The organism is Clostridioides sp. ES-S-0190-01 (assembly GCF_020658275.1).
GTDB lineage: Bacteria > Bacillota > Clostridia > Peptostreptococcales > Peptostreptococcaceae > Clostridioides.
Window position 1 is genome coordinate 1 of the sequence record NZ_JACVWA010000012.1, and the last position, 115343, is coordinate 115343.

At 28.8% G+C, this 115343-nt stretch carries 109 protein-coding genes; 18 read left to right on the top strand and 91 right to left on the bottom strand.

Annotated features, from left to right (window positions below):
• The first annotated feature begins 217 nt into the window (after nt 1-217).
• Together IC214_RS01615 and IC214_RS01620 are read left to right on the top strand one after the other, a co-directional pair.
• Nucleotides 218-1240 carry a CD0873 family tyrosine ABC transporter substrate-binding lipoprotein gene (locus IC214_RS01615; RefSeq protein ID WP_227433317.1) on the top strand — a complete coding sequence of 341 codons (1023 nt, stop codon included), beginning with the start codon at nt 218-220 and terminating at the stop codon, nt 1238-1240.
• A 32-nt stretch (nt 1241-1272) separates the two neighbouring features.
• Complete coding sequence (locus IC214_RS01620; RefSeq protein ID WP_227433318.1) at nt 1273-2289, top strand: ABC transporter substrate-binding protein; 1017 nt, start codon at nt 1273-1275, stop codon at nt 2287-2289.
• 213 nt (nt 2290-2502) lie between these two features.
• Here IC214_RS01620 and IC214_RS01625 read toward each other — a convergent pair whose 3' ends face one another.
• From IC214_RS01625 to modA, 4 genes are all read right to left on the bottom strand, one after another.
• A complete protein-coding gene (locus tag IC214_RS01625; protein ID WP_227433319.1) occupies nt 2503-3060 on the bottom strand; it encodes a sugar O-acetyltransferase in 558 nt (185 codons plus the stop codon).
• Between the two features lie 5 nt (nt 3061-3065).
• Nucleotides 3066-4142, bottom strand: a complete 1077-nt coding sequence (locus IC214_RS01630; RefSeq protein ID WP_227433320.1) for a sulfate/molybdate ABC transporter ATP-binding protein — start codon at nt 4140-4142, stop codon at nt 3066-3068.
• Nucleotides 4143-4826 carry a molybdate ABC transporter permease subunit gene (modB, locus tag IC214_RS01635; protein ID WP_227433321.1) on the bottom strand — a complete coding sequence of 228 codons (684 nt, stop codon included), beginning with the start codon at nt 4824-4826 and terminating at the stop codon, nt 4143-4145.
• A gap of 148 nt (nt 4827-4974) precedes the next feature.
• On the bottom strand, nt 4975-5787 hold the full coding sequence (gene modA, locus IC214_RS01640) for a molybdate ABC transporter substrate-binding protein (protein ID WP_227433322.1): 813 nt from the start codon (nt 5785-5787) through the stop codon (nt 4975-4977).
• A 192-nt stretch (nt 5788-5979) separates the two neighbouring features.
• Here modA and IC214_RS01645 point away from each other — a divergent pair, with 192 nt between their 5' ends.
• Nucleotides 5980-6909 carry a helix-turn-helix transcriptional regulator gene (locus IC214_RS01645; RefSeq protein ID WP_227433323.1) on the top strand — a complete coding sequence of 310 codons (930 nt, stop codon included), beginning with the start codon at nt 5980-5982 and terminating at the stop codon, nt 6907-6909.
• Between the two features lie 171 nt (nt 6910-7080).
• Here the strand turns inward: IC214_RS01645 and IC214_RS01650 are convergent, their stop codons facing one another.
• The 8 genes from IC214_RS01650 to IC214_RS01685 form a co-directional block, all read right to left on the bottom strand.
• On the bottom strand, nt 7081-7530 hold the full coding sequence (locus IC214_RS01650; protein WP_227866151.1) for a hypothetical protein: 450 nt from the start codon (nt 7528-7530) through the stop codon (nt 7081-7083).
• Nucleotides 7531-7730: 200 nt separating this feature from the next.
• Nucleotides 7731-8594 carry an alpha/beta hydrolase gene (locus IC214_RS01655; RefSeq protein WP_227866228.1) on the bottom strand — a complete coding sequence of 288 codons (864 nt, stop codon included), beginning with the start codon at nt 8592-8594 and terminating at the stop codon, nt 7731-7733.
• A 297-nt stretch (nt 8595-8891) separates the two neighbouring features.
• The gene (locus IC214_RS01660; RefSeq protein ID WP_227866152.1) at nt 8892-9746 is read right to left on the bottom strand and encodes a protein-ADP-ribose hydrolase; all 855 of its coding nucleotides are present in this window, start codon (nt 9744-9746) and stop codon (nt 8892-8894) included.
• A 313-nt stretch (nt 9747-10059) separates the two neighbouring features.
• Nucleotides 10060-11004, bottom strand: coding sequence for an ABC transporter ATP-binding protein (locus IC214_RS01665; protein WP_227433327.1), 945 nt, complete (start codon nt 11002-11004; stop codon nt 10060-10062).
• A complete protein-coding gene (locus IC214_RS01670; protein WP_227433328.1) occupies nt 10997-12022 on the bottom strand; it encodes an ABC transporter ATP-binding protein in 1026 nt (341 codons plus the stop codon). Before IC214_RS01670 ends, IC214_RS01665 begins: the two co-directional genes overlap by 8 nt.
• Nucleotides 12023-12095: 73 nt before the next feature.
• Nucleotides 12096-13664 carry an ABC transporter substrate-binding protein gene (locus IC214_RS01675; protein WP_227433329.1) on the bottom strand — a complete coding sequence of 523 codons (1569 nt, stop codon included), beginning with the start codon at nt 13662-13664 and terminating at the stop codon, nt 12096-12098.
• Nucleotides 13665-13779: 115 nt separating this feature from the next.
• A complete protein-coding gene (locus IC214_RS01680) occupies nt 13780-14691 on the bottom strand; it encodes an ABC transporter permease (protein ID WP_227433330.1) in 912 nt (303 codons plus the stop codon).
• Nucleotides 14675-15661 (bottom strand): ABC transporter permease, encoded by a 987-nt coding sequence (locus tag IC214_RS01685; RefSeq protein WP_227433331.1) that lies wholly within the window; start codon nt 15659-15661, stop codon nt 14675-14677. Before IC214_RS01685 ends, IC214_RS01680 begins: the two co-directional genes overlap by 17 nt.
• A gap of 329 nt (nt 15662-15990) precedes the next feature.
• Between IC214_RS01685 and IC214_RS01690 the strand changes: the two genes are divergently transcribed.
• Nucleotides 15991-16425, top strand: a complete 435-nt coding sequence (locus tag IC214_RS01690) for a MarR family winged helix-turn-helix transcriptional regulator (protein ID WP_255605859.1) — start codon at nt 15991-15993, stop codon at nt 16423-16425.
• A 2-nt stretch (nt 16426-16427) separates the two neighbouring features.
• Entirely contained in the window at nt 16428-16826 is a 399-nt protein-coding gene (locus IC214_RS01695) for an HsmA family protein (protein WP_227433332.1), read from the top strand.
• A 121-nt stretch (nt 16827-16947) separates the two neighbouring features.
• Here the strand turns inward: IC214_RS01695 and IC214_RS01700 are convergent, their stop codons facing one another.
• The 5 genes from IC214_RS01700 to IC214_RS01720 form a co-directional block, all read right to left on the bottom strand.
• Nucleotides 16948-17172, bottom strand: a complete 225-nt coding sequence (locus tag IC214_RS01700; RefSeq protein WP_227433333.1) for a NifU family protein — start codon at nt 17170-17172, stop codon at nt 16948-16950.
• 36 nt (nt 17173-17208) lie between these two features.
• Nucleotides 17209-18576 carry a M20 family metallopeptidase gene (locus IC214_RS01705; protein ID WP_227866153.1) on the bottom strand — a complete coding sequence of 456 codons (1368 nt, stop codon included), beginning with the start codon at nt 18574-18576 and terminating at the stop codon, nt 17209-17211.
• An 82-nt stretch (nt 18577-18658) separates the two neighbouring features.
• Nucleotides 18659-20173, bottom strand: coding sequence for a DUF6179 domain-containing protein (locus IC214_RS01710; RefSeq protein ID WP_227866154.1), 1515 nt, complete (start codon nt 20171-20173; stop codon nt 18659-18661).
• 23 nt (nt 20174-20196) lie between these two features.
• The gene (locus tag IC214_RS01715; protein ID WP_227433336.1) at nt 20197-20631 is read right to left on the bottom strand and encodes a DUF6323 family protein; all 435 of its coding nucleotides are present in this window, start codon (nt 20629-20631) and stop codon (nt 20197-20199) included.
• Between the two features lie 252 nt (nt 20632-20883).
• Nucleotides 20884-21795 carry a recombination protein NinG gene (locus tag IC214_RS01720; protein WP_227866155.1) on the bottom strand — a complete coding sequence of 304 codons (912 nt, stop codon included), beginning with the start codon at nt 21793-21795 and terminating at the stop codon, nt 20884-20886.
• Between the two features lie 287 nt (nt 21796-22082).
• On the opposite strand from IC214_RS01720, the gene IC214_RS01725 reads away from it, so the two are divergent.
• Nucleotides 22083-22436, top strand: coding sequence for a GIY-YIG nuclease family protein (locus tag IC214_RS01725; RefSeq protein ID WP_227482965.1), 354 nt, complete (start codon nt 22083-22085; stop codon nt 22434-22436).
• 334 nt (nt 22437-22770) lie between these two features.
• Here the strand turns inward: IC214_RS01725 and IC214_RS01730 are convergent, their stop codons facing one another.
• The 10 genes from IC214_RS01730 to treC all read right to left on the bottom strand — a co-directional run bounded on the left by IC214_RS01730 (nt 22771) and on the right by treC (nt 34246).
• Complete coding sequence (locus IC214_RS01730) at nt 22771-23709, bottom strand: cell wall-binding repeat-containing protein (RefSeq protein ID WP_227433339.1); 939 nt, start codon at nt 23707-23709, stop codon at nt 22771-22773.
• A 102-nt stretch (nt 23710-23811) separates the two neighbouring features.
• Nucleotides 23812-25047 carry a glycosyltransferase family 4 protein gene (locus IC214_RS01735; protein ID WP_227824754.1) on the bottom strand — a complete coding sequence of 412 codons (1236 nt, stop codon included), beginning with the start codon at nt 25045-25047 and terminating at the stop codon, nt 23812-23814.
• A gap of 44 nt (nt 25048-25091) precedes the next feature.
• The gene (locus tag IC214_RS01740; RefSeq protein ID WP_227866156.1) at nt 25092-25946 is read right to left on the bottom strand and encodes a hypothetical protein; all 855 of its coding nucleotides are present in this window, start codon (nt 25944-25946) and stop codon (nt 25092-25094) included.
• A 128-nt stretch (nt 25947-26074) separates the two neighbouring features.
• Nucleotides 26075-27250: a phosphoribosylaminoimidazolecarboxamide formyltransferase gene (locus tag IC214_RS01745; protein ID WP_227433342.1), complete on the bottom strand. Its 1176-nt coding sequence runs from the start codon at nt 27248-27250 to the stop codon at nt 26075-26077.
• A 98-nt stretch (nt 27251-27348) separates the two neighbouring features.
• Nucleotides 27349-28233 carry a fumarylacetoacetate hydrolase family protein gene (locus IC214_RS01750; RefSeq protein WP_227433343.1) on the bottom strand — a complete coding sequence of 295 codons (885 nt, stop codon included), beginning with the start codon at nt 28231-28233 and terminating at the stop codon, nt 27349-27351.
• A gap of 354 nt (nt 28234-28587) precedes the next feature.
• Nucleotides 28588-29100, bottom strand: coding sequence for a PTS glucose transporter subunit IIA (locus IC214_RS01755; protein ID WP_227433344.1), 513 nt, complete (start codon nt 29098-29100; stop codon nt 28588-28590).
• A 60-nt stretch (nt 29101-29160) separates the two neighbouring features.
• Nucleotides 29161-29943, bottom strand: coding sequence for a sulfite exporter TauE/SafE family protein (locus IC214_RS01760; protein WP_227824752.1), 783 nt, complete (start codon nt 29941-29943; stop codon nt 29161-29163).
• 92 nt (nt 29944-30035) lie between these two features.
• Nucleotides 30036-31157, bottom strand: a complete 1122-nt coding sequence (locus IC214_RS01765; protein ID WP_227433346.1) for a radical SAM/SPASM domain-containing protein — start codon at nt 31155-31157, stop codon at nt 30036-30038.
• Nucleotides 31158-31204: 47 nt separating this feature from the next.
• Nucleotides 31205-32569, bottom strand: a complete 1365-nt coding sequence (locus IC214_RS01770; RefSeq protein WP_227433347.1) for a sulfatase — start codon at nt 32567-32569, stop codon at nt 31205-31207.
• An 18-nt stretch (nt 32570-32587) separates the two neighbouring features.
• Nucleotides 32588-34246: an alpha,alpha-phosphotrehalase gene (gene treC, locus IC214_RS01775; protein WP_227866157.1), complete on the bottom strand. Its 1659-nt coding sequence runs from the start codon at nt 34244-34246 to the stop codon at nt 32588-32590.
• A gap of 281 nt (nt 34247-34527) precedes the next feature.
• Here treC and treB point away from each other — a divergent pair, with 281 nt between their 5' ends.
• Entirely contained in the window at nt 34528-35967 is a 1440-nt protein-coding gene (gene treB / locus IC214_RS01780; protein ID WP_227866158.1) for a PTS trehalose transporter subunit IIBC, read from the top strand.
• Nucleotides 35968-36079: 112 nt separating this feature from the next.
• Here the strand turns inward: treB and treR are convergent, their stop codons facing one another.
• The 9 genes from treR to nifV form a co-directional block, all read right to left on the bottom strand.
• Nucleotides 36080-36793, bottom strand: coding sequence for a trehalose operon repressor (gene treR / locus IC214_RS01785; protein ID WP_227433350.1), 714 nt, complete (start codon nt 36791-36793; stop codon nt 36080-36082).
• Between the two features lie 321 nt (nt 36794-37114).
• Nucleotides 37115-37810 (bottom strand): CPBP family intramembrane glutamic endopeptidase, encoded by a 696-nt coding sequence (locus IC214_RS01790; RefSeq protein WP_227433658.1) that lies wholly within the window; start codon nt 37808-37810, stop codon nt 37115-37117.
• A 28-nt stretch (nt 37811-37838) separates the two neighbouring features.
• Nucleotides 37839-38150, bottom strand: a complete 312-nt coding sequence (locus IC214_RS01795) for a helix-turn-helix domain-containing protein (RefSeq protein WP_227433351.1) — start codon at nt 38148-38150, stop codon at nt 37839-37841.
• Nucleotides 38151-38339: 189 nt separating this feature from the next.
• Entirely contained in the window at nt 38340-38861 is a 522-nt protein-coding gene (locus tag IC214_RS01800) for a nitroreductase family protein (protein ID WP_227433352.1), read from the bottom strand.
• 97 nt (nt 38862-38958) lie between these two features.
• The gene (locus IC214_RS01805; RefSeq protein ID WP_227482970.1) at nt 38959-39453 is read right to left on the bottom strand and encodes a GNAT family N-acetyltransferase; all 495 of its coding nucleotides are present in this window, start codon (nt 39451-39453) and stop codon (nt 38959-38961) included.
• Between the two features lie 33 nt (nt 39454-39486).
• On the bottom strand, nt 39487-39936 hold the full coding sequence (locus tag IC214_RS01810) for a MarR family winged helix-turn-helix transcriptional regulator (protein ID WP_227482971.1): 450 nt from the start codon (nt 39934-39936) through the stop codon (nt 39487-39489).
• A 242-nt stretch (nt 39937-40178) separates the two neighbouring features.
• Nucleotides 40179-41171, bottom strand: a complete 993-nt coding sequence (locus IC214_RS01815) for an isocitrate/isopropylmalate dehydrogenase family protein (protein ID WP_227482972.1) — start codon at nt 41169-41171, stop codon at nt 40179-40181.
• Nucleotides 41172-41191: 20 nt separating this feature from the next.
• Nucleotides 41192-43108 (bottom strand): aconitate hydratase, encoded by a 1917-nt coding sequence (locus tag IC214_RS01820; protein ID WP_227866159.1) that lies wholly within the window; start codon nt 43106-43108, stop codon nt 41192-41194.
• A gap of 24 nt (nt 43109-43132) precedes the next feature.
• Entirely contained in the window at nt 43133-44326 is a 1194-nt protein-coding gene (nifV, locus tag IC214_RS01825) for a homocitrate synthase (protein WP_227433357.1), read from the bottom strand.
• A 445-nt stretch (nt 44327-44771) separates the two neighbouring features.
• On the opposite strand from nifV, the gene IC214_RS01830 reads away from it, so the two are divergent.
• Nucleotides 44772-45899: a DEAD/DEAH box helicase gene (locus IC214_RS01830; protein ID WP_227863168.1), complete on the top strand. Its 1128-nt coding sequence runs from the start codon at nt 44772-44774 to the stop codon at nt 45897-45899.
• Between the two features lie 277 nt (nt 45900-46176).
• On the opposite strand, the gene IC214_RS01835 is transcribed toward IC214_RS01830, so the two are convergent.
• The 13 genes from IC214_RS01835 to IC214_RS01890 form a co-directional block, all read right to left on the bottom strand.
• Entirely contained in the window at nt 46177-47367 is a 1191-nt protein-coding gene (locus IC214_RS01835; protein WP_227482974.1) for a hypothetical protein, read from the bottom strand.
• 647 nt (nt 47368-48014) lie between these two features.
• Nucleotides 48015-48830 (bottom strand): MBL fold metallo-hydrolase, encoded by an 816-nt coding sequence (locus IC214_RS01840; RefSeq protein WP_227866160.1) that lies wholly within the window; start codon nt 48828-48830, stop codon nt 48015-48017.
• A 177-nt stretch (nt 48831-49007) separates the two neighbouring features.
• Entirely contained in the window at nt 49008-50459 is a 1452-nt protein-coding gene (locus IC214_RS01845) for a glutamate synthase-related protein (RefSeq protein WP_227845558.1), read from the bottom strand.
• A 133-nt stretch (nt 50460-50592) separates the two neighbouring features.
• On the bottom strand, nt 50593-50979 hold the full coding sequence (locus IC214_RS01850; protein WP_227433362.1) for a desulfoferrodoxin family protein: 387 nt from the start codon (nt 50977-50979) through the stop codon (nt 50593-50595).
• A gap of 37 nt (nt 50980-51016) precedes the next feature.
• On the bottom strand, nt 51017-51406 hold the full coding sequence (locus IC214_RS01855) for a Fur family transcriptional regulator (protein ID WP_227433363.1): 390 nt from the start codon (nt 51404-51406) through the stop codon (nt 51017-51019).
• Between the two features lie 31 nt (nt 51407-51437).
• Nucleotides 51438-51974, bottom strand: a complete 537-nt coding sequence (gene rbr, locus IC214_RS01860) for a rubrerythrin (protein ID WP_227433364.1) — start codon at nt 51972-51974, stop codon at nt 51438-51440.
• Nucleotides 51975-52080: 106 nt separating this feature from the next.
• Nucleotides 52081-52221 carry a [Fe-Fe] hydrogenase large subunit C-terminal domain-containing protein gene (locus tag IC214_RS21045; protein ID WP_413926630.1) on the bottom strand — a complete coding sequence of 47 codons (141 nt, stop codon included), beginning with the start codon at nt 52219-52221 and terminating at the stop codon, nt 52081-52083.
• A complete protein-coding gene (locus IC214_RS01865) occupies nt 52176-52340 on the bottom strand; it encodes a [Fe-Fe] hydrogenase large subunit C-terminal domain-containing protein (protein ID WP_413926625.1) in 165 nt (54 codons plus the stop codon). Before IC214_RS01865 ends, IC214_RS21045 begins: the two co-directional genes overlap by 46 nt.
• Before the next feature lie 183 nt (nt 52341-52523).
• Nucleotides 52524-52826: a PTS sugar transporter subunit IIBC gene (locus IC214_RS01870; RefSeq protein ID WP_227433365.1), complete on the bottom strand. Its 303-nt coding sequence runs from the start codon at nt 52824-52826 to the stop codon at nt 52524-52526.
• Between the two features lie 21 nt (nt 52827-52847).
• Entirely contained in the window at nt 52848-53258 is a 411-nt protein-coding gene (locus IC214_RS01875) for a universal stress protein (RefSeq protein ID WP_227433366.1), read from the bottom strand.
• 205 nt (nt 53259-53463) lie between these two features.
• Complete coding sequence (locus IC214_RS01880) at nt 53464-55392, bottom strand: EAL domain-containing protein (protein WP_227855411.1); 1929 nt, start codon at nt 55390-55392, stop codon at nt 53464-53466.
• 189 nt (nt 55393-55581) lie between these two features.
• Nucleotides 55582-56070, bottom strand: coding sequence for a flavodoxin family protein (locus IC214_RS01885; RefSeq protein WP_227433368.1), 489 nt, complete (start codon nt 56068-56070; stop codon nt 55582-55584).
• Between the two features lie 114 nt (nt 56071-56184).
• Nucleotides 56185-57195, bottom strand: coding sequence for a DUF4116 domain-containing protein (locus IC214_RS01890; RefSeq protein WP_227433369.1), 1011 nt, complete (start codon nt 57193-57195; stop codon nt 56185-56187).
• Between the two features lie 512 nt (nt 57196-57707).
• On the opposite strand from IC214_RS01890, the gene IC214_RS01895 reads away from it, so the two are divergent.
• Nucleotides 57708-58052: a hypothetical protein gene (locus tag IC214_RS01895; RefSeq protein ID WP_227433370.1), complete on the top strand. Its 345-nt coding sequence runs from the start codon at nt 57708-57710 to the stop codon at nt 58050-58052.
• 162 nt (nt 58053-58214) lie between these two features.
• Here IC214_RS01895 and IC214_RS01900 read toward each other — a convergent pair whose 3' ends face one another.
• The 10 genes from IC214_RS01900 to nadE all read right to left on the bottom strand — a co-directional run bounded on the left by IC214_RS01900 (nt 58215) and on the right by nadE (nt 68773).
• The gene (locus IC214_RS01900) at nt 58215-59591 is read right to left on the bottom strand and encodes a sigma-54 interaction domain-containing protein (RefSeq protein ID WP_227433371.1); all 1377 of its coding nucleotides are present in this window, start codon (nt 59589-59591) and stop codon (nt 58215-58217) included.
• A gap of 98 nt (nt 59592-59689) precedes the next feature.
• A complete protein-coding gene (locus tag IC214_RS01905; RefSeq protein ID WP_413926626.1) occupies nt 59690-60709 on the bottom strand; it encodes an electron transfer flavoprotein subunit alpha/FixB family protein in 1020 nt (339 codons plus the stop codon).
• A gap of 13 nt (nt 60710-60722) precedes the next feature.
• Nucleotides 60723-61517 carry an electron transfer flavoprotein subunit beta/FixA family protein gene (locus tag IC214_RS01910; RefSeq protein ID WP_227433373.1) on the bottom strand — a complete coding sequence of 265 codons (795 nt, stop codon included), beginning with the start codon at nt 61515-61517 and terminating at the stop codon, nt 60723-60725.
• 10 nt (nt 61518-61527) lie between these two features.
• A complete protein-coding gene (gene acrC, locus IC214_RS01915) occupies nt 61528-62670 on the bottom strand; it encodes an acryloyl-CoA reductase (RefSeq protein ID WP_227433374.1) in 1143 nt (380 codons plus the stop codon).
• 18 nt (nt 62671-62688) lie between these two features.
• Nucleotides 62689-63921, bottom strand: coding sequence for a CaiB/BaiF CoA transferase family protein (locus tag IC214_RS01920; RefSeq protein WP_227482977.1), 1233 nt, complete (start codon nt 63919-63921; stop codon nt 62689-62691).
• A gap of 137 nt (nt 63922-64058) precedes the next feature.
• Nucleotides 64059-65399 carry a GntP family permease gene (locus tag IC214_RS01925; RefSeq protein WP_227433376.1) on the bottom strand — a complete coding sequence of 447 codons (1341 nt, stop codon included), beginning with the start codon at nt 65397-65399 and terminating at the stop codon, nt 64059-64061.
• A 100-nt stretch (nt 65400-65499) separates the two neighbouring features.
• Entirely contained in the window at nt 65500-66294 is a 795-nt protein-coding gene (locus tag IC214_RS01930; RefSeq protein WP_227866161.1) for an enoyl-CoA hydratase-related protein, read from the bottom strand.
• Between the two features lie 603 nt (nt 66295-66897).
• Entirely contained in the window at nt 66898-67056 is a 159-nt protein-coding gene (locus tag IC214_RS01935; RefSeq protein WP_227433378.1) for a hypothetical protein, read from the bottom strand.
• 156 nt (nt 67057-67212) lie between these two features.
• Nucleotides 67213-67935, bottom strand: coding sequence for a YebC/PmpR family DNA-binding transcriptional regulator (locus IC214_RS01940; RefSeq protein WP_227433379.1), 723 nt, complete (start codon nt 67933-67935; stop codon nt 67213-67215).
• Between the two features lie 82 nt (nt 67936-68017).
• Nucleotides 68018-68773: an NAD(+) synthase gene (gene nadE, locus IC214_RS01945; protein ID WP_227433380.1), complete on the bottom strand. Its 756-nt coding sequence runs from the start codon at nt 68771-68773 to the stop codon at nt 68018-68020.
• A 177-nt stretch (nt 68774-68950) separates the two neighbouring features.
• Here nadE and IC214_RS01950 point away from each other — a divergent pair, with 177 nt between their 5' ends.
• Nucleotides 68951-69337: a sulfite exporter TauE/SafE family protein gene (locus tag IC214_RS01950; protein ID WP_227433381.1), complete on the top strand. Its 387-nt coding sequence runs from the start codon at nt 68951-68953 to the stop codon at nt 69335-69337.
• Nucleotides 69337-69708: a sulfite exporter TauE/SafE family protein gene (locus tag IC214_RS01955; RefSeq protein ID WP_227433382.1), complete on the top strand. Its 372-nt coding sequence runs from the start codon at nt 69337-69339 to the stop codon at nt 69706-69708. The genes IC214_RS01950 and IC214_RS01955 overlap by 1 nt, the downstream gene beginning before the upstream one ends.
• Before the next feature lie 118 nt (nt 69709-69826).
• Here the strand turns inward: IC214_RS01955 and IC214_RS01960 are convergent, their stop codons facing one another.
• The 4 genes from IC214_RS01960 to hflX all read right to left on the bottom strand — a co-directional run bounded on the left by IC214_RS01960 (nt 69827) and on the right by hflX (nt 73249).
• Nucleotides 69827-70471 (bottom strand): YigZ family protein, encoded by a 645-nt coding sequence (locus IC214_RS01960; protein ID WP_227482980.1) that lies wholly within the window; start codon nt 70469-70471, stop codon nt 69827-69829.
• A gap of 289 nt (nt 70472-70760) precedes the next feature.
• Nucleotides 70761-71204: an NUDIX domain-containing protein gene (locus IC214_RS01965; RefSeq protein WP_227433384.1), complete on the bottom strand. Its 444-nt coding sequence runs from the start codon at nt 71202-71204 to the stop codon at nt 70761-70763.
• Between the two features lie 85 nt (nt 71205-71289).
• Nucleotides 71290-71958, bottom strand: coding sequence for a HEAT repeat domain-containing protein (locus IC214_RS01970; protein WP_227433385.1), 669 nt, complete (start codon nt 71956-71958; stop codon nt 71290-71292).
• A 7-nt stretch (nt 71959-71965) separates the two neighbouring features.
• Nucleotides 71966-73249 (bottom strand): GTPase HflX, encoded by a 1284-nt coding sequence (gene hflX / locus IC214_RS01975; protein WP_227482981.1) that lies wholly within the window; start codon nt 73247-73249, stop codon nt 71966-71968.
• A gap of 208 nt (nt 73250-73457) precedes the next feature.
• On the opposite strand from hflX, the gene IC214_RS01980 reads away from it, so the two are divergent.
• Nucleotides 73458-73718: a cysteine-rich small domain-containing protein gene (locus tag IC214_RS01980; protein ID WP_227433387.1), complete on the top strand. Its 261-nt coding sequence runs from the start codon at nt 73458-73460 to the stop codon at nt 73716-73718.
• 107 nt (nt 73719-73825) lie between these two features.
• On the opposite strand, the gene IC214_RS01985 is transcribed toward IC214_RS01980, so the two are convergent.
• The 4 genes from IC214_RS01985 to IC214_RS02000 form a co-directional block, all read right to left on the bottom strand.
• Nucleotides 73826-74467, bottom strand: a complete 642-nt coding sequence (locus IC214_RS01985; RefSeq protein ID WP_227433388.1) for a TIGR01906 family membrane protein — start codon at nt 74465-74467, stop codon at nt 73826-73828.
• Nucleotides 74468-74495: 28 nt separating this feature from the next.
• Nucleotides 74496-76046, bottom strand: a complete 1551-nt coding sequence (locus IC214_RS01990) for an ABC-F family ATP-binding cassette domain-containing protein (protein ID WP_227433389.1) — start codon at nt 76044-76046, stop codon at nt 74496-74498.
• Between the two features lie 469 nt (nt 76047-76515).
• Complete coding sequence (locus IC214_RS01995; protein ID WP_227845551.1) at nt 76516-76746, bottom strand: hypothetical protein; 231 nt, start codon at nt 76744-76746, stop codon at nt 76516-76518.
• Between the two features lie 288 nt (nt 76747-77034).
• A complete protein-coding gene (locus IC214_RS02000) occupies nt 77035-77919 on the bottom strand; it encodes an N-acetylmuramoyl-L-alanine amidase family protein (RefSeq protein WP_227433391.1) in 885 nt (294 codons plus the stop codon).
• Between the two features lie 227 nt (nt 77920-78146).
• On the opposite strand from IC214_RS02000, the gene IC214_RS02005 reads away from it, so the two are divergent.
• Nucleotides 78147-79154 (top strand): SpoIVB peptidase S55 domain-containing protein, encoded by a 1008-nt coding sequence (locus tag IC214_RS02005; protein WP_227433392.1) that lies wholly within the window; start codon nt 78147-78149, stop codon nt 79152-79154.
• Between the two features lie 240 nt (nt 79155-79394).
• On the opposite strand, the gene yunB is transcribed toward IC214_RS02005, so the two are convergent.
• The gene (gene yunB / locus IC214_RS02010; RefSeq protein WP_227433393.1) at nt 79395-80093 is read right to left on the bottom strand and encodes a sporulation protein YunB; all 699 of its coding nucleotides are present in this window, start codon (nt 80091-80093) and stop codon (nt 79395-79397) included.
• 214 nt (nt 80094-80307) lie between these two features.
• Here yunB and IC214_RS02015 point away from each other — a divergent pair, with 214 nt between their 5' ends.
• Complete coding sequence (locus IC214_RS02015) at nt 80308-82983, top strand: transglycosylase domain-containing protein (RefSeq protein WP_227866162.1); 2676 nt, start codon at nt 80308-80310, stop codon at nt 82981-82983.
• Between the two features lie 184 nt (nt 82984-83167).
• Here the strand turns inward: IC214_RS02015 and IC214_RS02020 are convergent, their stop codons facing one another.
• The 4 genes from IC214_RS02020 to IC214_RS02035 are packed head-to-tail and all read right to left on the bottom strand — an operon-like array spanning nt 83168 to nt 86614.
• Nucleotides 83168-84103 carry a DUF1177 domain-containing protein gene (locus IC214_RS02020; protein WP_227433395.1) on the bottom strand — a complete coding sequence of 312 codons (936 nt, stop codon included), beginning with the start codon at nt 84101-84103 and terminating at the stop codon, nt 83168-83170.
• Between the two features lie 39 nt (nt 84104-84142).
• The gene (locus tag IC214_RS02025) at nt 84143-85288 is read right to left on the bottom strand and encodes a M20 family metallopeptidase (protein WP_227433396.1); all 1146 of its coding nucleotides are present in this window, start codon (nt 85286-85288) and stop codon (nt 84143-84145) included.
• 13 nt (nt 85289-85301) lie between these two features.
• A complete protein-coding gene (locus IC214_RS02030) occupies nt 85302-85766 on the bottom strand; it encodes a hypothetical protein (protein WP_227433397.1) in 465 nt (154 codons plus the stop codon).
• 14 nt (nt 85767-85780) lie between these two features.
• Nucleotides 85781-86614, bottom strand: a complete 834-nt coding sequence (locus IC214_RS02035; RefSeq protein ID WP_227834726.1) for a DUF3100 domain-containing protein — start codon at nt 86612-86614, stop codon at nt 85781-85783.
• 148 nt (nt 86615-86762) lie between these two features.
• On the opposite strand from IC214_RS02035, the gene IC214_RS02040 reads away from it, so the two are divergent.
• Nucleotides 86763-87635 carry a LysR family transcriptional regulator gene (locus IC214_RS02040; RefSeq protein ID WP_227433399.1) on the top strand — a complete coding sequence of 291 codons (873 nt, stop codon included), beginning with the start codon at nt 86763-86765 and terminating at the stop codon, nt 87633-87635.
• Between the two features lie 130 nt (nt 87636-87765).
• On the opposite strand, the gene IC214_RS02045 is transcribed toward IC214_RS02040, so the two are convergent.
• The 8 genes from IC214_RS02045 to IC214_RS02080 all read right to left on the bottom strand — a co-directional run bounded on the left by IC214_RS02045 (nt 87766) and on the right by IC214_RS02080 (nt 94908).
• Entirely contained in the window at nt 87766-88785 is a 1020-nt protein-coding gene (locus tag IC214_RS02045) for a LacI family DNA-binding transcriptional regulator (protein ID WP_227482987.1), read from the bottom strand.
• A gap of 169 nt (nt 88786-88954) precedes the next feature.
• Entirely contained in the window at nt 88955-89317 is a 363-nt protein-coding gene (spoVAE, locus tag IC214_RS02050) for a stage V sporulation protein AE (RefSeq protein ID WP_227433401.1), read from the bottom strand.
• A 12-nt stretch (nt 89318-89329) separates the two neighbouring features.
• Nucleotides 89330-90343, bottom strand: a complete 1014-nt coding sequence (spoVAD, locus tag IC214_RS02055) for a stage V sporulation protein AD (RefSeq protein ID WP_227433402.1) — start codon at nt 90341-90343, stop codon at nt 89330-89332.
• A 168-nt stretch (nt 90344-90511) separates the two neighbouring features.
• On the bottom strand, nt 90512-90949 hold the full coding sequence (gene spoVAC / locus IC214_RS02060) for a stage V sporulation protein AC (protein WP_021425350.1): 438 nt from the start codon (nt 90947-90949) through the stop codon (nt 90512-90514).
• A gap of 238 nt (nt 90950-91187) precedes the next feature.
• Nucleotides 91188-91952: an RNA polymerase sporulation sigma factor SigF gene (gene sigF, locus IC214_RS02065; protein WP_227433403.1), complete on the bottom strand. Its 765-nt coding sequence runs from the start codon at nt 91950-91952 to the stop codon at nt 91188-91190.
• A 22-nt stretch (nt 91953-91974) separates the two neighbouring features.
• Nucleotides 91975-92403, bottom strand: coding sequence for an anti-sigma F factor (spoIIAB, locus tag IC214_RS02070; protein ID WP_227433404.1), 429 nt, complete (start codon nt 92401-92403; stop codon nt 91975-91977).
• 13 nt (nt 92404-92416) lie between these two features.
• Nucleotides 92417-92752, bottom strand: coding sequence for an anti-sigma F factor antagonist (gene spoIIAA, locus IC214_RS02075; protein WP_227433405.1), 336 nt, complete (start codon nt 92750-92752; stop codon nt 92417-92419).
• An 86-nt stretch (nt 92753-92838) separates the two neighbouring features.
• The gene (locus IC214_RS02080; RefSeq protein ID WP_227866163.1) at nt 92839-94908 is read right to left on the bottom strand and encodes a molybdopterin-dependent oxidoreductase; all 2070 of its coding nucleotides are present in this window, start codon (nt 94906-94908) and stop codon (nt 92839-92841) included.
• Between the two features lie 451 nt (nt 94909-95359).
• Here IC214_RS02080 and IC214_RS02085 point away from each other — a divergent pair, with 451 nt between their 5' ends.
• On the top strand, nt 95360-95545 hold the full coding sequence (locus tag IC214_RS02085) for a DUF6506 family protein (RefSeq protein WP_413926627.1): 186 nt from the start codon (nt 95360-95362) through the stop codon (nt 95543-95545).
• 314 nt (nt 95546-95859) lie between these two features.
• Here the strand turns inward: IC214_RS02085 and IC214_RS02090 are convergent, their stop codons facing one another.
• Together IC214_RS02090 and IC214_RS02095 are read right to left on the bottom strand one after the other, a co-directional pair.
• Complete coding sequence (locus IC214_RS02090) at nt 95860-97473, bottom strand: DEAD/DEAH box helicase (protein WP_227433407.1); 1614 nt, start codon at nt 97471-97473, stop codon at nt 95860-95862.
• 90 nt (nt 97474-97563) lie between these two features.
• Nucleotides 97564-98559 carry a calcium/sodium antiporter gene (locus IC214_RS02095; protein ID WP_227433408.1) on the bottom strand — a complete coding sequence of 332 codons (996 nt, stop codon included), beginning with the start codon at nt 98557-98559 and terminating at the stop codon, nt 97564-97566.
• 360 nt (nt 98560-98919) lie between these two features.
• Here IC214_RS02095 and pflB point away from each other — a divergent pair, with 360 nt between their 5' ends.
• Both pflB and pflA read left to right on the top strand, forming a co-directional pair.
• The gene (gene pflB, locus IC214_RS02100; RefSeq protein WP_227433409.1) at nt 98920-101151 is read left to right on the top strand and encodes a formate C-acetyltransferase; all 2232 of its coding nucleotides are present in this window, start codon (nt 98920-98922) and stop codon (nt 101149-101151) included.
• 159 nt (nt 101152-101310) lie between these two features.
• Nucleotides 101311-102045, top strand: a complete 735-nt coding sequence (gene pflA, locus IC214_RS02105) for a pyruvate formate-lyase-activating protein (protein WP_227433410.1) — start codon at nt 101311-101313, stop codon at nt 102043-102045.
• 102 nt (nt 102046-102147) lie between these two features.
• Here the strand turns inward: pflA and IC214_RS02110 are convergent, their stop codons facing one another.
• From IC214_RS02110 to IC214_RS02155, 9 genes are all read right to left on the bottom strand, one after another.
• On the bottom strand, nt 102148-103818 hold the full coding sequence (locus IC214_RS02110; RefSeq protein ID WP_227866164.1) for a GGDEF and EAL domain-containing protein: 1671 nt from the start codon (nt 103816-103818) through the stop codon (nt 102148-102150).
• 127 nt (nt 103819-103945) lie between these two features.
• Nucleotides 103946-106531: a cell wall-binding repeat-containing protein gene (locus tag IC214_RS02115; RefSeq protein WP_227866165.1), complete on the bottom strand. Its 2586-nt coding sequence runs from the start codon at nt 106529-106531 to the stop codon at nt 103946-103948.
• A 170-nt stretch (nt 106532-106701) separates the two neighbouring features.
• On the bottom strand, nt 106702-108405 hold the full coding sequence (locus IC214_RS02120; RefSeq protein WP_227866166.1) for an InlB B-repeat-containing protein: 1704 nt from the start codon (nt 108403-108405) through the stop codon (nt 106702-106704).
• 985 nt (nt 108406-109390) lie between these two features.
• Nucleotides 109391-110239 (bottom strand): hypothetical protein, encoded by an 849-nt coding sequence (locus tag IC214_RS02125; RefSeq protein WP_227866167.1) that lies wholly within the window; start codon nt 110237-110239, stop codon nt 109391-109393.
• A 5-nt stretch (nt 110240-110244) separates the two neighbouring features.
• Nucleotides 110245-110883, bottom strand: coding sequence for a nitroreductase (locus IC214_RS02130; protein WP_227433416.1), 639 nt, complete (start codon nt 110881-110883; stop codon nt 110245-110247).
• Between the two features lie 253 nt (nt 110884-111136).
• Entirely contained in the window at nt 111137-111946 is an 810-nt protein-coding gene (locus IC214_RS21000) for a prepilin-type N-terminal cleavage/methylation domain-containing protein (protein WP_285894571.1), read from the bottom strand.
• A gap of 46 nt (nt 111947-111992) precedes the next feature.
• On the bottom strand, nt 111993-112367 hold the full coding sequence (crcB, locus tag IC214_RS02145; RefSeq protein ID WP_227866168.1) for a fluoride efflux transporter CrcB: 375 nt from the start codon (nt 112365-112367) through the stop codon (nt 111993-111995).
• A gap of 38 nt (nt 112368-112405) precedes the next feature.
• A complete protein-coding gene (gene thiI / locus IC214_RS02150; RefSeq protein ID WP_227433418.1) occupies nt 112406-113581 on the bottom strand; it encodes a tRNA uracil 4-sulfurtransferase ThiI in 1176 nt (391 codons plus the stop codon).
• 45 nt (nt 113582-113626) lie between these two features.
• The gene (locus tag IC214_RS02155) at nt 113627-114778 is read right to left on the bottom strand and encodes a cysteine desulfurase family protein (RefSeq protein ID WP_227866169.1); all 1152 of its coding nucleotides are present in this window, start codon (nt 114776-114778) and stop codon (nt 113627-113629) included.
• Between the last annotated feature and the right edge of the window lie 565 nt (nt 114779-115343).

A 115343-nucleotide genomic window follows, 5' to 3' on the forward strand; every position in this document is an offset into this window, starting at 1 on the left:
GGGAAAAGAAAAAGAAGAATTAACAGTTGAAGAAATCTTAGAAAAATTTGAATATGCTGTTTAAAAGTATATATTATGATAATTTAATTTTAGCTTAGTTACAAATTAGTTTATTTATAAAATAATTTTAAAGTCATAATATTTTTAGCAATACTACAACCATTTATATGAATATATGAACATATATAATAATAAAATTTTCGAGGGGGATATAAAAATGATTAATAAAAAAAGATTGGTAAGTTTAATTTTAGCTGGTGCTCTTGGAATATCTATGCTTACAGGATGTTCACAAGGTGGAGACTCTAGCAATTCTAAACAAGAAAATAACTCTAAAGACAAAGAAGTTAAAAAAATTGGTATAACTCAATTGGTTGAACATCCAGCATTGGATGCTACTAAAACAGGATTTGTAAAAGCCTTAGAAAAAAATGGATTTAAAGATGGAGAAAATATTGATATAGATTTCCAAAATGCTCAAAATGATATGCCTACTACACAAAGTATTGCAAGTAAATTTGCATCTGATAAAAAGGACTTAATATTTGCAATATCTACTCCATCTGCTCAAGCAGCTTATAATGCAACTAAGGATATACCTATACTTATAACTGCTGTCAGTGACCCTGTCGCTGCTGGCTTAGTTAAATCAATTGAAAAACCAGGTGGAAATGTATCTGGAACATCAGACTTTGTTTCTGTAGAAAAAGGATTAGAACTACTTAAAATATTTGCTCCTAAAGCAAAGACTATAGGAGTTATGTACAATACTAGTGAAGTTAATTCAAAAGTTCAAGTTGATGCTTTAAAAGAATATGCTTCTAAAAATGGTTTTAAAGTTGTTGAAAAAGGAATAACTACTTCAAATGAAGTCAATCAGGGAATTTCTAGCTTAGTTGGTAAGATAGATGTTTTATATGTTCCTACTGACAACTTAGTAGCTTCTTCTATGCCAATAGTTTCTAAAATAGCTACTGAAAATAAGATTCCAGTTATAGCAGCTGAATCTGGTCCAGTTGAAAAAGGTGCTCTTGCTTGTCAAGGTATAAACTATGAAAAACTTGGTTACAAAACAGGTGAAATGGCTGTTAAAATTTTAAATGGTGAATCAGTTTCTGATATGCCTGTAGCTACATCAGATGATACAGATATCATTGTTAATGAAGATATACTAAAAGCTTTAGGTATGGAAAAACCTTCTAATGAAAATATTTCTTATGTAAAAACTAAACAAGAATAAATATAATAGATTTTTATGAGGGAGTGGTCAAAATGAAGTCCAGTAAGTTGATAAATTTAATTTTAATTGGTGTTCTTAGTGTATCTACCATTACAGGTTGTTCTAAAAATAATGAAGGTGAGTCAAATAAATCATCTGATAAAAATAATGAAATTAAAAAAATTGGTATTACTCAGTTAGTTGAGCATCAAGCTTTAGATGCATCCAGAGAAGGATTCATTAAAGCTCTAGAAGATAATGGATTTAAAGATGGTAAAAATATAGAAATAGATTATCAAAATGCTCAAAATGATATGCCTACTACACAAACTATAGCTAGTAAATTTGTTTCTGATAAAAAAGATTTGATATTTGCTATATCTACTCCATCTGCTCAGGCATCATACAATGCTACTAAAGATATACCTATACTTATAACTGCTGTAACTGACCCTGTTTCAGCTGGATTTGCAGATTCTTTAGATAAACCAGGTAAAAATGTTTCTGGAACTTCTAATTTTACACCTATTGATAAGAGTTTAAAGGCTCTTGATATACTAATCCCACAAGCAAAGACTATAGGTGTTATATATAATACTAGTGAGGTAAATTCTAAAGTTCAAGTTGATAACTTGAAGAAATATGCAAATGATAAAGGTCTTAAAGTTGTTGAAAAAGGAATTAGTTCTTCTAGTGAAATAAATCAAGCTGCTTCTAGTTTAATGGGTAGCGTAGATGTTATTTATGCTCCTACAGATAATTTACTTGCATCTTCTATGCCTATCGTTTCTCAACTTGCTACTAAAAATAAAATACCTATAATAGCTGCAGAGGAAGGTATGGTAAAAGGTGGAGCATTAGCTTGCCAAGGTATAGATTATGAAAAATTAGGTTATAAGACTGGTGAGATGGCTGTTAAGGTCCTAAAAGGAGAATCTAAAGTTTCAGATATGCCTATAACAAGTTTAGAAGAAACTAATTTAATTATTAATGAAGATACTCTAAAGGCACTTTCTCTAGATAAACCTTCTGACAAGAACATAGTTTATATTAAAACTGAAAATAAATAATTTGACCACTCTAATTAATATAAAATATGAAAATAAAGTAAAATTTAATGATATTTTTATATACAATCAATATGCCTGTTTCTATGAATCTTTCCAAACATAAAAACAGGCATATTTTTTTATTTTAATATATTGTCTATTCAATTTTACATTGATATATTTCTTATCCAAAGATAATATATTAATAATCTTAACTTATTTATATAAATAAAATTATTCTTCTATATGTTTTATTACTCTACATGGATTTCCAACGGCTACAGTATTTGATGGTATATCTTTTGTCACTACACTTCCTGCACCTATTACCACATTATCACCTATAGTAACTCCTGGAGTTATAATCACGCCTCCACCTATCCATGCATTATCTCCTATCTTTACAGGTGAACCATACTCTATTCCTGAAATTCTAAGCTGTGCCTCAATTGGATGATAAGCTGTATAAATTTGAACATTTGGAGCTAACATTACATTATCACCAATTTCAATTTTACATACATCTAAAAAAATACAGTCATAGTTTGCAAAGAAATTTTCACCTACATGTATATTATATCCATAGTCACACCTTATATTTTGTTCAACATTTATTTGATTCCCAACTGAACCAAATAGTTTTTTTAAAATATCCACTCTTTTTTCATATTCATCTTCCAAAGAGTTATTAAACAACCTAGTTAATTTTTTACAATACTCTCTTTCTTTTACTAGCAATTCATCATTTGCATAGTAACCTTTCCCTGACAACATTTTTTCTTTTTCAGTCATATAAATTACTCCTTTTCTTTGCAATTGTACTTAAAGCAAAATAAATATTCCTGTGGAAAATCTAAATAAATGCTGTCTCCCTTATCAAATTTCATTTTGTTTTTTTCTAATTCTATCTGAATAGGCATACTTTTGCTAGATAAATTATTGTTTATAGCATATATAGTGTATGTAAATGGATTTTCTATAATGTTAATTAGTCTAAAACATAACTTGCCATCTAAATTTTCACTAGAATCTAAAACCTTAATATGATGCTCTCTGATTCCCACATATTCTATATTATCACCTATGTTTCCAGTTAATGTCAACTTACATCCCCAATCTGTAGCATAAATAGTATTGTTATCTATTCTATTTAATCGAGATATATTTTTACATCCTGTTATTTTTGCTTCTATAAGATATTTTGGAGACTCAAATAGTTCTTTTTTAGGTCTTTTTGGAAGACCTTCTCCTTTATTATAAACCATAATATCATCACAAACTCGGTAAGCTTCTTCAATATCATGAGTAACAAACAATATATCTCCCTTATAATCTTTTAACATATTCATAAGTTCTTTTTCCATATTACTTCTCAAATGATGGTCTAATGCAGAAAAAGGTTCATCTAAAAGTAGTATATCTGGAGATGTAGCTAAGGCTCTAGCTAGTGCTACTCTTTGTTGCTGACCACCAGATAATTGCCAAGGGTATCGACCCTCAAATCCATTTAATTTAAGTATTTCTAAATATTTCATTATTATTTCCTTTTTTTCATCTTTACTTAACTTTGAAAGACCAAGTTCGATATTTTGGCTTACAGTCATGTGAGGAAATAATGCATAGTTTTGAAATAAAAAACCAATGTTTCTTTCTTGTGTTGATAAATTTATCTTTTTTTCAGAATCAAACAATACTCTTTCATTTAATATAATCTTACCTCTTGTAGGTTTTTCAAGTCCTGCTATACATTTTAACGTCATACTTTTTCCAGAACCAGATTCACCTAAAAATCCTAAAATTCCTTTTTCCTGTTCAATTTTTACTTTTAATTTAAAAGAGGATAAATCTTTTTCAATATCTACATATAAACTCAACTATCTACACCTCTTTCCTATTATTTTCTGCTGGAATTCTGACCAATAATTTAATAATAAAATCATTGCTATAGATATCGCTACAATAATCATAACCCACATCATAGCTTTATTCATATCTCCACCTTCAACTGCAAAAAATATAGCGATTGGCATAGTTTGAGTTTTTCCAGGTATATTTCCAGCTATCATAAGTGTAGCACCAAATTCTCCAAGTGCTCTAGCAAACGACAACACAAGTCCACCTATTATCCCAGGCCAAGCTAATGGTACTGCAATCTTTAAAAAAACTTTCCATTCATTAAGACCTAAGGTTCTAGCAGCAGACAACATGTTGCTATCAATTTGTTCAAAAGCTGACCTTGAAGTTCTATACATCATAGGAAAAGATACTACTACTGCTGAGATTACAGTTGCTGTCCAGCTAAATATTAAGGTTTTATCAAAATTCAGTAAAAATTTACCTACAAAGCCATTTTTCCCACATAACAACAATAAAAAGAATCCAACAACTGTGGGTGGCAAAATTAATGGAAGTGTAAAGATACCATCTATAATACCTTTCCACTTACCTCTATAGTTAGCCATAATATATGACACAAATATTCCTATTATAAAAGTTATTATCGTTGACAAAAAAGCTGTCTTAAGTGATATCCATAAAGGTGACCAATCTGTCCCCATTTTTTCCCTCCTTAATTTAAATGGAAATAGTGAAATTAATAAATATATTAATTTCACTATTTCCATTTTATTATAATATACAATTATTTTCAATTTTCATTTATTTATATACAACTTCTTTTTAATTACATATAAATTATTTGTAAGCTTATTCTACTTTTTTATATCCAAATTCCTCAAAAATCTTTTGTCCTGCATCACTCAACAGGAATTCTTCAAATTTCTTAGCAGCATCTGCATTTTTACTAGCTTCAATTACTGCAACTGGATATGTAATAGGTGAATGAGTTTTTTCATCTGTTTTCTCAACTACTTTTATTTTATCATTATTCACAGTGTCACTAAAATAAACGAATCCAACATCTGCATTACCTGATTGCACCCATGCTAAAACCTCTTTTACATCTTTCGCAAACACCAATTTATCTTTTAATGTATCTTTTAAATTTAAATTAGTTAATACTTCATCTGCATATTTACCTGCTGGAACACTTTCAGCTTCTCCAACTGCAATTTTCTTTACTTTATCTGTAGTTAAGTCTTTCATACTAGATACATCACTATCAGCTGAAGAAATAAGAACTAAATCATTTTTAACTAAATCTTTCATAGTATCAGAAACCAATAACTTTTCTTCATCTAAAGCTTTCATTTGTTTCTGACCTGCTGAAATAAATAAATCACATGGTGCACCTTGTTCTATTTGCTGTTGAAGTGAACCTGATGCTCCATAGTTAACTGTAAGCTTTACATTGGAATCAACTTTTTTATATTCTTCTTCAATTTTTGCCATTGCTTCTTTTAAACTTGCAGCAGCAGATATGTTTAGTTCTACTGTCTCACTGCTTTTATTTGTTTTTTCTTCTTTACTATCATCTTTTGGACTTTCTTTACTACTACATCCAACTGTCCCCAAAGTTAAACATGCAACTAATCCTAATATTCCCAATATTTTTTTCATAATACTCTCCCTTTTTGTAAATTTGATACATATTTTAATTCGTTTTATCATGTTTTATCATGTTTTGTTATGTATAACTTAATTATATATACCTGCTAATAAATTTTCAAGTAAATTATTTATATTACTTTTAAATATTTTTCTACATTTTTCTTTTTTTAATGTTAAAATAACCTTATATGGAGGTGGATTATGGACTCATTATCATCTTTGACACCTGTTGAAGTAGCTGAATTATTAAAGATAACAAAAAATACTGTATATGAATTAATCAAAAGAGGTGAACTTCCTTCTTACAAAGTAGGTAAAAAAATAAGAGTTGATATTAAAGATGTCGAAGAATATATCAACAATCAAAAAACTGGTAAAATTAAAGATACACATTTTAACAATAAAAATATAGATATTGATAATAATCGTAAAATTATTATTTCTGGTCAAGATGTAATATTAGACATTTTAGCTAGGTCTGTTGAAAAAAGATTAGATAGAGTAAATACATTTCGCTCTTATATAGGAAGTTATAATGCTTTATATGAATTATATAATGGCAGGGTTTCTATAGCATCATCCCATCTATGGGATTTTGAAACAGACGAATATAATAGTACTTTTGTTAAAAAACTATTGCCAGGAATCCCATGTGTACTTATAAATCTAGCATATAGAATGCAAGGTTTTTATGTTGCTAAAGGAAATCCTAAGGAAATAAAAGGTTGGAATGATTTAACCAGACCAAATATAACACTTGTAAATCGAGAAAAAGGGGCTGGAACTAGAGTTTTGCTTGATGGCAAACTTAGACTTTTAAATTTTAATGGCACTGATATAAATGGTTATTATAATGAAGAATTATCGCATTTAGGTGTAGCAAGCAAGGTTTCTCGTGGTATAGCTGATGTTGGATTAGGCAATGAAAAAGCTGCTCTACAAGTAAACAATATTGACTTTATTCCTCTTCACAAGGAACGTTATGATTTGGTTATTAAAAAAGAAGACTTGAAAAACCCTGTCTACCAAACTATAATTAGTATAATTAATTCAGCTGAATTTAAGGCCGAACTTCAAGGTCTTGGTGGATATGATTTGATTGACACAGGCAAAATCATAGCAGAAGTTTAAAAATAAAAATCGCAATCTATTTTTACATGATTTATAAATTAATTGTAAAGTAAATTGCGATTTTTATGTATGCCAAAAACGTACATCAAAAAATTCAGTCTATCATAAAAACCTATATTGTTCATTTTGGTAGCCACATATAAAATTCAATATACTAAATAGTTAAATATATTAATATATATTTACATAATAGTAATTTTTCTTAATGTAGATTAACGTATTATGTGTTTTTGATATGAATAATTTTCCTATCTTGTATACATGCGGTAAAATAAATGAGTTTAATAGGTTATATACAAAGTTGCTTTCTTCTTGTATCTTCTCAACTAATAAATTATTAATAAAATTATCTTTTTCATTTTCAATAACTTCACTCCAATTTATTTTAACTTTTAATATGTATCTTCCAACTAAGTATACACATTCTGTAACAAATAACAATAATACTATATAATCAGCTCCTCCTGATTGATATAAACTTCCTGATACTAAGGGTTTAGCAAAAAAGTTATAAAAATTTAAAGTATCTCCTGTATAGTCAAAAAATATTAATAGTAATCCCAAAACTCTTAATACTCTCATATTCAACATGCCTTTTTCTTTATTATTTTTGTTTTTCATATATACTACCTCTCTTTTCGTTAGATTTTATTGTATATAATACTAACTCTTTTATTTGAGGTACAGGTGAATTTAATTGGTAGTTATTTTCATTTTCATAATCAATTAATTCATATTAAATATTTATATTTAATATGAAAAATAGCTTATTTATTTTGTAATAAAATAAATAAGCTATTAAAATATACAACTAATTTCTATTAATTGATAATACTACTATCTATAAACCTAAAAATTCTATTGAAATATGCTCTACTATCAGAGTCATATCCAGCAACATGTTCAATACCTTCTATGAGCCATAGCTCTTTTTTATTATGCTTGACTAAGTCATACATGGTTTGGCTATTTTGATAATTACAAACAGTGTCTTTTGTTCCATGTATAAATAGTATAGGAACATTACTCTTTTCGATTGCCTTATATGGTTCTACATCACTATACCAAAATCCAGATTTAAATTTATTATACACATCCCCACATGCTACGACATAATTTACTAATACATTTGGTATATGTTTTTCTATTACTCCCATTCTAATGGCATCCTTCATTTCAGAATATGGAGAATCCAATATATAAAAATCGACCTCTTGACTTTCTGAGTTTATAGCTGTATGCATAGCAGCTGTTCCTGCACCCATAGAAAATCCATGGATTCCCAATTTACCATCTGGGAATTTATTTTTTACAAACTTAACTATACTATCTAAATCATATCTCTCATAAAGACCAAATGTATAATTGTCGCCTCCACTATTACCAGTATTTCTTTGATTGTAAATCAATACATTATAACCTTTATCTAAGTATTCATATGCTATTTTTAGCATTTCATAGTGATTACTTCCCATTCCATGAACAATTATAATAGTATTTTTTGTTTTTATATTTGAATTCATAAAAAGACTTTCAAGTTTGTAATTATTAGAGCTTTGTATCATCAGCTCATCTGTCTTGTAGTTTTTCAATTTATCTAAGGGCTTATCTTTCCTCTTAGAAAATACTTTTAATACATCTTCTTTTTTTATTAACTGTTCTGAGCCAACTGAGCTATCGTACACCAATTTGCCAAATATATACGATATGATTAACGGTATTAACAGAAATACAACTGATACAATTATTACCTTATTTCTTAAACTAATATAATTCTTAAAACTATTTTTCATATTTATTTACCATTTAATTTTCCTATATTTTGTTTTTTAAAAGTAATACAATCGCTACTTATACTACTCTTATGATTTCTATTATACCTATTAATCTACTAAAATTACAAATTATATTTTATCAATCATTAATATTTATAAGCTATTGCCTTATCTAATAAATATTACTAGATACTTTATTGGCAAGTGCTATCTAAATATTCTTCTATATTTTTCTTCTTCCTCTTCTGTGAATACATTAAATACAACTTTTAAATTTTTCTCAGGATTTTCTTTTAGCCATAATCTCACTCTATTTACAGCAAGATTAGCTGCTTCTTTTTTTGGATATCCAAATACCCCTGTAGAAATACCACAAAAAACGATATTCTTTATTTCATCAATTTCTCTTATAGTATTTAGAGATGATTTGTAGCAATGTAGTAATTGTTTTTCCTGTTCTTTGCTTGGCTGACCACCAGATACAATAGGTCCAACAGTGTGTACTACAAATTTTGCAGGTAGACAATAACCTCTAGTTATTTTAGCATCTCCTGTATATTCTAAATGTCCTTGTTTTTTTATTATTTTATCACAATCTTCTCTAAGTCTAGGACCTGCGCATGAATGTATCTCATTATCTACACATAAATGTAATGGTTGTAAACATCCTAATAGCTTATTGTTTGCAGCATTTACTATTGCATCTGCTTTTAAATTAGTTATATTGCCTCTCCATATAGCAATGCCTTCCTCAACTTCTTCTATATCATTTACATCTACTAACTCTCTTTCTTCACATTCAATTAACAATAAGTTATGTAACATACTAAGTATCTCTGGAGCAATTTCTTTTGGTGGATATACATTAAGAAGTCCTCTAAGTATATCTCTAGGCTTGATTTCATCATTTGATAAATTGTATATTTTAGAAGGAACTTCTTTTGAAAAATATGCAATTAAAGTGTTTATATTTTTCTTTCTTCGTTCGTCAGTTAGAGGTTTGATACTTCTATCAAAATCCTCAAATAAGTTTACATCATCAGCATAATCTCTCCACTTCATAGCTATCTCTCCATTCTTTTATTTTAGAATTATAAAAAATAATTATGTATTATGTACATACTTATTTATTTCTATAAACACTTACATAAATCCTGTTAAAAGTGTAAATTTTTTAATATTAATATATTTAAAGACAAAATATAGAACAATTTTAAGTATTTTATATAAACCTTTATAAAATAATATGCTACTTGCTAACACTTTAATCATAAAATTTTTAAATATAATAATTAAAGAAAATGTTCTAAAGCTTACACTTTTATACATAAAAACCACTCTAAATAATCAACTCTTACCTAGAATGGTTTTTACACTAAACAACTTTTAAATTTTGTTGGTATTTATTTATATCTGATTTAGAAGCATATACAAAATGACCATCTGAAACCTCAATCCAACTTGATAACTCATCACTTGAACAATTATACATACTATAATTATATTCCACTCTATTTCTTACCTTAGCATATCTTGGGTCAGGAATAGGAATTGCAGAAAGTAAAGACTTTGTATATGGATGTATAGGATTATTATACAACTCTTCTGAATTCGCTAATTCTACTAATTTTCCATTATGCATAACTCCTATACGGTCACTAATATGTCTCACCATAGATAAATCATGCGCTATAAACAAACAAGTTAAATTCTTTTCTTTCTGTAATTTTTTAAATAAATTTACTATTTGTGCTTGTATAGACACATCTAAAGAGGCTATCGGTTCATCAGCTATTATAAACTCTGGGTCTACTGAAAGAGCTCGAGCTATACCAATACGTTGTCTTTGCCCACCTGAAAAGTCAGAAGGATATTTATTTGCATAGCTTCTATCAAGTCCCACTAAATTTAACATCTCATAGACTTTATCCAGTCTTTCTGCTTTATTTTTACAGACACCCTGAATTTTAAGTGGCTCTGAAATTATATCTCCAATTGTCATACGAGGATTTAATGATGAGGTAGAATCTTGAAAAATAATCTGCATACTTTTATTTACATCTTTTTTTACAAATTTATATGATTTTTTATCTGAGATACAATTTCCCTTATAAATTACGTCTCCACCAGTAGGCTCATGTAACTTTATTATAGTTTTACCAGTTGTAGATTTTCCTGAACCAGATTCTCCTACTAAACCAAATATTTCTCCTTTATATATATCAAAACTTATATCATCAACTGCTTTTACAATAGTACTTTTATCCAAATGAAAATATTGTTTTAAATTTTTTATTTCTAGTATTTTTTCTTTATTCATTAGAAATCACCCTTCCACCATTTACCCTAACTGGTATATTTATTTTAGGTGCATCTGGATGCAATAACCAAGTTGCTGCACTGTGTGTATCATTAATTTTAAACATTGGTGGCTCCTTTTCATAATCTATCCTAAGAGCATTTTTATTTCTTACTGCAAATGCATCCCCCTTTGGAGGATTTAATAAATTTGGAGGCATTCCAGGTATATTATACAAATAATCTTCTTGTGAATCTAAAGTAGGTAATGAACCTAATAATCCCCAAGTATATGGATGTCTAGGGTCATAAAATATATCTTCTACTGTTCCTATTTCTACAATCTTACCTGCATACATAACTGCTATCCTATCAGCCATAGTTGCAACTACACCTAAATCATGAGTTATAAATATTATTGATAAGCCTATTTTATTTTGTAGTTCTTTTATTAAGTCAATTATTTGAGCTTGTATAGTCACATCCAAGGCTGTTGTAGGCTCATCAGCAATCAATACTTCTGGATTACAAGCTAGTGCTATAGCAATTACTATACGTTGCCTCATTCCTCCTGAAAAATGATGCGGAAATTGTTTAAATCTTTTTTCAGGATTATCTATCCCAACTAATTCAATAAGCTCTATAGCTCTTTTCTTAGCTTCACTTTTACTTATGCCTTGATGGATTACTATAGCTTCAGTTATTTGCTTTCCTATTGATATGGTTGGATTCAAAGATGTCATAGGGTCTTGAAATATCATTGATATATCTCTTCCTCTAATATCTTCCATTTCTTTCTCAGATTTTTTAACTAAGTCCTTTGATTTAAATAGAACCTCTCCACTTTTGATATATCCATTATATGGAAGTATCTTTATCAAACTTTTGCATAATACAGATTTTCCACAACCAGATTCTCCAACTATAGCTAGTGTTTCACCCCTTTTTAGGGTAAAGGACACATCTCTCACAGCCTGTACTTCGCCTTCTTCTATTTTAAAGCTTACAGATAGATTATTAACCTCCAATAAATGTTCCAAAAACCATCAACCCCTATGCTATTCAAACCTTAGGGATATATTTCATCCCTAAGGTTTCTAATTAATCTAACTATTATTCTATTGTCCAATCAGCTATGTTCCAGAATATCCCTACACCATGATGACCTAAAACTGTATCAGGTGTTAAACCTTTTATATTTGGTTTTCCAACATATATAGCATCTATATAAGCAATAAATGTATATGGCATATCTTTAGTCATCTCTACTTGGAATTGTTTATATAACTTTAATTTTTCATCTTTATTTTCTGTTTCTCTTGCTTGTTGAAGTATTTTGTCTATAGTAGGATTAGAATAAGCACTGTAGTTTGCACCTTTATCTGTTCCAAATACTTTATATGTATGGTCATCTGGGTCAAATGGACTTCCCCAACCGATTAAGTGCGCATCTTGATTAGCCCAATCTGTTTCAGTTACAACTACAGCTTTAGCATCAACACCTATTTCTTTTAGCTGTTGTGCACATATTTTAGCCATATCAACTCTAACTTGGTCACTTTCGCCAGCTGTTATTTCAAAAGCTAATTTAGTACCTTCTTTTTCATATATTCCATCAGAACCTAACTTCCAACCTAATTTTTCAATTTCTTGCTTAGCCTTTTCTGGATTATATTCAAATTTCTCTATATCAGGATTATTATATGGTCCCATTTGTAAAGGTGAATATGCGGCTACACCATGACCCAATAATACACTATCAACTATTGCTTTTCTATCTATTGCATAACTTAAAGCATTTGGTAATCCTTTAGTCTTTTCATCTTTAAAGAATTTAGAATTGAAGTTATATAGTATACCTCTATAATCTGCAGTTTTCATTATATTTACTTTAAAATTCTTTTCGTCTTTCTCAAAATTAGACATATCTTTAGGAGTTACTTGTGCTAAATCTAATTCACCTGATTTTAATTGCATTGCTTTAGCTTTGTCATCTGGTACAATCTTAAATACTACTTTATCCAGTCCTGGCTCTTTTACAAAATAATCACTATTTTTAACAAGTGTTATACTTTGCCCTTTATCCCATTTTTCAAGTTTGAATGGTCCAGTACCTATTGGTTTTTGATTAAATCCATCAGTAGTTATATCTTTACCTTCTAATGCATGTTTTGGTAATATTCCAACTGTTAAATAATCAAGCATTGCTGTATTTGGTGCTTTTAAAGCAATTTTTATAGTAGTATCATTAATTACATCAATTTTTGTTATATCTTCATAATTTGATGCTATTTCAGAAGCATTGTCTGGATTCATTATAGTTTCCATTGTGAATTTAACATCATTTGCTGTAAATTTCTCTCCATCATGCCACTTAACATCATCTCTTAAATTAAAAGTATATGTATTTGTTGCTTCATCAAATTTCCAATCTTTTGCTAGACAAGGAACTACTTTATTATTTTCATCATGAGCTGTTAATCCATTAAATATCAATGAATTTATTTCGCCATGTTCATATAGTGCTGGATTTATACTTGTATAGTCATTACTTCCATAAACAAGTACTTTACCATCTTTAGGTTTATCTGTTTTTTTGTCCCCATTTCCTGCACTCGAACAGCCTGCCATTAGACTAAGTATCATTACTAGACTTAAAACTTTTAATTTTTTTAATTTCATGATGCTCCCCCTTTTGCTTTTAATAATAAATATTTTTTAAAGCTTTGACCCCATTTATTTAAATAGATATTTCAAATACCTTAGTATTTGCTTATTTAACACTTAAAACGCTGATTTATAAATTACTTGATTTTTTATTATTGCTCTTTCTTATATAATTACCAATATTAGTTATACAGACCAATGTAGTAACTAAAAATATACCTGGAATTAGGATAATCCACCATCTATTTGAAAGAAGTGCTTCTTCTGATAAAGATAGCATACTTCCCCAAGAAACAATTTCTATTGGCAAACCAATTCCTAAAAAACTTAGTGTTGACTCAGTTCCAATAGCTGCACCTATATTTGTTACTACCATAAACATTATTGATGCGACAAAGTTTGGAAGTAAGTGCTGTTTTAATATATATAAAAATCCTCCACCCATACTTTTAGCTGCTAGTATGTACTCACTATTTCTTATTTGTCTAACTTCAGTCCTTACAATCTTAGATATATTCATCCAACTTGTTATCCCTATTACTATGGACATAGATATTGGATTTGAATTCCCAAGTATCGCTTGTACAAATATTATAATTAATATTGATGGTATACTAAGTATGATTTCTGTAAATCTCATCATTGCATCATCTACAAGCTCAGATGCTGAACCGCTTATGCTACCATAAACAATTCCTATAATAGTTGATATTATTGTCGAAAATATTCCTATAAATAAAGATATTTTTCCTCCATACCATATCATAGAATATATATCTCTTCCCATTGAATCTGTTCCAAAGAAAAAATCTTTACTTGGAGCTAAATTAGAACTTACTAAATCCATATATGTTGGCTCATGTGTCATTATCAAAGATGAAAATACACTTCCAATAACTATAATGGATAAAATTATGATTGATATATATGGTAACTGTTTAAATTTTTCAAACAGAGTTTTTTTTATTTCTATTTGTTCATCTTTTACTACTGAAATATAATTTTCTCCTACAATCTCAAAATCACTACATTGCGGCTTCATTGTTATCACCTCTATCGTACTTCATTCTAGGGTCTATTTTATTGTTTATAATTTGAGCTAGCATATTTCCAAATACCACTAAAGCTCCTGTTATTAGACATAAAACTAATAACATATTATAATCGTGATACTTTGCACTCTCAAAACAAAGAGTTCCTAACCCTGGATAAGAAAAAACCTTTTCAACTACATAAGTTCCTCCTAATATATGAGGTATTGAAATAGCCATGATACTTATATATGATGGCATTATATTTCTCAGGCAATGCTTAAAAACAATGGTTCTATTGTTTAAACCTTTTGCTTTACATAGCAATACATAATCTTCTCTTATTTCTTCTAGCAATTTATTTCTTATCATATATGTGTAATACCATAAATGGCTCAATATAAGTACTGTAAGAGGTAATATTAAATGAGATATCCTACTTGATATACTATATTCCTCTCCCATTGAATAAGCTCCACTACTTGGAAGTATACTTAGATTTATACTGAATATAAGTATAAGTACTAAAGCAACCCAGAATGATGGAATACAATTGGTTATCGTACCTAGTTTACATATAACCCTATCTATAAGCTTATCTTCATGCAATGTACAAAAAATTCCTAAAAGTAATGCTAGAACAAAGGTAAGTATGTATCCTGAACCACCTAATATGATAGTATTTATATAAACATCATTTATAACAGAAGTAACATTTTGCTTATATTTAAATGAAATCCCAAATTCTCCTTTTGATGCATCTGAAATCCATTTTATATATTGACTGTATATTGGTTCGTTTAGACCAAGTTTTTTCATAGCATTTTCTTTTTCTTGAGTACTCATTCTTTCTACACCATCTCCATAGTAAGAAATTAATGGGTCTCCTGGAGCAAGTCTTGCCATATAAAAAACCACAAAAGATAATAAAAACATTACTAAAATAAACTGCAACAACTTTTTAACTATATCCTTTAACAAACCCCTATTCCCCCTTTGTTGCAATAAAAAAAACCACCAAAAGCAAGCGTCAATCGACGTTTAAACCTTCGTGGTTTTATTATCATTAAATAAAAATTAAATTTTAAATATTTATCTATAAACCAATTTTAGCATCATTTATGTTGTGTGTAAACAAACTTTTGAAAAATTGTTAAAATTTCATCAAATTGTTTTATTTTTACCTAAAATTAAATTTTTATGATATTACTAATCTCTTATTTATTACATAATTATTAAATTTTATATTGACTATTTACTGAAACTATATTATATTAGTTTCTATGCAAACTATCTAAGAGGTGATTTTATTGAAAACTAATTATGATTGTTTTAGAATAGCTATGCTTCTAAAAGAACTCTATTCTAAAACAATGTACACAGTAGAGGAAAATTTTAAGGAAAATGGATTAACACATCAACAGATTATAGTTATAAAGCTAATAGCTCATAATCAAGAACTAACAATTTCACAACTATGCGATGAGATGTCTTTAGCTAAAGGAACGGTATCAGGTATAATCAGTAGATTAGAGCAATTTGGATATGTAGAAAAGTTCAAAAAATATGATGATAAGAGAAATACATATGTTAAATTTACAGAGGATGGACTTGAATTCGCCACAAATTTTAAAAGTAAAATGCAAGAAAGCTTTGATGGTATTTTTAAAAATTGTGATGAAAAAGAATTAAATGAATTAGTAAAAAATCTTAGAAATATATTAGCAAAAATAAAGGAGAGATAATTATGAGTTCTAAATTAATACTTGCAATAGTGTTTATAACATCAGCTTTAATTTTTTACACTATAGGTGTATTTGGAGAAAGAAAAGCTAAAATTTTAAAAAAGAAACATGTAATTATATTTTGGCTTGGTTTAATATTTGATACTTTAGGAACATTTACAATGAGTAATATAGCTAATAGCCACGCTTTTGAAGTGAAGTCTGTATTGTCCCAAAATCTTCATAGTATAACTGGTCTCCTAGCAATTGTGCTTATGCTTTTTCATGCAGGCTGGGCTACTTTTGTTTTGTATAAGGACGATGAAGATAAGAAAAAATTCTTCCATAAGTTTAGTATAGTTGTATGGACTATCTGGTTAATTCCATACTTTATAGGTATGTTTATTGGTATGGCTGGATAATAAATAAAAAAAAGTGTGTAGGAAAATGAATATACACTTACACACTTTTTCATATATATCTATAATGTTTTACTTACTCTTTTACACAGCTTAATAAATCCTTATGTATAATTTAAATTTATTAAACACCTAACACTTGAGTTACTCCTGGAACTTCGCTTACCAAAACATTTTCAATAACAGCTTTTATTGTCATAGTTGCTCCTGGACATCCACTACAAGCACCTTGTAATCTAACTAAAACTACACCATTCTCATTTACATCTATAAGCTCTACATCTCCACCATCTCTTTGTAATACAGGTTTTATCTTTTGTTCAAGTACTTTTTCAACTTGTTCTCTCATAGTTATTCCCCCCCAGAAATATTTTTATTACCAAGATTATACCAATGGTTTAAATTTTTGTCCATCTAATGATTTTTCAAACTCTATATTTGCCTCATCAATAATCTTAGTATTCATAAATACATCATAAGCACTACAAGCCAATACCTTAGCTGAATTTATCATAGCTGAAAATCCTATACTTGAACCAGCTGATGCACATGACTGCCATGTGTGGCTTGCCACACCAACAGGCCATGCTGCCATTGCAAATTGAGCTACTGGTATCACATAACTTACATCTCCAACATCAGTAGAACCAGCTAATCCCTTATCTTCTGCTCCATCAGCTATACCATGATGTATATAACTGTCCACAATAGATTTATCGTCTTGGAATGCTGTAGCTACACCTAGTCTCTCATCCTTAGTAAGAGTAGCACATAATTTTTTTGCAAATTCTTCTTCTTCAGGAGTAGTTTTAGGAGTTCCAACAAGAATCATATTATCGTATACTAAATCAGTTAAACACTGATTTGGTATATAATCATAAATCCCATCAGTAATTACATACTCCATTTCAGTCTCTGTCATCATAGCTGCTCCTTGTGCCACTTTTATTAGCCTATCAAGAACATTCTCTGCATCCTTTGCTTTTTTACCTCTTATAAAATACCAACTTTCCGCAAAACCAGGAACTACATTAGGTCTTCCTCCACCATTAGTTATAACATAATGCATTCTTATAGAGTCAATTACATGTTCTCTTAAATAATTTGCTCCTACATTCATAAGTTCAACAGCATCTAATGCACTTCTACCATTATGAGGGGCTTGAGCTGCATGTGCTGTTATTCCCTTAAACTTAAATCTAGCAGATAAATTTGCCAGACTTCCACCTCTCCATGTGCCATTTATATCAAAAGGATGCCATGTAAATGCGCAATCTACATTATCAAAACATCCATTTACACACATTACAGTCTTTCCTCCACCTTCTTCTTCAGCAGGACAACCGAAATATTTTATTGTTCCATTAAATTTATTTTTTTCCATAAGTTCTTTGATAGAAACGACTGCTCCTACACCTGCTACACCCAATAAATTATGACCACATCCATGTCCAGATTCTCCCTCTACCAATGGATTTTTTTCTGTACTCACAGATTGTGATAGTTCTGGCAAAGCATCATATTCGCCAAGTATTCCAATTACGGGCTTATCTTCTCCAAAACTCGCTATAAATCCAGTTGGTAAATTGTCTACTTCTTCAATTTCAAATCCTTTTGACTTTAGATATTCCTTTTGAATACTGCTTGCATACTTTTCTTCAAAAGCTAATTCTGGATTTTCCCATATTTTTTTAGATAAATCAATTAATTCTTCTCTTATCTCCTCAATATTATTTATAATATATTCTTTCATAGTCTCCTCCACAGATATGTATTTTTGATATGCTTTACAAATTATATTATATACTAACATTCTATTTATTCACAATTTTTTGTTAATTAATTTGATTTATATATTCTTCTATACAATGTATTTTTTCCTTATTTTTTTTCTTCATAAATTCAATGTACTCTCTTTTCCATAGTGTAGTTTTATTATTTTTGTTTAGTAATAGTTCTAATAAATTAATTTCTTCCATTCTCATATCTTCATAAAATACTACACTTCCCAGTATTGCCAATTCAAATTCACTTAATGAAGCAAATAGCATTAGATAATCATCCCCAAATAAGCATTCAGATTCAAGAATATCAATAAAGTCTTTTTTTGCATTGATATTTTCCTTTATTATTTTTATTTTTTCAATTATAGAAGTACTCTCTAGTACAGAATTGAATATCGCTCTAAATGACTCATCATCTAATTTATTTTCATCATCAACAATATACTTTTCTAAAGGTTCACTTTCATTCTTACTTACAGTTATAATACTTTTAAAAGTGCCACTTTTTATTGAACTTAGTACAGACTCAATAAATATCTTCTCATATGCTTTTATGTATTTTATCATGGCTTCATCTTCTATATTTAATCTTTCTATCAAAACATCAATTGCTCCTTCAAGCAATAAAAATATTTTTTCATTTATTATACTTTCTTTATTGAGCTCTTCAGAATTATTAAAATCAAAACTATTACTTTCTTCAATAAATTCAACTACATTATTTTCCTCATATTGCTTAATTTCATCTTCAAAAGTATGATTGTATATGTTTTTAAATTGTTTTTCTAAAAATTCATATTCATATTCTGAAATCTTCAAATTAGTTGATTCATTACCTAAAATTGTAGAGAAAATAGAGTTATTTATAATAAGTTCAAATAAATTTATAAGTATAACATCACAATCTATTTTATAAGTTATTCCATAATCATAAAATAATTTTTCTCTATCTTTCTTTCTAAATAAATTACAAAATCTATTTTCTATATCCATACTCTCAATATAATTTTTCACATAATAAATTCCTTGAATATCCATATCATCTAATGCCAATGGATAATCTATACTCACTGGAATATCATATGCTTCAAATTTTATACTATAGTTTTTAAAGAAACCAGACAGTTCCATTAAAGTATCATTATACGCCATTAAATTAGTGTCTAATTTTCTACTTTTCATTACTTCATAAAATTTTTCTAACTCAAGTAAATCATATTCAAGAATTTTAATGCCTTCTAAGTATACATACTTAATATTTTTAGACGTCAATTCTGCAACTCTTTTTTCTATATTTTCAAGTTTACTTACATATGCATCAATAGAATACCAAATTGAAAGCAATAATTTTTCAGCAACTTCAGTCTTTACTGATGTACTTTGACCATTTGTATATTTTTTAATTAAATCTATAAGAATTAAGGATATTTCCTGTTGTATGTTATATACTTCTCTCTCATTTATTACTTTACAATCCATACATTCTTTAAGTAGAGATATTGCATATTGATTTTTTATTAGATTATTTTCATTTATATTGATGTTGGTTAGATTATTATTTGACATAGTAAGTTTCCCCTCTCATTAGATTAAACTTCTCCAAATTTAAACTTTTTTGCAAATTCCTCTGCTTCTCCCCTTACATTATCCATATTCCCTGTAAATTTTTCATAAAGTTCATCAAGTATTTCTATAATTTCATCATCACAAATTTTATCATCTGTTTCATTTTTTAAGTAATAAAAGATTTCTTGCATATCATTAATAATTTCTAAATAATCATCCATATTCGTAAACTGTGATGTATATATGTTTTCTATTAATTGTTTTGTAACTTTTATATCTAATTCTATTCTTCCATATCCCTTTAAAGTATCATTTCTTGAAGTTATTATATCTTTTACATCCGCTTCGGAAAGTACTAGACCATAACACTTAGATTCTTTATTAGTTTCAAGCAATTCATTTCTTTCTATTTCCTTTAAATTTTGATGCATAGAACTCAAAATAATAGGTGATATCATTTTAAAATTCTCCTTTTTTATTTTTTCTATTGACTTTTAATTCATTTTATGTTATATTTAAATTAGTATATTTATTAACTTATAGAACTACTTATAATAATATTATTATAAGTAGTTTTTGTCAACTCAAAATTACTATTTTAATTAAATTTTTCAATAAAAAAAATATATCATTACTCAGATATATTTTTTATAACTATTCATCAATTTAATAGTTATTTATAATTAAAATCTAAAGAATGATATATTAATCTACTTATCTTTTTTAGCTCTACTTCTGCTTTTCTTTACATTTGAGCAATTTCTACAGGAAGGTGAACAGTATTGAGATTTAGAATTTGTAGGTATATAAATCTTTCCACAATACTTACATTTATTTAAAGATGCAGGTTCACTTGTAATTGCAAATGCATATATAGTTTCAATAGCTGTTTTTAAAGAATTAAATTCCCATGCAATTGTGGGTTTATCTAATTGACTTATAGAAAATCCAATCTTTTGAGGGTTAAACCCTCCAGACATAATAGTCAGACTTTCAGTTAGTAGGTTAGACATGTTTTTATAGACACAAATTTGATTAAAATGTCTACACATATCCTTAGCAAAATTTACAATCCAATCCAATTGTTCTGTATAAAACCTTGAAAATACTAAATCTAAAATCAATGGTCTTTTTCCAAAAAACTTGGGTGATTCCTCTCGTTTTGATACATCTATACCTCGTTTATATTTTTTAAAGTATACATCTTCATCACTTGCAAATGGGATGAACATATTTACATACTCATCAGTATTCAATATATTCTCTTTTGTAATATAATTCTTTTCAATCATCAGTACTCTTTCTTCACCAACAATATCTCTATTATATACACTTGAATAAATTAATCCTAACAACCCATATTTCTTTACAAATTCAAGTACTTCTTTTTTTAATCTCATTTCTTTAGTTTCTTTTGATATCTCTTGTAATGCTTCTTGTCCTATGCGAATTATATCTACTATAATTTCATCTGCAACATCAAATGGATTGTACATAGTAAATACAGCATCTTCTGTTGGTACTATATACAGTTCATCTTCTTCAGTAATTTTATATTCATAATCACTATAGCGAATCCAATCACTTGCAAAGTTTCCAATTAATTCTATATTTTTATTCATAATAACAGCCTCCTTTGAATGTAATAGTTAAGATTTATTAACTATTACATTTTTAGTTTATTCTATAATTTTCATCATGTCAACTCTTCTTTTAATTTTATATAATATTAAGTCATATAATAACTCTAATTAGCCTAGATATTGATACTAAGTAATAGTAAACTTATAATTAATTTTATCAAAATCTATTTACATTTGAAATTAATCTCTTTATAATAATATGTAATATATAAATAATTTTACATATTACATATTACATATTAATTATAAAGAGAGGTACTAAGAAAATGGATAGAAAACGTGAATTAAAACAACTATATAAGGAAATGAAATTTGACATTGGTGTATTTATGATAAAAAGTGATACTACTAAAAAGATTTATCTTGGAAAGAGCAATGACATAAAAAGCAAGTTTAACTCCCTCAAATTTCAACTTGGTGCTGGGTCATGTATGGTAAGAGATTTAAACAATGATTGGAAAAAATATGGAGAAAAAACATTTACATTTGAAATTTTAGAACTTATAAAACACGATGATAACAAAACTAAAAAAGACTACTTAGAAGAATTAGATATTTTAGAAATGGTTTGGTTAGAAAAGCTAAAAGAAGATAACTCTTATGAGATTTATTCTTTATAAAAAATAGGCATCATATCTTCTTTTTTGATGTAAACGTGATAGGATGGAATTGTCATACAATTTTGTGTATGACTCCATTCGCCTTTTCACTTATGAGGATAATTGATTCGTATATATGAATAGCTCACGTACTCTTTTTTAACATATACAATTCAATTTAGTATATAATTTTGATACATAATTTTAATAAAAAAAACCTTCTAATTGATTTTTATCATAAAATCAACTAGAAGATTCATATAGTTTAACATTTATATACTATATATCACTAAAATATAAGCATTATACTGACTTTTACTATATATTATGTATTCATTTTACTAACAACATTTTATTATTTTGTAGCTTCTAAACATTGCTCTATAACCTTATTATCATTTATACCTATTGCAGTAACTTTATTAGCATTATTTAATATACTCTTATCGCTTTTGTCTGAAACTAAAACAACAGGAGCGTTTTTAGCCATTGGTGAAGCAACTAAAGCATAAACTAAATCATCTCCACTTGCCACATAGAACTCTTTTGTTTCATTATAAAACTTCTTAATTACATTCTTATTAGTTTCATATCTATCACTACCATCAATTCTAGTTGCTCTATATCTACTTACTATATAATCACTTAGTGTAGATTTTCCTCCAATAGCATATACTGGAACAGGTGAAACACCAAACCATGGGTCTAAATCTGTATCTTCTTCTGCTGAAGCTATATCCTTTGTCAATAAAATAGGAGCACCATCTCTGTATGCAACAGACGCAACACTCACTGCATCAGCCTCGTCTTTAAATCCATTTACTAAAAACGTCTTATCACTACTCTTTATCTTTTCTATTTCAGCTGCAATTTTATAACTTGTATCTACTCTATCTACTCCATCAATTCTTATAACCTGCATTCTTCTCATAAGTAGCATTTTTTCTACATCTTTACTTATAGTATTTTCGCCACCTATTATATATATCTTAGTAACTCTATTAAGCCTTTGTAAAGTGGCTTCTGGTATATCATTCTTATTAGTTAATAAAATTGCTGCATTATTTACCCCTGCAAGACCACTAGCAGAAATACCATCGACCATCGTAGAATCCGAGTTGATAAGTACAGCTGTTGTATAATCTTGCTTATCAGAAATAATACCAGCTGTTTCATATTTATCCGTTCCCTTGATATTTTCGATTTTATCTAGTGCATTTGCTGATGTTGGAAAACTAACACTTAATAATAATGCTGAAATACCTAATGCTAATATTCTTTTACTAAACTTCATAAATTACCTCCCTCAAAATAAATATATTTAGTATTAGTATAATATAAATTCGCTTAAAAGTAGTGTAGAAATAGTTACACTTTTTTTATAATTTAAATCACTCTAAATTACACACATCTCATCCATTAAAATAACTTCATTCATCCTATAAGCTAAAGCGTCCCATGTTTTTTTTGACATATCTGCAAATGACCTTTTCTCTAAATTGGATAATAGATACTGTATTTTAGAGTCCATTGCATTATATAAATTCTTCTCAAATATAGATAACTCTTCTTCATTTGGAATACCTTCTCCATGCATAGAAGGTAGAGTTACATATTCTATCTTGCCAGAATCATTAATTTGGCTACCAATCCACTCTCTAACACCAGGAATATCAGTGGTAATTACATCTAACCCACATGATAAAGCCTCTAAAACTACAACTGGTAACCCTTCATAAAACGATGGTAATACAAATATATGTGACTTATTAAATAACTCCGCTAAGTCACTTTGGTCTAATTTTCCTAGGAAATTCATTTTAAATGGAGATTGATTTGCAAGCTTAACAATCTCATTATAAGATTCAATATCACTTCCTGTACCTGCAAAATTGACTTCTATTAAATCTTTACGATATATTAGTTCAGATATAGCTTTTATAAATGGAATCAACCCTTTTGACTTACATATCTTCCCTGCAAACACTATCCTTATCTTATCACCTTGCATTTTATAATTTTTATCATAAAATACACTATCATTGTATCCACTGCCAATCACAACTACTTTACTTTCACTTACTCCAAAACTTTTTACAATATCATCTTTTTGCTTTTTATGAAGAGCAAATATTAAATCTAATTTTTTTATATTTGATATTATATATTCTTTTTCTAAATCTATAGTATTTAACTGTCTTAAACAAGTCCCATGACAAACAGACATAACTTTAATATCTTTCACAATCTCTCTGACAAATGCTGTTAAAAGATATAAATGATGACATATTATAATATCTGGCTTAAAATCTTCCATAGCTCTGTCTATATTTATTTTAAATTGATGTTTTAATCTATCTATCATTTCTACATTTAAATCTCTATATCTAGTACTTTCATATGGCATAGAATCACTCATTCCTACAACAGGAAAATTTAGTTCTCCACAATTATACTTTACTGGATAAAAACTTATATCACTTGAAAAACAGTTTACATTGTCATTAACATCTATACCTGCAATTACAGCTTGCTCATGACCTATTTTTTCAAACCCTTTTATCATACCGCACATGTATATTCCACTACCCGTACTATTTGGTTTTTGTGTTATTATATGAAGAATTTTCACTTTTTTACTTACCGCCCCTCTAAAATTAAACAATTTCATATAATTTAATCATTATATATATCTAGATACAAACAGGATGAATCATCTTTTACTTTAAACCTTGGAACCTTAATTGCTTTATAGTCGTTATCCTCAAAGTCTCTAACTTTATTATGTATATATCCTATACCAAATTTTTCTGCTATACGTATCAATTCTTCTTCTTTTATGAGGTTATACCTATCACATGCACTTGTAAAGCCATCACTTGTTAACATCAATTGAAAATCTTTTTTTATTTCTAAGTATCCATATATTGAATTTTCCACAGCATCCTCATCAAAATCCAATATCCAGTATCCATCTTTGGTATTCTTTTTCAATCTATTGCTTACTATTGTATCCATGACACTTGACTTTATCTCATCAAAAGTCATTTCTTTTAAATTAGAAAACTTACTCATTTCATCAAACACAGCATTATCAAATTTACAGATAGTTCTATCTTTTATGACTTTAGAATCTCCATTTTTAATAAACAAAGCACAATCTCCTAATAAAAAATACTCTACTTTATTTTCATGAAACTTAACAATGACTATAGAACTTGATGGCAAATCTAATTTTTCGACCTTTATTCCATTTAATTTCATCTCATACTCTTTTTTAACTTCTTTTATCCCACTACTGATAATACTCTTTATTGATTCTTCTCTATTCATATTTTTATATAAATACTTATTCCACCACTGAACATACCATCTTGCATCGCTTTCATTTGATACTAAGTTTTTTCCATTGATCCCTGTCGCACCATCCAAAATCCACGCACCAAATGGGCTTATACCAACTACATCTTCATTAAATTTAGCTGTACCCTGACTACACAATAGGCTATAGTCTCTTATATTTAAAGCCATATCATCCTCCAAATTGAATATCTAAAAATAAAGTTCTATTTAAAATTATACAGCAAATAAAAAAATCTACAACAAAACTTGTTGTAGATTTTTAATTTAATCAGTATTTAATTTATATTCTTTACACTTTAGTGATGGAACAATCTATTTTTAGTAAATGCCATAACTATATTGTACTTATTGCAAGTTAATATAACATTATCATCACGAATAGAGCCACCTGGTTGTGCTATAAAACTTACTCCACTTCTTTTAGCACGTTCTATATTATCTCCAAATGGGAAAAATGCATCAGAACCAAGAGCTACTCCTGTTAGAGTTTTAAGCCATGCTCTTTTACCTTCTCCAGTAAGAGGTTCTGGTTTTTCTTCAAAGAAATTTTGCCATATACCATCAGCAAGTACATCCATATAATCATCAGAAAGATATACATCAATAGTATTGTCTCTATCTGGACGACCTATATCTTTTTTAAATTTTAAATTTAATACTTTAGGATGTTGGCGAAGATACCAAATATCAGCTTTATTACCTGCAAGTCTAGTACAGTGAATACGTGATTGTTGTCCTGCACCTACTCCTATTACTTGTCCATCTTTAACATAACAAACTGAGTTTGATTGTGTATATTTTAATGTGATAAGAGCTATAATTAAATCACGCTTTGCGTTATCTGTAAAGATTTTATTATCAGTTGGGATATCTTTTAACAGGTCTTCATTTATTAATATTTCATTTCTGCCTTGTTCAAAAGTAATTCCATAAACATCCTTTGTTTCAATAGGTTCAGGAGTATAATTTTCATCAATTTTTACAATATTGTAATTACCTTTACGCTTTCCTTTTAATATTTCAAGAGCCTCATCTGTATATCCTGGGGCTATTACACCATCAGAAACCTCTCTCGCTATAATAGTTGCAGTTTCTTTATCACACACATCTGAAAGTGCTATAAAATCTCCATAAGAAGACATTCTATCTGCCCCTCTTGCCATTGCATAAGCACAAGCTAATGGAGAAAGCTCTAAATCATCAACAAAGTATATTTGCTTTAAAGTATCTGATAAAGGTATACCTACTGCTGCACCTGCTGGACTTACATGTTTAAATGAAGTTGCTGCTGGAAGACCAGTAGCCTCTTTTAATTCTTTTACAAGTTGCCAACTATTAAATGCATCCAAAAAATTTATGTATCCAGGCTTTCCATTTAATACTTCTATAGGAAGTTCTCCATTTTTCATATAAATCTTTGATGGTTTTTGGTTTGGATTACAGCCATACTTTAGTTCTAGTTCTTTTGCCATATACTCATCCCTCTCTATAGTAAATTAATCTTAAATTTGACTAATTCCATATTAATTAAATTATTCGTACTAATAAAATTATATGGCATATTTATCCATTAATCAACTATATTTTTTAAAACTCCTATTCCTTCGACTTTACATTCAACCACATCACCATGTTTTAAATATACTTGAGGATTCATTCCCATAGCAACACCTGCTGGAGTTCCAGTTGAAATTATATCTCCTGGTTTTAGAGTCATTCCTCTTGATAAATCACTTATTACAGTAGGTATATCAAATATAAAATATTTTGTATTAGAATCTTGTCTTACTTCTCCATTTACCACACTACTTATATCCAGTTTTAAAGGATGCTCAAATTCTTCTTTATGTACTATGCAAGGGCCCATAGAGGTATGTGTATCTAAACTTTTTCCTCTATACCACTGCACATGTTTGTCTTGAAGTGCTCTTTCACTTATATCATTCATTATTGTATATCCAAATATATATTCATAGGCATCTTCTTTTGATATATTTATACCTTCTTTTCCTATAATTACTGCCAGCTCTGATTCATAATCCAGCTTTTCTACTAAATCTCCATGCAAACTTATCTTATCATCTACTCCAATTGCCTTATCTGCTCTTTTAGAGAAATAAATTGGATAGTCTGGCATAACTACATTTTTTATAACACCATCTGGAATTTCATTGACATGGTCTTTATAGTTTAGACCTAAACATATAATATCTTTTTTAGGTCTTACAATTGGGGAACATAATTTCACTTCTTCTAACTTATAACACTTTGCATTTTCAAATGAATTGTTTTTTATTTTTTCTAAATCACCTGTAGATACATTTTCAATAAAATCATTCATATCTGTATATAATTTACTTAATCCCAAACTATTAATTTCATATATACTATTTGCTTCTGAGTTAAATACACCTATATTTTCTTCATTGCCAGTACAGAAAGTTACAAATTTCATTTCTATTCCTCCATTCAATAATTTGATTAATAATATTTTATTTTTATTAGTTTATATCAATTGTAATAGATAATATATATATGTCAATATATATTTAAAAATAGAGTTCTAAAAAGTATAACAATTCATAAATATCAGAAATTATTATAAGTAATATAATTAGTAAAAGTAAAATAATTATAAGAATGGCGTTTTAAAAACTTTATTTATGCAGATAAATTTTCTATAAAACACAATAAAAAAAAGGTATCCTTAATAAAATAAGCATACCTACACTCTTTCAATATTATTATATACAGCCATTTTATAGTTATAATATTTTTTATTTAGACAAAACCTCTTGGTAAAACCTATTTACTTATAAACTTTCATTAAATCTTCTCCAATACATATATCTCCAGTTCTTAAAATTTCAACTCTATCTATGTCATAAGAATTGGTTATAACTATAGGAGTTATAACAGATTTAACGCTTTTTTTAATTTTTTCTAAATTAAATCTTATAAGTTTTTGCCCACAGTAAACTTTATCTCCTGCATTTACTAATACTTCAAATCCATCTCCATTCATCTTTACAGTATCTAATCCGATATGTATTAGTATCTCCAAACCATCTTCACTCTTTATGCATATAGCATGTTTAGATGGCAAAAACACTTGAATCACCTCACCATCAACAGGAGAAGATACGACTCCTTCTTGTGGCTCTATAGCAATCCCATCACCTAGCATTTTACTAGAAAAAGCATCATCAGGAACATCAGTTATACTTAATACTTTCCCTGTAAGTGGCGATTGTAATATTCCTTTTATATAATTACTTTTTACTTCTTCATTTTTATTTTTTGAGAATAACTTTTTGAACATATTAAATCTCCTCATTCCAATAATTTAAATTAACTTCTCGTATTATCTACATTATACACTTTAATTCATAAAATATATTACCTGAAATATACTATATATATTTATTCCAGTAATAATTATAGTCATATACGAGAACATATATTTAACTCTTTTGTCATCCATATTTTTACTAATAGAGGAACCTATAATTCCTCCCAACACTGCTCCTATTATCATAAAAGGTAATCCAGATAAATCATATATACCAAACCCTGTATTTATGAAAACTGTAACTAACTTTGAAATATTAGAAAATAAAATAGTTATAATGGAATTAAACGCAGCTTCTTTAGCTGATAATCCAAATAATATTGTAAACACGGCCACATTTATAGGACCTCCACCTATTCCTAAAAATGAAGATGTAACCCCTAAAAAAATGCCAACAATAAAATATGTAATGTTAGTATTAAACTTAACATTTAAACTTTTATCTCTATATAAATAAACCATTACTAACAAAATAATCATCATAATATTTTGAGTTATTTTTATTATAGAAGGATTATTTACATATGAAATAGATAAATCTAATAACCTTTGACCTATAGTACCTCCTAATACTGATGCTACACCAATTAAAATAAGTCTAAAGTTTATTTTAAAAAGTTTTGATTTAATTTGTTTATATACAGAAACAATTGCCATCGATAACACAGTAAAAGATGATAACACACTTATAGTTGAAACATCAAATATTCCAATCAAATCTAGTACTGGCTTTATTATTACACCTCCACCAATGCCTGTTATAGCTCCTATAGTTGTTGAAAGTACAGCTATTGCAAATAAAATTACATTCATTTAAAACCATCCTAACTAAATTTACTCTGCTCAAAACCCTTTAATTATACATAATTTTTAATCACTTTAACTTAGAATGCTAAATACTAAAATTATTTTGGTATTTGATTTTTATATACTAATACTGATATTTTTTCTAAATCACCAAAAGTAGACATTAAAAATTCTTTATATCCACAGTAATTATTACTAGAATCAATATACATAGAATTTTTCATTCTTTTGCATCCACCACCACATATTTTGTGAAAATTACACTTTAAACAAATACTTTCTTTGTTTATATCTTTATGCAAAAATTCTTGCATTTTAGATTTTCTTAAAATATCCAATAAAGTGTTATCTTTTATATTACCTAAATTAAAGTTATCTAGTACATAAAAATCACATGGATATACACTTCCATCAGCCTCTATTACAAATTGCGGTTGGCATTTCCCAATTATCCCACAGGTACTAGGAATTCCTGTAATTAAAACGGATATAAGATTATCGAACAAATTAATACTTATATAATTTCCTTTATCAAACTCATTTTTCCAAAGCTTAAATATTATTTTATAAAAGTATGCAAAATATTTAGGTTCTAAAGAGTACTCTGACTTAGTTTTACAGTCTAAATCATCTAAACAAGGTATAAATTGTATATACTTCACATTGTTTAATTTTATAAAATTAAAAACCTCTTTTGGATTAAGTGCAATCTGTTTTGTCAAAACACACAGTATGTTAAAGTTTATCTTGTGTGTTTCCAGTAGTTTTTTTGTATTTATTACATCTATATAACTTCCCTTATTATCTGAATATACACGATTTTTATCATGCAAGTCTTCTAGTAAATCTAATGATAATCCTACTAAAAAATTATTTTTCTTTAAGAACTCACACCATTGATTATCAATAAGAGTTCCATTCGTTTGAATAGAGTAGTTTACTGTTATATTTTTTTTTATTTTACTAACATACTCAATAAAATATTGGAAAAATCTTAATCCAGCTAAAGTAGGCTCTCCACCTTGAAAAGCAAATGTAACTATATCTCCATTATCCAAAATTTCAAATGTATTATTTACTATGTTTTTTATAGTGTCTTCCTGCATAATACCATAGGATTTTACTTCTCTTAAATCACTCACATTTCCATAAAAACAATATCTACATCTCAAATTACATAACGATGAAACAGGTTTAATTAAAACTGATATACTTTTCATTATAAAAGACCTTCTTTATTAAATATTTTTTACTTGTTTAATATTTTCTACTTATCAGATAATAGTCTATAATATTCGTCTCTTCCTGGATAAGCTCTACCCTCTTCTATTTCTGTTTTCCATCTACTTGAGCCTGTTCCTTTTACAGGTCCTTTTAAAAGTGGGTCATTCGTTTCTAACATCCAATTATCAACTTTCTTTCTCAATTCCTCTGCTATGTCTTGATAATCTGAATCATTTATCAGATTATTTTCTTCTAGTGGGTCTTTTCTTAAATCATAAAGTTCTTCTTTATCATTAGGAACATAAAATTTATCTCTAACAGCTTTACCTGATAAACTCAAATGTGAATCAACTGTAATATATATTTTAGGCCCATCTTCAAAATTTTTAACATAGCTATATTCATTAGTCCTTATGCCTCTCATTGGTCTATATTGGTCATGCCATGTCATTTCTGTAAAGAATGAGTCTCTACCTATATCTTCATTAGTTTTTAATAAATTGGCAAAACTTTCTCCATCTATATTTTTAGGAATTTCAGCTTCTATTAAATCTAGTATCGTTGGCAATAAATCAACATTACATAATAATGCTTCTTTTTTTACATTTTTTTGAGAGGAATTAGGTAATAAAATTATAAGTGCTGTCTCTAATCCTGCTTCTTTTAACATTCCTTTAGCTCCTGGAAAAGCAACTCCATGGTCTGTTGTCAGTATAACAATTGTATTTTTATCTAATCCTGTTTCTTGTAATTTATTATATATTTTGCCTATTGCCTTATCCAATACTTTTGCTGAACCATTATATAAAGCTATATCTTTTCTTACATCTTCTGTATCGGGTAAAAACTTAAATACCTCTACTTCATCCAATTTATCTGCATAAGGTTTATATTCATCAAAATCTCTATGTGTTTCAAAAAATCCTATATTTAAATAAAATGGCTTTTCCTGATTTTCTTTATATTCCTCTAAAAATTTAACTGCCTCTTTAGCAACCTTAGGAGCTCTATCCCCTGGAACCGCTATAAAATTATCATATCCTAAGTCATAGGTTGAAGAAAATACTCTATCTTTTATTGGTGGTGCTTCATTTATTGTTTCATGGCTTAGTCCTATTAATGTTGTTTCATATCCGTTTTTTTGTAACTCCATAGGAAGTGTTGTATGTTTAGAATCTATACAAAATCCTAGATGTGCAAGTCCCATTAAACCATTATTGTGAGGGTATAATCCAGTTAGTATACTTCCTCTACTTGGACTGCATTGAGGTGCTGCACAAAAATAATTATCAAATTGAATTCCTTCTTGAGCTAATTTATTTATACATGGAGTTTCCACATTATATCCATAGTTACTGAATTTTCTACCACTGTCATGAGAAATCATAAGTAAAATATTTGGTTTCATTAATACTACCTCTTTCCATTATTTTTTTATATCCTTACTATAAAATGCTACTGTTTCATAAGGTCTTAACTCTAACTTAGGTTCTAAATCTCGCTTTTCATAGTTCCCTATCAAATATGTAAATGATTTTCCTAAAAATTCCTCACTAATCTCAACTTCAACTTCACAATCATAGAAGTTGTTAAATACTATTAATCTTTCATTTTCTAAGCCTCTAACATAAGCATAAACCTTATCATTATCTAGTAAAATTCCCTTATAGGAACCTTCAGATATAATATTTAATTGCTTTCTTAAAGATATTAACTTTTGATAGAAGTTAAAAATTGACCCTTCTTTAAGTTCCTTTTCAACATTTATCTCTTTATAATTTTCAGCTATTTTAATCCATGGCTTCCCATTTGTAAAACCTGCATTTAATTTATCTGACCACTGCATAGGTGTACGACTATTATCTCTGGATTTGGACTTTATAATATTCATTATTGTTTCTTTTTCAATTTTATTTTTTAAAAATTCACTATACGCATTATGAGTTTCAACATCTAAATAATCATCTATTCTTTCAAAATTTGGATTTGTCATACCTATTTCTTCACCTTGATATATATATGGTGTTCCTCTTAATAGATGTATTGTAGCAGCTAACATTTTTGATGCTTCAACTCTGTATTCTTCATTACAAAATCTACTAATAGCTCTTGGTTGGTCATGATTATTCCAAAATAGTGCATTCCAGCCACCGCCACTTTCAATCTTTTCTTGCCATTCATTTAAGAGTTTTTTCAACATCATAAAGTCAAAAGGCATATCGCTCCACTTTTCTCCATTTTCATAATCTACTTTTAGATGATAAAAATTAAATGTCATTGAAAGCTCTTTTTCTTTTGGAGAAGAATATAAGATACAATTTTCAATAGTTGTTGAAGACATTTCTCCAACAGTTGTTATGCCCTCAACTCTTCCAAAAGTTTCTTTATTCATTTCTTTAATAAATTCATGGACAATAGGTTTATCTGTATACATTTCTTTTCCTATATTATTTGTAGAGTCTTTCAATTCTTCATCTTTGCCAATTACATTTATTACATCAAACCTAAACCCCTTAACTCCTCTATCTATCCAAAAATTTACAACTTTATATAATTCTTCCCTAACCTCAGGATTACGCCAGTTGAGGTCGGCTTGTGTAACATCATATAAGTGTAAGTAGTACTTATCTGTATCCCCAAATTTTCCCCAAGCATCTCCACCAAATTTAGATTTCCAATTTGTTGGTAGTTGATTATTTTCTTTGCCATCTCTAATGAAGTAGAAATCTTGATACTTTTTATCTCCTGCCAAAGCTTTTTTAAACCATTTATGTTCTGTTGATGTGTGATTTAACACCATATCCAGCATCAACTCTATATTATATTTTTTACTTTCATCCACTAACTTTTCAAAATCCTCCATAGTTCCAAACATAGAATCTATTGATGTATAGTCAGCAATATCATATCCATTATCCCTTTGTGGAGAAACAAAAAATGGGTTAATCCAAATTATATCTACACCTAATTTATATAAATAAGGTAATTTCTCTATAATTCCTTTTAAATCTCCTATCCCATCATTATTAGAATCATTAAATGATTTTGGATATATTTGATAAATAACTTTCTTCTTGAAATCCATACGCAAATTTTTCCTTTCATTTTTGTCTATACAATTTTTATATTTTTATAATAAACCTTTTTTTTGTTAAAATCAATATTTACTCTAAATAAAAAAATATATTCCCTATACTCCTTCCAAATTTTCTCTTACTTTTCTGATTTTCCAATAATATACAATTTATATTTTAGTAATTAAATTTCAGAAAAATTTAGGATAACGTTGACATAAAAATTTCTCTATGGTATATTATTTTCAAGATTTGTCTATACAACATCACATTCTAAGGGGGAGGTAATTTTATGAGTACATTAAAAGAAAATACATATCATAAAGAGCAGGTTGAACAAATCCTTGAAGCAATTGGGGGAGTAGAGAATATAATATCTGCAACACACTGTATTACTAGATTAAGATTTGCTCTAAATTCAGAAAGTAAAGTTAATGTAAAGCAATTAGAACAAATAGATATAGTGAAAGGAAGCTTTACCTCAAATGGTCAATTTCAAGTTATTATAGGTCCAGGTCTTGTGAATAAAGTTTATGCTACATTAATAGAAATTACGGGGCTTAAGGAAGCAACAAAATCTGAGGTTAAAGAGATTTCTAATAAAAAATTAAATCCACTTCAAAAAGCTATAAAGGTGTTGGCAGATATATTCATTCCTATATTACCTGCTATAGTTGCCTCTGGTTTATTGATGGGTATAAATAATCTACTTGCTAACCCAGGAATTTTCTATGAACAACCCTTTTTAGAAGTTCATAGCAATTGGGCTGGTATATCTAATATGATTAATCTTATAGCAAATACTTCTTTTTCATTTTTACCTGCACTAATAGGTTGGTCAGCCGTTAAAAAGTTTGGAGGAAATCCTGTACTTGGTATTGTATTAGGTCTTATTTTAATTAATCCAGATTTAATGCCTGGTGCACAATACTCTAAAACACCTGAAGCTGTTACTTACTGGAATATATTAGGTTTTAATATTGCTAAAATAGGCTATCAAGGACAAGTAATCCCTGTTTTATGTTCTTCTTATCTTCTAGCAACAATTGAAAAGTTCTTAACTAAAAAAATTCCTGAGATGGTTCAACTTATTTTTGTTGCTCCTCTTACATTATTAATAACTGGTTTCTTAACATTCTCTATCATAGGTCCTATAACAATGTCATTTGCAAACTTAATTACAAGTGGAATTCTTGGATTATTTGAAATTAATGCAGTCCTTGCAGGAGCACTTTTTGGATTCATATTATCTCCATTGGTTATAACAGGAATGCATCACTTATTCTTAGGTATAAATTTACAAATGATAGGTACTTTAGGATTTGCTACATTATGGCCAATACAAGTTATGGCTAGCCTTGGTCAAGGTGCAGCAGCTTTGACAATGTTCTTTATATTAAAAAATAAAAAAATCAAGGGTGTTGCATTAACAGCTTCAATTTCAGCTTGGTTAGGTATTACTGAACCTGCAATATTTGGTATAAACTTACGTTATCGTTTCCCATTCATAGCATCTATGATAGGTGCAGGTGTAGCTGGAGGGGTTGTATCTTACTTTAATGTTAAAGCAAGTTCTATAGGTATATCAGGGTTACCAGCGTTTTTATCTATATTTACAGACCAATGGGGTGTTTACTTCTTGGCAATGGGACTTTCTATAGCCATTACTTGTATCCTTACATACATATTCTCAAAGAGCAAATACTTTAATAAAGAATTTATAGAAAATTAGATAATATATGGTCTAATAAAAAAAGAGTGTCTAAATATACTGAAACTCAATCATTAGAATTTTGATTTAACAATTGAGGGTACAGTACAAAAAAGACACTCTTTTTATATAATTAAAGATTTCTTCTTCTTGCAAAATCTACAAATCTAAATGTATCAACTCTATGTCTAGATTCATGATACTGAAATAATCTTGTATCTTCTAAATAAACTTCACTTCGTATCACTACAACATGTGTGTCTGTTCCAACATCTAGCAATATTTTATCTTCTTCTGTAACAGGAGCTACTGTTACTTCTTTATTTGCATAACCTATTTTTAGTTCTAAATTTTTCTCTATATAATTAAATATTGAACTTTGAACCGCTGTTAATGGTATTTCTGGTATTATTTCAGATATAAAGTAATCTTTATCTAAAATAACAGCTTCTCCATTAATTTTTCTAAGCCTTTCAACTGCTATAATCTTAGTTTTTGTATCTATATCTAGTTTTTTACAAATTTCTAAAGGCATAATCTCCTTTTTATTTTTTAGTACACTTATTTCTGTATCTAAATTTTTATTCTTTTGTAATTCATTGAAACTAATCAACCCTGACCCTTCTATTTCAAATTTATTTATATCTAAAACAATAGCCCCTTTACCTTGTTTTTTTTGTATAAATCCCTTCTCTAGTAAAAGCGACTGTGCTTTTCTAATAGTTTCTCTTGATACTCGATATTTTTGAGCAAGCTTTACTTCTGTTGGTAAAAGCTCTCCTACTTCATATACATTATTTCTTATATCTTTCTCCAAATCTAAATATATTTCATAAAATTTCTTCAAGTAAATCACTCTCATTCATAATTAGTTTTAGTTTGTACACTCATCTTATTTTATATAAATATCATATTATTGGCTAACCTGTCAAATAGTCTTCTTAATATTAAAAAAAATAAATTGTATAAGTAATACATTTATTTCTTACTTGTGATAGAAAATATATTTACATTCAATTTGTATTGTAGCAATTTATCCAGTTCTTATATAAATTTATTAAAATAACTTCATAAAAAAAATAAACTCCAGATATTAGAGTTTATTTTATATATATAGCTATCATTTATTCTCTTCATGCACTTATTACAATTATTTAAGTATATATAATCATATTATCTGTCTAGTAAGTATAGTAAACAGACTTCTCAATATTATACAAAAGCTTACATCTTTAAATCTTGACTTAACAATACCAAGTATAATACCAAAAACAGTACCTATAATAATTTTTGAAATAACAACTTCAAATGTATAGTAAGAGTTATTATATAACATTATGTAATTACGTATAACATCTATATATCCTATATTATAAATACCAGATAAGATAGATGTTATACATACAACTTTACTCTTTGATTTTATAAAATTGTTTAAATAATTCCAGATGTACTCTCTAAAAAATAATTCTTCAAATACTGGAATTATTAATACAGATAAAGTCATCATAGTTACATTAAAAAACATATAGCTTCTATTATAATAAATTGAGATTACAGCTAGAGATAAGACTACTATAAAAAGTATCAACTTACACCTTTTTATAAGTACACTATCTTTATTTTCCTTGAAAGCTTCTGTAATCTTTCTATTTCTCATCTTATTATACAAAGAACTATTTTTCAAAAATAAAATTAATGATAATCCAACTAGTGTAAAAGAAATTAAATTTACAATATTAAAATTTTCAAGAGTAAATTCAAATTGACTTAGAAGTATATAATTTAAAATCATTCTTACTATCTGAACTATGAACATCAATGAAATAGAATCTATTATACATTTTTTATAACTATACTTCATCCCCAATTTAAATCACCCCATGTGTATACTAATCGTAAAGTCCATTTAGTACTCTACTCACAGTTGCTTTACTCCAACTTGTTTCACTTGAAATTTCTTTATAGCTTAAACCATCTCTTCTCAAGTTTTTTATATTATTTATATCATCATCAGTAATTTGCTTTTCCTTTGGCTTAAGACTATTTTTATAACTTCTAAGTCTATCTAATTCTGATTTCAAACTATCTACTTCAAATTGTTTTTTTTGAAGCTTACTCTCATAAGAGTCTCTCATTTCATTAAATTCTTTGATGTAATTTACTTTCCAATCCTCATCAATTTTTGTTTTAAATATACCCATATTTGAACCTCCTTAAATTTTGTTACTATAGTTATGTATCGATTATAAACATTAATTTCTATACTTATCTTTAAAATCCTTGTACATAACCCTTATATAAGTTAGTAAAATTCAGATATATTTTTACAATTTTAAATATATATTAACAATATCAAAAAAACATACTGTCTTAATATAATATATTATACATTAAAATTTATTAAAATGGACTTTTTCATAATCCAAATCAGAGTCACAGTATGATTTTTTTTCTTCATCAGGGTAGCCTATAGAAATTATACATTCTACACTGTACTTATCAGGTATGTTCAGTTCATCTCTAATATATTTATCAGCATCTATACTATCATCATGCATCCTATTTCTTACCTGTATCCAACAAGAACCTAATCCAAGCTCATGAGATTGAAGCTGTATATATGAAGCAGCAATACTTGCATCTTCTATCCAAACATCATTTTTTTCTTTATCTCCAATAACTACAATAGCTAAAGGTGCATTTTTTAGGAAAAACCCACCACCTTTAGTCCTACACTGAGATAAATTAGTCAATGTTTCTTTATCGTCTACCACGATAAATTCCCATGTTCTAAGTCCCTTTGATGATGGTGCTAAAAGAGCCGCTTTTAATATCTTATCTAACTTCTCTTTTTCTACTTCAACATTTTTATACTTTCTAATACTTCTTCTTTTTTTTAGAAATTCAATCATCTAAATCAACCCTTTCATAATAGCAGACATTTGGCTTACATTATTCCCCTACTAGTACTAAAAATGTATCCTTTAGCCTTTGTATGATAAATACTTTTTATAATATTTTATCATAACAATAGAAAGATTTCTCTTTTCCTAGGAAACTCATTTCACCAATTTTAATAAAGCCACATTTTATAAGCAATGAATTCATCTTTGAGTTTATTGAATATGTATCACTCTTTAAATATGATACATCGTTTTCTTTAGCTAATTCTTCAGCAAAATTAACTAGTCTAGATGCAATTCCCATCTTTCTAAAACTTGGATTTACTGCCATTCTATGTACTACCATAGCCTTATCATTAGATGACCAATTTAAATCTATATATTCTTTAGGTTCATCATAATTAATACATATAAATCCTGCTATTTTTCCATCTACTTCTTCTACATATAAATCTTGTTTCTCAATGTCAGAAATAAAGTCTTTATCTGATGGATAATTTTCATCCCACTGTGTATTATTATAGCCTTTCATTTCTTCTACTGTTGATTTTATAATTCCCATAATACTATCTAAGTCACTTATATTTGCTTTTCTAATCATAAAAATATCTCCTTATATTCATCCATTAATTTATTATCTTTTTACTCTAAACCATTCTTCTTCTATATTTTTTCTCATTTTCTCTAGTATATTATTTGCTGTTTGCTTCTCTTCATCTGTAAGATTATTAAAACATATTTCTATACTTCTATTTTCTTCTTCAATTATTAGCTCATATACTTCTAAAGATTTATTGGTAGGAGTTAAATTGTATCCTCTTTTGTCAAACTCATCTTGCTTTTTATCTACATATCCAGCTTTTATTAACTTCTGTATAGCTTTAGTTGTAGTGGCCTTATCTACTTTTAACACATTTGATAATTCTACAAGGTTTATTCCAGGATTTTCACAAATTCGTGTTAAAAAAGTAAATTGCCCTTTTTGTAACTTTAATTCTTTGTACTTCATATCATTTATTGAATTTACTGCTCTAGATAAAGTACCAACTTCTCTTAATATATTACTGTCTAAAGTTTTAATCAAATGCACCTCCAATCAATATCTCTAAATTCAAAATATTTTTAGTTGAACTTTCAACTATATTTGTATATTACCATATATTGGTTGAATACTCAACTAAAAAAACAACTTTTTTACATTTATTTTTGTTTTTGACTGGATGTTTACAAATATATCATTACAAAACTAAATTAAGAGCTGTTAATTGTCCCATATACAATTAACAGCTCTTTTTAAAACTTACATCATATTATTATAAACAACAACTAAATATACTTACATACCTCATCTGCAAATTCGGTAGTTGAAGCTGAACCACCTAAATCTACAGTTAATTTGCTTCCATCAAGAAATACTTTTTCTAGAGCTGTTTCTATCTTTTGTGCATTTTCATATTCTCCTAAATATCTAAGCATCATTACTGATGATTGAATAAGCGCTGTTGGATTAGCCTTATTTTGCCCAGCTATTTGTGGAGCACTTCCATGAACAGCTTCAAATATAGCACAATCTTTACCAATGTTTGCACTTGGAATTATACCCAAGCCTCCAACAAGACCAGCTCCTAAATCAGATAGTATATCTCCATAAAGATTTGGCATTACCATTACATCATAATTTTCTGGATTTAAAACTAAGTTCATAGCTGCTGCATCTACAATTAAATCATCATACTCAACACCATGTTTTGATGCTACTTCTCTAAATACATCTAAAAACAAACCATCAGACATTTTCATTATATTCGCTTTATGTATAGCAGTGACTTTTTTTCTCTTGTTATCTTTAACATAGTTACATGCAAAGTCAACAATTCTCTCACTTGCTCCTCTTGTTATTATCTTTATACTTTCAGCTGCATAATCACCTATCTTATGCTCTATACCAGCATATAAGTCTTCTGTATTTTCCCTTACTACAACTAAATCAACATCTTCATATCTTGACTTTATACCTTTAAAACTCTTAATTGGTCTTAAATTAACATATAAATCTAATGCTTGTCTCAAAGTTACATTTACACTTCTAAACCCTTTCCCCACAGGAGTAGTGATTGGACCTTTTATAGCTATTTTGTTCTTTTTTATACTATCTATAATATATTGAGGAAGTGGAGTTCCATATTCCTCAATAACTGCTTCTCCTGCATTAACTTCTTCCCATTCTATCTCTACTCCAGTAGCTTCTACAACCTTTTTCATAGCTTTCGCAACTTCTGGTCCTATTCCATCTCCTGGTATAAGTGTCACTTTATACATCAATATTCCCTCTTTTCATATTAATTAGCTTGATTCTTAGTGTAATTTAATTTTCCACCTGCTTTTAATACATCAACTTCTTTTGCTGATAATTCTACTTTAACTTTGAAAGAAGTTCCTTTACTTATATTCTTAACCTCTAAAACACCACTATCTAAAATATTTGGTATTTCCAGATTATCTAAAAGAGATAAATTTTCATAATCTTTTTCATCACAAAACTCCATTGGAATTATTCCACTGTTTATTAAATTGGCTTTGTGTATTCTTGCAAAACTTTTTACTATTACTCCTTTAACACCAAGATATAATGGTGCTAAAGCAGCGTGTTCTCTGCTTGAACCTTGTCCATAGTTGTCTCCACCAATTATAAATCCACCATTATTATCTTTTGCTCTTTGAGGAAACTCTGTATCCACAGTATTAAAACAATAGTTTGCAAGATATGGTATGTTACTTCTAAAAGGAAGTAACTTGGCATTTGATGGCATTATATGGTCAGTAGTTATATTATCTTCTGTCTTTAATATTACGTTTCCACTTATAGACTCACTTAGTTCTGTGTTAAGAGGGAAAGGTTTTATATTAGGACCTCTAACTACTTCTACATCACTTCCTACATCAGAAGGCTTTATTATCATACTATCATCTATTAAAAATTCACTTACATCTAAGTTTTCAAATTTAACATCAAATTCTCTTGGGTCTGTAAGTTCTCCTTTTATAGCACTTACTGCTGCTACTTCTGGGCTCACTAAATATACTTGTGCTGATAGAGTTCCACTTCTTCCATAGAAGTTTCTATTGAAAGTTCTTAAGGATACAGAATCAGTTCCTGGAGATTGCCCCATACCTATACATGGCCCACAAGAGTTTTCTAATATTCTAGCTCCAGCACTTATTATATCTCCTAAAGCTCCATTTCTAGCTATCATTTCCATAACCTGTCTTGAGCCTGGTGCTATTACCAAACTTACATTCTTATGAACTTTGTTTCCTTTTAAGATTTGAGCTACTTTCATTAAGTCTTCATAAGAAGAATTTGTACAGCTTCCTATCGCAACTTGGTCTATTTTTATCTTTCCTATATTTTCAACTTCATCTACATTATCTGGACTATGAGGCTTTGCAGCTAATGGTTTTAATTCATCTAAGTTTATAGTAATCTCTTCATCATAAACTGCATCTGAATCAGGTTTTAGTTCCATCCATGCATCTTCTCTTCCTTGACTCTTAAAAAACTCTAATGTTTTTTCATCACTTGGGAATATTGAAGTAGTTGCTCCAAGTTCAGCTCCCATGTTTGTTATTGTGGCTCTTTGTGGAACAGATAGATTTTTAACTCCTTCTCCTCCATATTCGTAGACTTTACCTACGCCACCTTTTACAGTTTGTTTTCTCAACACTTCTAATATTATATCTTTTGAAGATACCATATTATTTAATTTTCCAACTAAGTTTACCTTACAGACGATTGGTGCTTTTATATAGTATGCTCCTCCTGCCATAGCTAAAGCAACATCCAATCCCCCAGCACCAATAGCCATCATGCCAACACCACCAGCAGTAGGCGTGTGACTATCAGAACCCAAAAGTGTATCTCCTGGTGTTGAAAATCTTTCTAAAAATACTTGATGGCAGATACCATTTCCTGGTTTAGAAAAATAAACACCGTATTTGTCAGCTACTGTTTGTATATATTTATGGTCATCTGCATTTTCAAATCCTTGTTGTAACATATTATGGTCTACAAATGCAACACTTCTTTTTGTTTTTACTTTATCTATGCCCATAGCTTCTAATTGAAGATATGTCATTGTTCCAGTGGAATCTTGTGTTAAAGTCTGGTCTATTTTTATCCCAATTGAATTGCCAGCAACAGCCTCTCCATCCACTATATGTTTTTTGATTATTTTATAAACTATATTATCTCCCATACTTTCCTCCTAAACAATTATATCTTAAATATATGAACCTCTAACTGCTTCTTCTTCTGTTGTACCTTTTTCATGTGCTAGTATATCACAATATAATTGAAGAATCTCTTTATCCATCAAACTTCTTTTCAATCTTATAGATGTAGCTCTTATTGCATTTAATAATTTGGTAGCGTTTTCTGGAGAAATATACATTTCATATTCACTCAATTTATTTATTACTGCTGCTCTTCCTGAATGCTTTCCTATTACTATTTTTCTTTCAAGATTTACTTCACTTGGGTCAAATGGTTCATAGTTATGTGGGTCTTTTAATGCTCCATCAGCATGTATACCAGATTCATGTATAAACATATTATCTCCAACTACTGGTTTCCATGTAGGAAGTATTCTTCCTGATGCTTGTGACACATATTCACATATTCCTCTAAATTTTCTAGTATCTACGTTATTTAAATCACATTTATAGATGCATTTAAGTGCCATTAAAACTTCTTCTAATGCTGCATTTCCAGCTCTTTCGCCTAAGCCATTAACTGTAACTCCAACATAATTTGCTCCTGCTGCTAATCCTGCAAGTGCATTTGCAGTTGCCATACCAAAATCATTATGTGTATGCATTTCTATGTCAAAATTAGTTCTTTCGTAAAGAGTTTCTATTGCATTTTTTATAGAAAAAGGATTCATAACTCCTACTGTATCACAATATCTAAATCTATCTGCTCCTGCTTGCTTTCCAACATTTATAAACTCAGTTAAGAAGTCGATATCCGCTCTTGAAGCATCTTCTCCATTTACTGAAACATATAATCCGTTTTTCTTTGCAAATTCAACTGTCTTAGCCATATTCTCTAAAACCCAACCTCTAGAAGTTCTAAGTTTATTTTCTATATGAATATCAGATACTGATATTGATATGGCTACTGCATCAACACCACAAGAAATAGATTCTTCAACATCTTTTATCACTGCTCTATTCCAAGCCATTATATCTGCTTTTAAATTTCTATTACATATGTGCTTTATTACATTTTTTTCGTCTCCACCCATAGTAGGTATACCAACTTCAATTTGGTCAACACCTAAATCACTTAACATTTCAGCAATCATTATTTTTTCTCTATTCGCAAATACAACCCCAGCTGTTTGTTCCCCATCTCTTAAAGTAGTATCTACTATTTTGATTTCCTTTGCTCTATCTTTTGATATAATGCACATATTAATGCCCCCCTTAGTATACATTTAGTTTTAATAATATTAGGTCTTATCTTTCAGTGATGTCTCTAACTTTTGATTATTTTTTTATTTTTTATTCATTTTAATTTCATTTGCAATTTATTTTTTTAGCTTTTCATATCTTGTAATCTATTATATTACTTTATATTAATTATTGCACTATATTTTTTCCTTTTTGTGAAAACTTCTTAAAAATGAAAGTTATTATGTTTTTCTTGCATTTTAATTTAATTTATAAATAGATTTATTTTCAAAAAACCTTTTAAAATAAACCTCTAAAATTCTAGCTAAAATCCAATTTAATCTACACTATATTTTAAGAGTTATACACTATATTTTTAAACTATATAAATAATAATCGAAAAAATTACTAAAAATACTTACAAATATGATATTATTAATTGATTAATAAAATAGAAAATTTTTCATGAAAGGTAAGATAATAATGGATTTTAAGAGCTTAGGAATTAGCGAAAATACTATAAATATTATAAAAACATCAGGAATAACAACACCTACACCTATACAAAAAGAAAGTATCCCCTTAATAAAATCAGGAAAAGATGTCATAGCCGAAGCGCAGACTGGGACAGGTAAAACACTGGCTTTCCTGCTTCCGATATTTGAGAATATATCATTAGATGTAGATGATATACAAGTACTTGTACTGTCTCCAACTAGAGAACTTGCTATTCAAATAACAGAAGAAGCTATAAAACTTAAAGAATCTAAGGATATAAATATTCTAGCAGCTTATGGTGGAAAAGACATTGGTTCTCAGATAAAAAAACTAAAAGGAAATATTCATATGATTATAGCTACACCAGGTAGACTTCTAGACCACTTAAATAGAAAAACAATTGACCTTAGCAAATTAAAAACTTTTGTTTTAGATGAAGCAGACCAAATGTTGCTTATGGGATTTAAAAATGAAGTTGAAGCTATTTTAAAAGAAACTTCAAATAAAAAACAGACATTATGCTTTTCTGCAACTATGGATTCTCAAGTTAAAAAATTAGCTTATAGATATACAAAAAATCCTGTTGTTGTTTCTATTGAAAAAGAAGAAATTACTCTTACTAATATAAAGCAGGAAGTAGTAGAAACTACAGATAGAAAGAAATTAGATGCTTTATGCAGTGTTTTAAATGAAGACAATCCTTTTATGGCTATAATATTCTGTAGAACTAAAAGAAGAGTTGACAACCTTGAAGAGGCTCTTGCTATACGAGGATATAATTGTCAAAAGTTGCATAGTGATATTGCACAATCAAAACGAGAAAGAATAATGAAATCATTTAGAAATTTAGAAATACAATATTTAATAGCCACAGATGTAGCTTCTCGAGGTCTTGATATATCTGGAGTAAGTCACATATATAATTACGATTTACCAGAAACGCCTGAAGACTATATTCATCGTATTGGTAGAACTGGTAGAGCTGGAGAACAGGGTTATACTTGTGCTTTTATTGACCCTAAAAATGAGAGAATGTTAAGTGAAATTGAAACAGCTATAGAATCTAAAATTAATAGAAGAATTATAGAATTATAATATAAGGCAACTATCAAATAATAAAACATATTTTCAATATTTATTGTATAAATAAAAATTGAATAAAGTCATAAATAAAAATGTATGCGTACTTATCCTAGATAAATTCACATACATTTTTATATTTTACTTTATTTTCATATCATTTCATTTTAATAATATTGTTAACATCATTTTAAATTTTTTCTGCTATTAATATTATATTAATTTTTCACTTAAATCATCATTAATGAATCTTTTCTAGACCATCTTTTTATACTTAAACTACTAATTTATACTATAAATTCTCAACATTCTCATCTAAATCAGCTGGCCACTTAGCCTCTGGATGTTCTTTTGCAAATTTCTTATTCTTATAGTGACCTAATGTTAGAAAAGGTATAACTATAGTGAATAGACCAAGATAGCCACAATACCCATATCCATACTTAACTATGTTACTTAACCCTGTCAAAGATATAAGCATTGATACTACCATTATTGCACATGCTGTAAATACTCTTCTTTTCATTTTTGAAGAAAGGAAAGAAAGTGCTTTATGGTCTTCAAATCTATTTACAAGACCAAATATTGTAGTTACTCCTGTAGACATCAAACAAAGGAATAGTGCTACATTATAAATTATGTATATAGTGTTATTTCCAGATTGACCTGCAACATAAAGAGTAGGAAGAGTTGTTTGCCCAGCAGCAGTAAATTCTCTATACCATCCCATTAACATAGTTACAGCAAGCCCCAACGCAACTGCATTCATAACAAATGAAACTAGCATTGCTTTAGTAGCTTCTTTGGAATTTTTAAGAAGTGGTCTTGAACAGCTTGCAAGTGTAGGTATAACAACTGATTGGAATCCTGCATAAATAAGAGTATTAAGTATTGGCTTAAAGTATCCAGGTGTGAAGCTCGTTTTATTTGAAAATATTTCAGATATTTCTGGTACCTTAGCTTTTATACCCACTATGAAAATAGTAAGAGTACATACTAATATAGCTATTGTCATTGCTGTTGCTGCTTTAGATACAAGCATAGCTCCAAATATAGTAAAAACAAGAAGTACAATTCCGATAATAAAGACAGCTATAAAATAATTAATTCCTATACTTTGGAAAACTGCTGCTGCACCTGCTATAACAGCACTTACAGCTATTAAAACCATTAAATAATAATATATCTCCCATATTATTTCAAGCTTTGGATATGGATTCCAAAGTTCACAAAATAAGTCCTTATAATTCTTACAATTATTATTATTATACATTATAATAACTTCTCTCATAGTGGCAGTAAGTATAATCATTGCTAAAATTGCCATGAGTGGTGCAATCCATCCATATTGCACATAATACTGTGTTTCTTGATTACCTGTAGCAAACCCTCCACCTGCATGCGAACTAAAAAGAACACTTGCAACTCCAAATATAGCTAGAATAGAGCCTGTTGCTTTTGCTTTTTTTACATTTTTTTGCATAAAATCATCCCCTCTAGAAATAATAGTAAAAATTTATAATTTAACATACATTTGACAAAAGAATAACATTTTTGTCAAGTTAATTCAACCGTAATTTTTCTAAAAATTTACAATTTTAGTTTTTTTATTTCTAACTCAAGTAAATTTTATATATTTATTTTATTATTATGAATTAATAATATTTTTATATCCTGTTATTTTATATGAAATCGTTTTTATAGTGTTAAATTTTTTACAAATCAATTTCTATAATTAGAAAATACTTAACATACCTATAATGGTCATAATTATTTATTACTGTATTTGCGTTCTTATTGAAATCATTAAGATTTATATATAAAAATAAATTTATATTTAAAATAATATTGTATTTAGATAAACTAATTTAATTTATTTCTCTTATATCATTATTATTAATACATGATATAATTATCTACTAATGAAAATACTAAATAATTAAAAATAACTCTTCTTTCAACAAATTAATACTATACATTTCTATTTATCTTAAAATAAATATATAATATAAAAAAGATACTTTCTTTTAGAAAGTATCTTTTTGCTTTTAATTTATACACCTGTAATTTTTGTTAATTCCCTTAATTTTTTTAAATAAAATTTATTTTTCCAAACTCATTATTAATATACTATATATTTATGTTTAATCCTACTCCAACTTCATTTACATTTAACATTTCATTCATCTTGGCTTTTACCTTAAAAGAAACACAGTGACAAGGATACAACATTTTTATTTCTTCTTTTTTTAAATATTGAATAGTACTATCTAGTCTATCATCCAATTCAAAAAGATGAAAACCACCCAAGATTCCAGCAATTCTATTATCACCACATAATTTTTTGGTATACTCCACTATATTACAAATTCCACTATGAGAACATCCTGTAACAATAAAAACACCTTTATCGGTCTTACATGCTATAGCTGAATCATCTAAAACATAATCATCCTCCCATGAATCTCCTGATTTATATTTTCCTATTTTAGCTCTTTTTTCAAAATTATTTACAGATGGAATCTCTCCTAAGAATATACAATTTTCACTTATCTTAAAAGGTTTGTTAGTTGGTTCATACATAAAAATATTTCTAACTTTCTCAATAGAAAATGGTGCTCCTATATTATCCTCCCCACAGTTTTTAGGTTCAAAACAATTAGGGTGTGCTATAAGTTTAACTTTAGATAAATCATATTTATTTTCTAAAAATTGAATACCCCTTGTATGGTCATTATGTCCATGAGAAAAAATAATATGAGTCAAGTCACCTAAATCTATATCCATTTTTTCAGCATTTGATATAAATATTTCTGAATATCCTGCATCAAATAAAATTCTATTTCCATCAATTTCAATATAGTAACTAACTGCTGGTTCTCCAACAAAGTATCTATCAATATATGTATTATTATCAACGAGAACTTGTATCTGCATTTTTTCCATACTAATCACTCCTTAAATTGTTGTTTAGTTTAATAGTACGATATTACAAGGTATTTTACAATTTAATCTCTCCAATTTTCACATTAAAAAAGAGAATTCTATAATATAAAATTCTCTTTTTATAAAATCTATTTTCTTTTATAAACTCATATTTTTAAATAGTTTTTTTTATAAAATTTATACATGTTGTATATTCGTATAATTTGATATTTCAGAGTTAACTGTATATAAATCATCAACGCTCAAATCATGTATATCTTTATGACCAGAAATTCTAGCAAAAGTCTTAAGTTCTTCTAGACTAACATTTAAGAAATTTGCCACTCTATTTGCACTATTTTCTATATGTAATCTTTTTCTTAACTCCTCATCTTGAGTAGCTACTCCTACAGGACACTTACCAGAACCACATATACGATATTGTTGACACGCTGCTGCCATAAGTGCAGAACTAGCAATAGCAATTGCATCAGCTCCCATAGCTATAGCCTTAGCAAAGTCAGTAGATATACGAAGCCCACCTGTTATAACTAAATCTATATCTAATCCATGTGTATCTATGTATTTTCTAGCACGATAAAGAGCAAATATTGTTGGAACTGAAGTTGCATCCTTAAGTAACTTTGGACTTGCTCCAGTAGCTCCACCACGTCCATCAATAGTCATAAAATCAGGTTTAGCATAAGCTATAAATTCCATATCTTTCTCAATGTGCCCTGCTGAAATTTTAATACCAATTGGACGTCCTTCTGAAACTTCTCTAAGTTCATCTACAAGTTTCTTTAAGTCTTCTTTTGATTGTATTTCTTCAAAACAAGATGGACTTATAACATCTTGCCCCACAGGTTTATTTCTAACTTTTGCAATTTCTTCAGTTACTTTTTCACCAGGAAGATGACCTCCCATTCCAGGCTTTGTTCCCTGACCAATTTTTATCTCTATAGCATCAGAATTTTTAAGATTTTCTTCAGTTACACTATATTTATTTGGTACATATTCAAAAATATACTTATATGAAGCTTCCTTTTCTTCTGGTAATATACCACCTTCACCACTACACATAGCTGTTTTATTTTTAGCTGCACCTTTTGCTAAAGCTATTTTTAACTCTTTAGACAAGGCGCCAAATGACATGTGAGAAATATAAACTGGATTTTCTATTACCATAGGCTTTTTTGCTTTTTTTCCTATTATCGTTGTTGTATTTACTTCATCATGTTCATTTAGCGGTAATGGATTTAATTGAGCTCCCATAATTAAAATATCATCCCAAGAAATTACTGGTAGTTTAGTTTTCATAGGCTCTATTATAGACTTTCCTGTAACAGCCATTTCATGAATTATATCCATATGTTGTTCAACTTCATCATCTCTTCTTAAATATGTATTTAAATAATTTAAATCGCCTGTTTTTTCACTACTCACATCAGATTTTTCTTGAACAGATGCTTCTATTTTATTTTCTTTCTTTTCTTCACCTTCAAAATACACTGTACTTATTTTTCCAAAATAACTACGACCCTTTGTACATACAGGACATGTCCAGTCTTCACTTAACTCATCCCATGTTTTATCATTTTTAGATTCATCATAAATATATCCACAAACACTACATTTATAAATTGACATATTATTTTCTCCTTATACGCTATTAATCTCAAAATAAATTAAGATTTGAGATTATATAAATTTATAGGAGGCTATTTTTATAGAAATAAATTTCTATTTTTTAGCCTCCTTTTTAATTCAGTTTATTTAAATATTACAATTCAGCTTTCCATAATCCATGTAAATTACAATAAGCATATGCAGATATTACTTTATCGTCATCATTCAAAGCAAATTTAACTACAGGTTCTCCATCTACTGCTAGACATTTACGTTGACCACCTTGTTCAGTCATAAGATACACCCATGCTATATGATGTTCTTTAGTCATTGGATGAGCAACACTACTCACTTTAACAGTAACATTATTTCCATCAACTTCAATCACAGGCACATGTTTTTCAACTGCTGCATCTGTTGTATTAGGAACAAGCTCTTTCATAGGCTTTCCACAACAGAAAACAGGAACACCTGCACTGTGTATCATCCCTATAAGATTACCACAAGTCTCACATATAAAAAATCTTTTTTCACTACACATAAACTCACCTCATTAATTATTTTTAGAATTTGAAAAGTTAACCTACTTGACTACACTTTCTACAATTATTACAAATCCCTTTAAAACTTATGTTATAAGATGTTATTTTTATGTCTGTTTCTTCTGATATTGATTCTTTTAAATTGCTAAGAATTTCAGATTCTAAATCGTACACCTCTCCACATACTTCACATATAATATGATAGTGATTTTCTATTCTACCATCAAATCTATCTGGATTTCCTGGAATACTAACTTTTTTTATAAAACCATGTTCTGTTAGCTGAGCTAAATTTCTATACACAGTCCCTAAGCTTAAACTCGGATTATCTTTTTTTAGACTTTCATACAAACAATCAGCAGTAGGATGAACTGGATTATTTAATATTTCATTTAAAATCAGTTCTCTTTGTTTAGAAAATTTCATAGTTAACATTCCTTTTTAATTATAATAATTTTTAATAGTTTTCAGCTTTTATATTGAAATAAGCTTTTGGATGGTCACATACAGGGCATTTTTCTGGTGCTTCAGTACCTACATACACATGACCACAGTTTTGACATTGCCAAACAACTTCTTCTTCTCTTTTAAATATTTTTCCTTCATTTAGGTTTTCTAAAAGTTTTAAGTATCTTTCTTCATGTTCTTTTTCTATTCTTCCAACAGCTTCAAATAAATAAGCTATTTTGTCAAATCCTTCTTCTCTAGCTTCTTTAGCAAATGTTGCATACATGTCAGTCCACTCATAATTTTCACCTGCTGCTGCATCTTTTAAATTTTCTTCTGTTGAAGGCATTCCATCATGTAAAAGTTTAAACCATAGTTTTGCATGTTCTTTTTCATTGTTAGCAGTTTCCTCAAATATAGCAGCTATTTGATTGTAACCTTCTTTTTTAGCTTTTGATGCATAGTATGTATATTTATTTCTTGCTTCTGATTCCCCTGCAAATCCTGCCATTAAATTCTTTTCTGTTTTAGTTCCTTTTAAGTTCATAATTAATTCCTCCCTTTTTAATAATAGTAATGATTACTATTTCTATATTTATATAGTATATTAATTTCCACATTTTGTCAACTATATATAATATTATTTTTTTTATTTAAATATTCTCATTTTCTAATATATTATTTAACATGTAATTTTTAGAATTATATTCTGTATATAAATTTGGTATCAGTTCTGGATAAAATGTTTCTACAAACTTAACCCAAACTGGACAGCAACTTGTAAATTTAGTGATTTATCATTCTTTGTTATAAGCTCTATTAATTCAGATGCTTCTTCCATAATGGTTAAATCAGCTGAAAATGTAGTATCAAATACATAATCTGCCCCTAATTTTCTTAAAGCAGAAACCATCTTTTCTTCAACATATATTCATCCCTAAGTATTGCAGGATTGTCCTTTTCAATAGGAATTCTAACTTCAGTAAATGAGTGTTTCATCTAAATATTGTCTAATAACAAATATAATTTAATCCTCAATATTAAAAAAGCTTCAAGTAAATACTATTTACTTGAAGCTTTTCCTATATTTTTAAGATTAATTTAAATCTATTAAAATTTCATTTACTATAGATTTTGCATCACTTATTATATATTTTGGTTCGACCTCATAAAACTCCCTATCTATAAATCTATCAATCTTTTCTATACCCTCTATAGAATCACTTGTAACAAATAACACTATAGATGCATCTTCTATATCATACATAGAAAGTTCATTTTTTATACTTCCATCGTTTTGAATTTCATAAACTAAGTCAAACCCTAAAATATTTGCAGCTTCTTTAAGAGAATTTGAACTTTTTTCACTTTCACAAACTGCTGCTATTTTTTTATTCATATTTCAGATACCTCACTAATTCTACTCCGGTACAATCATTACTATACACTTTGCTTGTTTAACTACACTTGCTGTTACTGAACCTATCATTCTTGTTAGACCTTTTTTAGTAGATTTTGTCATAACTATAATATCTACATTATCTTCTTTTGCTTTTCTAATTATTTCATCTCCTGGATAACCAAAAGTAAAATGAACTTTAACATCATACTCTCCCATTATCTCTGCTGCTCTGTCCAGGATTCGTCTTCCTAAGTTCTCAGAATTCTTTATCTCTTCAGCTAGGGATATGCCATCAATAAATACTAGTTCTTTTACATTCATTATTTCCACTTCGACTTCATCTTTTTTGAATATTCCTTGTATAAATTCCAAAGAATGCATACTTCTTTCTGTTCCATCAATTGGTACTAATATTTTCTTTTTATTCATGTCACATCTTCCTTTCTTACGTTAGAATAATTAAGTAAAATATATATTTTAAGCTATAAAAATATATAATAAATCTTTACTCTAGGAATTAATATTAAATATTAATAATATATATAATAATTTTAATATTTATTATTGTGTTAATTTTATAATATTTAGCTAATAGTGTCAATGAACAAAATTGTAATTAAAAAAATAAAGGGTATTAAACTGTAAAAGCATTTTCTCTCAACAAATCCCTTAAAATTTCCTCTGGAACAGGTTTAGAAAAATAATACCCTTGTAAATATTCACAATTCATAGACTTTAAATCTTTAGCGTATTCAATGGTTTCAACACCTTCTGCTACAGCTTTCATATTTAATTTATTTATAAGAGATATAATAGTTTCAACTGTGAGTTTATGCTTACTATCTTCATTCATAGACCAAATCAGACTCTTATCTAACTTAATTACTGAAAATGGTAAGGAAAGCATATTAGTAACTCCAGAATAACCTATCCCAAAATCGTCAAGTGCAAATTTAACCCCTAAAGTAATTAATTTTTCCATTGTCTCTCTAATTATATTAAATGAACCTGATGCCACAGTTTCTGTAATTTCAAGTTTAAATTTATTTGGTGGCACTTTGTATTTTTTCATAATATCAAACAAATCATCAGCCAAATTCTTTTGCATGCATTGTACTACAGAAAGATTGACAGCTATGGTATCTAACTTTAAATCTTCAAAATCATCACTAGCTATAAATTTACATACCTTCTCAAAAACCACTAACCCAATTGAATTAATAAGACCTGTCTGCTCTGCAATTGGTATAAATTCATCTGGTGGTATAAACCCTAACTCTTTATGTTCTAGCCTAATCAAAGCCTCTGCTAAAGCAAATCTATCTTTACTAGTAGAAAATATAGGCTGATAATATACATCAAAGCCATCATTTTCTAGAGCTTCTTTCAAACAATTTTTTATTATATGTTTTTTCTTTATCTTTTCACTTATAGATGCATCTGCATAAATAACTTGTCTTGATTCAGAGCGTTTTGCTTCATGTATAGAGAAATCAATTGCAACTATAACATCTTCTGTCGTTTCAGCATTTTCTGGAAAAGAAACAACTGCAATACTAGTTGATAAGTTAAAACTTATCTCTTCTATTAGCCATGCTTTTTTAAATCTTTCTTCTATCTGTTTAGTAATTTTCTCTGGAGATATACCTAACTGGCTATTAACAACAATAGAAAATATATCTCCTCCTATTCTATACACATGATTTACATCATGAATATGAATCAAATATTTCCCAACCTCTTTTAATGCAATATCTCCATTTTTAGTTCCAAAAGTTTCATTCATAAATTTGAAATCATCAAGAGCAATTGTAATGATAAATCCTGATTGTTCAGTATTTATATTTAAATCTAGTTCTTGAATAAAGGATTGTCTATTAAGTACACCAGTAAGGTCATCAATGATAAGACCTCTATTCTGCATGGAGAGATATGTCAAGAGCAAACTACATGCACATGCTGTTCCTGTAAGAAGATACTGTAAAAAAATTGCCTGCAAAATAATTGCTATAATTGAAACTATGAGAAAACCTCTAATAGCCCATATTTTAGATTCATGCATTGCTTTTTTGTATTTAAAAGATAAAAATGCCGAATATATTGCATAAAAGAAAAATGATAAAAAAGTTGCAGCATATCCATAACCACGTACATAACCTGTTTCTTTTGACAGTCCAAATAAAATGTGTGTAAAAGGATTAGTTATAGATAGAATCATACAAATTATAAGTGGTATAGATAAAAATAAAAGCTTTTTTTTCATATATCTAATATCTTGATAAATAATAGCCATGACATAAAATAATACAAGAGCCGCTGGTATTGGCAATAAAAATAAATATATTTGATTCAATGAAGCAGTTAAAAAAATTGGAAGTTTGTCTATATTATTTAGACAAAGTGAGCCTAAAACATTTGAAATTATGAATAAAAATGAACAAATTAAAAGTGCACAATATATTTTATTTTGTAAAGTAGGTATAAATTTACTTTTAAAAAAGTATACCATCAAAAAAATAACTATAATTGCAGAAAAAATTTCATATTCTATATGCCATACCATAAACTTACCTCACTATTATCGTTTAATTTTATCTATTTTATTTAATATAATATGTTTACAATCATATTATAATTCATATTGATAGCATATTGAGTAATTTTATGGAAAATTTTTATTTGTATACAATTTTTACCTTAAATTCCCATTAAAACATTAAACTTATTTCAAGCATTGTTATGTATATAGAAATTAAGCAAATAATTCTTTTGCTTTTGTAGCAATTCTTTCTCCAAATATTACAGCTTTTTCGTCTTGTATTTCTGGTCCTTCAATTGAATGTACATGTCCTAAATGTATAAATGGTTTTCCTAAAGAGCCACCTCCAGAGTACACAAGCATTCCCTTAACCATTAGATGCCCTACTATAGTAAGAATTGCTACATCAGGACCTCCACAGACATAGTCACATGTAGCAAAAACTGCTCCCAACTTGCCAGCTAGATTTATCTTTTTTGAATCCTCATCAAACCATTTTTTTACTTCCCAAGTTGTATTAGCTAAATATGTTGGTGTTCCAAATATTACTGCTTTACTTTCATTTAAATACTCTGTATCAATACTATCTAATCTCATAAGTCTAACTTCTATTCCATCTACCTTTTTAGCACCATCTTCTATTAACTTAGCTACCCTTTCTGTGTTTCCACTTCTTGTTTGATACAATATTGTAATTTTCAATTTCAATCCCTCCTTAATGTGTAATAAAAATAATTTATTATATGTCAAATTATAGCACTTATTTTACTATCCTACAAAGAACTATCCAATTATTATTTAATTAACTATTTTATATTAAAAAATCCCCAAACTCACCTTTAACTTATTTATTTCAATCTCAACTATATCTGATATATCTTCAAAAGACATGCCTCTATCATGAAGTTTTCCTGCAATTTTGATTTTTGCATTTTCTTCTCCTTTTTTAATCAAAGCTCTATTTTCTTTTTCTATTACATTTCTAACGTATCTTTTTGCAAATGGCTCATTGCCATCGCATAAAACTTTATATTTTTCTTTATCTCCTTTGACAAAACTAAGAGCTCTTTTATCTTGTTTAACAGCCTCTGTGCAAATTTCTTCTGTTTGTTCTTTCACAAATTTTAGAGCCATTCCATATTGTCTCACTGCTTTCAAGCATATTCCAACAGTCTGTTCCTTTACAAATTCTAAAGCCATACCGTTTTGTCTTACAGCTCTTAGACATATTGTTTCTGTCTGATTTTTTACAAACTTCAAATCAAGCCCATTTTGTCTTACTGCTTCCATACATATTTCTTCTGTCTGATTTTCCACCCATTTTAGGTTATAACTACATTGTTTAACTGCTTCCATACATATTTTATCTGTTTGATTTTTTACCCTTGCTAATCCAAATTCACTATTTCTAACTGCTTCTATACATATTTCTTCTGTTTGCTCTTTTACAAATGCTAAAGCTGTACCATTTTTTTCAACAGCTCTTAAACATAATTCTTCTGTCTGATTTTCTATATATTTTAATGCTGTTCCATCTTGACTAAGTGCTAACATACATATTTCTTCTGTTGGATCTTCAACAAATTCTAACATTCTCCAATCTTGCTTGACTGCTTCTATACATATTTTTTCTGTTTGATTATCAACACACTTTATTGCATTACAATTTTGTTTAACAGCCTCCAGACATATCTTTTCTGTTTGATTTTTTATGTATATTAAATTTAATCCATTTTGCTTTACTATTTCTAAATACTCATCTTCTGTTTTATTGTCAAAGTCATCATTATCTATTGATTCAAATATATCATTTTTATTCTCTTGCATATTTTAAGTTCACTCCTTATAAATTTTATAAAATTCAATAAATTTACTATCATTTTTATTTTATCAAATAATATAAGAATTTTTCAGTCTTGTTTTTTTTTATAAAATCATTTGTGTGTTAAAAAATAAATTAATTGCTTTAATTCCAGTATACAATACCCAAAATATGTGGTATATTTTAACTATAATATATTTTTATATATTACAGTTGAGATATTTAAAGTTAAATTTATATAAAATACCTTTATTTATATATCATCTTTATTTATATATCATTTAGATTGGATATATTTTTTATTTTCTTTTTTAGTTTTTCGGGTTAGTAAGGGGTTAGTAATTTAGATTTTCATAGGAAATTATTTTTAAAATTAGTTTTTATTTATAGCTAATTTATTTATGTTGTAATTAAATAAAACTAAATATAATTTAAATAATTCCTTGAGATAAATTTAATAAAACTTAGAGTCCTTATCTAAGCTTAAAATACTAAAATTATTAGGAGGATATAAATTATGGACCAAATTAAGCGCTTACACGAATTGCAACAAAAGTCATACTTAACTAAAGAAGAATTTGAGGAGTTAAAAAACAACACATATATTGAAAAATTTGAATTGAGAGATGAATGTGACAACTCTTATATTTATAATTTTTACACTAATGATAAATGTAATGATATAAAATTTATAAAATCACAATTTATTGTTACTCTTATAAAAAACGGTTTTTTATGTGATTGTGGTGGTGTATTTAGACAAAAGAAAATAGTTGATGAATATGATTACGGATATAATGCTATATATAAATGTGATTCTTGTGGAAAAGAACTTGATAAAGAAGTGGAAAATTATGATTAAATAATAAGATAAATATTTTAAAACATTTTTTATAAATATTAAATAAAGTAAAAATCACTCTAATTTTGAACTATACCCACTGTTTTATACAGTTAAAACAGTGGGTATAGTTCACTGTATAAGGGTGATTTTTTGTGTGCCTTAATCTTAATTCAAGTCATCTTAATTGTTTAATTCAATTTCATACTTTTTTATTTTCTTATACAAAAGACTTTTGTGTATTCCCATAACCTCTGCTGCCTTGGAACATTTCCAATTGTACTTCCTTAACACATCAATAATTAAACTCTTCTCATAATTTTCAACCATTTCATGAATTGAGCAATTACTATCCACATTACATTGAGCTACTCTGCTTATATTATCCATTTTAGATGGAAGGTCACACATCATAATGACCATATCATCACTTACAGCATAAGCACTTTTTATTACATTTTGCAGTTCTCTTATATTTCCTGGCCAAATATAGTTAATAAAACAATTTTTAACTTTATCACTTAAAACCTTCAATTCCTTATATTCAACATTTAATTTATTTAGTATATAATTTGCTAACAATAAAATATCATCTTGTCTGTCCTTTAATTCCATCATATGAATATTTATTACATTTAACCTATAGTATAAATCTTCTCTAAATAATCCCTCTTCAACCATTTTACTTAAATTCTTTCTTGTAGCAGAGATTACTCTTACATCTATTTTTATAGTTTTAAGACCTCCAACTGGTTCTATTTCACTTTCCTGAAGAACTCTTAAAAGTTTTGCTTGCATGGTCAAAGGCATGTCACCTATTTCATCTAAGAAGATTGTGCCATTATTTGCAACTAAAAATTTACCTTTTTTGCCTCCTTTTTTTGCTCCTGTAAAAGCTCCTTCGTCATACCCAAATAGCTCTGATTCTAATAGTTCTTCTGGTATTGCAGCACAGTTTATACTAACCATAGGCTTGTCTGCTCTACTGCTATTATTGTGAATTGCTCTAGCAAAGACTTCTTTACCTGTACCTGTTTCACCTGTTAAAAGCACTGAGAAGTTCGTTTTAGAAGCTTTCATACCTGTCTTCTTAAGTTCTATGAAATCTCTATTTTCACCTATGAGCTTGTCAAAACTACATTTATCCTTGAACTGTTCTTTATAATATTGGAGTTCCATATATTCTGACATTAACTTTTTAGCTACATCAAAGGATTGTAATCTAAATTTAACTTGAGCTACCCCTGCAACTACTTCTCCATTATCATTCTCCACATAAGACCTACTTACTATTACACTTTTTTCTTTTGTTTTTCCACCTGAGTAATGGTGTATAGCTCCTTCTTCACAATATTTATCTCTCATAATATCTAACATTTTTGTATTTGGTATAATACTTTGTATATTGTGTCCTATTATATCGTCTCTTTCTTTCCCTAAGAAGTCACAATATTTATCGTTAATATCTATGATTACTCCATCTTTATTTACAACAATAAAACCATCATCAGTCATGGATAATACTCTTGCAAATATATCCTTATACCAGTGCTCTTTCATTGTTTCATCCCTCCACTATAACCTTCAGCAAAAATAATAAGTCTTACAATACAATATTATAAGACTTACCATTCTATATATTCAATGTTTTCTAGAAGTTACCTATTTAATGATTCTATCATTTCAGGTAGAATTTCATATAAATCCCCTACAATTCCATAGTCACATATACTGAAAATAGGTGCCTTTGAATCTTTATTTATAGCAACTATATATTTAGAATCACTCATACCTGCTAAATGCTGTATTGCTCCAGATATCCCGCACGCAATGTATAACTCTGGTCTAACAGTAGTTCCTGTTTGTCCCACTTGATGAGAATGTTCTATCCACCCTGAATCTACTGCCGCTCTTGAAGCACCAATCTCTGCCCCCAATTTATCAGCTAATTCTTTTATTAGTTCAAATCCTTCTGCCCTCTTTAATCCTCTTCCTGCTGATACTATTATTCTAGCATCAGTTAGATTTATAGATTTCTTTTCTTTTGGAAGAATTTCTACTAATCTAGTTCTAATCATTTTTTCATTAAGTTCTGGAGTAACAACCTCTAAAACTCCAGTCTCTGATTCAGTTCTTACAGCTTTTGCCATAACACCTGGTCGAACTGTTGACATCTGTGGTCTATTTTTTGGACAAACAATAGTAGCCATTAAATTTCCACCAAAGGCTGGTCTTGTTTGTAATAACTTATTATCTGTTGAATCTATTTCAAGTTTTGTACAGTCAGCAGTTAGACCTGTTCCAACTTTACCTGCAATTCTAGGTGCGATATCTCTTCCTATAGAAGTAGCTCCAACTAGTACAACCTCTGGCTTTTTCTCTTCAATTAAACCTGCAATTGAAATTGCATATCCATCAGTTGTGAAATCTTTAAGAAGAGGGTCGTTGATATAATAAGCTTTATCAACACTATAGTGAAGTAACTCCTTTACTTCTTTCTCTACTTCATATCCAGCTATTACAACTGCAAGCTCTTTTCCTAATTGGTCAGCAAGCTTTCTTCCTTCACCAATAAGTTCTATAGTAACAGGATTTATTTTACCTTCCCTTTGCTCTCCTATTACCCAAACACCATTATAATCATTTAAATTTATACCTTGATTAACTTTTGCTCTCATCATCTTAACACTCCTATACTAGTTTCAAATCGAATAGTATTTCTATTAGTTTCTCAGCTTTTTCCTTTTTATTTATACCTTCGATTATTTCATTATGCTTGTCTTTAACTGGTACAAAAGACTTGTAAACATTTGTAGGCGAACCCTTTAATCCAATTTGAGTTGTATCAACAGCTAAGTCTTCAAGTGTTAACACAGTAATCTTTGCATCTCCATTATTGTAAGCTTCTAAGATTCCTTTGACACTTGGATATCTTGGATTATTTAACTCTTTTATAGCAGTTAATAAAACTGGCATCTTTGCTTCTATTAAATAATCTCCTGTCTCTGTATAACGAGTTACTAGTAATTTATCATCTTGAACCTTTACTTCTTTTGCATATGTAACCTGTGGGACACCTAAGAATTCTGCAACCTCTGGTCCAACCTGAGCTGTATCTCCATCTATAGCTTGTCTTCCACAGAATATTACATCATACTTTCCAACCTTCTCTATAGCAGCAGCAATAATTGTAGATGTAGCCCAAGTGTCTGAACCACCAAAAGCTCTATCTGAAATTAAATATGCTTCGTCAGCACCCATTGCCAAAGCTTCTTTTAAAGCACTTTTAGCTTGAGGGGGTCCCATGCTTACAACCTTAATCACTGCTCCTAGTTCATCTTTTATTTTTAAAGCTTCTTCTAAAGCATTTCTATCATCTGGATTGATTATACTTGGTACACCATCTCTTATTAGAGTACCTGTCTCTTTATTTATTTTAACTTCGTTAGTATCTGGAACTTGTTTTAAACAAACAACTATATTCATGCTCTTCCTCCTATCCTAGTACTGCTCTTGAAATAACAACCTTGTGTATTTCTGAAGTACCTTCGTAAATTTCTGTTATCTTGGCATCTCTGTACATTCTCTCTAATGGATAATCCTTCATATATCCATATCCTCCATGGATTTGAAGAGCTAGGTTTGTAACCTCTCTTGCAGTACGTGACGCATTGTATTTTGCCATAGCAGCTTCTTTAGTGTGTCTTTCCCCTCTAGCTTTCAAGTCTGCAGCATAATATACTAACAACTTTGCTGATTCCACCATAGTCGCCATATCTGCTATATACCATTGAATACCTTGCAAAGCTGAAATTGGCTTGCCAAACTGAACTCTTTCTTTAGAATATTTGATACTCTCTTCTAAAGCGCCTTCCGCAATTCCTACAGCTTGAGCTCCAACTCCAATTCTTGCTCCATCTAGACAAGTCATAGCTATGTTAAAGCCTTTCCCTTCTTTTCCTAATAAATTAGACTTTGGAACTCTACAATTATCAAATATTAACTCTGCAGTTTCTGAACCATGGATACCCATTTTTTCTTCAATTTTTCCTATTGAAAAACCTGGCGTACCTTTGTCAACGATGATAGCAGACATGCCCTTTATTCCCTTTGATGGCTCTGTCAATGCAAATATTATTAATGATTCTGCTTGACCTCCACCAGAAATAAAACACTTAGTCCCATTTAAGACGTATTCATCAGTTGCTTCATCAATAATTGCAGTTGTTGCAGCTCTTGCAGCATCTGAACCAGCATTAGGCTCAGTTAAAGCAAAGGCACCTACACACCCACCTTCAGCCATCATTGGAAGGTATTTTTTCTTTTGTTCCTCAGTACCAAATTTCAAAATAGCTTGAGCGTATATTGTGTGTATTGATAATATTGCTGCAGATGCTGCACATTTTTTGGCAACCTCAGTAACAACAATTACCTTTTCTATATCTGCTCCACCAGAACCGCCATACTCTACAGGTGTTCCAATACCATTAAATCCTATTTTAGCCATTTTGCTAAAAAGCTCTCTCGGAAAAATACCTGTTCTATCTGTTTCAGCAGCTATTGGTGCTATTTCATTCTCTGCAAATTCTTTTGCTACTCTTTGAAGCATTAGTTGTGCTTCTGTTAATCTAAAATCCATAAAATTTCCTCCTATTCATTAACGTACTTCACATGTTTCTTTATTCATTGCTACAATTCCAGACTCAATTAGAACTTCTATATCAGAATCACTGTATCCAAGCTCTCTCAATATCTCATCTGAATGTTCTCCTATAAGTGGAGCATCACAAGTCATGTTAACTTCAATATTCCCAAACTTAACTGGAGTGGATGCAAGCATTGTCTTATTTCCATTTTTACTTGTATGTTCATATATATAGTTATTAGCAATAGCTTGTTCATCAGTTACCACATCATTAACATGTTGAATTCTCTCATGGGCTATATCCGCAGTAGTAAGCTTTTCAACCATCTCATTTTGAGTAAATTTTGCAAATTCACCATCCAAAATATTAATAAGTTCTGTAGCATTTTTCTTACTTTCTACTGAAGATGCAAATTTCTCTTCTTTTATTAAATCTTCTCTTCCAAATAATCTGCAAAGTGCCTCAAAATATCTTTCATGCTCTAGAATGCTTAAGAATATCCACTTTCCATCCTTACAACGATAAGAGTTTATTACTGGAGAAATGGCATTTTTTCTAGTTTTTGGATACTCATCACTAAACTGTGTAGATGCTAATAAAGATGATGCATTCCATATTGCTTGTCCAAATAAAGATGCCATTACTTTTTGTCCTTTTCCAGTCTTAGCTTGTTGGTATAAAGCTGCACATATACCTCCAGATAAACTGCAAGAAGTTGTGGCATCTCCAAAGGCTATAGGTGGGTTTATTGGACTTGTATCCTTCTCTGCAATATCAAGCATAGCTCCACTTCTTGCCCAAAAAGCAACTGTATCAAAACCTGCATTATCCTTAGCAGGTCCGAAATCACCAAAACCATTTATTTGACCCCAGATAAGATGTGGATGCTTTTTACTTAATGATTCATAGTCAAGACCTAGTCTTTTTAGCGCTCCTGTTCTATAGCTTGAAACAAATACGTTTGCTTCACTTAAAAGCTTATCCATAATTTCAATTCCAGCCTCACTCTTAAGATTTATAGACAAGCCTCTTTTATTTGAATTATATGTGCTGTAAAAAGGATTATTATAATCATCTATTGGCATTGTCATTGTTGCCCCTGTCTTTCTTCCTGGGTCTCCAAAGCTTGGTTCTACCTTAATAACATCAGCACCCCAGTCAGCTAATATTTTAGAAGTACCTGGACCTGCTACAAAATATGTTAAGTCAATGACCTTAACTCCTTCTAATGGTTTATTTAACACTTTCAATTCCTCCTTATACTGTCAACTTGGTATTTTAAATATGGTATTTATGTTATTAAAACATAAAATTTATTATACATACTTTGAAAATTGATTCTACAATATCAAAATATAATTTATACTTTTTATCTTTTCTGTTATGGTAATCCTGGGAACATCGTAAACAGAAGAACTGCTACTACAGTTCCAATAATCGGGGTTAAAACAGTTACCCAGAATATTGGCATATAAGCATCCTTATGTGATTCATTACATAGACCATTTGTTACAGTAACGATATATCCATTATGTGGAAGTGAATCTAATGCTGCTGACGAAATTGCCATAGTTCTAGTTAATGCAGCAGCAGAAACACCCTTAGCTAAAAATACTGGTCCAAGAAGTGGAGCTGCAATTCCAAGTCCACCTGAAGCTGACCCACAGATACCTGCAATAACTGTAGTCCCAACTGCAGCCCCTGCAATAGGAGGTCCAGGAATATTAGTCATAGCATTAACTATGAAGTCAAAACCAACTGCTGATTTTACAACTGAGCCAAATGCAACTACAGCACAAGTATTACATATTGCTACTACTGTAGTTTTACATGCATCACCAACATGTCCAACTATTTTGGTATTATCTTGATATTTATTTAACAATAAATACACTAATAAAGCTCCAATAAATACTCCTACCTCAATTGGTACTATTGCTTTTCCATTAATTTTCACATTGATTATCAAGATTGATACTATTAATGGAATTAATGCAATTAGACCATTAGGACCATTTTTTCTCTTGGAATTAGTTGCTGCTACTTCATCAAATGTATCTGATTCATGTGCTATAAAATGCCCACCATTAGCCTTTTCTTTTGAAACCATTTTGTATAAAATAATGCTTCCAACTATAAACATTACTGCACATGATATAAATCCATTTACTGCTCCAGCCATAATATCTGTTCCTAATGTTGAAGCTGGGACAATATTCTGAATCTGAGGTGCCCCTGGTGCAACCATAGCAAAAGTTGAACATCCAAAAGTCAAGGCTGCTGGTATAAATCGTCGTGGCAAATCAGCTTCTTTAAAAATTTCTAAAGCTATCGGAAACACAGCAAAACTTACAACAAAAACGCTTACTCCCCCATAGGCTAATATTCCACAAGCTATTGGAATAGAAAGTAATGCTTTATCCTTCCCAATCCATCTTACAATCATCTTAGCAATAGATTTTGCTCCTCCAGTAATCTCCATTATTTTTCCCATTAAGGTACCTGTTAGGAAAATAAAGAAATTTGCCTGAAGAAATCCAACAAATCCTGTCATATAATCCACCTTAAGTGCATCATACACATTTAAATTTCCTGTTATAGCAACTAATAATGAACATACAATTGCTATTATAAAAATATTTACGCCCTTCATAACCATTACAACTAGAAGGGATAGGGCTATGATAATCCCTACTAAACTTATAATTACTCCCGTATTCATAAATTAACTCCTTTTAAAATTAAACTATAAAACTATATGTATTTTTTCACGAAATTTAGATTTTAAATATGTTCTATATTTGTTTCAATAATTATAATAGCTACTTATTTTCAAAAATCGGTTTTCTCTTTTCTATAAAGGCATTCATTCCTTCTTGCTTATCTCTTGTAGCAAAAGTTAAACCTGCAATATCTTTCTCTAATTCAAGAGCATTTTTTAAATCCATATCTATCCCCTTATTAATAACAACTTTTGCATATCTTATTGCTATTGGTGCTTTTTCAACTATTTGGTTCATCATATTCATCGACTCTTGTAAAAGCAAATCACTTGGAACCACTTTATTAATAAGACCAATAGATTTAGCTTCTTCTGCATCTACTTGCCTTCCTGTAAAAATTAATTCTTTGGCTATCCCAATTCCAACAAGTCTTGATAATCTTTGAGTTCCACCAAAACATGGAATGACTCCTAAATTAACTTCAGGTTGCCCAAATATAGCCTTTTCTGATGCAATTCTAATGTCACAGCTCATAGCAAGTTCACATCCACCACCTAATGCATATCCATTAACTGCTGCTATTACTGTTTTCTCAAGAGCTTCAATTTTATCGAAAATCCCTTGGGCATAACCTGCATATTTTCTGCCTTCTTCACTTTTATAGTTTTGCATCTGACGTATGTCAGCTCCAGCTACAAAAACTTTACCTTCTCCAGTAATAATAACTCCTAATATTTCATCCTTTTCTGATACTGCATCAATAACTTGAGATAATTCTCTAAGAGTGTCATTGTTAAGAGCATTTAAAGCTTTAGGTCTATTTATAGTAATAACACAGACTTTATCCTTAACTTCCACCTTAAGATTTTTCAAATTGTCCATTACAAATCCCATCATATTCCCCCCATTATTTATTGTTATTTTTTCTACACTTTCTTGTTAATATATAGTAGCAAGTTCTACGCCAACTTATATTTAATTTCTCTATTTTTGTTAAAAAACTGTTTTTTTTGATAAAATAAACAAAATATACATAAATTTCACTGAATTTTTAATAGTTTTTAACTTTAGAATTGATTAGATTGTAATTCACGAAAGAATTTTTATCCAATAAAACCCATAAAACAATATTTTTGTCTCATTTTCGAGAAAATACTTAAAAAACACAGTCTCATTTTTGAGAATGTGGTCTCATTTTTGATATTTTCATTAAAATAGTTTAAGTAACATATCCACAAGTTTATTTGAACTCTAATAAAGAAGCCTTTATTCAACATATAAATAGTTTATTCTCTATTAATTTAAATAGTTAATATTTTAGCTTAGTACATCTATGTACCTGTTCCAATAGTATAAATTTTTTAACGAAAATAGGAAAATCCAAAAAGACTTAGTGTCTAAATAGATTTTCCTATCTTAAATGCTTCTGATAATTTTAGATTTGATTTACAATTTTTAGAAGATAATGAATATTATATTTATACTTTTCCTCTAAAATTAGATAACTCCATTTTCTTTTAAATCATTTATTTTACCACTATCAAAGCCAAGCCAACTTCTATAAATCTCCTCATTATTTTCTCCTAAAGATGGCGCTGGTACATTAATTTGAGCTTTTGTTGTCATCAACTTAACTGGATTTCCATTGACTCTCATATCTCCTATAATAGGATGTTTAATATCTACAATATTTTATAAGATATATTTTTATAGAACAATTTTTATAGACATAAAAACACCTCTGAACCATATTAACATATTATTATGCAAACATGGCTCAGAGGTGTATACATTTCTAAGATATTAGAATATTTATTCTTCCATTTCCCAGTTATGATATATATCTTGAACATCATCATCTTCTTCAAGCATATCAACTAATTTATTCATCATTTTTAAATGAGATTCTTCAGTTAGTACAGTTGTAGTTTGAGGTATCATCTTTACATCAGCAGATATAAATTCATACCCTTTTGCTTTTAATTCATCACGAACACTAGAAAAATCTTCTGGTGTAGTTATTATTTCATAACCATCTTCTTCTGTTATAAAATCTTCAGCACCTGCTTCTAATGCAACATCCATTAATTCTTCCTCTGAAACGCCATCTCCTGCACCAACTAATATTTGTCCTTTGTTATCAAACATAAAAGACACACATCCAGTAGTTCCTAGGTTTCCTCCGTTTTTATCAAAGTAATATCTTACATTACCAGCAGTTCTATTTTTATTGTCAGTTAAAGTCTCTACTATAACAGCAACCCCACCAGGTCCATATCCTTCATAAACTATAGTTTCATAGTCTTCTCCAGCACCTGCACCAGCACCTTTAGCAACAGCTCTATCTATATTATCATTTGGCATATTATCTGCCTTAGCTTTTTCTATAGCTGTTTTTAATGCTGCATTATATTCTGGGTCTGCTCCACCTTCTTTAGCTGCAACGGCTATTGCTCTAGCATGTTTAGTAAATATTTTTGCTCTTTGAGCATCTTGTTTACCTTTTCTATTAATTATATTTCCTATACGTCCCATATTTCCACTCCTTAATACGTACAATTAATTATTCTAATTTTTATCACTTGTAAATTTTATCACAAATCTTGAAAATAGTAAATTAGAACTTAGGAGGTTGTGCAGGCGTTTTTCTCTTGTGTTCACTTATTCTATGAAGTCTTTCTATTATCTCTTGGTCTCTTTGAGGAACTTCATCTAATCTACCTTCTAATACAGCATCTATCATATTGTAAGTAGTTCCCATTTCATTTTCATCTGTTTGTCCTTCCCAAAGACCTGCTGAAGGAGCTTTATTTATTAAATCTTCATGAACACCAAGTTCTTTTGCCCATTCGTATACTTCAGCTTTAGTTAAATTTGCAATTGGTAAAATGTCAACTCCACCATCACCAAACTTAGTAAAGTATCCAGTGTGTATTTCTGCAGCATTATCTGTACCAACAACTAAATACCCTAAGTTATTAGCAATTGTGTAAATAGTACTCATTCTTACTCTTGCTCTTAAATTTGCATCTGTCATTTTTAAATATTCTTCTCTATATAAATGTTTCTCTTTTAAATTTCCTACCACCATGTCTAATATAGCACTTTGTGGTTCTATAAGGTCTAAATCAAGATATTCTATATCACATCCTTCTATAACCTTAAGTGCATCTTCTCTATCTTGAGGATTACTTTTTATGCTCATTATAACTCCCATAGAGTTTTCTGGAAAAGCTTTTTTAATTAAATTGGCAACTACTGCTGAATCAATTCCTCCAGATACACCAACAATTAATCCTTTTGCATTTGCCTCATTAACCTTATTTTTAAGCCATTCTACAGTTTTGTCTATTTGTATTTTTATATTCGACATTGTTATCTCCTCTCAATTTACTACTTTGTTTGAATATATTATACCATATATTAATATGTTGTTTTAACATGTTTTTTTTTATTCAAATTTAAGCAAAAATGAAAGATTATATTTAATATTATTTTATATAAATATAATTTGCCTATTTTGGTAAAACTATTTTAGAAGGTGGTTTTTATGAAAAATACTAATAACTTAAGGAAAAAATATTTTGATTTCAATATAAAAAATACGATAATTGGAGTATTTACAGGATTTATAAACGGAGTATTTGGCTCTGGAGGTGGTACTCTTTTAGTCCCAATATTAAATGATATTGTGAAGGTAGAAGAACATAAATCTCATGCAACAGCTCTTTCTATAATCATTTTCTTGACAACAGCAAGTTCTGTTTTATATGTTTCTAAAGGAACTTACGACATTAACTTAACAATAAAAGTTGCGGCAGGAAGTATTGTTGGTGGTATTATAGGGGCTAAATTACTAAATAAAGTTACTGGAAAGTTTCTTAGGATTTCTTTTGGCTTGATTATGATAATTGCAGCATTAAGGATGGTGTTTTAATGTTATTTGCTTTAATTGGATTTTTTGCAGGAATTATTGGAGGAATGGGAATGGGCGGTGGAACTATTCTTATTCCTGCTCTCGTTTTACTTGCTGGTATAGATACTAAAATAGCACAGAGTGTAAACTTACTTTCCTCCATACCTATGACTTTGATAGCATTAGCTATACATATCAAAAATAAAAACGTAATTTTCAAATTAGTTATTCCAATAGCTGTATTTGGAGTGTTAGGAGCTATATTTGGCTCACTATTAGCTAATTATTTATCGTCTGATATATTGAAGAAAATATTTGGAGTGTTTTTACTTTTAGTTGGTTTATTTGAAGTTAAAAAAGGATTCTGTGCAAAGTCTGATAAAAGCCATTAAATTATTTTAATATAAATTAATGGCTTTTATTTTCTATATAACTATTCTATTTTTATGCTTTTATCTTCTATATTGCTACTCTACTTTTTTACTTTTAGCTTAAATTACAGTAAGATTTTTATAGTAAAATTTCTCCATCCTGTTCAGATAAATAAAATTCTTCTCCTAAAACTATCTTTCCTGTTCCACTTGTTATATCAATCATTTTCTCTGATAGTTTTTCCACATCTTCTAACTTTGAATATACTATTATCTCAACATTATCCTCATATATGGTATCTTTTATAAAGTACCCTAAATTCATCAGTTCATTTTGTACCTTTCCAAGTTGAGTATAATCTATCTTAACTTTAACTTCTTGGTACATTACCTTACTAATTATTTTTCCAGCTTCTAAGCCTAATTTAGCACCTTTTGTATAAGCTCTAACCAGACCACCTGCACCTAATTTTATACCACCAAAATATCTAGTGACAACTACTACTACATCTCTCAAGTCCTCTTTTTTTATGACTTCTAGTGTTGGTATCCCTGCTGTTCCTTGTGGCTCTCCATCATCACTATACCTTTGTATATTCATATTTTGTCCAACTGTATAAGCCCACACATTATGATTTGCATCTTTGTGTTTTTTCTTTATTTCATTTATAAATTCTACTGCTTCTTCTTCACTTTGTATAGGCTTAGCATATCCAATAAAAACAGATTTTTCAATTGTTATTTCATCTGTTCCAAATTCGTGTAATGTCCTATAATTACTCATTATAACTCCTCCTATTTTTGTCATTTGCTAAAATATATCTTTATTTATAAAAATTACTCCAATTAAAATGTAAATAGAATTTTTAGTATTCATTTAGTTAGCATTATAAGATAATTATATAATAAAATCACAAGATTTTTAATTTTTATTTTTAATATAATTTATTGATACATAAATCAATATAATTTATTAAAATACAAATCAGATAAACTATAAAGTATACATTTCTAAAACTTGGAATTAAAAAAGGAAGGGTCTATCCCTTCCTCAAAACTCTATAAATTCACTACTAGTTTGCTGGAACATCGTCGCCCTCTGAAACTAATTTCTTTAATTCTTTAAACTTTTTATAAGATACTTCAACTAAAGCTTGCTCTTTATGATGTGACAACATTTCTAAAGCATCTTTTATCTTGTAAAATCCACCTTCTTGGAATTCAGGAGCAAGTACACATTCAGTATTACAAGCTTCCATAACATACCACATTATCGCATTGCAAACTTCTTGTTGTCTACTTCTTGAGAAAAATTCATACATAGTATCGCCAGCTACATCTATCATTTTAGCGTCTATGCCAGTTTCTACTTTAACTCTTTCAACAGCACTTTCATATGGAAGTCCTCCTCCAAGTATCTTTCCTTTTGGAAGTGTCCATTCACCTCTATCATTTTTTACAATAAGTACTTTATTAGCATAAAACACTACTCCACCTGCACAACGTCTTACTATCATTTGAAACCCCTCCCATTAATTTATTAATTACCTTGTTAAACTCCATAAATAAATCATTAAGTAAACAAATTGCTTTAATAAAAAATTACTTTTTCAAATTTAATAATGCTTCAATGGCTTCATCATAAGCTCTAAGCACGTACTCTTTTTCAAAATTCTTATTCTTATCTTTTAACTGCTGTAAAATCTTTAAACTGTTTTCATCTCCTAATTTTGAAAGAGCTTTTGCACAATATTGTCTAGTTTGTGCATTTTTATCGTAGAGACCTTTTTGTAAGACTTCTCTACTACTTGGTGACTCAATCTTTCTTATTGCTGAATAAGTTATTCTTCTAATATCTGAGTGTCTGTGGTTTGTGAGCTGATGGAGTAACTTCAAAAATCTATCATCTTTTAGCTCACCTGTTGCCCAAATTAAAACAATCAAATCTTCAGCATTTTTCTCTACAAGGATTCTTTTGAAAACCTTTCTCTTAAAGTATACCATTTTTTCGTCATCTAAGCTATCCATAAAATCAAGTCTCTTAATTTTATCTAATTCTAAAAATTTATCTAAAATGTCCTTAGATGCCTCAAAATCATCTTTTTGCATTTCTTTTATCTTCAACTTTGCTTGTATAAGTTGCTCACTTGCTTCAACATTTGAAATGTTTCTAATTTTACTAATTTGAGATACTGTTTTAGATTCTTTGTAAAGAAGATAGGTTATAAAATAATCTTCAAGATTATCTATATTTTCCCAATTTATATCCATATCAAACCTATTTTTCTAATATGTACTCTCTATAGATATTAAAATCTTCTTCATCTAAATTTACATCTAATGTTACACCATTTTCCCCATACTCAAAATTCTCCACATTGTATTTATCTTTTATTCTACTAAATATATCACCTCTTTCATAAGGTAACATCAAACTTACTGAATAAGTATTTTCCATTAAAGCAATTTCTATCATATTTAATAGTTTATCCATATTTATGCCTTGTTTTGCAGATATATACACAATATCTTCTTGACTCTTAGGATATATATCTAACTCTAGCTTATCTACTTTATTGTATACAAGTATATGTTTTTTATCATTTGCACCAAGTTCTTTTAATACACCTTCAGTTGTACTTTTTTGCAATTCATAACTAGTGTTCGTTGTGTCAATTACGTGTAAAATTAAATCTGCATATTGTACTTCTTCTAGTGTAGCCTTAAATGCCTCTACTAAATCATGGGGAAGTTTACTAACAAATCCAACAGTATCTACTACTAAAAATTCTTTCTTGTTTGGCAAAAGAGCTTTTCTTAAAGTTACATCTAAAGTTGCAAAAAGCATATCTTTTACAAAAACTTCTTTTTCTTGTTCATAATCCTTGTGTGTCTTTATTAATTCGTTTAGTAAGGTCGATTTTCCTGCATTTGTATATCCAACAAGTGCTACAATTGGTATATTTGATTTTAAACGCTTAACTCTTTGTGTCTCTCTATTCTTTTTTACCTCTTTAAGTTCACGTCTTATATCCGCTGCTTTATTAAGTATATGTCTTTTATCTACTTCTAACTTTTGTTCACCAGGTCCTCTCGTTCCAATTCCTGCACCAGTTCTACTCATTTCACCACCCATTCCATAAAGTCGTGGTAATCTGTATTTTAATTGTGCTAATTCGACCTGTAATTTACCTTCTTTACTAAGTGCTCTTTGAGCAAATATATCTAAAATTAAGGTAGTTCTATCTATTACTTTTTTTCCAACAACATTTTCAATATTCCTAATTTGAGCGCCAGATAATTCATCATTAAAAATTACTAAAGTAGCATCTAATGATTCACTATATGCTCTTATTTCCTCTACCTTACCTTTTCCTATATAATAAGCTGCATCAACAGCTTGCTTATTTTGAATTAAGCTACCTACAACCTCTGCTCCAGCAGCCTTCGCTAATTCTTTTAGTTCTTCCATGGATTCGTTAGTGTCTATATCATCACTTTTTTTAACTATTGTTGTCAAATTCAGACCTACAAGAAGTGCTCTTTCTTGAATTTCTTTCACTTAATCACCTCATTTTTTGTTATAAAACATAATCTAATTGTATTAAAAACACTTACATTATTTCTCTGTTGACTAATTATACCATTAATAATATGATTAAGAGTACTATATTATCAACTATTAATAAAAATATTGTATAATTATATTATCACCAAAATCTTATATAGTTATAAAAGATTTCATATTTTATTTAAATTAGGAGGAAAATATGGGCGAAAATTATAAATTTTTTAATCACAAAGATTGTGAGTTTTTCCCTTGTCATAAAACTGATAAACCAGAAGAATTTAACTGTTTATTTTGCTATTGTCCTTTATATGCTTTAGGAGAAAATTGTGGAGGAAACTTTAAGTACACAGAGAAAGGCATTAAAGATTGCAGTAGCTGTATACTACCTCATAAAAAAGATAATTATAATTATATTATGGGAAAATTTCAAGACTTAGTTAAAATTACTTGCAAAAAATAATTTTTTATTAAAAATAGCTATGCATAAATATTTTTTGACTCCTTTTCGTCTAAATAATATTACATAGCTATTTTTATTATATAAGTTTTAATTTATATCGCTCTACCTTATATCTTTCTACTTTTAAATAATTTACATAATTTATACATTGCAAAAATCAACATGCTTACTGCAAAAATCAATATTAAAATCATCATTCCAGCATGAAAGAAAAATTCTTCTGGAAGCATATTTATAACTGGGTCTAAATCAGGATTAAATATCCAATAATCATTTCTAAATAATAATTTATGAAAAATAATAAATGATTTTTCAAAATTCAACAAAATAGGAAGTGCCAACACTACTGGCATTATTATCAATGTCATTGATATAGTTTTTAGTAGTTTTATATTTTTATTTTTTATACTTAATATAATTCCCACCAAAGAAATTATCATTAATAACTTAGCTAATTTATTGATATTTTGAAATATATTTCTCACTTCTTCAAAATGTATTTTCCCTTCTGGAGAAGATTCTAATGTTGGTAACTTAAACTCAGATACATCCTTGCTTAGGTTGTAATCTATTAAGTAATCATAATTTAATTTTATATCATCTTTAGATAAACCAGATAACTCTGATATGTTTAAATAATCAATATCAAAATAATAAAGTTGCTTAAATCCAACAGTAAAATTAATAGCACCTACTATTACAACCACACTTATACACACTGAAAAAATTATATTTAGAAACTTTTTCATGAAATCCCCCCAGTAACAAATTAATTACCTAAACGATTTTAGTAGTGAAATCTTCTATATTCCATACATCATCGACAATTTCTGAATAGAATTCTGGCTCATGGCATACTAAAAGAACTGTACCTTTAAATTCTTTTATAGCTTTCTTTAATTCGTCTTTTGCATCTACATCTAAGTGGTTTGTAGGCTCGTCTAATACTAAGAAGTTTATATTTTTTAGCATAACTTTACAAAGTCTAACCTTGGCAGCTTCGCCTCCACTTAATACTCTCATTTGACTAGTTATATGCTCATTAGTAAGTCCGCATTTTGCAAGGACTTGTCTAACTTCAAAATTCGTAAGACCAGGGAATTCACTCCAGACTTCATCCATAGGTGTATTATTATTTTCTCTTGAACTCTCTTGTTCAAAATATCCAACTTCTAAATAATCTCCCAATCTAACATTTCCACCAAATGGTTTTATTATTCCAAGTAATGTCTTTAATAATGTAGATTTACCAATACCATTCATCCCTTTTAAAGCAACCTTCTTTCCTCTTTCTAAATGGAAGTTAAGTGGTTTTGTTAACGCTTCATCATAACCTAAAACTAAGTCTTCTGTTTCAAAGATTATCTTGCTTGCTGCTCTGGCATCTTTAAAAGAAAAAGTAGGTTTTATCTTTTCCTTTGGTCTTTCTAGTATTTCCATCTTATCTAGTTGTTTTTGTCTACTATTAGCCATTCCTCTTGTTGCAACTCTAGCTTTATTTCTGGCTACAAAATCTTCTAACCTTTTTCTTTCTTCAACTTGTTTATCATAAGCTTGCTCTTCTTGACGTTTCTTTATATCATTCAGTCTTACAAACTCATCATAATTACCTTTATATCTATTTAACTCGCCATTTTCCATATGATATATTACATTACAAGTATTATTTATAAAGTCAATATCATGTGATACTAGAACAAAACTGTTTTCATATTCCTGAAGATATCTAGTAAGCCATGTTATATGTTCCTCATCTAAATAGTTTGTAGGCTCATCCAGTATAAGAATAGTTGGATTTTCAAGTAAAAGTTTAGTCAGAAGTACTTTTGTTCTTTGACCTCCACTTAAATCAGTTACATCCTTATCAAGACCAATCTCTCCAAGACCAAGACCATTTGCAACTTCTTGTATCTTTGCATCTATCATATAAAAACCACTATTTTCAAGTATAGTTTGTATTTCTGCTGTTTCTTCAAGAAGCTTACTCATCTCATCATCACTAGCTTCTCCCATCTTGTCATACATAGCAATCATTTCTTGCTCTAAATCAAACATATGCTTAAAAGCTTCTCTAAGCACTTCTCTTATACTTTTACCTTTACTTAATACTGTATGTTGGTCTAAGTAACCTACTGTAGCTCTTGAAGACCATTTTATATTTCCAGCATCAGGCATAAGCTTTTTCGTTATTATATTTAAAAAACTCGATTTTCCTTCTCCATTAGCGCCAACTAGTGCAATATGTTCACCTTTTCTAAGTCTAAAGGATACATTTTCTAATATTGTTCTTGCTCCAAATCCGTGGCTTACGTTTTCTACTACTAGCATTCTAACACCTCTCAAAAAAATTTTACACATTCTATACTATAATATATTCTTTTTAAACTTAAATCAAGTATTACCAATATTTTTAGTTATATTTACAATAATTTAACTGAGAATAAACTTTATAGCTGTATTATGTAAAATAAAAATAGATACTTTCATCAATGATAGAACTTCTTTATCGACTAAAAAATACATGCATGCTATAATTTCTTTGTAGCCTGTTTAATCTTGAAATTATAAAATGGTTTCTGATTGATTCTCAAATAAACAAAATTTCTGATGAACATTAATATAAGTTTTTGACACAATGCAAATCATTTGATATTTATAGACACAATTATTAGAATAGAATAAAACCAATTTACGTTTGCTTGCCTTAGGCGATAAGTGGTGCTACAGGTTATTTATCTAAACGGAGGTGAAAAATAGTTATTAAACAGAAAAAATATTTCATTATTATTTATATTATTTATGCATTGCCAATTCCATTTTCTCTAATAACATGGATTGGAACTATCATTTCTGTTGCTGATTTAGGAATGGTAAACTGGAAGATTTTCAGTGAGATTATACAATCTGTGATTGCTTTAATTACTATGCTACTTGCTGGTTTATATCCTATCTCATATATTATTTCATTAATCAAAACTCGTGATAGTAAAAAGTTTTCTTTATTTAGTTTTCTTCCTATAATACACATAATTCTTTTTGTTGTTTTCTTCTTTTTTTGGTCTTTTCTTAATAAAGTATATCAGCTTTAAATTCTTCCTAAATATTATCTAACTTTACAAAATTATATAGTTAGGGTTTATTATGAAAATATAGTCATATATGTAAATGTCTATTTTTCCATTTAATGTAGGTTTGTAGTCTCTTATACAAACAGGTATGTAGCCTTGTAATTTGCTTTTTCACTATTATTTGAATAAAAAATAGAGATAAAAATTAGGAAAATAGTACCATCCCAATTTTTTTCTCTATTTATGTTTTATTTAAAATATTCATCTAATCCATCCGCTACACATTGCATCATTTTTCTTTGATATTCTGGATTTGACATCATTTGGTCTTCATTATAGTTGCTCATAAATCCCATCTCTACTAATACAGCTGGCACTTTTGACCAGTTAAATCCAGTCAAATCTCCTCTTTGAACAATTCCATTTATCTGTATCCCAGCTTGTTCCATGTTTGTTTTGATGAATTCTGCACATCTATTACTATCTTCATATATAGGAGCTGTATATTTTCCATCCTTCTCAGGAACTAATATAGATGCACCAGTCTTTGAAGAATTATTTAAACTATCTGCATGTATTCTTACAACCATATCTGCTTTTTTCTCATTAGCAAGTATTGCTCTTTCTGAGTTACTTATATTTACATCATGTGTTTCTCTAGTCATTATTACATTGTAACCTTTAGACTCTAATATATTTTTTAAAACTACAGATGCTTCAAGATTTAAAACATACTCTGCTTTCTTTGTAGCTATACCTTCTGTTCCTGAAGATACTCTTGCTTTTTGAGATGAAGAACCTGGAGCTACTGGTTCTAAATTACTATCCCCTTTTCCTTGATGCCCTGGGTCTATACAAATTAAAAACTTTTTATTTTTTTGAGTTTCTGTTTTATTATCTGATTTATTATCCTCTGACTTATTATCATTTTTGCTTTTTGAATTTGATTTATTTTCATCTTTATCTTTATCTTTTATATTTTTATTTTCATCTTTATCTGTTTTTTCATTTTTAGTAGTGCCTGAATTAATTAAATTTGTTGTCTTGTAAAAATTGGTAACTGGATTTGATGTACCTATAATTATAATTCCCATGGCAATTATACAAGTAACTAACAATCTATATTTTTTCATCTTTTGCTCCTTTCAATGATAGACAGCTATTATCTATTTTAAATTTATATGAATATGTATCTATTTTATCATATACCTTGTTTATTTTATTTATTTTTATGAAAACTAAGGAGTTATTGTGTCAGTTTTCCAAGCATCAAAAACTGATTCTTGAGCAACATAATATTGAAGCAGCAAGAAAATTTCAATTTTATTATTAAAATATTTTAATAAGAAAGAGGTGTTCTATGCAATTTAAAAATTTTTATTTTAAAGATAAATCTTTAAGTAAAAGAAACAACTTAGCTAAGTCAAAATTTACAATTGTTTTAACATTTTTATTTTTATTATATTTTTTCTCAAATAATTTAATTTATGCACAAAATTTACAAAAAAGTGAACCTCAATATTTAATACCTATAGGAAATGTTCTTCAAATTGATGCAGAACTAAAAAATATCATCGTTAGAAGTCCTGGTGAAGCATCTCCATTTAGATTAGGTGATGCTATAATCAAAGTAAATAATATAGAAGTTGATGGATATAGTGATTTTGCTAATACACTAAATGCTTTACCAGAAGAAAAACCAGTGTCTATTTTATTAAATAGAGGTGGTCAACTTTTAACAATGAAAACAACTAAACACATATTAGAAAAAATTAGTTTTAATAACTTACTTTCTGGATTTGCTACTTTGACTTATATCAATCCAGAAACCTCAGAATTTGGTGCCGTAGGTCACCCAATAAGTGTTGGTAATTCAAGAAAAATACCTATAAAATCAGGTTCAATTTCTACAACTAAGCACCTCGACATAGAAAAATCCTATCGAGGTAGTGTTGGATGTATAAATGCAAAAAGAGAAAATATTATTGGTAGTTTTACAGAAAACACTGATTTTGGAATAAGAGGTCAAATTAATAACTTTGATATTTCTAGCTTAAAAAAATATAAGGTAGCTTCACTAAATGAAGTTAAGCTGGGAAAAGCTCAAATAATTTTACAAAACAACTCTAATGAATGTAAAAAATATAATATTGAAATTATAGATATAGAAAACCAAAACCATCCTGAGAGTAAAAGTTTTAAAATTAAAATCACTGACAAAAACCTTTTAGCTCAAACTGGTGGTATTGTACAAGGTATGAGTGGTACTCCAATAGTACAAGATGATAAAATAATAGGAGCAGTTTCTCATGCCATTGAAAATGACCCAGCTGTAGGTTATGGTGTATTTATTAAATGGATGCTTTAGATAATAAATTATATAAGTAATTTGTAACTCTTAAATCATCATTAAATAAATGTTTATAATATATTTGGTCTGAAGACATATTTCTTCACTCTACAGACCAAATATATTAAATATTTTACATACTTTAAAACATAAATTTTTATTACAACTATATTGATTCTTATTTATTACTTATTATTGACATAATTTTTATTTATAAACTATTATTTCAAATTTATTAAAAAATAAATATCATTAATATTATTTGTTAGCATTTTTTCCAGTGTTAGGTAAAACATTGCCAAGGTTCTTTTCAGGTATATTTACATAACTTTCTGGAACATCACCTACTATTATAGTCTCACAGATAGGTATCTGAGCTTTAATTTGTTTTGTTGAAGTTATAAGTGGGATTACTACTTTCACTTGAGTTTGAGCTTCTAAATATATCCTATGTCTTGTTTGATTTATGCCTGAAGACTCAAATTCCGTTTTAAAGTTTACTGATACTGTTCCTATAGGTTCAATAGATACTTCAAGTTTAGGGCCGTATTTAGCTAATATAGGACTTCCTAATGCTGTTCCTATAGGTATGTAAGAATCTGCTGTTTTACCTTTTTTTAATTCATCTTGTATTTCTAAAGCTATTGCAGATGCAATTTCATTCATCATAATAGTATTTGCTTGTATCATAGTTATTTTTCCGTTATTATCAAGCTGTATATCCATTAAATCTTCATAATTTATTTTCCCTTCTACCATTTCAGCAACAGCTTTATTTATAGACCTGTTTGCCAATTCAAGAGCTTTTGTTTCTGCTAAAACTGTAATTGTTGGTCTTAAACTTTTATCTATATATATGAAACTGCCTATAAATACAGACAAGAAAAGAATTAACAAGAAAATAGCTACAATTTTTCTAAATTCATTTTTCTTTTTTCTATCTACTATCCTATTCAAATTTATCCCCTCCTATTTATTTATATGTAACTTTGGCATAATTTTTATAATATTTGTCAAAAATAAATAAATAAAAATATAGACTTATTAATACATTTTGTTTATACATATCTACAATGTACAGAATATTATAGCAAATTCATTTTTTCTATTAATTACAAAATTACTCCTATTTGTGTTATAATATTGCATTAAGTAAGGAGGTTAAAATCTTATGAATAACGATAATGATAAAAATGGAAATAAAATAAGAAGAAAAAATGTTAGTTCATCTAGTAGCTCAAATAAACCAGTTAATAGAAATTCAGCTAACAAAACTCATTCAACTAAAAGCAAGAAGAAATCTAAGAAAAGTGATAAATTTAAAAAACTAAGAGTATTTGGTATAGTATTTTTAGTTTTATTAGTTGTTGGTGCAGCAGGTACTGCTGGATTAGTATTTGCATCATTAAGAGATGTCTCTCCAGTTACAGAAGCTGTTTTAGACAAGCAAACAAACCAGACAACTACAATTAAATACGCTAATGGAAAAACATTATCTACTGCTCCAAGTGTAAATAAAAAGACACCCGTTCCATTAGATAAAATTTCAACTCATCTTCAACATGCAGTAATTGCAATAGAAGATGAACGTTTTTATGAACACAAGGGTGTTGACATTAAAGGTTTATTTAGATCAGTATTAAAAACTCTTACTGGTACTAAGCAAGGTGGTAGTACTATTCCTATGCAGGTATCTAAGATGCTATTGACTACTGAGCAACAAACTCTACCTCGTAAAATAAAAGATATTTATTATGCATATGAGATGAGTAAGACAGTAAGTAAAGACAAAATACTAGAAACTTATTTAAATAACTTCTTCGTTGGAAAGGGTCTTGCAGGAGCTGAGGCTGGTGCACGTGGTTATTTTGATAAGTCTGCATCTGACCTTACTATAGCTGAGTCAGCACTTCTTGCTGGTTCAACTAAAAATCCATCTAGGTTTTCAGCTTACAAAACTTCTAAATTAGATGGAAATGAAACTAAGAGTGACTTAGAGAATAAGTTGTTATTTTTTGTTAATACAACTGATGATGATTTAGATGACCCAACTCAAGTAGACTTTGATATGATTGAGAAATTAAAAACTTGGGAACTTATATCTAGTGATACTTATAGACAGCTAAAAGCAGGTACATTAGTTGTTAGAAAAGCTATAAACAACCCTGAAGCTAAGAAAAGACAAGAAATTGTTCTAAAGAAAATGTTAGACCTAGGATATATAAAACAAAAAGAATATGATGAAGCAATTAATGCTAAGATAGAAATAAAATTACCTAAATCAGCAGATAAAGTTTCTTCATCTGTAGAAGACCTTATTGAAAGTGAAGTTATAAATGCCCTAATGGAACAAGGACATACAAATGATGAAGCTCAAAACTTATTCTACAATGGTGGTCTAATTGTAAATACAACTATAGACCCTAAAATGCAGGATGCTTTGGAAGAAGAATTTGATAAAAATAGCAATTTCCCAGGACATATGGTTGGATCTGATGGAGTTAGCCAACCACAGTCTGCAATGGTAATTTTAGATTACAAAAATGGTGAAATAAGAGCACTAGCTGGAGGCCGAAACATAAGTGGCAGAAAAACTTTAAATCGTGCTACTAGCCCTCATCAGCCAGGTTCTTCTATAAAACCTCTAGCAATTTATACACCAGCTATTGATACTTTAAAGATTACACAATCAACTGCTCTAAATGATGTTAGAGGAGGGTATAAATTTGAAGAAAACACTAAATGGAATCCAAGAACTACCACTAGTGGTCATGGCTCTATGAGTTTACGTAAAGCTCTTGCTAAATCTTCAAATACAATAGCAGTTAAAACTGCTGAGATGCTTGGAGATTCTTATGATGAATGTATAGATATAATGATGGACTACTTAAAGAACTTTGGCATAACAACTGTTAAAAATAGCCAAACAGGAGCAACTGATAGACAGTTCCCAGCATTAACACTTGGTGGTATGGCAAGTGGTATTACTCCACTTCAGATGGCTGCTGCTTATGGTACATTAGCAAATCAAGGAGTTTATGTAGAACCATCTATTTACACTACTATAACTACTTTTGATGGGCAATTATTAGTTAAAAACGCTCCTGAAGAGCATAAAGTTGTAGACCCAGAAGTAGCTTATGTTGTTACAGATATGTTAGAAAGTGTAATTACTGAAGGTACAGGTGGTATTGCATCACTTCCTAAAGGAATGCCTGTTGCAGGTAAAACAGGTACTACAAATAGCGCATATGATGCTTGGTTTGTTGGTTATACACCTTATTATGTAGGAGCAACATACATTGGAGATGATGCTGGTAGAAAAGATGATGCTGGTAACACTATAAAACGTAGAGATGTTCCACATGGAAGTACTAGTACAGCAAAACTTTGGCAAAAAATCATGGCAAAAATACATGCAAATTTAACAGTTACTGAATTTGAAGTTCCTAAAAATGTATATTTTACAAAAATTAATTTAGAAGATGGAGGAAAGCAATCTTCTGGCTCTAAAGCAGCATTTATTGAAGGTACTGCTCCTTCTAGAGTAAGTTCTCAGCCATCTCCTGAAGATACAAAGAAACCAGATAATAATCAACAAGAAGAAGAAAACAATAATAACAACAATAATTCAGGTAATAATGGTGGTGGCTCTACTCCTCCTGATAACGGTGGAAATAGTGGTGGTACTACTACTCCTCCTGACAATGGTGGAAACAGTGGCGGTACTACTAACCCTCCTGACAATGGTGGAAACAGTGGTGGTACTACTAACCCTCCTGACAATGGTGGAAACAGTGGTGGTACTGTCACCCCTCCTGATGGTGGTGGAAATACAACACCATAGTTTAATAAAAGATTACATTTAAATATTAATAAATAATTAAAATTAAAACAAAAATATAAGGAGTTGCCTCAAAGTGATTTTTAGAAATCCTCGATGAGACACTCCTTTTTTAGTAATTATAATTAATGTTGCGATTGTTATAATATTTATATATTACAAACTATATAAACTTTATATTTTTTGCTTATTGTATACCAAAAGTTTGGAATGCGTTTAACTTCCCATATCTTTTGATAAGTATATCCCATTCTTCCTTATCATAAAAATCACACTTATTTACACCAAATAATTTGCCAACTTCAATTGCAAATCTACCAGCTGACTCTAAATCACTAAAATGAGTTGCACCTGTAGCACATCCAGCAACAGGCATTTCTGTAGTAATTGCTACTCCAACTACTGGAGAATTTGTAGCAACTGCTGGCTGTAAAATACTATTCAAGTGATACAGGTCATTTCCATATGGTGTTATATCTTGAATAGATAAAGGAAATACAAATGGAGATTTTCCAGTTACAGTCTGTATAATATCTAAAAGATTATCACTAGTTTTCAATATGTACCCTTCTTTGACAGTTGGCGATATTGCAAATCCTCTAGTATTGATTATTCTATTACCTTTAGTAGTATCGATTGAAAGTATTGCATCACAACTACTGTCAACTTCATTTTCATTCATAGTTGTCATATCTATTGGTGAATCCATAAAAGGTGTAGGATAATGCTCTTTAGTTGGAGCATCTGGACAAATATGAGTAGAAATTATAATATCTCCTTCTAGCACATCTCCTTTTCGTTGCATATCTAAAAGTTTCGCTGCTACTGAAATTGCTACTAATGCTCCATCACCATCTGAAACAAAACCTATTACATCTGGTCTTGCTCCAATACCTCCAAGTCTGCCTAAAATACCTAGAGTAGGGGCATTTCCTCCGTTTAATTTACCATTCTTACCAGCAATTGTAAGCTTAACTAAGTCTGTAGAACCTTTACTTGATGATAGCTTTTTTACTATTATATTTTCTCCACCATAGCTTTGTAAGTATGTCTTCACTTCTTCTCCACTTGCAGTTGATTTGTCTAAAATGTCATAAACCTCTAATACTTGTTTTAATATCATATTTAGTCTCCTTTCTTCATGTATTTTTTTAGTAATACATTATTTACTGTACAAAACATCTACACCACACATTGCTAGTACTTTAATTGCTTTTATAAGTGCTATTTTCCCTTCTTCGCCACCAGCAGCTACAGCAAATTCTTCTGTATGAGTTGCAGTGTTTTCTTTTAATTTTATATATGCTTGTATTGCAGGTATTTCATGAGTTAAATTTCCAGTATCAGTTGAACCAATACCTTGAGTTAAATCTCTTTCAATATAATCTTCACCCAATACTTCAAAATTTTCTCTAACTATATTTACCAATCTTGAATCATTTTTTATCTCTTTATATATCTCATCTAATTGAATTACTTCTACACTAGTTCCTGTAGAAATTGCAGCTCCCTTAGCACAATCTTTAAGCATATCACAAATTTCATTTAGGTATTCTATACTTAATGCTCTTACATTAAATATAGCTATAGATTTTTCAGGAATTATGTTATGTATACTACCTCCATCAGTTATAATTCCATGTACTCTTGCATAATCTTTAAGATGTAATCTCATGCTATTTACACTATTGAATAATGCTATTACTCCACTTAATGCACTTCTTCCTTCCCAAGGATAAGCAGCAGCATGAGAAGCTTTTCCACTAAAATCAAATTTTAAGTTAACTTGAGCAAATGATATATCATCAGGTATTGAAGCATCACATGGATGTAAAATTAATGCAGCATCTACATCTTTAAATACCCCTTCTCTAATCATAGTTATTTTTCCACCTACTCTTTCTTCTGCAGGTGTTCCAAATACTTTTACAGTTCCTTCTATATCATATTTTTTTATAACTTCTTTTAAAATAATACCCGCTCCAACAGAACTTGTACCTATTATATTATGTCCACAAGCATGTCCCATACCTGGAAGTGCATCATATTCAGCTAGAAAAGCTACTGTCTTTCCACCAGTTCCATTTGAGTAGACTGCCTCAAAAGATGTTTCTAATCCTCCTACACCCTTTGTCACATCAAATCCATTTTCTTCTAATAAATTACATAATGCTTTTTGTGATTTAAATTCTTCAAATGCTAATTCTGGATTTTCAAATAAAGATTTGGATACCTTTTCAAATGATGCTTTTTTCTCATCAGATAACAGCTTTATATCTTCTTTGATTTTTAATTTTAATTCTTTCATACTTACTACCTCCTTAAATCATTCCATTTATTTTTAGAACTGTTTGAGATATAAAAGCAGAACCAAAATAAGTAGATGTCATAACTATAAATGATATAACTACTAGCTTCCAACTCAAAGTCTTTAATATGTCTAATTGGTTACCTACAGAAATTCCTGCAAAAGCTAATAATGGTGTTACTGTAGACATAAAATTGATTTTTCCTATATTACTTGCTATAAAATCTCCAACTGGTGATATTGGAAGTGATAATACAAACGCAACTAAAGTCGCCCATGCAAAACCTGGTAAATTTGGTCTCTTAACAAAATTCTTTATTACAATAGCAATTATTACTAATATAAACCCAAATACACTTCCAATCAACAAATCTTTAGCCTGTGTTTTAAGTGCTATAGCCTGTCCAAAGCAAATAATAATATATATGAACATTACTATTTTTATCTGTTCCATAATAGTCTTCAAAGTCTTTTCCATCTATACATCCTCCATTATAAGACATCTCTTGTTTTTCTTTTTTTTCTACTTCTAAACTTCTCAATAATCGGAGCCACTTTACTATAATAATAATTAGCAACTGGTAATGATAAAAATAATTCTATGTATATTCCAGTAACGGCTGTAATCAATCCACTGGTAGCTGAATAAGCTAAAATCTGTTCAGACATATTTGGGACAGTATTCATCAATGATGCTGTTGCAGCCCCCATCATAGAACCACTTCCCATTCCTGATGCCATTGCTAAAGCATATGGATGAAAGCCTATAAGAACACCCAGTGGTGCCAAAAATGAAAATAATAATGTTCCAAAGATACTACCACTTATATAAGTTCCCAATGTTCCTATACCTTCTGGTGAATTTAATCCATACTTATCCCCAATAATTCCTAGTGCTGTGTCACGACATAATGAAAAAGTCCCTCCTAATGCACTTCTTCCAAGACCTAGTGCTACTCCAACAGGTAATGCTATCAACATTGTACCCATATGACCAAACTCTTGTAATAAAAGTGCTGGTCCTGCTTGAAGTAATATACCAACTTTAGGACCTGCATTAATTCCAAACATTATTCCTAATGGATATAGAGTTAAAGATAAAAGATATGGAGATACATTTATTTCATTATCTCCTATAAACTTTTTTAAAGCTGGTATAACCCTTCCTAACAAATGAGGGGAAACAGCCATACCTATAAAGATAGCCCATAGTATACTAAGTAAAGTTATATTAATACCCATAACTTTAAATGAAATAGGCCCAATTAATTCAGCCAATACTGTAATTATGCAGGCTGCTATCAGAGCATTTTTAATTCCTTTCATTTTTATACCTCCTTGCAATTTTTATAATTTTCTTACAATATAAGTATTAGTGATTTAATTATATATTCTCTCATCGATAATGTATAATATAAATGTTTCATTATTTTTATATGCTTTTAGTCATAAAGCAAAAGGAGGATTAAGCATCATGGATTTATTACAATTAAAATATTTTCAAGTTGTAGCTTGTACTGAAAATATGACTAATGCTGCTAAGCAATTACATGTAACACAGTCAGCACTTAGCAAAAGTATAGCTCTACTTGAAATGGATTTAGGTGTAAAATTATTTGACAGGAAAGGAAAATCTATTAAATTAAACTATTGTGGAAATATTTTTCTTAAAAGAGTTGATTCTATACTTAATTTATTAGATACATCAACTAAAGAAATAAAAGATTTAGCTTGTAGTGAATTTGACCAAATCAAATTAATCGTACTTACTGCATCAGGGTTAATTTTAGATGTACTTAGTGAATTTAAAAAATTACATCCAAATATTTCATTCAAATTAATGCAACATATTCCAAAATCAACATTTGACTACGATTTTGATATATGTATTACTTCATATTGCTTTGAATTTAAGTCATCAAATTATGAAGTATTAACTAGTGAAGAAATATTTATAGGTGTACCTTACAGCAATCCACTATCAGAGCTTAATAGTGTGTATTTTAAAGATGTACAAGATGAGAATTTTATATGTTTAGATGAAGGTACAAATTTCAGAAAAATTACAGATAGATTTTGTAACTATGCTGACTTTGAACCTAATGTAGGTTTTGAATGTGATTCTCCTTCAACCGTTTATAATTTGATAAAAGAAGGTCATGGAGTTGGATTTATTCCTGAAAAATCATGGTGTATAGATTATGAATCTTCTATTAAACTATTACCTATTAATGATATAAGATGTGAGCAATTTATTGAGCTATATTGGACAGATAATAAATTTTTAAACAAGTCAACAAGAATGTTTATTGATTTTATAAAAAACTATCTTAATGAAACTACTTAAAAAATAATAAATCTCAATGTTGTACCAAGACTCAAAAGTTAGATTTTATACTGGAATGAACTTTCATTCCAGTATTTTTATTTATTCAAGTTTTTATTGATATTAAATTCTATAATCAACTGGATTACTTTTAGTCTTTTATTCTATTAACGCTGTTTCTTATAATTAGTCTTGGATAAAGTTTTCTTGGGATATGTTCTGTGCTCTTTTTATTTATTGTATTTACTAAACTATCTACTCCATTTTTTATAACTTGCTCTCTTGGGTCATCTATTGTCGATAAGTGTGACCTAAAGTAAGATATTAATTCAATATTATTATATCCTATTACAGATAAGTCTTCTGGTACATTTATACCATAAGTAGTTTTTAATTCTTGTATTATAGAAATAGCTGGTACATCTTGTTGCACAAATATAGCTGAAGCCTTTTTTATTTTATCAATATGATTTCTTAATAGTTCAACTTGAGATTCAAAATCCATTTTAGATTCAATTACATCTGTCTTTAAATTAGCTTCTTCCATAGCATTTAAATACCCTTTTGTTCTATCTTCATGCATTTTTGAACTCTTATCTTCTGAAGTTATTGTTATTATATTTTTATGACCATGGTCGATTAAATGTTTAGTAGCTATATAGCCTCCATATACGTTATCGTCCCAAAAGAAGTTATCTACCTCTCCTACAAAAGATGGCTTAAAATATATGAATACGTGTGGAAAATTATTGTCTTTTAAAAACTCATACTCTTCTTTTTTTATTGATTGAGACACTATTACTAATCCATCAACCATTTGTCCATTAACCATTTTATAGACATTACTATCACCACTAATGTTGTTATTGGGCTGTATTATAAAGTCGTACTTATTAGTCTCAATAGAATTTATAGAACTGTCCATTATATCACTAAAAAATTTTCTAGTGTCTTGATGATTAAAATTATTTGAAAAGATTACCCCTATTCTATTTGTTTCTTTTTTTGCTAGATTTCTCGCATTTACATTAAAATGAAACCCTAGCCTGTTAGCCTCTTCCACTACCTTCTTTTTTGTTTTTTCAGATACATTAGGATTATTGTTTAAACACCTAGAAACAGTTGAATAGCTAATGCCTAGGTTCCTTGCAATATCTTTAATAGTTACCATCTTTATCCCCTACTTCACTTCATTTTATTTTTGCTAATATAATACTACACCATGTTGTAAATAATTGTCAACTTGATTATGTAAACGCTTGTAAGTATAAAAAAATAGGTAGAATCTAAAAAGATATCTACCTACTTTATACAAAAAATTATCATATATTTAAGTGGTTTTATGGTTTTGCTTTTGGTGTAAATACTACCGACATAATATATCCAAAAAATATAGCTGCGGCTATCCCACCAGCTGTAGCAGTTGTTCCACCTAGGAAAATACCTAAAAATCCATCACTTTGTATTGATTTTATTACTCCTTTGGCAAGTGAATATCCAAATCCTATTATAGGAACTGTTGCACCTGCTGCTGCAAACTTAACTAATGGTTCATAAAGTCCTAGAAAAGTTAAAACTACACCAGTTGTTACATATGTCACCATAACATATGGAGTTTGCATTTTAAAGTAGTCCATCATTACTTGAGCTATTAAACATATAATTCCACCTACAATAAATACTCTTACGTATTCCATTAACATATATATCACTTCCTACTCATTTACTATTACTACTGCATGTGCAACACAAGGTATTGTTTGCTTTTGTAGTGTACTTGTTGGTGATAATAGTGCTCCTGTTGATACAAGCATTACTTTGTTAAATTCTTTTTTTCTTAATTTTTCATATATATATCCTGCAAATACTGTAGCTGAACATCCACATCCACTCCCACCACAGTGAACATCTTGCTCTTTAAGGTTAAACATTTCTATACCACAATCAGTATAACACTTTGAAATATCTACACCTTTCTCTTTTAAAAAGTCTTCTGCTATTTGTTTGCCAAGTGTACCTAAATCGCCAGTAGCAATTATGTCAAAGCTATTTGGGTCATCATTAGTATCTTCAAAATAAGAATATATAGTATCTATTGCTGCTGGAGCCATGGCTGGTCCCATATTATTACCATCATCAATACCTTTATCTATTACTTTTCCAACTGTAACATATTTTACTTTAGGACCTTCTCCATTAGGAGCTAATAAAACACTTCCTGCTCCTGTAACTGTCCATTGAGCTGTCATTGGCTTTTGATTTCCTAATTCTAGTGGAAATCTAAATTGTCTTTCTGCTGTACAATAATGGCTTGATGTTCCTGATAGCACTAAATCTGCAAAACCACCATCTACAAGCATAGAACCTATGCAAAGTCCTTCTGCCATTGTAGAACAAGCGCCATATATACCCAAAAATGGAATTGCTAATTCTCTTGCAGCAAAAGATGCTGGTACTATTTGATTGATTAAATCCCCGCCTAGCATATAATTTACATCTGACAGTTTTTTCCCTGCCTTCTGTATGGCTTTCTGAGATGCAGTCTCTACCATTTTACTTTCAGCCAATTCCCAAGTTTTTTCACCATATAAATCATCAGTCATAATCATATCAAAATAATCTTTTAATGGTCCTTCACCTTCTTTAGAACCTACTATAGTACCAGCTGATATTATTGTTGGTTTATTCTCTAGCTTGACTGTTCTTTTTCCAATTCTTTTATTTTTCATATTTTCACACCTTTTTAATTTTGCATTTTAATATTTAATTTTTTAATATTAATTAAAAATATTAATTAAAATCTGCATGATTATTTCCTAACTAACTACTTCCATAACTATTTTTCAGATTTCATATCTTCTTCATAACTAATAAAATTTAAATTAAATAAAAATCCTCTAAAACATCTTAAAAATATAATAAATAATTCCACATAAAATAGAAGAACCTATACCATAAACTAAAACTGGCCCTGCAATTTTAAATAAGTTTGCACCTACACCTAATACATATCCTTCTCTTTTATACTCCATAGCAGGAGATACTATTGAGTTAGCAAAACCTGTTATTGGTATTATAGAACCAGCTCCTGCTCTTTTTCCGATTAGGTCATAAACTCCTAATCCAGTTAGAAATGCCCCTATAAATATCAGTGTTATTGATGTAGCAGAACTAGCACCTAATTTATCAAGACCTCCAACTTTCATGTATAAATCACTTATGGCTTGCCCTATCATACAAATAATTCCACCTACAATAAATGCAAGTGTATAGTTTTTTAAATATGTAGGTTTTGGGCTTATTTGGTCTACATATTTTTTATAATTTTTATCCATACTAAACACCTCTCTAAAGTATTATTTGTTAATTTTAAAAAAATAAACCTATTATTTATTTTAGACACTCAAAGTTTTGTCAAAAAATAAAAAAGATGCCTAATAAAGAAAATAATTTATTTTCTATCATAAAGACACCTTGTTTTTTAATATTTTTTATTTGAACTTATAATTTTTTAATAGTAACTTAAAAACTTAATATAAAAATTCTAAAAAGTTTAATATATCATAAGTATTATCATGATATATATTCTTTTAACTTAGATAATACTTTTTTCTCTATTCTTGATACTTGAACCTGTGATATATTGAGCATTTCTCCTATTTCACTTTGAGTCATATCTTCAAAATATCTGAGAACTATTATTTGACGTTCTCTCTTATCCAGTCTTCCAAGTATATCCTTTAATAATATATTATCTACAACTTTTTCTTCCTCACTTTCTCCTTTCATGCTTATCTTATCAATAAGGCATATTGGAGAACCTTCTTCTTCATGAATAACACCTTGCAAATACTCTACATTAAAATTAGCTTCCATAGCCATTACTAAATCTTCTTTTTCTACATCTAATGCTTGAGCTATTTCTTCTATACTTGGTTCTCTGCCTAGCTTTTTAGTTAAAGCTTCACTTTCCATCTTGGCCTTTACAGCTATTTGCTTCAATGACCTTGATACTTTTATCATACCATCATCTCTTAAGTATCTCTTTATTTCACCTAGAATCATTGGTACTGCATAAGTAGAGAATTTAACATTAAATTTAGGGTCAAATTTATATATTGATTTTATTAAACCTATAGAACCTAATTGAAATAAATCTTCTCTATCATACCCTATATTTAAAAATCTAGATACAACGCTCCTAACTAGACCTAAATTACTTGATATTAATATTTCTTTTGCCTCTTCATCTCCATTTTGAACTTTATCAATAAGTTCTAGAGTCTCTTCATGACTAAGAAGAGGTTTTTTTTCTTCTCTGGCAACAGTTACTTCCATAATAAAACCTCACTTTTGGACTTTATTTAGGCAAATTTATTTTTTTAGTCATTTCAATTCTAGTGCCATTATCTTTTCTAGAACTTACCTCTACATCGTCCATAAAGCTTTTCATAACTGTGAATCCCATTCCTGATCTATCAAGTTCTGGTTTTGATGTATAAAGTGGTTCCATTGCCTTCTCCACATTTTCTATTCCATACCCTTCATCTTCAACTACGATTTTTATAGTATTTCCCTCTATCTCACATTTCAAAAAAACAAACTTAGAACTGTCTTCTTCATATCCATGTATTATAGCATTTGTAACAGCCTCAGAGACAGCAGTCTTTATATCAACTAATTCATCTACTGTTGGGTCTAATTTTGCTGCAAATGATGCTACTATAACTCTTGCTAAACTTTCATTTTCTGATAGTGCCGAAAATTTAACTTCCATAATATTATTCATCACATACTCCTCCCTACAAAGAACTTAGAGCTTCTTCATACGTATCATAAATGCCAATAATTTTATTTAACCCAGATAAATCAAAAATTTTCTTAACTCGTGAACTTATATTAATTACTGAAACTCGTCCCCCTTCATTAGAAATTTTTTTATATCTACCTATGATGACACCTATACCTGAAGAATCCATAAAATTAATATTTCCAAAATCAAATACAACATTTTTTACTTGATTAACACTTAATAAGTTATCTATTTCTTCCCTTATTTCATTAGCTACATGGTGGTCTAGTTCTGAGCACATAAATTCTATGTATAGATTCTTATGTTCTAAGGAATATTTTACCATCAAAATCCCTCCTTCAATAGTTTTGTAAAAATAGTAACTTTTAATCAATTCTATAATCGCATTTCTATTCCTTCAATGAAATTTAACTAGTTTTGTCGTATTATTTCTACCATCGTTTCATTATATGTTACTTGACCACCAATATCAGATATACCAGTATCTGTTAAACTATTAGGATTGCCATGTTTCTTCCACCATCCAACATACATTTTTACTATATAATCACTTACTCCACTATCTATATTTATCTGTACATCTATTTTTGTTTTTTTTGACTTTAAAGTTACAATATCCTTATTGTTAACACCTATTTTTCTAGCCATAATTTGATTTATATACGCTTGAGCTATAGATGTCTTATCCATAAAGTGTTGACTAAACAAAGTATCTGCATGGTGATTAGTTAGCAGTCTAAAAATATTTTTCCTATTTTCATCTTCAAAGTTTCTAGTTTTATTACTTATATACACTGGAATTGGACTAATTCCTAAATCTCTTATCCTTTCTGAATAAAGTTCATATTTTCCAGATGGAGTTTCGAACTTCTTATCTTCCCAAGCAATAGGATTATGTATAGTAAAATAACTATTTTTAAGTTTCTCTATATCTAGACTTTTCTCAAAACGTTTAAGCGGCTCAATTACTTTTTCTAAGTATTCTTTTTTTGTTACAAAAGGATAACCTTCTAGTTTCATCTTTTTAGCTAACTCCATAAAAAAATAATACTCATCCATCAATTCATGCTTTGGTGTTACTGCTCTTTCATTGTATGTTATATATGGATTGGTCATTGAACTATAAATTATATCTTCACTTTCAAGCGTATTTGTACAAGGTATAAATAAGTCACATAAAGTAGCTGTGTCAGTCATAAACATATCAAAGCATACTTTAAATTCAATCTTTGAAAAAACTCTTTCTAACTCTACTAAATCTGGCAATTGATTTAACATATTACTTTTAGTTATTACTGCCATCTTTATAGGAATATTTCCTTTTAGTGATTTACTTGACATCTTATCAAACTTGTTCAATGTATTATTAACTTCATCTGATATACTGTCTTTTAAGGATTCTTCTATAAACTTGCTAATATTACTTACATAAAACTCCCTATCTTCGCCATATGATTGGCTATTATAAGGGTCAGCATCTATCACATTTGGATAAACCTTATTAGCATAATTCACTCCACCACCACTAAATCCTATTTGACCTGTTATAGCTCCTAATGCATCTATCGCTCTTATTGTATTTCCTCCATTTTTATACTTTTGAAGACCATAACCTACATTTATACTTGAATATTTATTAGCATATAAATCAACTAACGCACTTATATCCTTTTCTTTAACACCACATTCATCACATAAAAAGTTTAAATCTAGTGAATCCAAATATTTTTTATATTCCTCAAAACCAACAACATACGAATTTATATATTCTTCGTCCTGCAAGTTATCTTCTATTATAATTTTTGCCATAGCCATAGCTAATGCTCCATCTGTTCCAGGGTTCACTTGTATGTACTTATCTGCCATTTGAGCAGTCTTTGTATATATAGGGTCAATGACTACTATTTTTATCCCTTTTTCTTTGGCTTTTTTAATTATTTGCATAGTATGAATGGTAGTATATGCTGGATTTTTTCCCCATATAAATATACTCTTGCTGTTTAGCATATCTTCTATAGCATGTCCCTTAGCTACTCCAAAGTCATACTTTTGGGCATGCATTCCTGCACTCCAACATGGCCCACCCTTATGCCTACTAACTCCTCCATAAAAATTAAAAAATACATCTCCTATATATTTTAATATAGACCCACTTCCATATTGGTCATAGTGCATAATAGACTTTGATGTATAATGTTCTTTATAAAATAGGAGTTTATCTGCCATTATCTCTAATGCTTCATCAAAAGAAATCTTTTTCCATATACCATCTACCTTTAACATTGGAGTCTCTATCCTATCTTTATGATTTAATCTATCTAAATGAGCAAACCCCTTTTTACATATAAATCCTTTTGTATAAGGATGATTTCTATCTCCTTCAATTTTTATCACATTATTTCCTTTAGTATAAACATTAAATTTACAACAATCATGGCAATCTAGTGTACATCCATGACTTAATTTCTTTATTGTATCCATAAAATATCTTTATCTCCTTATAAAAGTTACATATTCACTATATTTTCATTAAATTTCATATACTTAAAATACTCTGTTTAAGACATAAGTATATTTTATCAAAATAAATTTAAAAATACCTTATAAATATGATATTCATATAAAATTACTTTTAAGCAAATTAAATTGAGAAAGTACAATATTAAATTCACATATACTATTTAATATTAAAATAGAACTTAGACTGCCTTATATATTTGCTTACTATATTTCTTACTTAATAAAAAACCTCTTAATTACTTTATCTTAAAGATACAGTAATTGAGAGGTTTTACTAAGTTTAAAAATTAATTTTAAATTCTTAGACATTTTTCATTTTCTCTTTTGTATCATATTAAAAGTTAACTTGATGAGTTAAATTGACGTTTATCTACAACCATAACAGGACAATACTTTTATTCCCTATCGTATTATGCTATCATTAGAATTACAAGAAAATGAGGAAAAAGGATATACAGCTATTGAGCTATGTGCTGGTTTCGGCAATGAGGGTATTTATAGAATTAAAAAGGCTGTTGGACCTAAGGTTGCTGTGGGTGCAGTTAAATTTGATTTTCATCCAGCCTTTGGCTTTAAGAGTGGCGATGAAATATTCTAGTAAGTGGTGTTTTTCTCTATACATGTGCCTATCATAAAGTGATAAATCAATCTCTTACTTCCATTATCAAATGAAAATCATATATTAATTTTTATTTGATTATTTATTTTCTAATATATTTTTTATACTTATGTAAATAAAGCACAAACAAAATTTAAAATGTCTTTAATAATACTATTATATAAAACAATAAAAGCCTTATGTTGTTGACTCTTACAGATTATTTATCATCTGTTTTGAAAACACATTAGGCTTTTTAAATATTCAATATACTATTTTATATATCTTTCGATTATATTTTTATATACTATATATTATTTTTTCTTTTTATTGGCTTTTTCTATATTAATTTTGTTACCTTTTATCTTAATATCTTTCATTTTTTCAATTACTGTTTTTGCATCTTTTTTAGGTATTTCAACAAAAGTATACTTATCATATATATCTATAGTTCCTACCATTTTACCTGGTATTCCAACTTCTCCAGCTATAGCACCAACGATATCTTTAGCTTGTATTCTTTGATTTCTACCAATATTGATAAACAATCTAATCATACCATCTTTAGCTCCAGTAGCACCTTTTCTATCTCCACGTTCTCTTCTAGGTTTTTCTTCTATTATTTCTTCTTTCATTTCTTCCCCTAGAGATAACTTAACAAGTGCAGCAGCAATATCAACCATTGCATAATCTTCATCATTACAGAAACTTTCTAACCATTGTAATTGTTTAGTTAAATGACCTTCTTCTATAGTTTGTTTAACTTGTGCAAAGAAAGAGCCTACTTTTTTCTCTTCAACATCAGTTATTGTTGGTATATTATGCTTGATTAATTTAGATTTAGTATATCTTTCTATATCTTTCATCTTTCTCATTTCTTTTCCAAATACAAAAGTAAATGACATACCTTCTCTACCAGCACGACCAGTTCTACCAATTCTATGAACATAGTACTCTTCATCTTGTGGTAAATCATAGTTAAATACACATTCAACATCATCAACATCTATACCTCTAGCCGCAACATCAGTAGCAACAAGTATATCTATTGTACCATTTCTAAACTTATCCATTACTATATCTCTTTGTGTTTGTTTTAAGTCACCATGTAATGCATCTGCAAAATATCCTCTTGCTTGTAAATCTCCTACTAACTCATCTGCTTTTCTTTTAGTATTACAGAAAACAACAGATAATTTAGGGTCATACACATCAACTAATCTACATAATACTTCCAATTTATTTGATGATCTAGTTTCTATATAATATTGTTTTGTATTTGAAACTGTAAGTTCTTTTCTAACAACTTTTATATGTTCTGGGTCTTTTTGATATCTCTTAGTTAAATCTAAAATTCCTCTTGGCATAGTTGCTGAAAAGAAAGTTGTTTGTCTTTCTTCAGGAATCTTACTTAAAATCATTTCTATGTCTTCTCTAAATCCCATATCTAGCATTTCATCTGCTTCATCTAGTATAATCATTTTTACATTATCCATCTTTAATGTTTTACGATTAATATGGTCTATTGTACGTCCAGGTGTACCTATTACAACTTGCACACCACTCTTTAGAGATTTTATTTGTCTATCTATTGGTTGACCACCATATATAGGTAATGTCTTTATTCCGTGCGAGTATTTAGCTAGTTTTCTTATTTCTGTAGATACTTGTATTGCAAGCTCTCTTGTTGGGCAAAGTACTACAGCTTGTAAACTTCTATTATTTGGGTCTATTGTTTCTAGTATAGGTATACTAAAAGCTGCTGTTTTCCCCGTACCAGTTTGTGCTTGTCCTATAACGTCTTTACCTGACAAAATTGCAGGTATAGACTGTGCTTGTATAGGAGATGGCTCTTCAAACCCCATTTCAGCTATAGCTTTTTTTATTCCCTCACTTATTGGTAAATCTTCAAACTTTGTTATATTCATATATTATTCCTCTCCGTTATCAATTAATCTTAACCTATCCATTATATACTTTTTTAGGATATTCTGCAATTAATATTTTTAACAGTATGATTAAATAATATACATAAAATACAAAATTGATATATATATAAAATATGTAAATAACATTAATACACCTTGTAGTCTACTAAGTCTATTTGATTTAAGAGTTGGTACTATTACTAATAACAATAATAATATCATGAATGGTATATCAAGTTTTCTATTTTGAGATAATATTGGTATGTCATTTGGTATTGCTGATACAGCTATTACTGATACTATATTCAATATATTTGCACCTAGAATATTTCCTACAGATATTTCATGATGATTTTTTCTTATGGCAGTAATTGAAGACACTATCTCTGGTAAAGAAGTTCCAAGTGCTATTATAGTCAAACTCACTATACCTTGAGGTATATTAAGAAAACTAGCTATTCTTACACCACTCTCTATAAGAATTTGAGAACCTATTATCATCATTATTAAGCCTGTAGTAAAAAGTATTAGTATTTTTATAATTTCTGCTATAGAAAAACCTCTGTACTGTTTACTCTTCTTTATAGGTATTTCTTTAATAGTATCTTTTTGAATACCTCTATTTTTAGTATTCGATTTTCCTACAACACTCTTATAGTTATTAACCATATAAAAAATCAATATTATTATAAGTAATAATGAATCTCCTCTTGTTATAACTCCATCTAACCCCAATAAAATTAAAACTATAACAGATACTATTAGTAGTAAAGACTTAGAAAAAAACATTTTTTTATCTACATTAAATGGACTTAGAAAAACAACTAAACCTAATGCTAACCCTGTATTACATATTATAGAACCAATTGCATTTCCTAAACTCATTGTAGTGTGACCATCAATAGAAGCAAGTAATGACACTGTAAATTCAGGCAATGTTGTTGCAAAACTAACAATAGTTGCTCCAAGTATAATTTCTGAAATATTCGTTTTTCTACCTATCTCTACAGTACAATTTATAAAGATATCTGCGCCTTTAGTAATTAATAGGAAACCTACTAAAAATAATATCACTGTGATAAACAATATATCACCTCCCCCTATTAAATAAATATTCAAGTTATCAAGATGTATGCTTTTTCTTTTTTGTACTGAGATTTATTTATTTCTAATTTATAATTTTTTCAAATATTACCTTATTATTTTAGATATTTATTTGTTTCATTTTATTAATATATGGGTATAATTTCATCACATTACTAACATATAATTTGTTTTATACTTTAAAACGACATTTTTTTATTTTTCTTGTATACAGAATACGCATAATATGTTATTATTATATTAGAAAATATATTTTTAAAAAAATATATAAAACAAATTAAGTATATAAAAATTAATTTTAACAACATTATTTATCATTTAAATCTAAGGAGGAAATACTTAATGAATGCATGGCAAGGATTTAAAACAGGAAGATGGACTAAAGAAGTAAATGTCAGAGAGTTTATACAATTAAACTATTCTCCATATGAAGGAAATGACTCTTTCTTAGCTGGTGCTACTGAAAACACTAAAAAACTATGGGACAAAGCAATGGTCTTATTTAAAAAAGAAAGAGAAAATGGTGGTACTTTAGATGTAGATACAAAAACTATTTCTGGAATAGCTGCATATGCTCCAGGATATTTAGATAAAGTATTAGAAACAATAGTTGGATTACAAACGGATGCCCCTTTAAAAAGAGCGGTTATGCCATATGGTGGTATAAAAATGGTTGAAAATTCATGTGATGCTTTTGGATATGAATTAGACCCTGAAATAAAAGAAATATTTACTAAATATAGAAAAACACATAACCAAGGAGTCTTTGATGCATATACTCCAGAAATGAGAGCTGCTAGAAAATCTGGTATAATAACAGGTCTTCCAGATGCTTATGGTAGAGGTAGAATAATAGGTGACTATAGAAGAGTTGCTTTATATGGTGTTGATGCCTTAATAGAAGATAAAATTGAACAAAAGAAATCGTTAGAAGTTTCTTGCATGGATGAAGAAGTTATAAGACTAAGAGAAGAAATAACTGAACAAATATCAGCTTTAAATGAGCTTAAAAAGATGGCTGAATCTTATGGCTTTGATATATCAAAACCAGCAACTAACTCAAAAGAAGCTGTACAATGGTTATACTTTGGTTATTTAGCTGCTGTTAAAGACCAAAATGGTGCTGCAATGTCTTTAGGTAGAACATCTACTTTCCTAGATATATACTTTGAAAGAGATTTAAAGGCTGGAACAGTGACAGAAGAAGAATTACAAGAATATATGGACCATTTTGTTATGAAATTAAGAATGGTTAAATTCTTAAGAACTCCTGATTACAACAATTTATTCTCTGGAGACCCAACTTGGGTAACTGAGTGTATAGGAGGTATGGGAGTAGATGGTAGAACATTAGTTACTAAAAACTCATTTAGAATGTTAAATACTCTATATACATTAGGACCATCACCAGAACCAAACTTAACAGTTTTATGGTCAACTAGATTACCTCAAGGATTCAAAGATTTCTGTTCTAAGGTATCTATAGATACAAGTTCAGTTCAATATGAAAATGATGATTTAATGAGACCATACTGGGGAGACGATTACGGTATAGCTTGTTGTGTATCTGCAATGAAAATAGGTAAACAAATGCAGTTCTTCGGAGCTAGAGTTAACTTAGCAAAAACTTTATTATATGCTATAAATGGTGGTATTGATGAAAAATCTGGTGCTCAAGTTGGACCAAGATTTGAGCCTATAACTTCTGAGTATTTAGACTTTGATGAAGTTATGAGTAAATTTGAACCATTTACTGATTGGTTAGCAAACTTATATGTAAATACTTTAAATGTAATACATTATATGCATGATAAATACTCTTATGAAGCATTAGAGATGGCATTACATGATAGAGATATATTTAGAACTATGGCTTGTGGTATGGCTGGATTATCAGTTTGTGCGGATTCATTATCTGCTATAAAACATGCTAAAGTTAAGACTATCAGAAATGAACAAGGAATAGCTGTTGATTTCGAAATAGAAGGAGATTATCCAAAATACGGAAACAACGATGATAGAGTTGATAGTATAGCTGTAGAGCTAGTTGAAAGCTTCATGAATAAGATAAGAAAAAATAAAACTTATAGAAATTCTTATCCTACTCAATCTATACTTACAATAACTTCAAATGTTGTTTATGGTAAGAAAACTGGTAATACACCAGATGGTAGAAGAGCTGGTGCTCCATTTGCTCCTGGTGCAAACCCAATGCATGGTAGAGATACTAATGGTGCTTTAGCTTCATTATCTTCAGTTGCTAAATTACCATATGAGCATGCTCAAGATGGTATATCTAATACTTTCTCTATAGTACCTGGTGCTTTAGGAAAAGATATGGATGAAAGAATAAATAATCTTTCTGCAATGATGGATGGTTACTTCGCTCAAAATGCTCATCACTTAAATGTTAATGTATTTGATAGAGCTACTTTAGAAGATGCTATGGAACATCCAGAAGAATATCCACAATTAACTATAAGAGTTTCTGGATATGCAGTTAACTTCATAAAATTAACTAAAGAACAACAATTAGATGTTATAAACAGAACATTCCACGGTAAAATGGCTTAGTCTTTAAATTTTTATACTTTAGCTAAGATTACTACTGTGTAGAAAATAAAAATAAATGGCTATCTTATACTTGAATTATTTCTGGTATAAGATGGCCTTTTTTAGAGAAATATTATAACTATTAATAAAGTTATCAAAATATATTGTGAGGTGAACTCTATGATTAAGGGAAAAGTACACTCTATAGAAACATTTGGTACTGTAGATGGTCCAGGAATAAGATACATACTATTCTTTCAAGGATGTCCTCTTAGATGCAAATACTGTCATAATAGAGATACATGGGATACCAAATCTGGAAAAGAATATACAGTTGATGAAATAATAACTGATGCTCTTAAGTATACTTCTTTTATGAAGTTTTCTGGTGGAGGTATTACTGCTTCTGGTGGCGAGTCTACTCTTCAACCAGAGTTTTTAAGTGAGCTATTTAAAAAAGCTAAAGAAAATAACATACACACTTGTCTAGATACATCTGGATTTGTAGATATAGAAACTATAGACTCAGTTTTAGATAATACTGACTTAGTTTTGCTTGATTTAAAACATATGGTTGAAGAAAAATCTATTGATTTGACTGGTGTGGGTATGGATAAAGCTTTAAAACTTGCTAAACACTTAGAATCAAGAAATATTCCAGTATGGATAAGACATGTTTTAGTTCCTGGAATTACTGATGATATAGACAACTTAGAAAAATTAGGTAAATTCGTTGCTACATTAAAAAATGTAGAGAGATTCGAATTACTGCCATATCATTCTATGGGAATACACAAATGGGAAAATCTAGGTATTGATTATGAATTAAAAGATGTTCCTGATGCTACCAAAGAAGATATTAAAAAAGCTAGTGAAATAATCTCTAAGTTTGGAGCAAAAGTGTATAATAGCTAATACTACTTGAGATTAATAGTTATCACAATAAAATAAGGTAAAATATAAGATTTAAAAAACCTTATATTTTACCTTATTTTTAGTATACTTTATCTACACTCATCAATTTGATAATTGAAGTCTATAAAACTCAGATGCACTTACAGGTCTACCAAATAAAAAACCTTGAATAATATCTACACCTAAACTCTTCACTATATTGTATTCTTCATAGGACTCAATACCTTCAACACAAACTTTTAAGTTGATAATATGAGCTAATTTAATAATATATTCTAGGAAGGTATGTTCATAACTATTATATTTAATATTCTTAACAAAACTTCTTTCAATCTTTATTATATTAACAGATAACTCTTTAAGATAATTTAAAGATGAATATCCAGTACCAAAATCATCAATTGCAATATGTACTCCAATACTTTTTAAACTAATAAACTTATCATTCAATAAATTTATATCTGGTACCCAACAATTCTCTGTTAATTCTAAAATTAAAAATTCAGGTTTTAATTGATATTCTATCAAACATTCTATTATAAAATCTCTAAAAAAATCTTCCTTTAGTTGAATATATGATACATTTACAGATATCTTGAAATCTTGATTTACTTTATGCCATTCTTTACACTGTTTTACAGCCTTTTTTATAATCCACTTTCCTACTGGTATAATTAGATTACTTTGTTCTAGTATTGGTATAAATTCAACAGGAGATACTTCTCCATAAGTATTTGAATGCCATCTCAAAAGTGCCTTTGCTCCTATGACATTTTTGTTAAATGCATCTACCTGTGGCTGGAAAAATAATTCAAGGTCATTAAAATCATTTTCAACACACTCTCTCAACTTCTGTTGCATTGAAATTACTTTTAACTTATTTTCATAGAGTTCTTTTGAAAAAAACTTCATTCTATTTTTACCACCAATTTTTGCGATATCTAACGCAATATCAGCATGTTTAAATAAGTCCAAATAATTATCTCCATCTTCTGGATACATAGCAACCCCCGCAGTTATTGTACAATAATATTTATTTGATTCGATTTCATGCTGAGTATTTGTATACAATTGTATTTTTTCATATAAATTTTCTATAGTTTCTTTATTGCACATAGGGTAAAAAAATGCAAATTCGTCTCCATCTAATCTGTACAATCTAACATCCTTAGGTAAATATTCTAAAACTTCTGTAGCAATTGCACGCAAAACCTTGTCACCATAAGAGTGTCCATATTTCTCATTTATATTTTTAAAATTATCAATATCCATGATAAACATAGCTCCACTTGTATAGATTTTCTCTTTTGTAATACAATTCATTCTGTATTCAAATTGTTCTCTATTCCATGTCCCTGTGATAGAATCAAATTTATTCTTTTCGCCTATATTCTTTATCCTACCAACCATAATTATAGTTTTTTTATCATCTGATACATAAGCTTTACCTCTACAAGAAACCCATACTATCTCTTCATGCTTGTTTATTAATCTATACTCTAAATTGTGTTCATCCTTTTCTCCATTTAGCAAGACTTGTATATCGTCTTTCCACACTTGAACATCATCTGGATAAATAATTTTGCTCCAACAATTGACTAAATCATATTCTATATCTTTACTTAGATTAAATTCATCAAAAACAGTTGAGGATATTTTAAAATTATTCTTATTTATATCCCAAAAAAAAATATAATCTTCTGTATTTTGAGATAAAAGTTCAAAGAAAATTTCTACCTGATTTAAATCTAAAGAGTTTAGTTCTTCTCTCATCTTTTCCCCCTACAATATAAGTAATATAGTAAGATTATAACCCTACTTATAATAAAAATAAAAGTAGGGTTATAATTTATTACTATTGGTGTAGTTTAATCAACAAAATGTTCTTATTTAGATTATACTATTTTACTAATTTTTTTATTTCATTAAATGCATCCTCATTTCCATTTCCTCCTACCTTAGTTATCTTGTCAAATTTCTTACTTTTAACTAAAGTTTTTTGAGACTCATCAAGTGATTTTTCTACAATCATTACTGGCGATTTATTTTTACCTGCTAAAACACCTACTGTTAAAGCATCTATTAAATCATTTTCTCTTAGCATCCCATTTTTTGTTACATAAAGATTTCTTAATTCTTTATCCTTATAAAACTCTTCTATTACTTTTGAATTTGTTTTATTTCTATCTTCTCCACCTATTCTCTTTGGATTTGGAAATTGTTTTTCTATAGATTTTGGCAAAGAAGTTTCTCCTCCTATAATATAAGATTTTGATATTTCTTCTTCATCTATAAATTTTTTAATAGATATCATCTCATTTTTTACATTTGTAAGAATTATTGGAGTTTTATTTTGTGCTGAAATACCACCAACACTTATTGCATCTGCTAATCCATCGTGTCCATTGACTACAGATACTTTTTCTACATCTACTATTTTATCTATTTCTTTAGCAAGTCTTAGAGAAGTTGAATATCTATCCACTCCACCTATTCTTATAATAGTAAAACCTTTTAATTTTAATTCTTTTTCTAAATCAGAACTTAAGGTATTTTCTCCACCTATTATATAAATATTTTTTGCTTTTAATCTTTTTATCTCTGCTTCTGTACTTGTACTTAATTTATCTTTTTCAGTTAATAAAATAGGTGCATTTTTAGTAGATGAAAATGGAGTTGCTGATAGGGCATCTGGTATTGATGTACTATTTACTAGTATCACATTTTCAGCTGATTCAAAACCTCTTTTACTTATTTTTATAGCAGTTTCATATCTATCATCACCTGTCAAATTTTCTTCTGATGGGCTAGTTGTATTAGTAGATGAGCCTCCACTACTTCCACCACTGTTTCCACCTGAATTATCAGATATCTTTTCCCATTGAGCATAAAGTGTTATATTATCATCAACATTAATTATCTCACTTCCATCACCTTTATATGGAGTTCCACTACCATCTGGTTTTGTATTCCATCCAATAAATTTGTATCCTTCTTTTGTAAGATTTCCTGTATTCGCTTTTACACTTGTATTTGCATTTCCATCATGCAGTTCATCTTCAGGCACATCTCCTTGTCCACCATTATTTTCATATTTAACTCTGTATTTATCTGTCCAAAATGCATAAAGGGTTGTATTTATATCCTTTATGTTAAACTTTTCTCCTGATTTATATCTACTGCCTGTATCATCTGCTTTTGTACTCCAATAAAAATTTCCTCCTATACCAGAGGGTGCTACTAAACCATTATCACCAAGTACAGTAACTTCATCTCCTTTTCCATATACATTATTATCTATTGGAGCTGTACCTGTACTTCCATTTTTATCATATGTTATTCTACATTCCTCTTTCCATTGTGCAAATAAAGTTGTATTTTTCGTAAGGTTAAACTTATCACCATCTCTGTATGAAGTCCCTTCACCATTATTTTTTGTATTCCATCCCATAAACATTGATCCAACTTTAGATGGTATCTGGCTTGTAACAGTTACTTCAGCGCCTTTTTTATGTTTTTCTTCTGATATACTTCCTGCGCCTCCATTTAAGTTATAATCTAATTTATATCCCCATTGTGCATATATTGTATCTCCTGAGATATTTGGCGGAATAGCGTCTCCTTCTTTAAAAGATGTACCACTTCCATCTTCTTCTGTATTCCACCCTATGAATTCTTCATCACCATTGATAAGTCCACCTGACCCTGGGAATTTGTCAGCCTCTCCTGGTTTTGGCAAATCTGGAAGTGTACCTGTTCCTCCATTACCATCCAGTTGCAAATCATACTCCCATTGTGCATAAAGGTCTATGTTAAAATTGTCATAATCGTTTAATAATACCTCAAAACTTGAGTCTAAATTATAAGATTTTCCTGTACCATCAGCTTTTGTATTCCATTTTGTAAGTTTATAATTTGTTTTTTTAAGGTTACCTTCATTTCCTTTAATTTGCAAATTATCATTCTGATGATACTTATTTGAATCTGATGGAACATTACCTGAAGTATTTCCATTTCCGTTATATCTTACTTGTAAAAAGTCTGGAATCCAAATGGCGTAAAGTGTTATATCTCTGTCTATACCTGTTGCTACTATATTTTCTCCACCTGCATATGGTTGAGTACCACTTTCCAAATGGTCCCTTGAGACACTCCAAGCATCAGTATGATAGTTTCCTCTTGTAAGGTTACTACTTAGTGCTAAATAAGAATCAAAATCATCAAGGTCATATACTTTTGGACCTGTTATTACTGGTCCAGGAATAAGCGTTCCTCCACTAAGTATAGCTTCATTTATCGTTCCTCCAGTAGCCCCATTATCATCATAAGTTATTGTAATATTATTAACTCTCCTTAAGTTTTTATCTTGAATCTGCTTATTAAATATCTTATTTAAATCATACTCAGCAAAAACATTTGAATAATTTAAAGGAATTATAGCAAATGTAAGTATACATATAGTTAACTTTTTTAACTTTTGGTTCATCAAATCCCTCCTCTTCATATACAAATTGATTTTATTTTTTCATTTTGTAAAACAGAGAAATACTGATAAAATCTATATCAGTATTTCTTATAACTACTAGAATCTTATTCTTATATAAATATTAAATAAGATTTTAGATTATAAATTGCAATAATAAACAACTTACAGTACTAATTTTTTTGCCACACTGCATATAATATGATATTTCTCTCTTCCATAGTGATTGTTCCTGATACTATTGTTGATGGGTCATTTTTAACTGTACTCCATCCTACAAATGTATAAGTATCGGCATCAAGACCATTAACATTTCCTAAAACAGTCACAGTATCTCCTTTTTTATATTCCGTTGTATCAACAGGTGCTGAACCAGAAACAGTTACTCCTGAAGGGAAGTTTGAACTATAAACCACCCTATAAGTTTTTTCGGCTACAGTAAAGTAAATTGTATTTGGAGTAATTCCAGAAGAATTAAGTATAACTGTTTGAGACTGACTTGCTGGGTCTAATTTATATCCAGCAGGAACCTTTGTAGAATCTGGAGTTATTGTATGGTTTCCAAGTACAGCATTAACAACCTCTGTGTATGTATCTCCAACTATATTACCATCTTTATCTTTAAAACCAATTGTTAAAGTACGTTCTGCTTCTGAGGGCATCTTACTTACTGTAAAGTAAACTCTATCTGGTACAAGACCACTTGTACTAAGATTTACCATTTCAAATTGATTATCTGGATTAAGTACATATCCATTTGGTACCTTTGTAGAGTCAGATTCCACTCTATGATTTCCATATTCAGCTGGTAGTGTAACTGTATATGGGTCTCCAATTATTGCTCCACTATCTTTATCTTTAAAGTTAACTGTAACTATACGATTTACAAGTGGAATATCAGGACTTACTGTAAAATAAACAATACTCTTGTCAAGACCTGTTGGTTGTAAATTAACAGTCTGAGTTTGATTAGAAGGATCAAGCTTATAACCATTAGGAACTTTTGATGTGTTTGGTGTTACATCATGTGAGCCTAGTATATCTGGAATTTCTTCTATATAAGTACTTCCAACATTATTTCCATCTTTATCTTTAAATCCAACTATAAGAACACGATCTTCTTCTGGAACTCCTGCATTATCAGGAATAACTGTAAAATCAACTACATTTGGATTAACTCCATTTTGAACAAGATTTACTACTTTAGATTGACTTGCCGGATCTAATTTATATCCAGCAGGAATTTGTGTAGTATCAGGTGTAACAGTGCTATTTCCATACTTAGCTGGAACTTGAGTTGTATATGACCCAACTATAGCTCCTGTTTCTTTATTTTTATAATTTACCTTAATAGAAAGTTTTGCATTTGAAATCTCAGTAGATGCATATGATGTTCTTGTAGCGTTTCCATTACCTGTATTAGGTGATGTATAGCTCCAACTTACTCCAGACATGTCTCGATTTGTAACAAAAGAATAAATTCCTGTCATTTGACTTCCTGTTATCCCTGCAGATGGTATGCCATTAGGAAATCCATAGCTTGTTCCATAAATAGTTGAAACTTTTTCCCCATTAACTTGTAATACCCACCCTTCTTGAGAACCTCCTTTTGGGTCAGTCCCCCATACATATTTTACATTTAATGAGTTACCACCACATGGGACAAATAATGAGAAAAATGTTACATATCCATTTCCCATATTTGCACGAAAATCTACTTGATATCTTCCATTAATATCATATCTTCGCTCTGTATTTTGTAGTACTTCATTATTAACTTTATCTGGTAAAGTTTGTCCATATGATGGTACTCCTACACCAACAACTAAAGCTAAGGTTGCCAAAAAAGATGTTAGTTTACTCAATCTGTGTTTCATTAAAAATCCCCCTCCAATATTTTTTATTTCAAACAGATTTTTCATACTTTATTTTGCATAGTCTTTATCAAAACTATTTATTTAAAGTCTAATTAATCTATTATGAAGTCTATCTTAAAAGTGAAGTTTTTATAGTTTATTTAATTTTCACTTGAAATCCTTTTTATTAAATAAAAAATATATTTAATTTTTACACAAAGATATTAATGCTCTATAGACTAGACATTTTAATTTTATTTTTGTAGAATTAAACAACCTAAAAAACAATAAAGTAAGATATTTTATATATTTATATTACTTAAAGTAATTAACTTTAATTGTTTTCAATTTCATAAAAATTAGTTGTGATATAAGTATGATATGTGTTTAGAGTATCAATAATTTTTTAATTAAAATAATTATTTCAATTAAAATAATTATTTTAATTATGGTTATTATAGTTTCCGTTTGTTATAAAAAAGTCACTATTTATATGATTAATAGTTTTTTTTACATTTATATACATTTTTTTTAAAAAATTATATATATATGCTATTAAAATTATAATTATTTCTTTAATTTGTAAACAGTCGTTCTGTACTTTTACTGATAATCAATTATTAGAAGTGGCAAAAAATTTTGAATGGCTTTGATATACATTTTTTATAATATTCTTATAGTTTTTTTTACATAAAAAAAAACCCTTTTATAACTAAGGGTCACTTTTTCCTTTATTTTACATTTATTGTATCATGATTTTTTATTTATTTCAATCTTATACCACTTTTTTCCAAAATATTATTATTATTTTTTTATCTTTTTCGACTTTATATTCTTTATACATAATACTTAAATTAATTAAACTCATTTTATTATTCTATAAATATAAAATAATAGAAGACAAGATTAAAACAAATAATTTTTTATTTTTAATCTTGTCCCTTCTATTTTAAATTACATAAAACTTTATAACTGTATCTCATAATCCAAATAAAAATGTATCTATCTAAATAGTAGTATCAATTCTTCTATAAGGTTTGTTTTCTAAATTAGCAGTTTCTGTATATATTTTGTTTTCTTTTTTAACATTTTCCTCTTTAATATTTTCAGTACTATTTAAAACAGAATTTTTATACTTATCAACTGAATCATTTGATATAATTATATATTCTTCAGTAATAACATCAATAGATTCTTGTTTATTTTCATAAATTTCTTCTTCCTTACTCTTTTCATTTTCTTTAATTTCTTCTAGATTTTTATTATTATCTTTAATTTTATCTGTACTAGCATATAATTGTTCTCCAAAAGACATATTAATCTGGCTTAAACCGCTACTTAATTTACCACTCTCAAATGAATCGAATTTGGTAGGTGAATGACGAGTTTGACTACTCATTTCCATATTCTTAGTACGAATATCATCAGATAAACTAATTCTCATACTATTAGTTTTAGAAATATTTTTTATATCACAATCAGATGACACTAAAGTCTTTGTGGTATAGTAAGTTAATCCTTTTGCATAATCATATTTATCTTGAGAATTTTCTTGATTAATATCAGATTGTTTAGATTCTTTTTTAAGTGTACCCTCTTTGATTAATTGACTTGCATATTCCTGTTTTTGATTTTTCAAATCATTAATTTGTTGTTGTAATGCTTCAATTTTCATATTTTTTATCTTAGAATCCATATTTTTATCAGTTTTCAAATCTGTGATAAAACTTTCTAGCTTCTGTATTTGCTCATCAAACTTTTCTAACTTGTCATTACTTTTATTGCTATAATTACTCTGATTTACATGTGTACTTCTTGTATTACAGATATAGACATTATAACTACTCCTACTCAAATATTCTAAACTCTAGAGACTTTATAAACTACATTTCTAGCTTGTGGTAAATTCCCTTCTGGGACACCAACAGCAATACCAAATGGTACAGAATATCCTTCTGGTATATCTAGTAATTCTCTATATTTTTTATTTGTATCAAACTTCATCTTTATTGAATCTGATTCTTTTACATCATTGTCATCCAATACACTAACAAGACCTACAATATCCCCTTGCTCAACAGGTGTAAATAGCCCCCTAACCATTCCTATTATGCAACTCCCAAGCCCTAAAGCTTGTGCAGCTGTTGTTATGTTTCCTGTAAGTATTCCCACATCATATGGAGCCCATGAACTCTCTTCATCATAAGAAATAAATAAAACAGTTGGTGCACCATAAAATAATTTAAAATTTTTATTTATTTCAACGTTACTAACTTCATGAATTCTAGAAAGAGTATCATCACTAATCTCTTTTAAAAGTTTCTGGTCTTGTACAACAGTTATGTGCCATGGCTGTTTATTACACCCTGAAGGTGCTGCAAATGCACAATGTAATAATGTATCTAATTGTTCATCTGTAATTTGCTCTGTTGTAAATTTTCGTATACTTCTACGTTCTTTTATCAAGTTTATTGTTTGATTATCTTGTAAATTATTCATTACATCGATTCCCCTTTTTATGTATTTGTTAGTTTAAATACCAAATCTTTAGAAAATTAATTTTATAATTAAACTTCTTTATATTCTTATTATAATTATTTTTAGTTTATATGTGAAGCTTTTATAATATCAAAACATCAATATATCTACCTCACAAATAAACTTAAATACAAAACTGGTATCACTCAACTATAGAAAATATCATTTTTCTATAGAACGATTAATACCAGTAAAGTTGATAAAATTTACTATATTAATTTAAAGGACCCCAACCAGCTTTTGTATGAATCTCTGTTTTTACAGATTTAGTCTTACCATCAGCTGAATCAACATTCCATGACCTACCTGCAACAGAAATACCATTGTTACCTTTATACCATCTACCTTCATCATAATCATAAACTAAAGATGTGTACCAATTACCTCCAGTCTTATCATTTGCAAATACAACTACAGTAGCATCAGATTCAGTAGGGTTATATGCATATGGTTGTATATATAATGTTGCCTTACTTAAATTATATTTCTTTTTAAATTCATCTGGAATTGTAGGCCACCCATTTTTATATTTATTATTTAGTAAATAATTTCTAAAAGCATCATTCCCTTTTGAAGGCCCTGGTATTACAGAAGGGTCTACTGCAAATGATGCAATCAAGTCCATCATACTTTGGTGTACATCTCTAGCCATCTCAACACCATCTGGATGTTCTGTACAAGTAACATAAACTCTTGCAATACTTTCTTCTCCAGTTATTCCATCATAACCATCATCAAACTCTGCTGAATATGTTCCACCTGACTTACACTTTGGCTCTGTTTCAAAATACTTACCATCCGTATTTTTTAATACATCTTTTATAACTTCTTTTTTATCTTTGCTAGGTTCCTCAGCCACAGCAATAACAATTTGAGTCTTTATATTTTCTCTATTGGAAAGACATGTTACTGCTTTACTTTTCTCTATATTTTTAAAAAGTGCTGGTAACGCAACTATAACCAAAATTCCTATTATAGATATAACTACCAATAATTCAATTAGTGTAAAACCCTTTTTATTCATAATAATCATTCCCATTAAATAAAATTATAGTGTTTAATTTAATCTGCTATACAGTAATAAAGTGTCTACATAAAGTCCTTCCAACAAAAACTCCCAAAATACTTAATGCCAAATTAAAAAATATGTTTAGTCCAAATAATATATAATTCCCACTATCAAAAAACTTTACAGTTTCGAAGCTAAAAGTAGAAAATGTAGTTAGTCCTCCCATTAAACCAGTTGTCAAAAACAATTTTAAATTATTAGAAATACAATCTGTCCTTATACTCATTTCCATTATAAAGCCAATTAAAATTCCACCCAGAATATTGACCACCAAAGTCCCAAATGGAAACTTAGTTCCTACAAACTTTAGAGATATTAAATATCTTAATATAGCTCCTAAAAATCCACCAATACCAACATATAATACTTGAATCACATATAACACCTACCCCAAATAACTAAATCACTTCCATATTAAAATTCTATGTCTTCAACCTCTATTCCGTCAATTGCATCCTGTACTAATTTTTCAATATCAAGTGACAACTCAGATTTTTCTATTTTTTCTAGTCTAGGTTTAGTAACAGGTTTTCTAGGAGAAAATACGCTACAGCAATCTTCTTCAGGTATTATAGATGTTTCAAAAGTCCCTATTTTCTTAGCTATATCAACTATGTCTGATTTGTCCATAGCTATAAGTGGTCTAAATACTGGTAAATTTACAACAGCATTAGTGCAAGTAAGCCCTTGTATAGTTTGAGATGCAACTTGACCAATACTTTCACCTGTAATCAAAGCATCACAATGTCTTTTTTCAGAAAGTTTTTGTGCTATTCTCATCATAAATCTTCTTGAAAGAATAGTCGCTTCTTCTTCATTACAATTCTCGCCAATTGCTTTTTGTATTTCTAGTATATTTACTTTATGAAGCCTTACTCTACCACAATATTTAGCTAATATCTTAGCTAAATCTTTAACTTTTTCTTGTGACCTTTCACTTGTGAATGGATAGCTGTGAAAATGCACTGCTTCTACTTCCATACCCCTTTTTGCGACCATCCATGTTGCTACTGGACTATCTATACCACCAGACAAAAGAGACATCGCTCTACCATTAGTTCCAAGTGGTAATCCACCGTATCCAGGTATAGTATCACTATAAACCATAGTATGAAATTCTCTGTATTCACATTTTATTTTAACTTCTGGATTTCTTACATCAACATCAATTCTATCTCCTACCTTTGATAATAAGTACCCACCTATATCCATACTCATTTCTTGAGAAGTTAATCTAAAAGACTTATCTCCTCTTCTTGACTCTACCTTAAAAGTTTTATATCCAGCATCTATTTTTTCTTCTAGCATCTTTAAAGCTATTTCTTTTAATGTATCATAATCTTTTTTAGCTCTTACTCCAGGACACACACCTACTATACCAAATACTTTTCTAACTTCTTCAATAACTTCTTCATAATCATAATCTTCTAAATCGACATATATTCTTCCATACTCTTTATATACATTAAATTTGCCAATTGGCTTTAACATATTTCTTATATTTCTTATAAGTCTATTCTCAAATATATATCTATTTTTTCCTTTTACTCCAATTTCTCCATACTTTACTATTAATATATTATACACCATTTCACCTCTTAAACTACTTTCTTCTTATTATTTATACAGTATTCTTTATTTCTTTCTCATTATTGACCTTAAATCACAAATTGATTCTTTTAATACTTTCACAGCTTCAGATATCTCATCTTCTGTATTCATATCAGATAGGCTAAACCTTATTGTTCCATTGATTTCTTCATTTGTAAGACCTATGGCATTCAAAACATGACTACCTTTTTTCTTAGAAGAACATGCAGATCCAGTTGACACATAAATTCCTTTTTGCTCTAGGTAATGAAGTAAAACTTCTCCCTTTGTACCTATAAATGATACATTTAATATATGACATACGCCATCTTCTGGAGAATTAATTTTTATATCTTCTATATTTTCAACTATTTTATTTCTAAATATGTTTTTTAAGTTATTTATCTTCAAAATAACAGCATCTAAATCTTTACTTAATATATTTACAGCTTCTCCAAGTCCATATATTCCAGGTACATTTTCTGTTCCAGACCTAATTCCAATTTCTTGTCCTCCTCCTGTTAGCATAGGCTTTAAGCGATTATTTTCCTTAATATACATAAATCCAATTCCCTTTGGACCATGAAATTTATGTGCGCTTACACTCATAAAATCTATATTGTATTTAGATGGTCTAAAGTTTATTTTTCCATATGATTGAATAGCATCTACATGGAAATATATCTTCTCTTTTAAAGACTTCAGATATTTTCCAACTTCATCTATTGGCTGTACAGTTCCTATTTCATTGTTAACATGCATCATACTTACTAAACATGTAGCTGATTTTATAGCATTTTTCAAATCTTCTATATTTATCTTTCCATCTTTTCCGACCTCTAAGTAAGTTACTTCAAATCCATCTTCTTCTAAATCTTTTAGTGTGTTTAAAACAGAAGGATGTTCTATATTTGTAGATATTATATGATTTCTTCTCTTCTTATTTAGATTGGCAATACCTCTTATTATAGTATTATTACATTCTGTTCCACCTGATGTAAAATAAATCTCTTTATCTTTCGCGCCTAGAGATTTAGCTATAATCTGTCTTACTTCTTTTATACCTTTTTCAACTTCCACACCTTTTCTATGAACAGAAGAAGGATTTCCATAATCCGTACTAAGTGCATATACCATTTTATCTATAACTTCTGGATAAGGTTTTGTAGTTGCACTATTATCTAAGTATATTTCCAACTTAATTACACCTGCCTTTATTTAAAATCTTCAACTCTAATTATTATACCATTAATTACAGTATTTTTTTTGTTAATCTTTATTAAAAAGATAATCTTAAGTTTATAGAATCTTCTTTCATAAAAATCTAGTTTTTTCACTTAACTACAAAATTTTATGCTAAAATATAATATATTTATACTATACCCTACAAAAATACGTGATAACATACAATATATGATAAAATAATATATTATATAAAATAAATATATTATATTATACATATACTTATTTTTGCTATAAAGTCTATTTTTATAAGCTTACTTGTTATAAAAATAACTTTTATAATTTATATCAAAAAAAATATTGATTTTTGTGTCGCATTTTGTTATAATAAATTAAGGTTATCCCCCTGGTAACCCTAGTTAGTTAATATATCTATTCCCAATACCCTTTCATAAGGATATATTTTATATTTATTAAAAATCGAATTAATATCGGAAACTAATTCGATGGAAAAAAAGAGCTTACCCCGAGCTCTTTTTTTTTCTGCAAAAATATGATATTAAACTAAGATAAAGTTAAT

Bases quoted from the DNA above. Each gene is read 5' to 3' on its own strand.
- IC214_RS01615 (WP_227433317.1), top strand. From the start codon at position 218: ATGATTAATAAAAAAAGATTGGTAAGTTTAATTTTAGCTGGTGCTCTT.
- IC214_RS01620 (WP_227433318.1), top strand. From the start codon at position 1,273: ATGAAGTCCAGTAAGTTGATAAATTTAATTTTAATTGGTGTTCTTAGT.
- IC214_RS01625 (WP_227433319.1), bottom strand. From the start codon at position 3,060: ATGACTGAAAAAGAAAAAATGTTGTCAGGGAAAGGTTACTATGCAAAT.
- modB (WP_227433321.1), bottom strand. From the start codon at position 4,826: ATGGGGACAGATTGGTCACCTTTATGGATATCACTTAAGACAGCTTTT.
- modA (WP_227433322.1), bottom strand. From the start codon at position 5,787: ATGAAAAAAATATTGGGAATATTAGGATTAGTTGCATGTTTAACTTTG.
- IC214_RS01645 (WP_227433323.1), top strand. From the start codon at position 5,980: ATGGACTCATTATCATCTTTGACACCTGTTGAAGTAGCTGAATTATTA.
- IC214_RS01650 (WP_227866151.1), bottom strand. From the start codon at position 7,530: ATGAAAAACAAAAATAATAAAGAAAAAGGCATGTTGAATATGAGAGTA.
- IC214_RS01660 (WP_227866152.1), bottom strand. From the start codon at position 9,746: ATGAAGTGGAGAGATTATGCTGATGATGTAAACTTATTTGAGGATTTT.
- IC214_RS01665 (WP_227433327.1), bottom strand. From the start codon at position 11,004: ATGAATAAAGAAAAAATACTAGAAATAAAAAATTTAAAACAATATTTT.
- IC214_RS01675 (WP_227433329.1), bottom strand. From the start codon at position 13,664: ATGAAATTAAAAAAATTAAAAGTTTTAAGTCTAGTAATGATACTTAGT.
- IC214_RS01680 (WP_227433330.1), bottom strand. From the start codon at position 14,691: ATGAAGCCGCAATGTAGTGATTTTGAGATTGTAGGAGAAAATTATATT.
- IC214_RS01695 (WP_227433332.1), top strand. From the start codon at position 16,428: ATGAGTTCTAAATTAATACTTGCAATAGTGTTTATAACATCAGCTTTA.
- IC214_RS01700 (WP_227433333.1), bottom strand. From the start codon at position 17,172: ATGAGAGAACAAGTTGAAAAAGTACTTGAACAAAAGATAAAACCTGTA.
- IC214_RS01705 (WP_227866153.1), bottom strand. From the start codon at position 18,576: ATGAAAGAATATATTATAAATAATATTGAGGAGATAAGAGAAGAATTA.
- IC214_RS01710 (WP_227866154.1), bottom strand. From the start codon at position 20,173: ATGTCAAATAATAATCTAACCAACATCAATATAAATGAAAATAATCTA.
- IC214_RS01715 (WP_227433336.1), bottom strand. From the start codon at position 20,631: ATGATATCACCTATTATTTTGAGTTCTATGCATCAAAATTTAAAGGAA.
- IC214_RS01720 (WP_227866155.1), bottom strand. From the start codon at position 21,795: ATGAATAAAAATATAGAATTAATTGGAAACTTTGCAAGTGATTGGATT.
- IC214_RS01725 (WP_227482965.1), top strand. From the start codon at position 22,083: ATGGATAGAAAACGTGAATTAAAACAACTATATAAGGAAATGAAATTT.
- IC214_RS01730 (WP_227433339.1), bottom strand. From the start codon at position 23,709: ATGAAGTTTAGTAAAAGAATATTAGCATTAGGTATTTCAGCATTATTA.
- IC214_RS01740 (WP_227866156.1), bottom strand. From the start codon at position 25,946: ATGGCTTTAAATATAAGAGACTATAGCCTATTGTGTAGTCAGGGTACA.
- IC214_RS01745 (WP_227433342.1), bottom strand. From the start codon at position 27,250: ATGGCAAAAGAACTAGAACTAAAGTATGGCTGTAATCCAAACCAAAAA.
- IC214_RS01750 (WP_227433343.1), bottom strand. From the start codon at position 28,233: ATGAAATTTGTAACTTTCTGTACTGGCAATGAAGAAAATATAGGTGTA.
- IC214_RS01755 (WP_227433344.1), bottom strand. From the start codon at position 29,100: ATGTTCAAAAAGTTATTCTCAAAAAATAAAAATGAAGAAGTAAAAAGT.
- IC214_RS01760 (WP_227824752.1), bottom strand. From the start codon at position 29,943: ATGAATGTAATTTTATTTGCAATAGCTGTACTTTCAACAACTATAGGA.
- IC214_RS01765 (WP_227433346.1), bottom strand. From the start codon at position 31,157: ATGAAAAGTATATCAGTTTTAATTAAACCTGTTTCATCGTTATGTAAT.
- IC214_RS01770 (WP_227433347.1), bottom strand. From the start codon at position 32,569: ATGAAACCAAATATTTTACTTATGATTTCTCATGACAGTGGTAGAAAA.
- treC (WP_227866157.1), bottom strand. From the start codon at position 34,246: ATGGATTTCAAGAAGAAAGTTATTTATCAAATATATCCAAAATCATTT.
- treB (WP_227866158.1), top strand. From the start codon at position 34,528: ATGAGTACATTAAAAGAAAATACATATCATAAAGAGCAGGTTGAACAA.
- IC214_RS01790 (WP_227433658.1), bottom strand. From the start codon at position 37,810: ATGAAGTATAGTTATAAAAAATGTATAATAGATTCTATTTCATTGATG.
- IC214_RS01795 (WP_227433351.1), bottom strand. From the start codon at position 38,150: ATGGGTATATTTAAAACAAAAATTGATGAGGATTGGAAAGTAAATTAC.
- IC214_RS01800 (WP_227433352.1), bottom strand. From the start codon at position 38,861: ATGATTGAATTTCTAAAAAAAAGAAGAAGTATTAGAAAGTATAAAAAT.
- IC214_RS01805 (WP_227482970.1), bottom strand. From the start codon at position 39,453: ATGATTAGAAAAGCAAATATAAGTGACTTAGATAGTATTATGGGAATT.
- IC214_RS01815 (WP_227482972.1), bottom strand. From the start codon at position 41,171: ATGTATAAAGTGACACTTATACCAGGAGATGGAATAGGACCAGAAGTT.
- IC214_RS01820 (WP_227866159.1), bottom strand. From the start codon at position 43,108: ATGGGAGATAATATAGTTTATAAAATAATCAAAAAACATATAGTGGAT.
- nifV (WP_227433357.1), bottom strand. From the start codon at position 44,326: ATGTGCATTATATCAAAAGATAGAGCAAAGGAAATCAAAATAGTAGAT.
- IC214_RS01830 (WP_227863168.1), top strand. From the start codon at position 44,772: ATGAAAGGTAAGATAATAATGGATTTTAAGAGCTTAGGAATTAGCGAA.
- IC214_RS01835 (WP_227482974.1), bottom strand. From the start codon at position 47,367: ATGCAAAAAAATGTAAAAAAAGCAAAAGCAACAGGCTCTATTCTAGCT.
- IC214_RS01840 (WP_227866160.1), bottom strand. From the start codon at position 48,830: ATGGAAAAAATGCAGATACAAGTTCTCGTTGATAATAATACATATATT.
- IC214_RS01845 (WP_227845558.1), bottom strand. From the start codon at position 50,459: ATGTCAATTTATAAATGTAGTGTTTGTGGATATATTTATGATGAATCT.
- IC214_RS01850 (WP_227433362.1), bottom strand. From the start codon at position 50,979: ATGTGTAGTGAAAAAAGATTTTTTATATGTGAGACTTGTGGTAATCTT.
- IC214_RS01855 (WP_227433363.1), bottom strand. From the start codon at position 51,406: ATGAAATTTTCTAAACAAAGAGAACTGATTTTAAATGAAATATTAAAT.
- rbr (WP_227433364.1), bottom strand. From the start codon at position 51,974: ATGAACTTAAAAGGAACTAAAACAGAAAAGAATTTAATGGCAGGATTT.
- IC214_RS01865 (WP_413926625.1), bottom strand. From the start codon at position 52,340: ATGGTTTCTGCTTTAAGAAAATTAGGGGCAGATTATGTATTTGATACT.
- IC214_RS01870 (WP_227433365.1), bottom strand. From the start codon at position 52,826: ATGAATAAAAAAATAGCAGCAGTTTGTGAAAGTGAAAAAAGTTCAAAT.
- IC214_RS01875 (WP_227433366.1), bottom strand. From the start codon at position 53,258: ATGAATAAAAAGAAAATATTAGTACCAATTGATGGAACAGAAAGAAGT.
- IC214_RS01880 (WP_227855411.1), bottom strand. From the start codon at position 55,392: ATGGTATGGCATATAGAATATGAAATTTTTTCTGCAATTATAGTTATT.
- IC214_RS01890 (WP_227433369.1), bottom strand. From the start codon at position 57,195: ATGCAAGAGAATAAAAATGATATATTTGAATCAATAGATAATGATGAC.
- IC214_RS01895 (WP_227433370.1), top strand. From the start codon at position 57,708: ATGGACCAAATTAAGCGCTTACACGAATTGCAACAAAAGTCATACTTA.
- IC214_RS01900 (WP_227433371.1), bottom strand. From the start codon at position 59,591: ATGAAAGAGCACTGGTATAAGGATATATTTGCAAGAGTATTATCCATG.
- IC214_RS01905 (WP_413926626.1), bottom strand. From the start codon at position 60,709: ATGAGAGCAAAAGTTAATCAAGGTATAAATTTAAATGATTATAATGGT.
- IC214_RS01910 (WP_227433373.1), bottom strand. From the start codon at position 61,517: ATGAATATAGTTGTTTGTTTAAAACAAGTTCCAGATACTAACGAAGTT.
- acrC (WP_227433374.1), bottom strand. From the start codon at position 62,670: ATGGATTTTAGATTAACAGAAGCACAACTAATGCTTCAAAGAGTAGCA.
- IC214_RS01925 (WP_227433376.1), bottom strand. From the start codon at position 65,399: ATGAATACGGGAGTAATTATAAGTTTAGTAGGGATTATCATAGCCCTA.
- IC214_RS01930 (WP_227866161.1), bottom strand. From the start codon at position 66,294: ATGGGATTTGTAATGGACAATTTGAAAAATCTTAAGGTGGAAGTTAAG.
- IC214_RS01935 (WP_227433378.1), bottom strand. From the start codon at position 67,056: ATGAGAGTCAATGGAAATCCAGTTAAGTTGATGACAACAAAAGCTCAA.
- IC214_RS01940 (WP_227433379.1), bottom strand. From the start codon at position 67,935: ATGGGACGTATAGGAAATATAATTAATAGAAAAGGTAAACAAGATGCT.
- nadE (WP_227433380.1), bottom strand. From the start codon at position 68,773: ATGTCGAATATAAAAATACAAATAGACAAAACTGTAGAATGGCTTAAA.
- IC214_RS01950 (WP_227433381.1), top strand. From the start codon at position 68,951: ATGAAAAATACTAATAACTTAAGGAAAAAATATTTTGATTTCAATATA.
- IC214_RS01955 (WP_227433382.1), top strand. From the start codon at position 69,337: ATGTTATTTGCTTTAATTGGATTTTTTGCAGGAATTATTGGAGGAATG.
- IC214_RS01960 (WP_227482980.1), bottom strand. From the start codon at position 70,471: ATGAGTAATTATAGGACATTACACGAATTTGGAACAGATGAAATAACA.
- IC214_RS01965 (WP_227433384.1), bottom strand. From the start codon at position 71,204: ATGATAGTAAGACGTTGTGCAGGTGGAGTAGTGTTTTATGCTAATAAA.
- IC214_RS01970 (WP_227433385.1), bottom strand. From the start codon at position 71,958: ATGGATATAAATTGGGAAAATATAGATAATCTTGAAGATTATTTTATA.
- IC214_RS01980 (WP_227433387.1), top strand. From the start codon at position 73,458: ATGGGCGAAAATTATAAATTTTTTAATCACAAAGATTGTGAGTTTTTC.
- IC214_RS01985 (WP_227433388.1), bottom strand. From the start codon at position 74,467: ATGAAAAAGTTTCTAAATATAATTTTTTCAGTGTGTATAAGTGTGGTT.
- IC214_RS01990 (WP_227433389.1), bottom strand. From the start codon at position 76,046: ATGCTAGTAGTAGAAAACGTAAGCCACGGATTTGGAGCAAGAACAATA.
- IC214_RS01995 (WP_227845551.1), bottom strand. From the start codon at position 76,746: ATGTGTATTATAGGAAGAAAACTAAATAAAGAAAACTTTTTACTATCA.
- IC214_RS02000 (WP_227433391.1), bottom strand. From the start codon at position 77,919: ATGAAAAAATATAGATTGTTAGTTACTTGTATAATTGCCATGGGAATT.
- IC214_RS02005 (WP_227433392.1), top strand. From the start codon at position 78,147: ATGCAATTTAAAAATTTTTATTTTAAAGATAAATCTTTAAGTAAAAGA.
- IC214_RS02015 (WP_227866162.1), top strand. From the start codon at position 80,308: ATGAATAACGATAATGATAAAAATGGAAATAAAATAAGAAGAAAAAAT.
- IC214_RS02020 (WP_227433395.1), bottom strand. From the start codon at position 84,103: ATGATATTAAAACAAGTATTAGAGGTTTATGACATTTTAGACAAATCA.
- IC214_RS02025 (WP_227433396.1), bottom strand. From the start codon at position 85,288: ATGAAAGAATTAAAATTAAAAATCAAAGAAGATATAAAGCTGTTATCT.
- IC214_RS02030 (WP_227433397.1), bottom strand. From the start codon at position 85,766: ATGGAAAAGACTTTGAAGACTATTATGGAACAGATAAAAATAGTAATG.
- IC214_RS02035 (WP_227834726.1), bottom strand. From the start codon at position 86,614: ATGAAAGGAATTAAAAATGCTCTGATAGCAGCCTGCATAATTACAGTA.
- IC214_RS02040 (WP_227433399.1), top strand. From the start codon at position 86,763: ATGGATTTATTACAATTAAAATATTTTCAAGTTGTAGCTTGTACTGAA.
- IC214_RS02045 (WP_227482987.1), bottom strand. From the start codon at position 88,785: ATGGTAACTATTAAAGATATTGCAAGGAACCTAGGCATTAGCTATTCA.
- spoVAE (WP_227433401.1), bottom strand. From the start codon at position 89,317: ATGTTAATGGAATACGTAAGAGTATTTATTGTAGGTGGAATTATATGT.
- spoVAD (WP_227433402.1), bottom strand. From the start codon at position 90,343: ATGAAAAATAAAAGAATTGGAAAAAGAACAGTCAAGCTAGAGAATAAA.
- spoVAC (WP_021425350.1), bottom strand. From the start codon at position 90,949: ATGGATAAAAATTATAAAAAATATGTAGACCAAATAAGCCCAAAACCT.
- sigF (WP_227433403.1), bottom strand. From the start codon at position 91,952: ATGGAAGTAACTGTTGCCAGAGAAGAAAAAAAACCTCTTCTTAGTCAT.
- spoIIAB (WP_227433404.1), bottom strand. From the start codon at position 92,403: ATGAATAATATTATGGAAGTTAAATTTTCGGCACTATCAGAAAATGAA.
- spoIIAA (WP_227433405.1), bottom strand. From the start codon at position 92,752: ATGGTAAAATATTCCTTAGAACATAAGAATCTATACATAGAATTTATG.
- IC214_RS02080 (WP_227866163.1), bottom strand. From the start codon at position 94,908: ATGGATACAATAAAGAAATTAAGTCATGGATGTACACTAGATTGCCAT.
- IC214_RS02085 (WP_413926627.1), top strand. From the start codon at position 95,360: ATGCTATCATTAGAATTACAAGAAAATGAGGAAAAAGGATATACAGCT.
- IC214_RS02090 (WP_227433407.1), bottom strand. From the start codon at position 97,473: ATGAATATAACAAAGTTTGAAGATTTACCAATAAGTGAGGGAATAAAA.
- pflB (WP_227433409.1), top strand. From the start codon at position 98,920: ATGAATGCATGGCAAGGATTTAAAACAGGAAGATGGACTAAAGAAGTA.
- pflA (WP_227433410.1), top strand. From the start codon at position 101,311: ATGATTAAGGGAAAAGTACACTCTATAGAAACATTTGGTACTGTAGAT.
- IC214_RS02110 (WP_227866164.1), bottom strand. From the start codon at position 103,818: ATGAGAGAAGAACTAAACTCTTTAGATTTAAATCAGGTAGAAATTTTC.
- IC214_RS02115 (WP_227866165.1), bottom strand. From the start codon at position 106,531: ATGAACCAAAAGTTAAAAAAGTTAACTATATGTATACTTACATTTGCT.
- IC214_RS02120 (WP_227866166.1), bottom strand. From the start codon at position 108,405: ATGAAACACAGATTGAGTAAACTAACATCTTTTTTGGCAACCTTAGCT.
- IC214_RS02130 (WP_227433416.1), bottom strand. From the start codon at position 110,883: ATGAATAATTTACAAGATAATCAAACAATAAACTTGATAAAAGAACGT.
- IC214_RS21000 (WP_285894571.1), bottom strand. From the start codon at position 111,946: ATGAATAAAAAGGGTTTTACACTAATTGAATTATTGGTAGTTATATCT.
- thiI (WP_227433418.1), bottom strand. From the start codon at position 113,581: ATGGTGTATAATATATTAATAGTAAAGTATGGAGAAATTGGAGTAAAA.